Raw genomic sequence first — 112,513 nt, 5'->3', positions numbered from 1 at the left:
TCCGTGCTCCCCGCCGGGACGAGGAAGTACACCGCCCGCCGCCCGTTCGCCTCGGTGACGACGGGGCCGGGCTCACCTCCCGTGATCGCCTCCATCAACCCGGCCAGCCGACGCCCTTCGTCGCCGTCCACGCGTACGGCGTCGAATTGCACGCCGGCTCTGCGCAGTTGAAATCCGGAGTACGGAATCCACTGGAGGTTCATTTCACTTTTCGACGCATTCACAGGACCAGTCTGACCTTGGTTGGTTACCGTTTTACGTGACTGACGAGGGGCGTCGCACACCCGTTGACCTGCGCGAACTCCCCTGAAACTCAGTTGCGTTCGGCGGGGCTGGGTGGTGACCGGTTGAGACCGGTTGAGTCGAAAAGGGATCGCAATGGCGCGAGCGGAAAACAAGGAAACGGCGAGTCCGACGGCCAAGTTGGTGGCCGATGTGGCAAAAAATGCCCGCATGCGGCGGAAGCTGACTCAGGAACAGCTCGGAAAAGAGATCGGCTTCTCGGCGGCGGCGATCAGCGCCATGGAGACGTGTGCACAGCCCGCGAGCGACGAGATGTTGGCGGGGCTGGAGCGAGTGCTCGGGGACGGCATGGGCGTGTTCGAGCGGGCGCGGCTGTACATGCGGATGGAGGCGTATCCGCCGCAGTTCAAGAACTACGCGCTACTTGAACAAAGCGCGGTCAGGCTTGAGCTGTACTCCGCATTTGTGGTTCATGGGCTTTTCCAGGCGGAGGCGTATGCGCGGGCACTCATCGGAGGCGGCTACCCCGCACTGTCCGACTCGCGGGTGGAGGAGCTGGTCGAGGCGCGGACCGCTCGCGGGGCACTGTTCGACCGAGAGCCGACGGCGCAGATCGAGCTGATCCTGGAGGAGTCCGTGCTGACTCGGGCCATCGGCAGCGAGGAAATCATGCGTGGCCAGATGCAACACCTCGCGAAATGCGCACAACGCCGCAACGTCACGCTTCAGGTGCTGCCGCTGGACTGCGGACTCAGCGGGGAGCACGCTGGAGACCGAGGCGACATGAACCTGATCGAGACCCCGAATCACGAACGCCTGCTCTTCTTGGAGGTTCAGGACGAAAGCCTGCTGATCAGCGATCCCGCTGAGGTGAGCACGCGCGCCCAGCGGTATGCGAAGATCCGCTCACAGGCCCTGGGCCCTCGTGAATCGCTGGGCCTCATCAAGCGGTTGGCAGGAGACGAGGAATGAGCAACACCCTTAGGTGGTTCAAGTCCAGCTACAGCGACAGCGGCGGCGGCAACTGCATCGAAGTGGCCTTCGACTGGCACAAGTCCTCGTACAGCGCGGCCAACGGCGGTGACTGCATCGAAGTCGCCACCTGCCCCCACTCCGTCCACATCCGGGACTCCAAGGTGCCCGACGGGCCCACCTTCGCAGTCGCTCCCGGTGCCTGGGCGACGTTCCTCACCTGGGCGGACTGACGTTTCGCGGGGCCGGGAGAAGGCGTCCCACCCCGGCCCCACAAATGTGTGGGAGTTGTGGACGCCGTGGCATACCCTGCGTTCGTGGGCCGCACCCCTCTCATCTCGGGTGCCACGGCCCTCTCTTACCGTGGGGGTAAACAATTTTGCGCACGCGCAGAATCTCGACCGCGACCTCGCTCGCGGTTCTCTTCAGTTCCGTAGTCCTGATCGGCGGTGCGGCGAATCCGGCCGCTGCCGACTCCACCAAGGTCATTCCCGCCGCGTCGGTCGGCGACATCGTCGCGGACGGTGTGCATCAGCGGGTCTTCATCAGTGACCCGACCGGCGGCAAGGTGCTCGTCACCGACTACAACGGCGCGGTCGTCGGCACCATCTCCTCTCTGCCGGGCGTGACCGGCCTCGAACTCTCCGCCGACTCCGGCACGTTGTACGCGGCAGTGCCGGGCGCCGACGCGATCGTCACCATCGACACGGCCGGGCTCACGGAGTCCGCCCGGTACGCGACCGGCGAGGGCACCGACCCGAAGCACCCGGCACTGGCGGGCGGCAAGCTCTGGTTCGGCTACGGGGCGGCGGCCGAGGGCAACATCGGGTCGCTCGACCTGTCCGGCGCCGAGCCGGTCGTCGCCCTGGACCAGGACCCGGACCGCACCTGGTACGCGGCCCCGACCCTGGCGTCCACGCCCGGTGCGCCGGGCACGCTGGCCGCCGGGATCGAGGGCCAGAGCCCCTCGCAGCTGGCCGTGTACGACGTCGCCTCGGGGACGGCCACCCGGACCGCGCAGGTGCGCACCGACGGGGGCAACCTGCGCGACCTGGCGCTGAGCCCGGACGGACAGCAGGTCGTGGTGGCCAGCGGGTACCCGTACCACCACCAGGCGTACCGGACCTCGGACCTGACGCCCGGGACCACGTACCCGTCCGACGCGTACCCGAACGCCGTGGACATCGCCCCGGACGGGACGGTCGCCGCGGGCATCGACGGCTCCTACGAGCCGGACGTGTACGTATACAAGCAGGACACCACCAAGCCGATCCGGACGTACGACTTCCCCAACACCGGGACCAGCAGCGGTTCGGACCTCCTGACTCCGGCCGGACTGGCCTGGGCGCCGGACACCAGCCGGCTGTTCGCGGTCACCGTGAACAGCGCGGGCGTCCGTTCGCTGCGGGTGCTCACCGACGCCGTGAAGTCCGCGAGCACCGTCACGGTCGACGCCCCGGCGAAGTCCGCGCTCGGCAAGAAGCTCACCGTCACCGGCCGGGTGAAGTCCGACGGCGCGTTCCCGGCGGGCGCCAGGGTCACCGTGACGCGTACGGACATCGAGTCGCCCCAGGGCAAGGCGCTGCCCTCGGTGGCGCTGAAGTCCGACGGCAGCTTCTCCTTCACCGACACCCCGACCGCCGGTGGCCAGGTCACGTACAAGGTCTCGTACGCGGGCGACGCCACCCACTCCGCGGCCTCCGGCTCCGACAAGGTCGCCGTGCCCCGGACGGTCACCTCGCTGACCCTGAACCACAACAAGGCGCTGTACTCGTACGGCGCCGACGTGACGTTCACGGCGCACCTCGGCACGACGTACAAGAACCGCACCGTCGAGCTGTGGGTGGACCCGTTCGGGTCGGACAAGCCGAACAAGCTGGTGAAGACCGGCAAGGTCAACTCCAAGGGCAACCTGTCGACCACGGTCGACATGACCCGGGACACCACCGTCACCGCGGTCTTCAAGGGCGACGGCCGGTACACCTCGAAGAAGGTCGCGTCGACCGCGTACGCCAAGGTGAAGGTCTCCACCTCCATCTCGAAGCAGTACAAGACGGCGAAGATCGGCACGACGTCGTACCGGTACTTCCACAAGAAGACCGACCCCGTCTTCACGACGACGATGACGTACTACAAGAACCGCGCGCACAAGCTGTCCCTGCAGCTGTACTACCAGGGCAGGTGGTACGACGCGGGCTCGCAGTACTTCAAGCTCGGCACCAACGGGAAGACCGTCGTGACGCTGAACGGCACCCATGAAACGGGCTACCGGATGCGTGTCCGTGCCTCGTACGTCAACGGCACCTCGGGCGACACGGTGAACTCGACCACGCACGGCGCCTGGCAGTACTTCATCTTCACGAAGTAGCCGCCCGGCGCCCCGATCCCGCCCCGCTCTACACCAGCGGCTTCGCCGACATCAGAAGGTGCTGGTGAGCGGGGCGGCCACCGTCCGGCTGCGTGTCCCCGGCAGCCGGACGGCCGGTCACCATCGCCCGCTGCCCCGGGCCCATCAGCTCGAACCTGATCACGGGCGTTCCGAACGAGCCCAGCGCGTCCATCAGATACCCGGGATTGAAGGCGACCGTCAGGTCCTCGGCTCCCTCCAGCACGGCGGGCAGGCTCTGGGAGGCGACATCGTCCTCGTATCCCGCCTGGAGCAGCACCGAGCCCTCGGAGAAGACGAGGTGGAGCGGGCTGCCGCCCTCCGCGACCACGGCGACCCGCTTGACCGCCTCGACCAGGGGCACCCGGTCCGTCTCGGCCGTGACCGCGCCGGCCATCGCGAACAGCTTGTCGTGGCGCGGGAGCCGGCCGTCGAGCAGACGCACCGTCGTACGCATCCCGGCCAGCTCGAACCCGGCCGAACCGCCGTCCAGGGCCAGGCTGACCATGCCGCCCCGGCCGAAGGAGCGGGCGATCTCGGTGAGCCTGCGCGCGGAGACCACGACATCGGCCGAGACACCGTCCCGGCCGGGCTTCCAGGAGAGCGTGCGCACCGCGAACCGGTAGCGGTCCGTGGCGGCCAGGGTCATCGTGTCGCCGTCCAGCGCCAACCGGATGCCGGTCAGCGTCGGCAGCGTGTCGTCCCGGCCCGCTGCCACCGTCACATGGGCGACGGCCGCCGCGAACTCCTCGGCGTCCACCGCACCGAGCACCTCCGGCAGCGACGGCAGCGCCGGGTAGTCGTCGAAAGGCAGCACCGAAAGGCCGAACCGGGCACCGTCACTCACCAGCGAGAACCGAGAACCCTCGACCGAGCACTCCACCACCTTCTCGGGCAGCACCTTGCAGACATCGAGCAGCCGCCGGCCCATGACCAGCGCCTTCCCGGCCCGTACGGTCTCCGCCGCCACCTCGATGCGGGCGGACGCCTCGTAGTCCAGCCCCGAGACGCTCAGCCGGCCGTCGGCCGCCTCCAGCAGCAGGCCGCCCAGCACGGGAACGGGCGAGCGCGTGGGCAGCACCCGGGCTGCCCAGGCCACGGCATCGGTCAGTGCGCTGCGGTCGATGCGGAACTCCATGGCGGCGGCCTCTCCCGGTCGGCTTCGATCGCGGACGTGATCGTGAGCCGACCCTAGGGGCCGCCACTGACAATGGACGGAGCCGTCACTGACAACGGAAGAAGAAGAACGGTTGCGGCCGACGCGACAGCGGCCACCCCCGTGAGCCGCTGCTGTCGCCCCCGTACCCCTCCCCCAAGGGTGCCGCAACCGTGTTCGGACTCTAGGTCCTCGGGTACGTACCTGAAAGCTTCAATCAGCACTGTGTGGGCCGTGTCAGGTATCAGTCCGCACAATCAAACCGGTAGCCTTCATTCCGGTTTTGGGCAGGAATGGAGGACTTGTGCGCGCGCGGGAACGGGCCGATGACGTACTGCGGATGTACCGGCTGGCCCGGTCGGGCGGATCCCAAGAGCTCCTGCACTGGGTGTCCGGCCGGGCGGCGGGCTGGGCCGGACTCCTCGACGGGGACGGCACCGTACTGCATGGCGTGACCCGGAGCCCGGACGGGACGGGCGTGAAGGCGGCCGCGCTGGCACGCGAGTACGCGAGGAAGCTGCCCGGTCTCGACGCCCGCTCCTTCTCCTTCGACCGCGGGGCGCACACCGCGCTGCTGTTCCCGCTGGACGGCCCGCCGGACGCCGCCGCCCCCATTCTGGCCGTGGTCGCGCCGCGCCCGCTGCCGGACGGGCTCGCCATCCTGCTCGCCGACGTGGCGATGCCGCTCGCCATGTGCTGGGCGGCGGAGGCGGTGGAGCGCAAGCGGCGCCGCGTCGACCTCGCGGAGTCCCGCAGCCGGGAAGCGGTGCTGCATCTGCTCATGACGGGTCAGCTGTCCATCGCGCACCAGGTGGCGGGCGCGCTGAAGCCCAACCTGCCCGACCCCGTCCGGGTGTACGTCGTGGAGTGCCCGCCCGGCCGCCGGGACGAGGTGGCGCGGATCTGCACGGAGCTCTCCGGCGGGCGGTCCTGGATCGTCCGGTGTCCGGTCTACGTCCGCCATCTGATCCTCGTCGTGCCGGCCGACGCGGGCACGACCGAACAGCGCCTCGGCATCCGGGTCGCCGAGGCGGTCACCGAGTGCGTCGCGGGGGTGAGCGAGGACGTACCGCTGGCGGACACGGCGACCGGTTACCGCCAGGCGTTCCACGCGCTGGCGGTGGCCCGCGGGCTGTCCGCCCGGCACGCCTGCTTCGGTTCGGCGCCGGATCCGGCCGTGGCCGCCGGGGCGGCCGGGGCGCGGTGGGCCGACGAGCTGCTGCACCCGTTGCTCACGTACCTGCCCCGGCGCAGCCAGGACCCGGGCAGCCAGGAACTCGCGGCGACGCTCGCCTCCTGGCTGGCGTTCTCCTCGCACGCGACCCAGCATCTGAAGATCCACCGCAACACCCTGGCCGCCCGGCTCCGGCTGATCGGCGAACTGCTCGGCCTGGACCTGAACCGGGTCGGCGACCAGGCCGCCCTCGATCTGGCCCTGCGCATCCGCGCCACCCCCACCGCGCCCGGCAGGGCCCGCCGGGACGAGCGCGCGGCCCGCCCGCCGCTGGGCCTGGACGACATCCTGGGCGTGGTGGCCGTACGGGAATGGGCGGCCCAGCAGCTGCGCCCGCTCACCGGGCCAAGCACCTCGCGAAGCTCCGCCGACCCGTGGGAGACCCTCCGCGCCTGGCTGGAGTGCGAGGCCCAACTCACCGGCACTGCCGCGGTGCTGGGCATTTCGGTGCCGGGCGTCCGCAAGCGCCTCACCCGGCTCGAATCGGTGCTCGGCCGTTCACTGCTCCAGCCGCCCAGTGCCCGTTACGACCTGTGGCTCGCCTTCCGGGCCCTGGACCTCGCGGAGGCCGGCGCCGCCCGCTGAACCGGAACGGGGGCGTGTCCGGCCGGAGCCGGGCACGCCCCCGTCGGGTGGGGGAGAACAGGAGCCTCGGGTCAGCAGCTCAGGTTGGAGCCGGGGGTGGTGCCGAGGATCTGCACGAATGCCTTGTAGCGGTCGATACGGCTCTGGACCTGGGCGGGGTTGCCGCCGTTGCACTCCAGGGTGCCGTTGATGGACCGGATGGTCTCGCCGAACCCGGCGCCGTTCACCATGGCGTTGTGGGCGGTCATGGTGCCGGGGCCGTTCTGGGTGTTCCAGTACCAGAGGCCGGTCTGCCAGGCGACCGAGGCGTTCTGCTCGACCAGGTACGGGTTGGCCAGCAGGTCGATGCCGAGCGCGTCACCGGCGGCCTTGTAGTTGAAGTTCCAGCTGAGCTGGATCGGACCGCGGCCGTAGTACGCGGCCTGACCGGCCGGGCAGCCGTAGGGCTGGGTGCTGTCGCAGTAGTGGGGGTAGTTGGACGTGTTCTGCTCGACCACGTACACCAGGCCGCCCGTCTCGTGGCTGACGTTGGCGAGGAACGCCGCCGCCTCCTGGCGCCTGACGGTGTCGCTGCCGGTGTTCGCGAAGGCCGGGTAGGCGCTCAGGGCCGCGGTCAGCCCCTCGTACGTGTAGAACGAATTCCGGTTCGGGAACATCTGGTTGAACTGTGCCTCGCTGACGACGAAGCCGGACGGGGTGCCCGGGTCCGTGCCGCCGCCGCAACTGCCCTGGTCCGCCCAGACGTCGGAGCTGCCGGGGGTCTCGTTCTGGGTCCACCACTTGGCGGTCCAGTTGTGTCCGTTGTAGGAGGCCGTCCCGCCACCGGTGTACACGGACGAGGAGTTCCAGGGGGTCGCGCAGGCGGCCTCGGCCGCCGCACCGGACGCACCGGCCGCGTTGGCCACCGGAAGAAAGACGACCGTTGCGACGACCGCGGCCAGCGCGGCCAGCAGACCCGTGAAGCGCCTGATCATGCGATCACTCCTTCGGCGCGGCGCACCGGACTGGACGGTGCGCCGCCATGGGGGGTTGCCATGGGGTTGCCCGTCACTCAAGCCGCAATGGTCTGAACCTGTCAAGGTCTAGACCAGAACGGCACTCCCTTCGGGGGTGCATCGGGGGCGCACTGACGGCACATCGCATGACTCGATCTCAGCACGTCAGCGCGTCAGCACGTCAGCCCGGAACCGGGCGCCGTACCGAGGACGGACGTGATCCGCTCGTACTTGGCGACCCGGACCTCGACCGAGGAGGGGTTGCCGCCGTCGCACTCCAGGGCGCCGTTGAGCGAACGGATCGTCTCGCCGAAGCCCGCGCCGCCGACCATCGCCTCGTGCGAGGTCATCGTGCCGGGGCCGTTCTGGGTGTTCCAGTACCAGAGCGCGGTCTGCCAGGCGATGGACGGGTCCTGCTCGACGAGCCAGGGATTGCCCAGCAGATCGAGGCCGAGCGCGTCACCGGCGGCCTTGTAGTTGAAGTTCCAGCTGAACATGATCGGGCCCCGGCCGTAGTACGCCTTCTGCCCCGCCGGGCATCCGTACGGCCGGCTGTAGTCGCACTTGCGCCAGTAGTTGTCCTCGTTGATCTCCTTCACGTACTGGAGCCCGACCGACTCGAAGTCCGCGTGGGTGAGGAAGGCCGCGGCCTCCTGGGCGCGCGTGGTCGGCGTTCCGGTGTTCGCGAAGCGCGGGTAGGCGTGCAGGGCGTCGATCAGACCCTGGTACGTGTAGAAGGGGTTACGGTCCGGGAAGATCTCGTCGAACTGCGCCTCGCTGACGACGAAGTCCGAGACCCCGCCCGTGCAGGCCCCCTGGTCGGCCCAGGCTCCGGTGGCGCCCGGATTCTCGTTCTGCGTCCACCACTTGGCCGTCCAGTTCCGGCCGTGGTGCGAGACCGTGCCGCCCGCGGTGTAGGCGGTCGACGAACTCCACACGGGCGCGCACCGCGCGACCGGCTCGGCGGAGGCGGCGGAGGTGGAGGCGGCGGTCGCGGAGGCGGGGGCGGTGATGGAGGTGGACGCGGAGGTCGCGGAGGCGGCGGGAACGAGGGCGGCCGTCGCGAGGACCGAACTCAGCACGATCAGAAGGCTCTTGATCCGTTTCAGCGCTGCTCACTCCTTCGGCAGGGCGCGCCGAACACCTCAGCGGGCCGTCTGGATGTCCCGCTACTCAAGCCCCACTGGTCTGAACCTGTCAAGGTCTGGACCAATCGGCGAACAGCGGGCGAACAACGTCCGACAGGACCCTCCCGCTGCCCCCAACTCCCGTACCCCGTACGTACGGTGGCCACCGGAGCCCTGGGGAGGGTGCGAGGACCATGGAGTGGCTCAGCGCCGAGAACATCGTGGCCGTGGCAACCGCCGTACTGGGCGTCCTGGCCTCCGTCGGGGTGCTCTGGTACGAACGCCGGGTGCCCCGCCGCAAGCGGATCGGCTACCGCGTCCAGATGGACACCCCGATCGGCAGCGAGGTCAGCCAGGGGCGGGCCAATGTGCGGCTCGGCCTCTTCAACGAGACACCGGACATGGCCGATGCCACGCTCGTACTGCTCCGGATCGAGAACGACGGCTCGCAGTCCATCGCCGACAACGACTACACCGGACGTGAACTGCACGGACTGACCGCCGAGTTCACCGACCGGACGGTCCGCGGCGTCGCGGTCACGCATTCGCCCGGCGCCGACCATCTGATGGAGCACTTCACCCCGGCGGCCGGGCTGCGCCAGAGCGGCTCACTGATCCGGCTGCCGCGCGTACCGCTCAACCGGGGCGAGCACTTCAAGCTGCTGGTGCTGCTGACCGGGGCGGCCGTGGGCAGCCGCGTCCGCATCATCGGCGGCATCCGGGACGGCGAGGTCAGCCCGAACCAGGCGCTGAGGCCCGACGACAAGCCCCCGCTGTTCGGCCGGGCCGCCCGGCTGATCACCGTCGCGCTGACCGTCTGCGTCGTCACGCTGGCCTCGATCATCCTGGTGCGCGACGACACCCCGCCCCCGATGGGCTGCCGCCGCGGCACCCTGACCCTGACCGGGTCCACGGCGTTCCGGCCGGCCCTGCTCGACCTGAAGAAGAAGTACGAGAAGGAGTGCGAGGGCTCCCTCATCCGCGTGGACGTGCACGGCAGCAACGCCGGGATACGGGACCTCGCCGACCGGGGCGCCGAGGCCGGGAGGTCCGGCGCGCCCGCCGTGATCGCCTTCTCCGACGGCCCCAGGCCGGACGGCTTCCCGCAGCTGCGCGAGAACCGGGTCGCCGTCTCGCTCTTCCGCCTCGTCGTCAACGACCGGGTGCGGCTGAAGAACCTGAGCCTCGCCGACATCCGGCGGATCTACCGGGGCGAGGTCCACAACTGGAAGGAGCTCGGCGGCCCCGACCTGCCCGTCCTCCTGGTCAGCCGGGACGCCAACTCCGGCACCCGCGAGGTCTTCCAGCGCCGCGTGCTCGGTTCCAACGAACCGGCCCAGTCCTCCCGCGACTGCACCACCAAGGACGACACGGGGGCCCGGGTGGTCCGCTGCGAACTGGACTCCACCGAACAGGTCCTGGCCATGGTCGGCCGGCGCGACGGCGCGATCGGCTACAGCGAACTGCGCCAGGGCACACCGCTGCGAGGGGCCCACCAGATCGCCATCGACTCGGCCACCCCGTCCGTCGAGACGATCGGCTCCAGCGCGTACCCGTACCGGGAGGTCGAGTACGCCTACACCTACGGCCGCCCGCCCACCGGCTCACTGGCCGCGGGCTTCCTCGGCTACCTCACCCGGGGCAACGGCCAGGACGTGATCCGCGCCCACGGCCATCTGCCGTGCGCGACGCCGGAGGGGCTGCGGATCTGCGGCGAGGAGTGAACGGAGCGGCGGCATGCGGGAGAGCCGGGACGCGGAAAGGCCGGGGACGCGGGAGGGCCGGGACTCGTCGTCCCGGCCCTCCTGGTGTCCGCCGCTCGGCGTCCGCCGCTCAGCGTTCGCCGCTCCTAGAGGAAGGAGTTGATCTCGATGGTCTCGGTGCGGCCGGGGCCGACACCGATCGCGGAGATCGGGGCGCCGGACATCTCCTCCAGCGCCTTCACGTACGCCTGCGCGTTCTTCGGCAGGTCACCGAAGGTCTTGGCCTTGGTGATGTCCTCGGACCAGCCCGGCAGCATCTCGTAGATCGGCTTCGCGTGGTGGAAGTCGGTCTGGCTGTACGGGAGTTCCTCGACGCGCTTGCCGTCGATCTCGTACGCCACGCACACCGGGATCTGCTCCCAGCCGGTCAGCACGTCCAGCTTGGTGAGGAAGAAGTCGGTGAGACCGTTGACCCGGGTCGCGTACCGCGCGATGACCGCGTCGAACCAGCCGCAGCGACGGTCGCGGCCGGTGGTGACACCGCGCTCGCCACCGATCCGGCGCAGCGCCTCGCCGTCCTCGTCGAGCAGCTCCGTCGGGAACGGGCCGGCGCCGACGCGGGTGGTGTACGCCTTGAGGATGCCGATGACCCGGCTGATCTTCGTCGGACCCACGCCGGCACCGGTGCAGGCGCCGCCCGCGGTCGGGTTCGACGAGGTGACGAAGGGGTACGTGCCGTGGTCGACGTCGAGCAGCGTGCCCTGACCGCCCTCGAAGAGGACGACCTTGCCCGCGTCGATGGCGTCGTTCAGGACCAGCGTCGTGTCGGCGACGTAGGGCTTGATCTGCTCCGCGTACTGGAGCATCTCCTCGACGATCTTGCCGGACTCGATGGCACGGCGGTTGAAGACCTTGGCCAGGAGCTGGTTCTTCTGCTCCAGGGCCGCGTCGACCTTCTGCTCCAGGATCGACTCGTCGTACAGGTCCTGGACGCGGATGCCCACCCGGTTGATCTTGTCGGCGTACGTCGGGCCGATGCCGCGACCGGTCGTGCCGATCTTGCGCTTCCCGAGGAACCGTTCCGTCACCTTGTCGATCGTGACGTTGTACGGGGTGATCAAATGGGCATTGCCGCTGATCAGCAGCTTGGACGTGTCCACGCCGCGGTCGTTCAGCCCACTCAGCTCGGAGAGCAGGACGGCCGGGTCGACGACGACACCGTTTCCGATGACCGGGGTACAACCCGGCGAAAGGATTCCGGAGGGGAGGAGATGCAGTGCGTACTTCTGGTCACCTACGACCACCGTATGGCCGGCGTTGTTGCCGCCTTGGTAGCGCACCACATAGTCCACGGATCCACCGAGGAGGTCGGTGGCCTTTCCCTTGCCCTCGTCACCCCACTGAGCACCGAGCAGCACAAGTGCGGGCACAGGCGTACACCCCTTCCGGGCGGGGCATGTCCAAGGTCAGGGGGCGTACGTAAACGTCGTACATGCCGTACGACGATGTACGACAAGGCCTGAACCGTCGAACCGGGTGCCCCGGAATAGACGAAGCCCCTGGCGCAATAGCGCAAGGGGCTCTTGCACCAAGATGCTACCCGAGGAAGGACCGAGGTGTCGGCTGCCCAGCCCCCCGGCGACGATGCGCACCAGCTGCTGGTGGTCATCGACCCGGTCGCCCGCCGGACCGACGGCGAGTCCGTGCGTATCGCGAAGGATGTCCTGAGCGCCGGTTCGCACGCCAAGATCTGCCTGCCCGACGGGCCCGAGGAATTCGCCAGGGCCCTGTCCCGCCGGGGCGGGAGGCGGCCGGTGGTGGTCGGCGACGACCGCGCGCTGCGGCGGGCGGTGGCCCAGCTGCACCGGGAGCGGGAGCCGGACGGGAGCGTGCTCTCGCTGATCCCGGTCGGCAGCGCGGCCGCGCTGGAACTGGCCCATTCGCTCGGCGTGCCCCTGGGCGCGGTGGCGGCGGCGCGCACCGCGCTGGACGGCGCCGCGCGCAAGCTCGACCTGCTGGTGGACGACAGCGACGGCGTGGTCCTGGGCGCGCTGCACATCCCGGCGCAGAGCGCGCTGCCGGGCGCGTCGGTCGCGCACACGGGGGTCACGGCGGTCTGGGACACCTGCCGCAACCTGGTCCGCACCCTGGTACGCCCCACCCCGCAGACACCCGCCGCCCCGCCGCCCACGCACCGCCTGCGGGTCGAGGCCGACGGGGTCCTGCTGAACGACCTGGACCGCCCGGTCGAATCGGTGACGGTCACCTCGCAGGGCGGCGACGGGGGTCTCGCGGAGGTGGTGATCCGCCCGCCCGCGGCCGATCCGGTGACGACGGAGGCGAAGGCCGTCACGGTCTCGGGCGCGGACTTCCACTACCGGGCGGACATACAGGTCGGCGGCCCGGTGCGGACGCGGACGTGGACGGTACGGGCGGGGGCCTGGGGACTGATGCTGCCGGTGGCGGAGGGCTAAGGGCTGTCCCGTAGCTTCCGGCCGAGGAGCGGGGGGAGAGACGGATGTCGGACCCCGAAGCCGTCGAAGCCGTGGCGGGGCCGTTCCCGGGCCCGATGTGAGGGGCCCGAGAACGGCCCCGCACGCCCGCCCGGCCCCGCACGCCCGCCCGGCCCCGCACGCCCGCCCGGCCCCGCGCAACCGCCGGCCCGGCCCCGCGCAACCGCCCGGACGGTCGCGCATGCCCGTCCGGGCGGTTGCGCATGCCCGTCCGGCGGTCGCGTGCCCGTCAGGCGGTCGCGTGCCCGTCGCGCCTCGGGAGGTCGAGCGTCTTGCGGTGCTCGTGCCAGCGGTCCATCACCTTGACCAGCTCCGCCTGCAGGAACTCGAAGAACGCCACCGTCTCGGCGAGCCGGGCACCGGCCGGGGTGTCCTCGCCAAGGATGCGGGCACCTTCCTTGAGGGTGTTCTCCCAGCGGGTGAGCACCCGGTCGCGGCTTGCGAAGGTGGCGAACCAGACCTCGTCGAGCAGGCGGTAGCGGTCGCGGCGCGAGCCCGGGTCGCGTTCGCGGCTGACCATGCTGACCTGCGTGAGATAGCTGACCGCTCCGGACACGGCCGCGGGGCTGATCTGCAGCGCCAGGGCGAGCTCGGCGGAGGTCATGGAGCCGTCGTCGTCCGCGAGGAGCGCGGCGAAGACCCGGGACGCCATCCGCTGCATCCCCGCCTCGGTCATCTCCGACGCGAACCGCTCCACGAACCGCGACACGGCCTCCGCGTCACGCCCGGAACCCACGCTCTGCCCGGTCTCGCCACTCGCGCTCCCGGCCCCGGTGTCGCTCCCGGCCCCGGTCTGGGTCTGGGTCTCGCTGGTCATCACCCGATCGTCTCCCTGTTTTCCCGGCCCCGGTCTTTCGGCCCTGCCGTAACGTCAACTTTATACGCTTCCTTAACTTCACAAAATTGTGAAAGTAGCGTACGTTCAGAAGCATGACGAAGGCGATCACGGTGGCCGGACTGCACAAGTCGTTCGGCCGGACACACGCGCTGGACGGGCTCGACCTCACCGTCGAGGCCGGCGAGGTCCACGGCTTCCTCGGGCCCAACGGCTCCGGGAAGTCCACCACCATCCGGGTGCTCCTGGGTCTGCTGCGGGCCGACTCCGGCGCCGCCCAGCTGCTCGGCCGCGACCCGTGGCGGGACGCGGTGGAGCTCCACCGGAAGGTGGCGTACGTCCCGGGCGACGTCACGCTGTGGCGCAACCTCTCCGGCGGCGAGGTGATAGACCTGTACGGGAGCCTGCGCGGCGGCCTCGACCGGACCCGGCGCGCCGACCTCGTCGACCGGTTCGAGCTCGACCCCACCAAGAAGGGGCGTACGTACTCCAAGGGCAACCGCCAGAAGGTCGCCCTCGTCGCCGCTTTCGCCTCCGATGTGGATCTGCTGATCCTGGACGAACCCACCAGCGGACTCGACCCGCTGATGGAGGAGGTGTTCCAGGAGTGCGTGGCCCAGGAGAGTGCGCGCGGGCGGACGGTCCTGCTCTCCAGCCACATCCTCAGCGAGGTCGAGACGCTCTGCGACCGGGTCAGCATCATCCGCCAGGGGCGGACGGTGGAGACGGGCTCGCTGGCGGACATGCGCCACCTGACGCGTACGAACATCCGCGCCGAGCTGGCCGGCCCGCCCGACGGGCTCGCCCGGCTGCCCGGTGTCCACGACCTCGAAGTCCAGGGCCTGCGGGTCACGCTCCAGGTCGACACGGACAAGCTGGACGCCGTCCTCAAGTCGCTCACCACGTCGGGCGTACGGACGCTGACCAGCACTCCGCCCACGCTGGAGGAGCTGTTCCTGCGCCACTACGCGACCGACGCGGCGGACATGGCAGGTACAGCGGACGCTCCGGACGCGCCCGGAAGCGGCGAGGGCGCGGGGGTGGCGGCGCGATGACTGCCGTGACCATGACCACCCCGGCCGGCGCCAGGCGCCGGACCGGGGCCGCGGCCGGGCAGCTCGCCGGGACGTGGACGCTGCTGCGGCTCGCCCTGCGGCGCGACCGGATCATGCTGCCGATCTGGGTGCTCGCCCTCGGCGGCTCCTTCTCCTCCGTCGGCAGCTCCATCGCCTCGATCTACGACACCGCCGCCCAGCGCGCCGAACTCGCCGCGTCGATGAACGGCAACAGCTCCCTCCGGGCCATGTACGGCCCGGTCTTCGACGACTCGGTCGGCGGGCTCGTGAGCTGGCGGATGGCCGCCTTCGGGGCGGTGCTGGCGGCCGTGATGAGCCTGATAGTCGTCGTACGGCACACCCGCGAGGAAGAGGAGACCGGCCGTCAGGAGATGCTCTCCTCCGCGATGGTGGGGCGGCGCGCCCCGCTGACCGCCGCCCTGCTCGCCGCCGTGATCGCCAACGCGGCACTGGCGCTGGTGATGGTGGCGGGCCTGGCGGGATCGGGCGCGGGCGGCGCCGGGGCGGTGGCCCTGGCCCTGGCGGTCGCCGGGACCGGTGTGCTGTTCGCCTGCACGGCGGCGATCGCCGCCCAGTTCACCGAGAGCGCCCGGCTCGCCAAGGGGCTCACGGCGGCGGTGATCGGTGCCGCGTTCGTCCTGAAGGCGGCGGGCGACTCGGCGTCGGACGACGGCTCGTCCGTGCTGACCTGGCTCTCCCCCGTCGGCTGGGCGGAGAACGTCCGGGCGTACGGGGACGAGCGCTGGTGGGTGCTGCTGGTCCTCGCGGCGGCCGTGGTGGTCCAGGCCGTCCTCGCGTACGGGCTGGCCGGGCGGCGCGATGTCGGGATGAGCTTCCTGGCGACGAGACCGGGGCCCGCGCAAGGACGGATCTCCACGGCGTTCGGTCTCGCGCTGCGGCTCCAGCGCGGTGCGCTGACCGGGTGGACACTCTCCTTCGCGGTGGTCGGTGTCGCCTTCGGCGGGCTGACCGGCGGGGCGGCCGATCTCGTCGGCGACAACGCGAAGACCAGGGAGATCTTCGAGCGGATGGGCGGACAGGCCGGGCTGACCGACGCGTTCCTCGCCGCGATGGTCTCCGTGCTCGGGATGGTCGCCGCGCTGTACATCGTCGCATCGGTACTACGGCTGCACGGCGAGGAAACCGCCGGACGCGCCGAACCGGTGCTGGCGGGCGGAGTGGGCCGGACCGGGTGGGCGGCCGGTCATCTGGTCATCGCGTTCGGCGGCGCGGCCCTGCTCATGACGGCCGGCGGCCTCGGCCTGGCCGTCGGCTACGGCCACGAACTCCCGGCCGTGCTGGGTGCGTCGTTGGTGCAGCTCCCGGCGATCTGGCTGCTGGGCGGGGTGACGGTCCTGCTGTACGGGGCGTTCCCGAAGGCGGCGGTGGCGTCCTGGTGCGTCGCCGGGATCTGTCTGGCACTGGGATGGCTCGGGCCCGCCGTCGACATGCCGCAGGCGGTGATGGACATATCACCGTTCACGCACCTGCCGAAGCTGCCGGGCGGCACGGGAATGGAATGGGGCCCGGTGCTCGCCCTCACCGCCGTCGCGGTGGCGCTGGTCGGGGCCGGGGTGGGGGCCTTGCGCAGGCGCGATGTCCTGACGTGACGGGGCGGCGCGGGGCGGTGACTCGCGGGGGCAGGGGAGCCCCGGGGCGGGCCCGGGGGAGCCCGGCGGGTGCAACCCCGCCGGGGTGCCCCCGCGTCACTGCCTTCATGGAGAACCGAAGCGAAGCCGTCCGTGGGGCCGTCGGATGCCTGGTCGTCGCCGCGGGCGCCGCGGCCGGGGTGCTCGCCTGGGCTCCGTACGGCAGGCATGGCATCTTCGGCGGCTTCGAGGGCGAGTCGGAGTGGAACGTGCTCCGGCTCGGGCTGCCGGTCATGACGCTCGGCGGCATCGCGGCCGGGCTCGTCCTCGTCGCCCTCGCGGGGCGGAAGTGGCGGCGGGCGCTCGGGGCGGCGGTGGCGCTCGCCGCCCTCACCGGTTTCGGAGTGGCCTTCGACGTGCTGGAGGGCCCGCCCCTGGCCTGCGGACCGGGGTGCTGAGCGCGGCAACCCCGGGCCGACTCCCCCGGGCCGGCTCCCCCAAGCCCGCTCCCCGGCCCTGCCCGCGCTCTCTCCCCCGCCCGCGCCCTCGCCGCCCCCGCCGCCCCGCTGCCGTCACAGCTCCACGCGGAGTTCCTTCAGGCCCCTGATCACATAGCCCGGGTTCCACTCCGGCTCGGCGGCCAGCCGCATCCCCGGGGCACGGCGCAGCAGTTCACCGAAGGACGCGGCCAGTTCGACCCGGGCCAGCGGGGCGCCCAGGCAGAAGTGGATGCCCGCGCCGAAGGTGATGTGCGGGTTGTCCTGCCGTGCCAGGTCCAGGGTGTCCGGGTCGGTGAAGCGGGCCGGGTCGCGGTTGGCCGAGCCGAAGAGCAGGGCCACCTCCGAGCCGCGCGGAATGACCGTGCCGTCGATCTCGATGTCGTCCAGGACCCAGCGCTCGAACATCTGCAACGGGGTGTCGTAGCGCATCAGTTCCTCGATGGCCGTCGGCAGCAATCCGTGGTCGGCGCGCAGTGCGGCCAGCTGCTCGGGGTGGCTGAGCAGTGTCCACCAGCCGTTCACGGTGGTGTTGACGGTCGCCTCGTGGCCCGCGTTCAGCAGCAGCACACAGGTGGAGATCATCTCCTGTTCGCTCAGCCGCTCCCCCTCGTCGTGGGCGGCGATGAGCGCGGAGATCAGATCCGTACCGGGGTTCTTGCGCCGCTCCTCGATCAGCTCGCGCAAATAGGCCGAGAAGTCGAGCGAGGCGCGGACAGCGGCGTGCGCGGTCTCCTCGGACGGGTTCAGCTCGAACATTCCGCAGATCGCCGCGGACCAGGGCCGCAGCGGGCCCCGGTCGGACTCCGGGATGCCGAGCATCTCGGCGATGACGGCCACCGGCAGCGGCTCGGCGACCGCCGTGAGCAGATCGCCGCCGCCCGCCTCGACGAAGGAGTCGACCAGCTCGGAGGCCAGCCGCCGTACGGTCGGGACGAGTTGCTCGACCGTACGCGGGGTGAACGCCTTGGAGACCAGGCGTCGGATCCGGGTGTGGTCGGGGGCCTCCAGGTCGAGGAGCCCCTGTCCGTTGAGGGTGTGGAAGGGCTCGTGCTCGGCGGGCGGCGGCGTGCGGCCGAACTCCTCGTGGGTGAAGCGGTGCAGATACGTGCGGCCCAGACGGCGGTCGCGCAGCAGCGCGGACACATCCGCGTGGTGCGGGACGAGCCACTGGTCGGTCGGCTCGAAGCGGTGCACCCGGCCGGTGGCGCGCAGTGCGGCGTAGGCGGGGTACGGGTCGGCGACGAAGGCCGGGGACCAGGGGTCGAAGGGGGCATCGGCCGCGGAAGGGGGAGATTGGTGCATGGCCGGACGCTAACCGCACTTCCCGGCCGCCGACCACCCCCGGCCACCCCCGGACGCCCCCCGGATGCCCCGGACGCCCCAGCCACCCCCGGCCACCCCGGACGCTGACCGCGCTCAGGAAGGTGTGACCAGGCGGGCCTCGTACGCGAAGACGGCCGCCTGGGTGCGGTCGCGCAGCCCCAGCTTCACCAGGATCCGGCTCACATGGGTCTTGATGGTGGACTCGGCGACCACCAGATGCGAGGCGATCTCCGCGTTGGACCGGCCCTGCGCGATGAGGACGAGCACCTCCGTCTCGCGCTCGGTGAGGTCGCCGACCCGGGCCAGCGCGGGTGAGCGCGGGGCCTCCGCGAGCTTGGAGAACTCGTTGATCAGCCGCTTGGTGACGGTCGGCGCGAGCAGTGCCTCGCCCGCGGCCACCACCCGTACCCCGTCCGCGAGCTGGCGCGCGGAGGCGTCCTTGAGGAGGAAGCCGGACGCCCCGGCGCGCAGCGCCTGGTACACGTACTCGTCGAGGTCGAAGGTGGTCAGCACCAGGACCTTGGCGTCCGCGTCGGCGGCGACGATCTCGCGGGTGGCCTCGATGCCGTTCAGTTCCGGCATCCGGATGTCCATCAGGACCACGTCGGGGCGCAGGGCCGCGACCTGCGCGATGGCCTGCCGGCCGTCGACCGCCTCGCCGACGACCTCGATCCCAGGCATGGCGTTGAGGAGCACCGAGAAGCCCTCACGGACCATCATCTGGTCGTCCACGATCAGCACCCGGATGGACGGGGCCGGGACGGCGGGAGTGCTCGTGCCGCTCATGCCGCTCATGCCGCTCATGCCCGGTCCGCCTGTTCCAGGGGCTCGGAACCGGCCTGTACGGGGATGAACACCGCGATCTCGTACCCGCCGTCGGTGGTCGCGTCGGCCGTCATGTCGCCGTTCAGCATCGCGACCCGCTCCCGCATCCCGGTGATCCCGTGGCCCGCGCCCGGCGAGGGCTGCACCGGACCGGTGGGCGGCCCGTTGACGACCCGTACACCGAGCCCGCCCAGCACATAGCCGATCTCCACCTTGGCGGTGGCGCCCGGTGCGTGGCGCAGTGTGTTGCTGAGGGCCTCCTGGATGATCCGGTACGCCGACAGCTCGACCCCCTGCGGCAGTTCGCGCACCGCACCGGTGACGGTCTTCTCCGTCGTCAGGCCCGCCTCGCTCACATTGGCGAGGAGCCCGTCGAGCTGGGCAAGCGTGGGCTGCGGGGCGTCCGGCGCCTGGTAGTCCTCGGCGCGTACGACACCGAGGACCCGGCGCAGTTCGGTGAGGGCGGCGACGGCGTTCTCCCGGATCGTGACGAAGGCCTGCTCCAGCTCGGGCGGCGGATTCTCCACCCGGTACGGGGCGGCCTCGGCCTGGATCGCGACGACCGACATGTGGTGCGCGACCACGTCGTGCAGCTCACGGGCGATGGTGGTGCGCTCCTCCAGCAGGGTGCGCCGGTCCCGCTCGACGGCGGTCACCGTCCGCTGCACCGTCACCTCGCGCTCCGCGTCACGGCGGATCTGCACCGTGGAGACCACCAGCAGGGCGAACGCCGAGGTCAGGGCCATCCCGAAGGTGGTGGTCCCGGGCCGCCAGACGAGGTTCTCCATGACCACGCCGAGCAGTGCGGTCAGGCCCCACATCCAGGCCGCGGTGCGCCGCCCGGTCCTGGCCGCGACGACGATCAACACGACCAGGTGCGTGAAGAACGTGGTCGGCCCCCACGGCCATCCGCCGTTGCCGAACACCGCGGTCACCGGCGTCAGCAGCAACGACATCCAGAACGCCCCGACCGGCCTGACCAGCGTCATCGCCACAGCGATGGCCGGGAACACGGCGAGCACCTCGGCGAGCGGATACTCCGCCTCGGCCAGCCCCAGCAGAAAGGCGATGAGCGCGGCCAGCACCACGACCGCGTGCAGCGCCCAGGTGGCGCGCTCCCGCGTCCGCTTCGGCAGCCGGCGGATCACCGGCCCGTCGGTCCCCAGCCGCGGCATCGGGCGGTAGGCGAACGCATCGTCGAAGAGGGCCTGCCGGAGGCCGCCTATCGCCCCCGCCGCCAGCTGGAACTCCGGGCTTCTGCTCTTGGTCTCGGTCACGCTTCCACGTTAGGGGGGCGGGCCCGGCCCGGTCGTCAGCAGTGATACGGATTCCGGGCCGTCCATCGCAAGTACTACGGGCTCCGCCGAGCGACCGGACACGTCCCTCACCAGGCGAGCTGTGCGAGCTTCTCCGCCACCACCGCGCACGCGTCCGCCGCCGGGTCGATCAGCGGGAAGTGGCCGACGTCCGGCAGCAGGGTCAGCCCCACCGTCTCGCCCGCCTTCGCCGCCGCGTCCACGAACGCCTCCGCGACCGGCTGCGGCACATCGACGTCGGTGGTGCCCTGCACCACGGTGGTGGCGATGCCGGTGGGCAGCAGCACGGCCGGGTCGGCGTGCGTGGCCCGCTCCGCGAAGTCCTCCTCGCCGCCGAGGAGCTGGCCGACCGCCCCCGAGCACACGTCCAGCTCGACGGCGGTGGTGAAGTCCGCGATGGGTGCGAGGGCGACGACGCCCCGCAGTTGCGGTGGCGCGGGCAGCCGCCACGGCGACCCCTCGGGCAGTACGTGCCGGGCGGCGGCCCACAGCGCCAGCTGCCCGCCGGCCGAGTGCCCGGTGACGACGATCCGCCGGGCGTCGGCCGCCGGGAGCTCCCGGGCCAGCAGCGCCGGCAGCGCGTCCATCGCCGCGGCGACGTCGTCGAAGGTCTCCGGCCAGCGGCCCGCGACCGGGCCGGAACCCCGCTGCTGCGGGATCTCGCCGCCGCGCCGGTACTCGACGTTGGCGACGGCGAATCCGCGCCGGGCCAGGAAGTCCGCGAACGGCGACACGTGCTGCCGGTCGTACGGCGCCCGCCATGACCCGCCGTGCAGCACGACCACGACCGGCGCCCCGGTCCGCCCGTCGCGCGGGGCGTAGAAGTCGATCAGCTGGTCGGGGTGGCTGCCATAGGCGGCGGACGCGTCGGGGGCGACCGGTGGATGCGAGAAGGCCGACTCGGCCTCGGCTGCGTCCCGATCACGCGCGGCAGAATCCGACATGCTGCTCCAACCGTCCTGTAGCTGTGCCCAACTGGCCTGACCTGCGGGGACGGTACCAGTACGGAAGGTTCCCGTCCCCGCGGAGGATCAGGGCCCCGGGGCTGCCCGCGGACTTCCCCTACGGCTGGGCCGGCACCTCGCCCAGCACCTCGCCCAGCACCCGCGCCGCCCGCTCCACGTCCGCGAACCCGACGTACAGCGGCGTGAATCCGAACCGCAGCACGTCCGGCCGGCGCAGGTCGCCGACGACGCCCCGGGCGATGAGCGCGCCCATCACCTGTTCCGCGTCCTCGCAGCGCAGCGCGACCTGGCTGCCGCGCTCCGCGCGTGCGGGGGTGATGGAGGGGACCCGGCCCTCGGGCGCGTACCGGGCGACGCACTCCTGGAAGAAGTCCGTCAGCGCCAGGGACTTGGCCCGTACCTCGTCGATGGACACCCCGTCCCACACGTCCAGCGCCGCTTCGAGCGTCAGCATGGAGACGATGTCGGGGGTGCCGACCCGGCCTCGTACCGCGCCGTCGGCCGGGGCGTACTCAGGGGTCATGCCGAACGGGTCGGCGTGCGACGTCCATCCCGGCAGGGGCGAGTCGAAGGCCGCCTGGTGGCGCTCGGCGACGTAGATGTACGCGGGCGAACCGGGGCCGCCGTTCAGGTACTTGTACGTGCAGCCGACCGCCAGGTCCACGCCGTGCTCGTCGAGGCTGACGGGCAGGGCGCCCGCGCTGTGGCACAGGTCCCAGACGGCGACGGCGCCCGCCCCGTGCACGGCGGCGGTGAGTCCGGGCAGGTCGTGGAGCCTGCCGGTGCGGTAGTCGACGTGGTTGAGCAGCACGGCCGCGGTACGGGGGCCCAGTGCGTCCGGCACCTCGGCGGGGGCGACCGGGACGATCCGGTGGCCGGTCATCCGGGCGGCGGACCGGGCGATGTACCCGTCCGTGGGGAAGGTCGTCGCGTCGACGAGGATCTCGTCGCGGCCCTCCGGCGCCAGCCGGGTCGCGGCGACGACGGCCTTGAAGACGTTCACGCTGGTGGAGTCGCCCACCACGATCTGCCCGGCGGCGGCGCCGACGAGCGGGGCGATCCGGTCACCGATCCGTTCCGGCGCGGTCCACCAGCCGCTCTCGTCCCAGGACCGGATGCGCAGCTCGCCCCATTCGCGGGTGAGGACCTCCTGCACCCGGGCGGGCACGTGCGCCGGCAGCGCGCCGAGCGAGTTGCCGTCGAGATAGACGGTGTCGTCGAGGGCGAAGAGCTTGCGCCGGTCCGCGAGCGGGTCGGCGGCGTCGAGTGCCGCGGCCCGCGCGGCGAGGGACTCGGACGCGGCGGCGGAGCTCCCGGCAGCGGAGCTCTCGGACGTGACGGCGGATTTCTCGGGCATGGCGGCGAAGGTCTCAGACATGGCTGCGCGCCGTCCACAGCTCGGGGAAGACGTTCTTCGTGGCCCGCTTCTCCAGCCAGGCGACCCCGGCGGAGCCGCCGGTACCGGTCTTCGAACCCATGGCACGCCGGGTGGCGACGAGGTGGTCGTTGCGCCAGCGCCACACCAGCTCGCCGACGTCGGTGAGCGCCTCGCCGAGCCGGACCAGCTCGTCGTGGCGCTCGGGGTCCGCGTAGATCTCCGCCCAGACCGCCTCGACCTCGGGCGACGGTTCGTACTTCCGCGTCAGGTCCCGGCCGAGCACGGCCTTCGGTATGGCGAACCCGCGCCGGGCGAGCAGCGCCAGCGTCTCGTCGTACAGACCGGGCTCGCCGAGCGCCTTCTCCAGCTCGGCGTGGACCCGGGGCGCGCCCCGGTGCGGCACCAGCATGGACGCGGACTTGTCGCCGAGCAGGAACTCCATCCGCCGGTACATCGCCGACTGGAAACCGGAACCCTCGCCGAGGGCGGAGCGGTAGGAGTTGAACTGGGCGGGCGTGAGCTGGGCCAGCGGCGTCCAGGAGGCGTTGAGCGCCTCCAGCTCCCGCACCGACCGCTTCAGCGCGTCGCGGGCGACGTTCAGCCGGTCCTGGCGCAGGGCGTGCGCGGCGGTCTCCCACTCATGCACGATGACGGTGAACCACAGCTCCATGACCTGGGTGGTGACCAGGAAGACCATCTCGCCCGGATCGTCGGAGAGAGGGTGCTGGAGATGGGTCAGGACATCCGCCTGGACATAGTCCTCGTACGGAGTCGTACCCGCGAAGTCGAGGTGCGGGGTCTGCGCACCGGTGGCTTCGGGGTCGGGGTGGATCGTCGACATTGCTGTCTCCTCGACACAAGCTTCCGGGTAGCGGTCCGCCCCTTCCGTGAGGTGGTGGAGCTCCGGTCCCCTGTCGGCATCCTAAGCCGACGCCGGTAGAACGTGCAGGCCCCGCGGACGACCGTACGTCCGCGGGGCCCGGAACACCTTCTCGCCACCCTTGACCGGTCGGCCTCAGCCCAGCGTCTCGGCGGCGGTGGGCGAGGAGTCGCGCAGGAACGTCGAGCAGCGCTCGTACTCCTCCTGCTCACCGATCGCGCGGGCGGCCCGCGCCAGGGCGTGCAGGGCGCGCAGGAAGCCGCGGTTCGGCTCGTGCTCGAACGGCACCGGGCCGTGGCCCTTCCAGCCGGCCCTGCGCAGCGCGTCGAGGCCGCGGTGGTAGCCGGTGCGGGCGTAGGCGTACGACTCGACGACACGGCCGGCGTCGTACGCCTCGTCGGCGAGCTGCGCCCAGGCCAGGGACGAGGTCGGGTACTTCGCGGCGACGTCGGCGGGGGCCACGCCGTTCGCCAGCAGTTCGCGCGGCTCCGGGTCGTCGGGCAGGTGGGTCGGGGGCGGGCCCCCGAGCAGGTTCTCGTGGATCGACATGGGTTCCAGTGTGCCTGGCGTCCGCCCGCCGGGGGTACCCGGGCGTCGGCGTGCGCGGTCAGCGCGCGCCCGGGTTCTGCTCCTGCTCGCGCGCCGGGTTCTGGTCCTGCTCGTGCGCCGGTTCCAGGGGCGGTGCGGCGATCCCGCAGTGCACGGTGCACTCGGGCCGCGCCTGCTCCTTCTCGTCCGCCGTGACCAGGGGTCCGCGTACGGTCGCCCAGGCGATCGCCGCCCCCAGCACGAGCAGCCCGGCACACATCGGCATGGCCCGGCGGAAGGTCGCGGCGAACTCGTCGGCGTTCCGGTACGCCTCCGGTCCCATCCCGGCGAGCAGCGGCAGCGCGGCCACCGCGATCAGCCCGGCGGCGCGGGCGGCCGCGTTGTTGATCCCGCTGGCGAGGCCGGCCCGTGCGGTGTCCACGGAGGCCAGGACGGTCGCGGTGAGCGGTGCGACCAGGGTGACCAGTCCGACGCCGAGAACGGCGACCGCGGGCAGCACGTCGGTGAGGTAGCCGGACACGGTGTTCGACCCGGGCCCGACCCGCAGCATCAGCAGCATCCCCGCGGCGGCGACCAGCGGCCCCACCGTCAGCGGGATACGGGGCCCGATGCGCTGGCCCAGCTCGCCCGAGGCGGCCGAGAAGAGCAGCATCAGGACGGTCGACGGCAGCAGCGCCGTGCCCGCGCCGAGCGCCGAGTACCCGGCCACCACCTGGAGCTGGATCGCGGAGAGGAAGAAGTAACCGCCGAGCGCCGCGTACACGCAGAGAGTGATCACATTGACGGCGGTGAACTGCCGGGACGCGAAGACCGAGGGCGGCAGCATCGGTTCCGCCCGGGTCCGCTCCACCCGTACGAACAGCGCCCCGAGCAGCACCCCCGCGACGGCCGTCCCGATCACCGCCCCGGACGCCCCCTGCCCCGGCGCCTCGATCAGCGCGTACGTCACCAGGGCGAGGGCGAGCGCCGCGAGCACGGCGCCCAGCACGTCGAAGCGCCCGTGGGCGTGCGGGTCGCGTGATTCCGGTACGTGGCGCAGCGCCACCGGCACACAGACCGCGGCGAGCGGCACGTTGAGCAGGAACACCCACCGCCAGCCCGGCCCGTCGACCAGCCATCCGCCGACGAACGGCCCGACGGCGGCCCCGACCCCGCCCAGCCCCGACCACAGCCCGACCGCGCGGGCCCGGTCGTCGGGGTGGAAGCTCGCCTGGATCAGGGCCAGCGAGCCGGGCGTGAGCAGCGCCCCGCCGATGCCCTGGAGGGCACGGGCGGCGATCAGGACGGCGGCGTTCGGCGCCAGACCGCACAGCACCGACGCGGCGGCGAACCAGACGACGCCGACGACGAAGACCCGCCGCCGCCCGTACCGGTCGCCCAGGGCGCCGCCGAGGAGGATCAGCCCGGCGAGGGTCAGCATGTAGGCGTTGACGGTCCACTGGAGCGCGGCCAGGTCGGTGCCGAGGTCCTTGCCGATGCGGGGCAGCGCGACGTTGATGACGGTGGAGTCCAGCATGGCCATGCTGGAGCCGAGGACGGTGGTGAGGACGACCCAGCGTCCGGTGGCGGAGGCTACGCGGATGGCGCCCGGAGTTCCCGTCTCGGCTGCGTCAGGCATACGAGCAGCATCCCCGCTCCGGGCCGGAAGGGCCATCGGACGGCACGGGGCGGCACCAGGCAGCACTGAACAGCACCGGGCGGCACGATGCGGCACCGGACAGCACCGGGCGGCACCAGACCGCACCGGGCGGCACCGGACCGCACCGCACCGGACCGCACCGAACGGCACCAGGAAACCCGCGACGCCCTAAGACGCCCGCCCCGTCACCGCCCGCACGCCCCGGATCAGCGCGTCCACCCCGGCCGCCGCCTTGGCGCGCGGGCACCCCACGTTCAGCCGCACGAAGCCCTCCGCGCCGTACACCCCGCCCGGCATCACCGCGACCTTCTCCCGCTCGATCAGCACCCGCTGCAACGCCTCGTCGCCGTCGACACCGGCGGGCCGCAGATCGATCCACGCCAGGTACCCGGCCTGCGGCGGCCGCCACCCCAGCTCCGGGAACGCCTCGCCCAGCCGCTGCGCGACCAGCGCCAGATTCCCCGCGACGTACTCCCGCACCGAGTCCAGCCACTGCGCCGACTCCCGGTACGCGGCGATGTGCGCGGTCAGCGACAGCACCGCCGGGGAGGCCAGCCCCTCGGCCGTCTCCATCCGGCGCAGGAACTCCGTCCGGTCGGCCGGATCGCCGATCAGCCCGTACGAACCGGTCAGCGCCGGGAAGTTGAACGCCTTGGACGCGGAGGTGACCAGCGCCCAGCGCCCGTCGCCCGCGACTCGTGTCCACGGCACGTGGGTGTACCCCTCGTGCACGAAGTCCGCGTGTATCTCGTCGCTGATCACCGCGACCCCGTACCGCGCGGCGAGCGAGGCCGTCGCCTCCAGCTCGGCCGTCGTCCACACCCGGCCGGTCGGGTTGTGCGGGGAGCACAGGACCAGGACCTTGCTGTCGGGTCGGGCCAGCTCGCGTTCCAACGCGGCCGGGTCCCCCACCGGCACACCGCGCAGCTCCCGCCCGAGCCCGGTGATCGCCTTGCGAAAACCGTCGTACGTGGGGGTGTGGACGACCACGCCCTCGCCCGGCGCCGTCCACATCTGCAACAGCTGCGAGAGCTGGCTGAGCACGGAGGGCCCGTACACCAGCTGCCCGGTGTCCACCTCGGTGCCGTACCGGGTCGCGTACCAGTGGGCTATCGCCGAGCGGAAGTCGTCCTGCCGCCAGTCGGTGTAGCCGAACACCCCGTGGTCGAGACGGGAACGCAGCGCCCCCAGCACCTCCGGGGCCGTCTCGAAGTCCATGTCGGAGATGGTGAACGGCAGCAGCCCGTCCACCCCGAACCGGTCCGCGACCCCGTCCCACTGGACACACCAGGTGCCCCGGCGGTCGACGACGGTGTCGAAGTCATAGCGCGCACTGGAACCCACAACGACCCCTTACGTATACGTCTGTCCACGTATGCATCTGCCGGAAACGTGTTCCTCGGACATGCCGTGGGCCCGGCACCCCACGGGGTACCGGGCCCACGGCCACACTTCGTACCGGCTGCCGCTACTTCAGCTTGGTGCCGGTGGAGCGCAGGTTGGCGCAGGCCTCCGTGACGCGCTTGGCCATGCCCGCCTCGGCGGACTTGCCCCAGCTGCGCGGGTCGTAGACCTTCTTGTTGCCGACCTCGCCGTCGACCTTCAGCACACCGTCGTAGTTGCGGAACATGTGGTCCACGATCGGGCGGGTGAAGGCGTACTGGGTGTCGGTGTCGAGGTTCATCTTCACGACGCCGTTCTCCAGCGCGGTGGCGATCTCCTGCTCGGTGGAGCCGGAGCCGCCGTGGAAGACAAAATCGAAGGGGTGGCTACCAGCAGCCTTGCCGTACTTGGCGCCGACGCCCTCCTGGAGGTCCTTCAGCAGCTCGGGGCGGAGCACGACGTTGCCCGGCTTGTAGACGCCGTGGACGTTGCCGAAGGAGGCGGCCAGCAGGTAGCGGCCCTTCTCGCCCAGACCGAGCGCCTCGGCGGTGCGCAGCGCGTCGTCGACGGTGGTGTAGAGCTCGTCGTTGATCTCGTGCGTGACACCGTCCTCCTCGCCGCCGGTCGGGGTGATCTCGACCTCAAGAATGATCTTGGCGGCGGCGGCCTTGGCCAGCAGCTCCTGACCGATGGCCAGGTTGTCGGCCAGCGTCTCGGCCGAACCGTCCCACATGTGGCTTTGGAACAGCGGGTTCTCGCCCCGGGCGACGCGCTCGGCGGAGATGTCGAGCAGCGGACGCACGTAACCGTCCAGCTTGTCCTTGGGGCAGTGGTCGGTGTGCAGCGCGACCGTGACGTCGTACTTGGCGGCGACGATGTGCGCGAACTCGGCCAGGGCGACGGCGCCGGTGACCATGTCCTTGTTGTACTGGCCGCCCAGGAACTCCGCCCCACCGGTGGAGATCTGGACGATGCCGTCGCTCTCCGCCTCCGCGAAGCCGCGCAGTGCAGCGTGCAGGGTCTGGGTCGACGTCACATTGATGGCCGGGTAGGCGAACTTGCCTGCCTTCGCCCGGTCGAGCATCTCGGCGTAGACCTCGGGGGTTGCGATGGGCATCTGACCGCTCCTTGGGATATGCGGGTGTGCGTGCTGGTTCCCTGACCTGGGGGCGACGTCATCGTCGCCCCTATCTTCCCAGACTCTCGTTCCGGCTCCACCCGGCCCACCACCGGACCGGTCCGGCAGCCGCTCGTCAGGCATGCGGAAGGGGCGGGCCGTTTCACGTGAAACAGCCCGCCCCCGAAAAAAGCCGCAGGTCAAAGCCGGATGTCAGGCCAGGTCGAGATCGGCCACCGAGTAGACGTGGACATACGGCAGACCTGCCTCGGCGATGGCCGGAGCAGCGCCCCGCTCCACGATCACGGCCACGGCCACGACCTCGCCACCGGCCTCGCGCACCGCCTCGACGGCCGTCAGCGGCGAACCACCGGTGGTCGAGGTGTCCTCGACCACCAGGCAGCGGCGGCCCTTCACGTCCGTGCCCTCGATGCGGCGCTGCATCCCGTGCGCCTTCTGGGCCTTGCGGACGACGAACGCGTCCAGCTCCTGCCCGCGCGCGGCGGAGGCGTGCAGCATCGAGGTGGCGACCGGGTCGGCGCCCAGCGTCAGCCCGCCCACGCAGTCGTAGTCCAGCTCGGCGGTGGCGTCGAGCATGACCTGACCGACCATCGGAGCGGCCTTGCCGTCCAGCGTGATGCGGCGCAGGTCGATGTACCAGTCGGCCTCAAGACCCGAGGAGAGGGTCACTTTGCCGTGTACCACGGCCTTGTCCTTGATCTGCTGGAGCAGCTCAGCACGTACGTCACTCATGGCTACGAGCTTAGAGGCTGCCCGGCGGACCGCCGCCGGGGCCGATGCCTGGACCGCCGCCTGGGCCGGAGCCGATGCCTGGACCGGAGCCGATGCCGATGCCGGGGCCGATGTCGAGGCCGGTACCGGAGCCGGAGCCGGAGCCGAGGCCGGCATCCGCCCCGGCCGGGCCCGGCCCGTAACCGGTGCCCGGGTCAGAGCCAGCGCCAGCTCCACGTCGTCGCGATCTCCAGCGGATCGATCGGGGTGACGTAGCGGGGCGCGGTGTTCAGCCCGTTCGGCGGACCGGACTGCGGCTCCACGCAGACCGCCGCGTCCTGCTCGTCGTAGATCACGACCCACTCGGCCCGGCTCTTCACCGTCAGCTCCAGCTGCTCCGGCCAGGTGAGCGTCACCTCGACACCGTCCGGCATCCCGAAACAGTCGTCCCAGGGCCCCTCCAGGGGCGGGATGCGGCGGCCGGTCGGCAGATGGTCATCGCCCCGCTCCTCCTGCCAGGCCGCCTCGAAGGACACCTCGACGTCCTTGCCACCGCCGCCCAGGTTGCGCAGGAACCAGGGGTGCCAGCCGGCCTGCGCCGGGAACGAGTCCCCGTACGTCTCGATGCCGAAGGCGAGGGTGAGCGAGTCCTCGGACAGTTCGAAGGTCTGGGTCACCCGGCCCGGGTACGGCCAGGGGTCGGCGAGGTCGTAGTAGAACGACGCCTCCCGTTCGGCCAGCCGGGCGGTGCGCCAGGCGGTGTCCCGGCCGGTGCCGTGGATGGCGTGCGGCGGGGCGTTCAGCGGCAACCGGTGCGGGACGTCGCCGTTGTGGAACAGCCCGTTCCCGGTGCGCCCGCACCACGGCACCATCGGGAAGCAGCCGTACCGCTCCCCCTGCCGCAGCAGCTCGGTGCCACCGATCCGCAGGCTGTCGATGCGACAGCCGTTGGCGGGATTCACGGTCAACTCTGTGTCGCCGACGGACAGCCGGACGTCCTTCTCGCTGCTACTCACCCGCCCGACATTACTGGCGCGACCGCTACCGCCGCCGCCTCAGCGCCCTGGTCACCACCACGGCGGACGCCAGAGCGAGCGCGGCGGCCGGGGCGACCCAGCGGAGCGTGGCGCCCGCGGTGGTCGAATCGGGTGACGGGACGGGGGCGTACCGGCCGCGCGGCGGCGCGTGGTCGACCTCCTCGGCGCTGCGGCCGATCATGGTCCGCCTGGCGTGCGCGGCCTCCGCCGGGGGGTTCCCCGGGGCGGTGAACTCCGCCTCGGACACCGGGTCGAGCGACGGCGGGGGCACGGGCGCGTCGAAGACGGAGCCGGTGCCCGGGGGGTTCCGAGGAGTCCCCGGCTCCCCCGGCTGCCCTGCCGAGGGCGTCTCGTCCGCCGCGGCTTCATGGGTGGGCGGTACGTCATCGGTGTCGTCGATGTCATCGGTGCCGTCGGAGGCGTCGGTTTCCGGGGTGATGTCGCCGACGGTGACCGCACCCGTCGTGTCGGCCTCCTCGGCCGCCTCCTCGATGGCCTGCTCCACGGCCTCGCCGAGCGGCCCGTCGGGCTCACCGGCGGCCGCCAGCGTCTCCGTCACGAGCTGCTGGGCGAAGCGGTCCAGCAGCCGGCGGGCCGCCGCGAGCACCGCCGCCGCGTCCAGCTCCAGGAGCCGGCCGTCACCGCTCGCCGTCCCCGTGAACCCGATCGCCGTACCGCCGTCGCGCTCGGTCAGCCCGATCGTCAGGCTCAGCTGCACCGAGCCGCTGCCCCGGGCCTCGGTGCCCTCGCCCGTCACCAGGATCCCGGCATCGACGCCGGCCCCGGCCGCATCGGTGAGCCGCAGCGCGCCGCGGTAAGTGATCGTGTGGCCGTCGACCCGGACCTTGAGCCGGCCGGAGAGCGGGCCCGCGGACGAGTCGGCGTCCTGTTGCAGGCCCGGCACGCATCGCGCGACGCGGGCGGGATCACCCAGCGTCCGCCTCAGGGACGGGACCGGAACCGGAACGAACACCTCATGCTCCATGGGAACCGAGCCTACTCAGCCCCGACCGTCGCGTCAGCGGTTCCGCCTCCGGAAGCCGCCCACCACCCCGATCGCTCCACCCCCGTCCCCAGGACCAGGCCCCCGGACCAGGCCCCCGCTCACCGGTCCTCCCAGTACCGCGGATGCACCAGTGTCGACGGCGGCAGCCCCGGCAGCCGGGCGCCCTCCGTCCGCCGCCCCGCGTCGACCAGTCCGGGCTCCGTCAGCGACCGCAGCGCCGGGGCCTTCCGGGCGAGGCCGAGCTCCGGTCCGCGCCCCGCACCGGCGAGGACGAAGCCCCAGCCGTGCGCGCGCTGCTCCCGGTGCGTGGCCCGGTCGGGGCCGGCCGCGGAATCGGCGGCCGGGCCGCTGATCCGGTACGGGCGGGTCCCCAGGCCCGCCGCCCTCATCGACGCCTCGACCGTCCAGAACGTACGCGGCCGGGACGCCGGCTGGCCCCCGTGCACCACCACCCGGCCGCCGGGCGCGAGCACCTGGGCGACCAGGCCGTAGAACTCCGCCGAGTAGAGCTTCGTGCTGGTGGAGATCCCGGGATCGGGCAGATCGGAGATCACCACGTCATAGCTGCCGCGCGCCGCCCGCAGCCAGTTGAAGGCGTCGGCGGTGACGGCGGTGAGCCGGGGGTCGCGGAGCGCGTGGCCGTTGAGCTCCGAGAGCGCCGGGTCGGTCCGGGCCAACCGGGTGACGTCCCGGTCGAGCTCGACCACCGTGACGTCACGTACGTCCGGGTAGCGCAGCACCTCCCGGGCGGCGAGGCCGTCACCGCCGCCCAGGATCAGCACGTGGGCGTGCGGCCCGTTCATCGCCGGGTGCACCAGCGCCTCGTGGTAGCGGTACTCGTCGCGCGCGCTGACCCGCAGCCGGCCGTCCAGATACAGATCCAGGGAGTCGCGGCCCGACCCCGTCAGCACCACCTCCTGGACCTCGGTCTGCACCGCGACCCGCACCGCGTCCCCGTACACCGCGCGCCGCGCCGCCCCCTCGAAGTCGTCGACCATCGCGGTGGCGACGGCCAGCAGGGCGATCACCGCCACGTTGAACGCGATCAGCAGCCGGCGGGAGCGCGGGGTGAGGTCCCGCCGGAACACCCACAGCACCAGCGCCCCGCCCGCCACCGCGTTGACCGCGCCGGTGAGCAGCGCCCCGGTGAGCTGCCCGAGCATCGGCAGCAGCAGGAACGGGAACGCGAGCCCGCCGACCAGCGCACCCACGTAGTCGGCGGCGAAGAGATCCGCGACGGCACCACCCGCGTCCTGCCGGTCGACGCGCTGGATCAAGGTCATCAGCAACGGGATCTCCGCACCGATCAGGATCCCGATCGTGAGCGAGAACCCGACCAGGGCGTAGCGCGACTCCCCGATCCAGGCGAACGACGCGTACAGCACCAGCGCCGAGGAGCCGCCGACGAGCGCGAGCGCCGCCTCGATCAGCCCGAAGCCCACTGCGGCACGGCTGCGTAAACGTTTCGCGAGAAGCGAGCCGACGCCCATCGCGAAGACCATCACGGAGAGCACGACCGATGCCTGGGTGACGGAATCACCGATCAAGTAGGAGGCGAGCGCCACCAGTTCGAGCTCGTACACCAGACCGCAGGCTGCGCAGACGAAGACCGCGGCCAGCACGAGACACCGGCCGGTCCTCGGCCCTACGGGAAGACACGCCGCGCCCCCTCGCAGCGACACCTGCTGATCGATCATGATACGAACGCTACGTCACGATCACGTGGCAGCCTGTCACCCACAAGGGTGCAAGTGGCGTGCTCACAACGGAGTTGGGACTACTCAGAGCACTGCCGCCGACGTCCGCACTCCCACTCGGGTGCGCGTCACCACCAACTGCCCCTCCTGCGGATACGCGTGCCAGGTACGCCACCGCACCTGACCCTCGGTCCGCTGGGCGAGCATGGCGGTGAAGGCGTGCGGGCTGCCGGGGAACGTACCGGCGAGACCGTTCGGATGGTCGGCGACCAGCGCGAGGAGTTCCTGCGCGCGGCCCGCGAACGAGCCTTCCGAGAGCGTCTCGACGCGCGCCGCGAATTCGTACTCCCACACCCCGAGCCGCTTGGAGACCCCGAGCGGAAGCGGGGTGCTGCTCCCGGGGATACAGGCCACGGTCTCGGAACAGGTGCCGCGGTCCTCTTCGAGGAGCACCTGGTGGGAGGCGCCGAGCAGGCGCATCTGGAGTCCGGCACCCGCGAGATCGAGGTCGAGCACGGCCAGCGCGGGGAGCGGTTCGCGCCCCAGCGTCCAGGCCAGGTCGGCGGCGCGGGTATCGGAATAAGCCGTCTGGAGGGTCGTGAGCATGAGTCGGCTCCGCAAGCAAGCATGGACACATGGACAGGGGACGCCCCCGACGTGATGCACGTAGGAGGGGTAGCGCCCAATCAGGTCCAACTGGGGTCCGAGGGCTGAATGTTCTCTCAACCGAGGGAACCACGAATAAGTCGTATCCACAGCGTTTTTGCCCAACTTGCCGTGGTTTCCATCCCCTCGGGGGCCCCTCGGATCATCTGTTCACCGGCCACGCGCAAAATTCCCCAACAAAAAGGTGCCCGGCGGGAGTTCACCCGCCGGACACCTCCAGAACCAGCTGTCAGGATCAGCTTCCTCCGCCGCATCCGCCCCCGCCGCCACACGAGGATCCGCCACCGCACGAGGAGTGGCCGCCGCCGCACGAATGGCCTCCGGAGTGCCCGGAGCTCCCGGAACTCCCGCTTCCGCAGGACGAACCACCGCCACCGTCACCCCCCGCCCACCAGCCGCCCCCCGCATCGCTGCCGACGGTCCCCCGCCGCCCGCCCCGCCTGCCCGCCTTCGGCCGGCTTCCGGCCTTCACCAGGACCGAGACGAGCAGCACCATCAGACCGACCGCGATCACCACACCGACGAACACCTTCACCGACCTCACGCCCTTCCGTCCCCCGAAGCGAGGTCACCCGCTTCCACGCGCTTCCCGCGTGTGGGGGAAATGCCCCCGGCCCCGAACGGCCAAAGCAGACTTGAGCAACTCCAGAGCTTCCGCGCAGGATGACAGCCATGACACAGGGACGACCGCTGCTCAACCGCCGCCTCGACGGCTTCGGCACGACGATCTTCGCGGAGATGTCGGCACTCGCCGTACGGACCGGCGCCATCAACCTCGGCCAGGGCTTCCCCGACACCGACGGCCCCGAGGAGATCCGCGAGGCCGCGGTCCGGGCGCTGCGCGACGGGCACGGCAACCAGTACCCGCCGGGCCCCGGCATCCCCGAACTGCGCACCGCGATCGCCGACCACCAGCAGCGGCGCTACGGCATCCCCTACGACCCCGACACCGAGGTCCTGGTCGCCGCCGGAGCCACCGAGGCCATCGCCGCGGCCATGCTCGCGCTGCTGGAACCCGGCGACGAGGTCATCGCGTTCGAGCCCTTCTACGACTCGTACGCCGCCTGCATCGCCATGGCGGGCGGCGTCCGCGTACCGCTGACCCTGCGCGCCCCGGACTTCCGCCCCGACCTCGACGCCCTCCGGGACGCGATCACGCCCCGCACCCGGCTGCTGCTGCTGAACAGCCCGCACAACCCGACGGGCATGGTCCTCACCCGCGAGGAACTGACCACGATCGCCGAACTGGCGGTGGAGCACGACCTCCTCGTGGTCACCGACGAGGTCTACGAGCACCTGGTCTTCGAGGGCGAACACATCCCGCCGGCATCGCTGCCCGGCATGCGCGAGCGCACGGTCTCCATCTCGTCCGCCGGCAAGACCTTCTCGTACACCGGCTGGAAGGTCGGCTGGGTCACCGCGAGCGCCCCGCTGACCGCAGCCGTCCGGACGGCCAAGCAGTACCTGACCTACGTCAGCGCGGGCCCGTTCCAGTACGCGATCGCCGAGGCGCTGCGCCTGCCGGACTCCTACTTCGACGACTTCCGCGCCGGCCTGCGCCGCCGGCGCGACCTGCTCGGCGACGGACTGCGCGCGGCCGGGTTCGAGGTCTACCGGCCCGACGGCACGTACTTCATCACCACCGACATCGCCCCGTTCGGCGAGAAGGACGCCTACGCCTTCTGCCGCGCGCTCCCCGAACGCTGCGGCGTCGTCGCCGTCCCCAACTCCGTCTTCTACGACGACCCGGAAGCCGGCCGCGGCCAGGTCCGCTTCACCTTCTGCAAGCAGGACGACGTCCTGCACGACGCGGTCGCCCGGCTGCGGCGGCTGGCTTCCTGACTCGTCCCTTCTCTCGCCCCGGTGAAATTCGGTGCACATACCACCTGAACTGATCGCGTCTGCACCCCGCCGGAGGGGCTTGGGTCGCTCCGACGAGTCCGAGGGGAGTGCCGGGAGGAGATCACCCAGCGCTCCCCCACAGAGTCCAATCCCAGCATGGTGACGTCATAGAGCACCGAACATCGTGGCACGTTCCTCCCACGGAGGGCTCCAACAACGCGATCCCGCCATTCTTGCACCCGTCTTGCGGATGGCCACTTTTTCGCGTAGTAGCGACAGGTCGTCTTGACCTGCAGATATCCCGCGACCCTCGCTCCGCAAAGAAGGCCTTACACCTCCCCCGAGAGACAAGAAAATAGATGCAAATCGGGATCATTCCACGCAAACAGGCGAGGCATGGAGCAGATGGTCACCCCTGACGCGAGGTGGCCAATTCCCGCTCGTCGCCATCGCGAGAATCGCGGAGTCGGAGTCCACGATCACCAAACCCTGATAGACATGACTCGCCGATTAGCAAAGCGATAAATGCGTGAGATCGCGCGAGGCGCACCCCATGAAAGGGGGACGGGATACAACTCGGAATTACCTTGACACTGTCGCGCCACCGCACGACAGGTGGCACTCTGTGCAACACAAGGGATTCTTGCGTTCGCGCGAGAAGAGGCTGATAGGCGCCTTTTCATGCCTCTCCTGCAAAATGCATCTAATCCTGTTTCTGCAGGTAGTTAAGTCGGCATCCACATTCGGGGACATCACCCACGTTTAAAGATAGTGAGGGAAGGAGCCCCATGGGCGACGGCCGGCACGGCACGAGTAATCAGAGCGATGCGGTTGAGAGTCTCGCGCGGGACATCGGATGGTTCCGACGGAAGACCGGCGCTGTGGCGACTGCGGGAGCGGGATTCATGCTGGGGGTGGGGGTGATGCTGGTTACTCCTGGAGGGAGTGGCGGCGAGGCGATCACAGCCGAGCACGCCGGAGCCTCCTCCACCTGCCAGACCGCGGGAAACTAGCTCTGGCAGGTACGCCAACGTGGGCCCTACCGGGGGAGACGCGAGCTCTCGGTCGGGCCTTCGTGTCCGGCGCGCTGCGCCTCGGCGAGAGGGGCACCTGAGCAGGCGGCGCGCCGCCGTACGAAACATCATTCGAGAGCTGGCTCGTCGCGACTCGACAGCGGAAACAGATCGGAAAATAGTCGGAACGTGCACTCGCTACATGTGCTCACATCAGGCGAGCAGGACTGGGTTTTCAGTCCAGTTGACGCGCCGGGCATGCAGCTGGGTCGCACGCGTGCCGAATCGATGCGGTGGAGTGATCGAGGCGCAGCACCACTGCCATCTCGCAACCTTGCGTCATACCTGCAGACATGACTTGCGTACGGACGCTGGAGAGCTGGGCGGCACTCGTATTGCGCCGTACGGTCAGGACGCCTGAGCCGTCGTCCATCGTGAAGTTCCTGGACATGGGTGCCAGGCGGAGGCCCAGGTACCAGGTCAGCCACGAGTGCACGATAACCCCGCTACCGCGGAGGATTTCCCGGTCCACCCTCAGCCGTACACCGACGACCTGGCCAGTGTCGTCGGTCACCATATGGGAGAGCCTCTGCGGTTCCTTCTCCTCCATGGGCACCGCGCCCCTCTCGACGAGATCGATCCGGCCGTCCGAGGTCATGCCGATCCTGTCGCTGATAAGGCACTGCTGCAGCCGTGCGGCACTCACTGGATACGACCGTGCGGTCAGCGCGAACAGTTCCGACCGGTTCAGCGGGCCATGTTCGCCGAGCACTTCGAGCATCGCTTCCAAAGCATTGCTGTGACTGCCGGCCTGCGGAAGCGACCACTCGCTAAGCGCCCAGGTCCCCTCGGGCCGGAGAAGACGAAAGCGATCATCTCTCCTTAGCGCCTCCGCGACGACCCGTTCCCCCTTGCCGCCGATCGCCACACTGATCGTGTCGGCTCGGCGCGGCTCTCCTTCGTCGGCCAACCAGAGGTAGGCAGCATCGCGGCCCTTGGCTCGGCGGCGCACCCAGGCTCCTGCCGGCCCCCGGGTCAGAGGGCTGCGTGGATGCGTGAGAATGCTTTCCAAGGGCACGGAATCTGGGATGCCCTGTGCGGCTGCCAGCTCCTTGAGCTCCTCTTCTCGGAAGGGCGCCCGTGCGATCAGCTCTCTCACGTACGGCTCCAGCGCCGCCTCGTTCGAAGCCCACAGCCCGGCCACCGTACCGGCCCAGGTTCGGCACTCATGGAGCCCGATTCCCCGTAGGAGGATGGACCGCATGACCCCACTGGGGTCGTCCTTCAAGTCGTTGGCCAACGAACCCTCCGAGACGAACCCGCAGGAGGAACGTCGGGCAGCGATTTCCTCGCGCCACTCGCCCCCGATTAGATCAGCCTTGGACAACACCCGTTCCTCCGCGACCGCCATCACCTGACGGGCACGTTCTCGGGATACTCCGTGAGAGCGCCCGATCGGCTCCAGTGGCTCCCCGGCATGACGCCTCGTGAGCATGTCCCGTTCACGGCCATCCAAGCCGCTGTTCCAGATGCTCAGGAGCCATGATTCGCGGGTTGGCGTGACGGACACAGCCTTCACTCCCCTGTCGCGTGCGTGATCCGCAGGCCGCAGCGCTCCGCGAGGCGCAGGTTCGCTGTTTTCACCTCCTGCGGGATCGGGGCCACGAACGCGCTGACCACGCAGAGGGTCCAGGGGGTGGTATCTCCGTCAGCTTCCGCACGCAAGGCGGCCCACGCCAAGTGCTTCAGATCTCGCTGCGGCCCCCACGTGAAGTACATCTCCTCTGTCTCACCTTTGCGGAGTGTTACTCGGAGGGGCTTGATGCGGCGTGTCTCCAGATCCGGTGTCCATTCCGCTCCGAGCGCCTGCTTCACGAGCGTACTCACCCCAGCCGCTGGGTTCGGGACCAACTGGGCGTACTTCCCGATTCCGTAGACCGCCCGGGCGTACTCCTTCATGGGCCGGTCCTTGATCCAGTGGCGAACTCCCTCGGGGTCCTTGAGGTAGAGGGCTAGCCGTTCGCCGATCTCCGGCGACCTCGCCCACCGGTTGTATATCGGGGTCCGCTCACTGTCCGTGAGGAACGTCCAGTCTTTCTCGGCCGCCTCTGCGTAGAGCAAGCGGACGATCTCCATCTCGACGTCGCGCGGGATGGCCATATCAGTAGATCCCCCCTTGGGATGGGAACTGCAACTTCACTTCGTCCGCAGCTGTCTCGAGGTCCGCCGCGTCTTGGATCCAGTGGTCCAGCAGGCTGCCCGCAGTGGTGTCGTTGAACTCGATACTCGACGCCGACGCTGGCAGCCGCTCCATCACCTCGGTCTCCGCCGCTTCCAACGCTCGTCGCAGGTCCAGGGTCGCGGCGACGCGCCTGATGTCCGTCACGAAATCGAGCACTCTCAGGGCACGCTTCCCTGGACTCAGCCTGAGTCCGCGGCCGAGCTGCTGTACGAAGATGCGGCGACTGTGCGTGACACGCAAGAACCCGATCAGGTTCACGTCCGGGACGTCGACTCCTTCGTTGAACACGTCGACGCAGGTGATGATGGGTACGCGCCCAAGTCTGAACTCGTTCAGCAGCATCTGACGGCGCTGACGCGGCAGACCGCTGTGCAGGAAGGACGCGTTACCCCAAGCCTGGTCCGAGGCTGCTAGCAGGGATGCCATGCGCTCGGCGTGCTCAATTGTTTGGCAGAACAGAATCGCCCGCGGGTCGGCGGTCTCCCGCCATGCCTCCCGGAAATGCTCGACGATCTCCTCGTCGCGCTGCGGCAGGAAGAGGGCGCGGTTCAACTCCTTGATGGAATAACCGTGTTCGCTCGCCTCCCGAACGGCATCCCAGTTGATGTTGTCGACGAAGAGTCGGTAGTCGATGGCGGAGAGGTACCCCTCCGCCATTCCGCTCGCGATGCTCATGGTGAAGCTCGGGGGGCCGAATCGCGCGGTGATGTCGAACTTGTCACCGCGCCAGGGCGTCGCGGTGACACCGAACTTCGCCGCATCTCCGCACAGATCCAGCAACTCTGCAAATCGCCCGTTCTCCCCGACGTGGTGCGTCTCATCGATCATCACAAGATCCGGGCGCCACCCTGCACGCGTCAGACCGAGGACCGACTCGACGGTACCCACGAGGACTCCGTCGAGTGCGGTGGGCTTCGTGTCACCTGTGACGAGCCGCGTCGGTGTCGACTTGTCCAGGTGTCGCCATAGGGCCCGCTCCAGCTGTTCGACCAGGTCCTTCATGTGGGCAGCGACAAGGACGGGGGCGCCGGGATTCCTCGCTAGGTGCCGGTGGATGGTCTCCCCGCCCACCACCGTCTTACCAAGCCCTGTCGCGAGGATGAGCAGCGCCGTGCCATGGCGGGTCAGGTCCCTCTCGATCGCGTCCGCCGCCTCCCGCTGGTACGACCTCAGTTCGTACGTGGCCGGCACTCTTGGGGGCATGCGCTCCCAGATCTCCGCGAGAGTAGGGCCGTCCCACACGCCTACCTCGATACCCACGGAGGCCAATGCATCACGCCGGGAATCCGCAGTACGGTTCAGACCGGTGTTCGTGACGAGTACGGACCTATCCGCTCGGTAGCGCGTCCTGGCGCGTTCGATGTCGTCGATCCCCTCCCTGCCGACCGGCCCACGCGAGGACCACTTGCATTGGAATACCCATTGCTCTCGGTCCCTCACCGCGAGCAGGTCCGCCCCACCGTCGCCCGCCCCGTCGACCACCCTGACGTCGGAGAACCCGAGGTGCCACAGGGCCCTCTCGACAGCGTGGGTCAGCCCGTTCGGGCCTCCCGCGAGGAGTTCCTCGGCGGAGAGAAAGCCACCCTTGCTCATCCCTCGCCCGCCAGCTCGTCGGCCAAAAGCCTGACACTCAAGCGGGTGCGCTGGAGCTGGACCGGGTCCGTGACGCCGCTGCTGCTGAAGCCCGTCACTGTGGCCACGTCGGTCAGGTATCCAGCTGTCCGAGCGAGGCTCAACCTGCGGGCCGACGGTGACGAGACTGAGACGTACGGTCCGGAGAAGACATTCCCGTCCATAAACGCCTCCGGCCAGGATTCGAGCAGCTTGACGATGAACAGTGCCGGGGCGTGGATGATGAACTCGGCGTTCTCGCCGAGCAGCTGGGTGCTGGCCACGCGCCCGCTGGCGATCAACTCGTTCTCCGTCGCGGTGAGTTCGTCCGGGGAGAGCAGTTCGAAGGCGCGCGCGGGGTCTTGCTCGGCCTTCGCGGCCATCCGCTCCCGGATGTCGGACAGGAGTTCCCGCGCCTCCGCCCCGACCGTCTCGACACGGTTCACGCTGTCTGGGAGACACTCGGCGCGCAACCCGACGACGAGGCTGGAGAGGGTGAGGCGGCTGTCCGTCTTCACTTTGAGGACCGAGGCGATTTCCACGAGCAGCAGGTCCGACTCGTCGATTCCGTGACGCGCGAGACTCTCGTGCTCGGGGTCGATGAACGCGGTGGCCCGTCGCCCGTCCCGCTGAACCAGCAGGATCGGTGTCTCCTGACCGTGGTCGTCTTGGAGTCGTGTGCCGTGCAGACGACGCGCGTCGATACTCAAGAAGGCGCCAAGGCTTCGGAGCCCGAAGTCTTTCGAGAGGCGGGGTACCGACACCGAGTTGGCCGAGTAGCGGTCTATCCGCTCCTGACTGGTCTCCCTGGTCGGCCTCTTCGGCTCGGGGGTGGGTGGGGCGATGTCCGGCTGTCGATCCTCCGAGGACTTCGCGCCTAGGCCCAACGCCTCCAAGACCGCCTGCTCGTCTGGCTGGGCAGGTGTGTGCTGTTTCGCTCGGTCGACCTTGGCCTTCTTGCCCAGCCCATCGTGGCGGACGACCGCGTCCCACCAGATGGCATCCGTCTGGTATTCCTCATCCCCTCTGTGGAATCGGTCCGCCCACCGCCTGGTCTCCTCGTGGATGGGGCGCGACCCGTCTCCGGGCGTCAGGTAGCGGAGCCCCGCGTCGTTTCGACGGAATCCCTTCACGAGCTTCGCGAGGTGACTGTTGTTCTCCGGGTAGCCCGCGTCCCTCGCTTTGTTGGGCAGGAGGGGGCCCACCCCCCTCAGCAGCTGCACGGCTCCACGCCAGCTTCGGTCGCTGTACTCGAATGCGTCCTTCTGGTACGTGACTGGCACGTGGTCCAAGTGGATCTCCCCGATCAACCGTCCACCTTGGTTGGCCAGTTCGATCGGGTACTCGATGTCGAGAGCAGCGAGCGGGTTATCCGGATTCTTCCACTGGAAGAGGCTCTGATCCCACTGAAGGATCTTGCGGCCGTTCCTGAGGAAGTCGATTCCGAACTCCCTCTTGTGCAGGTGCCGCTGGACTCCCAACCATCCATGAATACGACGCTCTCTGGGCACCAGCCTGCTGCCGTCACACTGACCACAGACCTCGTCGCCAGGGTGCTGCCAGTTGCCGCAGTCCAGGCACGCTGCGGCGTCTTCGAGCCTCTCATCGATGGCGATATAGGCCGGGATCTTCTCCGCCTTGGCGCCTGTTCCGAACGTCACGTACCGATCGTCACCCCACCGGCAATGACGGCGCGGCTTGACCTTCTTGCCCTGCACCCACAGTTCGAACGGCCTGTTGTCGAGGATCCAGGAATAGACCCGTCCGAGGGTCTGTCGCAGGTTCGCTTCGTTCCGGCGCAACCAATCCGCGCGAGCCGGGTGCAGACGGCTGATCTCGATCCTCGTGCCGTGCTCGTTCGGGTCGACCTTCGGCTCGGTGATGTCATCCGCCTCGAAGTCGTCGCCGATCCTGTCCAGATCGATTTCGACGCCAATCCACTCAGGATCACCCGCACGCGTGGTGAGAACCCTGGTACGTCGCCCCAACCGGGCAGTCGAGACGTTGAACCCCATCCCGAACAGCCCGAGCTTGTCGAAGCGGTCGTTACTCGACCAACCCGCACGTACCGCGTGCTCGAGCGTCTCGTAGCTCATCCCCCGGCCGGTGTCCATGATCACGACCTGCGCCTCGCTGGACCTGATCGAGGAGCTGGGCAGGCTGACACTCACCCTGAAACCGCCGGCCCAGGGGATTCCCAGCCTCGTGATCTCCGTGAAGTCGTCGAAGGCATTGTCGAGCAGCTCCGCTACGCACTGCCACTCGTCGAACTCGATCTCGCCCAACATCCGAAGGATGCGTGCTGACGGGGTGATCTTCATTCCTGCTCCTCCCATGGTCACGCCCTCGGCGTGCCCCCCTCGGGCCATGTGCATTGAGGTCGACGGCTGCGGCGGCAACCCCGACGATCGTGACCGCTTCGATGGTAGAGGCGGTCACTGACAACCGTCTCGGGTTCGAGGACTCGTTCGCGCCACCCCCAGGACCGCGGGGGCGGTCCCGGTTCCACTCCCCGTGGCATCCGGGGAGGATGATTCGAGAGCCCGCTGAGGTGACCGTGGCGGGGGCGGGATCATCAAGATCCCGATGGATGTCTTGGTTGGGGCCGGCCTGCGCATCGGCGAGCGGTTGCTCGCTTTCAGCGACGGCGACGGCCGGATCACTCTGCGGCACGCTACAGACGTGGTCGAGGACCTGCTCCGCGACGGGACCCTGTAGCCCGCGTCACTGACCGCGTACCACCGCGATGACGCGCTGAGCGGCGTCGACGGGGTCCTCGTGCTCCCAGATACGGATAACCATCCACCCAGCTTCGGAGAGGCGACGGTTCGTCTCCTCGTCCCGCGAGCGATTGACCTCGATCTTGTCGCGCCAGAACTCAGGATTTCGAGTCGTCGCCGGCCTGTGATGCTCCGGGCACCCGTGCCAAAAACAGCCATCCACGAACACCGCCACGCGGGCCTTCGTGAACACAAGGTCCGCGGTACGACGCAGGTCGGGTAGCGGCCGCGCTGATACGCGGTACCGCAGCCCCTCACGATGGATGAGAGAGCGGAGTCTGAGCTCAGGACCGGTGTCTTTGCCCCTGTTGCCGCGCATCGACGCGCGAACCGCGTCCGATGAGGCCCACGAGCCCTGCGGCACGGGTCGGACACCCACAAGTCCCTTCTCCGCCGCCGCTTCCCACCCGGCGACGAGGTTCGCCGCTCGGGTGTCGTTGTCGACTTGCCCGAGGTACTTGGCGGGCGAACGGCCTTTGTCGGACCACCGCAAGTAGGCGCGAATACGTCGTGTGTGGGGCAGCACTTTGAGTTCGACGGAGGCGAGAGCGTAGCGATCGTCATCCAGACGGACGTAGCGCCCTTGGCGACCGCCGGCCGCGCGGTCCTGCTCGGCCGCCAGAGCTACTCGGCTTCGACCGGCTCGGCCTTTCCAGGCTCGCGTCGGCGGCGGTTGATCGTTCCAGCCACTCTGCCTGCCACGCTGCGAATCGGTCACGATCGCGATTCCACGTCATCCAGTGCTGCGTGAATAGCCTTCGCGAAGACCTCTCCCAGGCGTACCGGCACGGCGTTGCCCAGCTGACGCATCCGCTCCCCGCGCGGCCCCATGAGGTTCCACTTGTCGCCGAACGTCATGACGCGCGCGGTCTCCCGGACGGTCATGTATCGGTGGATGTAGTCCAGGCGCCCGGTCTCCTGGTTTCGCTCGCGCTTGTCCAGGAGCATCACGGACTCGCCGCCTGGGACACCATGCACGCCGGCCTTCACGGTCTTCGCTGGGTAATCCAGCATGTTCGGCGTGTGGCCCTGGTAGATCCTCGCGCCCGGCCACCCGATGTGGTCAGGGAAGCCCTGCGGCGTCTTCTTGTCCAACTGCTCCAAGTTGATCTCAGGCAGCCCGACCAAGGCGTCCCTCAGTGTCAGCCATGGGGCCAGGGACTCCCCTTCGTCGAGGTGGAGCTCTTCCTGTGGGTAGAGGCGCCCGACATCATCACGGACATGCTTCTCGACGGTTCGGTGCCGGTCCCAGTAGGTGTGATCGCGGAAGGACTGGACCAGAGACCGCTTGGAGTGTGTCTCCTTGACCGCCTCTCGGAACTTCTCCTGATCCACGCCGAGGTCGGCCCGGAAGGCTACAAGGATGACGCGGTTCCGGATCTGCGGCACCCCGTAATTGGCGGCGTTCACGGGGAATTCGAGAACGTCGTACCGCTGCGTCGGGTCCGTGTCCTCCGCCTTCAGCCGCTCCTGCAGCTGCCGATCGTGCTCCTGCCAAGTCGCGCCAGCGCGCTTCACGAAGGGCAGCTCCAGCTCGCGCTTGATGTAGTGGAAATACGGGGCGAAAGACTGACGCAGCAAGCCGCGGACGTTCTCACAGAGGACCGCCTTTGGCCTGATCTCCCTCACGGCCCGGAACATCTCGGGGAACATGTTCCGCTCGTCCTCGTCACCCTTGGCGACGCCGCCGAGACTGAACGGCTGGCACGGCGGGCCGCCGGCCAGGAGGTCGACCTCGCGCTCCCCCAGGTAGGTCATGTTCAGCTTGCGTACATCGCCCATGACCAGCGGCGTCTTGTGCTTGTCGGTCTTCTCCTCCCCGTCCTTCAGTTCCTCAGGGACGGGAGGACACGACCCTTCCGGGTAGGCCACGAAGTCGTTCTCCTTCAACGTCTCGCACGCCCACTTCGCGTACTCATTCACGAGGAGATGACGGAAGCCGACGTTCGTGCCAGCCTGCACCAGCCCACCACCTCCGGCGAACAGTTCGACCGACGTCCGTGCCATGTTTCACACTCCTAGCAGATCAGTACGGGTAAAACCATACCGCGGAGTGAGTGATCATGTCGCCATTCTGGCCAAAATCTTCACCATGTGGCGACTACAGTTCCTTCGATGACCCACGTCTCCCCGACCGTCGCGGACCGAGACAGAGGCAGACCGAGCCCAGCGAAGGAGCCGTCCCGTGACCGAGCCCAGCGAGCGCGGCCTTCGGGATCCATCCGCTGAGTCCGGGCGTGACCGCATCTACGACCCGCTCCGACGCGAGAACCTCGGGCGGAGCGTGCTCTGGGCCCTGGTGTCGTCGAAGCCTGTGTCCCTCGGTGACATCCCCAACTTCCGCGGCTCCGGCATTTACGCCATCTATTACGCGGGACCCAACAAGCTATATACGCGTATCTCCTCCGCGAAGTGCAACATACCCATCTACGTGGGCAAGGCCGATCCAGCGGGTAGCCGCAAGGGCCAGAACGTGGGCGCGGCGTGGGAAGGTACGAAACTGCGGGACCGACTCAGGCAGCACGCCCGCAAGATCGGCACTGCTCTAGACCTCGAACTCAGCGACTTCTTCGCGCGCTACCTTCCCGCCGACGATCTCTTCACGCCCATGGCTGAACGACTGATGATCAGCGACCTGCAACCCGTATGGAACGTGGTGCTGGAAGGGTTCGGAGTGAACCAGCAGGGGGCAGGGCGCGAGGACAAGCAGCTTCGGCCGAAGTGGCACGAGGTGCACCGCGGTATCGACTGGGCGGATGGCATGCCCGCACAGCCCGGGGGACCGGAGCCTTTGCGGACAGCGATCGTCGCTCACTTGGAGCGCCATGGCACAGCCCCTTCCTCATCCGACGGCGAACCAGGTCAACCCGGCCTGACAGATCTCAGCCCGATCTGACGGCACGATGCTCGCCCCGCCCGGCCATGGGCCTGATCCGCCTGTGCGCGGTCGCCTCCGAGCCCTTCACCCCGACCACGGCGGTTCTTCACGCTTGCGGATGCCCCGGCTGTGCAGGTTCTTCGCGATGGGTGCCGGGCCCTCGCCCTTCAGGTAGCGGTCGAACACCTCCTGGACGATCTCGGCCTCTCCTCGATGATCGTCATGCCGTCCTTGGCGTAGCGAACCGCCGCACGCCGCCCTGCGGCTTGCCCTCCCGCGCCCGGTCCTGCATCGCGGACTTCAGCCGCCGCGAGGTGTCGTCGGAGGAGCGGCAGGCGTGCGCGACCTCGATGCGGAGGATGAAGCGGTCCTCGGGGTCGGCGAGGTCACGACGGTTCGCCTCGCCGTGGAGGGTGATCGCGTGGTCGTCGGAGAGCTGGAGCAGCTCCTCCAGGTCCCGGGGCTGCCGCATGAGCCGGTCGGGATGGTAGGCGATGACGTGCCGGAAGCCACGGGTTCCGGGCCTCGTTCAGCAGGCGGTCCCAGCCGGGCCGCTTCCGCTTGCGGCTCCAGGCCGAGCGGCTGTTGTCGACGAAGACGTGGGCGGGGTTGATGACCAGGCCCCGGCGCTCGGCGATCTCGCGGCAGATGCGCTCCTGGCGGTCGAGGCCTGTCTGGTCGTCGTCGTCCGCCTGGGATATGCGGCAGTAGACCGCCGCCGGCTCACCGGCGACGCTGGCGCTGGGGTTGCCCCTGGTGGGCTTGCTGCGCGACACGCGAATGAGTGTACGAACGAGGTCTCGGCTGGGTCACCGCGAGCGCCCCGCCGACCGCAGCCGTCCGGACGCCAAGCAGTACCTGCCCTATGTCAGCGCGGGCCCGTTCCAGTACGCGATCGCCGAGGCACTGCGCCTGCCGGACTCCTACTTCGACGACTTCCGCGCCGGCCTGCGCCGCCGGCGCGACCTGCTCGGCGACGGACTGCGCGCGGCCGGGTTCGAGGTCTACCGGCCCGACGGCACGTACTTCATCACCACCGACATCGCCCCGTTCGGCGAGAAGGACGCCTACGCCTTCTGCCGCACTCTCCCCGAACGCTCCGGCGGCTGGCGCCCTGAAACGCCGCCACCCCGGGGCGGCGGTCACGAGGACCGCCGCCCCGGGGTGGGGTGTCACCGCCGTACGAGGGCTCAGGCGCTCGGGGGGACCGGGTCCCCGCCGTCCGCCTTCTCCTCGGCCGGGGTCAGGCCCAGGCGCTCCTGCAGCCACTTGTCGAACTCGATCGAGGCGCGCACCCAGCTGACCGTCGACGAGACGAAGTGCTCCAGGCTGACGCCCGTACCGATGAGCATCTGCGCCTCACCGATCAGACGGACCGAGACCTCGGTCTCCTCGGAGCCCTCCTCGGGCTCGTGGGTGTGCGTGTAGACCTTGGGCCACAGCGTGCGGCGGTTCCAGTCGTCGATCGCGTCGAGCAGGACGGGGCGCTGGTCCGCGGCGTGCGGGCGGTCGTAGAACGTACGGACCGAGAAGACCTGCTGCTCGTCCTCGCCCCGGAACATGAAGTACGTCCGGAAGTCCTCCCACGGCGCCGCGAGGTCGCCCTCGTCGTCGACGACGAACTTCAGCTCCATCTGTTCGAGGAGCTGCTTGACGAGGTCCTGGTCAGGGACAACGGGGCCCTCGGGTCCTGCCGCCTGCGGTTCGGGCTGGCCCCCGAAATTCGGAATCGAGGACGGATCGATAGACATCGCTGGGTACTCCTGTGGATCGCTCGTGGTTTCCTGCCGACGACCCTAGCCGCGTTTCGCCGCCAAGGGGGTCCAGGGACCGCCTATGCCTTCCGCGGAATCGTCTGCGTACCGGTCGCCCGCGCCCGTGACCAGGCGGCGGCGGCGAGGATCGCGCACAGCACCCCGAGGAGTCCGGACGCGCCGATGGTGTTCGCCGACGAGCCGGTCAGCTCCGTCGCCACACCCCCGAGGGCGACGCCGATCCCCTGCATGGCGGTCACCCCCGACCTGGCCAGCCCCAGCGCCTGGCCGCGCTGGTCGGCCGGTGTCAGGAGTACGAAGGTGGCCCCGGCGGTGATCTGGTAGGCGGAGCACACCCCGGCCACCAGCAGCAGGAACATGGCCGCGCCGACGCCGGGATCGAGCCAGTAGGCGACCAGCGGCAGATTCGCACCGATCGCCAGCGGCCCGAGCAGCCGGCGCCGCGTCTCGTCGCCGACCCCGGCCCGCCCCAGCAGGGCCGCTCCCAGCACCATCCCGGCCGGATGCGAGGCGAGCAGGAGTCCCACCGAGTACGCGCCACCGCCGGCCTCGTCCGCGAACGGGGCGGCCAGCCCTTCCGGCAGGACGACGAACCCCGCGAGCCACCCCAGGGCGAGCAGCGACCGGAGCCGGCGGTCCGACCAGATCAGCCCCGCCGCGCCCCCGACCTGTGCGCCGAGCCGCTTCTTGCGGGTGTCGGCACTCGCCGCGGGACGGGCCTTCACGCCGAACCGGACCAGGATCGCCGAGAGCAGGAAGGTCGACGCGTTCACGCCCAGCGAGAGGTTGCTGCCCAGCCACGCGGCCAGCAGACCTCCGCCGGCGAAGCCGACCAGCTGCCCGGTCTGGTGGGTGATCTGCATGACCCGCTGGCCGCGTTCGTACCGCTCGGCGCCGAGCACGGTGGGCAGCAGCGCGCCCTGGGCGGCGCCGAAGGGTGCCTCGGCCAGCTGCGCCAGCACCAGCAGCCCGGCGAGCAGCGGCAAGGGCATCCCGGGCAGGGCCATCAGCCCGACCAGCACCATCCGCACGAGGTCGCAGCTGATCATGACCGTACGCCGGGGGAACCGGTCCGCCAGGCCGGACAGGAGTACCCCGGACAGCAGCGCGGGCAAGGTGGTCAGCGCATATGTCGCCGCGGTCCACCCTGGCGAGTCGGTGCGTTCGAACACGAGCAACGACAGGGCCACGCGTGCCAGCTGGTCACCCAGGATCGACTGGGCGTAAGCAGCCCAGAGGGTACGGAATTCGCCAAGGTGAAAGAGATTGTCAGATCTGGGCTTTTTGGGCCCCGAATTGATCTCATCGCCTATCCGCTCGTTCATGCGGGCACGCTACCGACTGCCTAATTCGGCCCCTAACCGCACCTGCGAGTAGGTCACGACGGGCGCCGCGAGGTGTCCTGATTATTCGCGCGACGCCGGGCGGAAGCCGTCGGCGCCCGAACAGAAGTCCCTTGTCAGGGGCGGGTGATGCAGCCGGGGGCGGGGGCGGGCAGGAAGCTGCCGCGCATCGGTGCAGAGCGAGGCGTTTGGCTCAATATCGATGTTGAACGATGGATCATCGAAGGCGGTGGCTATTTTCGCTTTTCTCCCGAAAATGCTGTACTTCCTCGCCCCTTGCCCGGCGGCGCGAACGGCGGAGGGCCGGCAGCGTGAAACGACGGGGCCCCGGCCCGAGGACCGCGCGGCGGTTCCCGGGCCGGGGCCCGTCATCGGCGGGCCGTGCGCCGTCTACGCGGTCGCGGGCCCGACGAGCAGGTCGTCACCGACCCGGTCCACCCGGACGGTGTCGCCGTCCTGCACCTCGCCGGAGAGGATCTCCTTCGCCAGCCGGTCACCGATCGCCGTCTGGATGAGGCGGCGCAGCGGCCGAGCCCCGTACGCCGGGTCGTTGCCCTCCTCGGCCAGCCAGGCCAGGGCGGCCGGGGTGACGTCGAGCGTGAGCTGCCGGTCGGCCAGCCGCTTGGCGAGCCGGTCGATCTGGAGCTGAGCGATGTGCGCGAGCTCGTCACCGGACAGGGCGGAGAAGACCACCAGGTCGTCGAGCCGGTTGAGGAACTCCGGCTTGAACGAGGCCCGTACGACCTCCAGGACGCGTTCCTTCTTCTCCTCGGGCTTGGTCAGCGGGTCGACCAGGAACTGGCTGCCGAGGTTGGAGGTCAGGATCAGGATGGTGTTGCGGAAGTCCACCGTCCGGCCCTGTCCGTCGGTGAGCCGGCCGTCGTCGAGGACCTGGAGCAGGATGTCGAAGACCTCGGGGTGGGCCTTCTCGACCTCGTCCAGCAGCACGACGCTGTACGGGCGGCGGCGGACCGCCTCGGTGAGCTGGCCGCCCTCCTCGTAGCCGACGTATCCGGGCGGGGCTCCGACGAGCCGCGCCACGCTGTGCTTCTCGCTGTACTCGCTCATGTCGATGCGGACCATGGCCCGCTCGTCGTCGAACAGGAAATCGGCGAGCGCCTTCGCCAGCTCCGTCTTGCCGACACCGGTCGGGCCGAGGAAGAGGAACGAGCCGGTGGGCCGGTCGGGGTCGGCGATTCCGGCACGGGTGCGGCGTACCGCGTCCGACACCGCCCGCACGGCCTCGCTCTGCCCGATGAGCCGCCTGCCGAGCTCGTCCTCCATGCGCAGCAGCTTCTGGGTCTCGCCCTCCAGCAGGCGTCCGGCCGGGATGCCGGTCCAGGAGCCGACGACATCGGCGATGTCGTCCGGGCCGACCTCCTCCTTGACCATCGTGTCCTTCGCGGCCTCCTGCTCGGCCTCGCTCGCCTCCGCCAACTCCCGCTCCAGGCCGGGGATCTCCCCGTACAGCAGCTTGGAAGCGGTGTCGAAGTCGCCGTCGCGCTGGGCGCGTTCGGCCTGGCCGTGCAGCTCGTCGAGACGCTCCTTCAGCTCACCGACGCGGTTGAGGCCCTGCTTCTCCTTCTCCCAGCGGGCGTTGAGGCCGCGCAGCTCCTCCTCCTTGTCGGCGAGGTCGCGGCGGAGCTTCTCCAGGCGCTGCCGGGAGCCGGGGTCGGTCTCGTTCTTGAGGGCCAGCTCCTCCATGTGGAGGCGGTCGACGGCGCGCTGGAGCTCGTCGATCTCCACCGGCGAGGAGTCGATCTCCATGCGCAGCCGGGACGCCGCCTCGTCGACCAGGTCGATCGCTTTGTCGGGGAGGAAGCGGGAGGTGATGTAGCGGTCGGACAGGGTCGCGGCGGCCACCAGCGCGGAGTCCGCGATGGAGACCTTGTGGTGGGCCTCGTACCGGCCCTTGAGCCCGCGCAGGATCGCGATGGTGTCCTCGACGCTCGGCTCGGCCACCAGCACCTGCTGGAAGCGGCGCTCCAGGGCGGGGTCCTTCTCGATCCGTTCGCGGTACTCGTCGAGCGTCGTCGCGCCGACCATGCGGAGCTCGCCGCGGGCCAGCATGGGCTTGAGCATGTTGCCGGCGTCCATGGCGGAGTCGCCGCCGGCGCCCGCGCCCACGACGGTGTGCAGCTCGTCGATGAAGGTGATGATCTGCCCGTCGCTCTCCTTGATCTCGGAGAGGACGGTCTTCAGCCGCTCCTCGAACTCGCCCCGGTACTTGGCGCCCGCGACCATCGCGCCGAGGTCGAGCGAGACCAGCCGCTTGTTCTTCAGGGACTCGGGGACGTCGCCCTTGACGATGCGCTGGGCGAGGCCCTCGACGACGGCCGTCTTGCCGACGCCGGGCTCACCGATGAGCACGGGGTTGTTCTTGGTGCGGCGGGAGAGCACCTGGACGACGCGGCGGATCTCCTGGTCACGGCCGATGACCGGGTCGAGCTTGCCCTCGCGTGCGGCCGCGGTGAAGTCGGTACCGAACTTCTCCAGCGCCTTGTACTGGCCCTCCGGGTCGGGTGTGGTCACCCGGCGCCCTCCCCTGCTCTTCTCGAATGCGTCCAGCAGCCTCTTCGCACTGGCTCCCTGCCCACTGAGGATCTCACCGGCGCGGCCGCCCTCGGCCGCGATGCCGATCAGCAGGTGCTCGGTGGAGAGGTAGTCGTCGCCGAGCTCCTTCGCGCGCTGCGCGGCGTCGGCGATGACGGCGAGCAGCTCGCGGTTGGGCTGCGGCGGGGCGACCGTGGACCCGGTGACGCTGGGCTGGGCGCCCAGGAGCCGCTCGGTCTCGGTGCGTACGGCGATCTGGTCGGCCTCGACGGCGGCGAGCAGATCGGTGATGTTCTCGTTGTCCTCGCCCGCGAGCAGCGCGAGCAACAGGTGCCCGGGGGTCAGATCGGGGTGCCCGTCCTTCACGGCCCTGCTGGTGGCCGCATTGATGGCGTCCCGGCTCTTGTTGGTCAGCTCGGCGTCCACGTGCGCTTTCTCCTCCTTGCGGTGACTGGCCTCTCCACAGCACTGACTCTGACTATGTCGACGTGCGTAAAGTTGAGTCTACCCCACTCAAGGCAATATTGAGCGGCCTCCACTCAACTTGATACCGCGGGCCGCCGGGCCGTCCGCCGGCGCCGGGTTCCTTCGAGTGAACCGGCCGCACCGGCCCGCCGCCACCGGGGCGGAGGCTGCGGGCGGGGGCGGCACACCGGGGCCGCCCCCGCGCTGCCTACGCTGTGTCCATGGCAGTCGACGTGACGAATCCCGGCCCCGAGTACCTCGCCTTCTGGCGGGCACGGCATGTGTGCACCCTGACCACGCCCCGCCCCGACGGCACGCCACACGTGGTGCCGGTGGGCGTGACGTACGACCCCGAGACGAGGCTGGCGCGGGTCATCACCGGCAAGAACACCAGGAAGGCCGCCAACGTCCTGGCGGCCGGCCCGGACGGGGCACGGGTCGCCGTCTGTCAGATCGACGGGCGCCGCTGGGCGACGCTGGAGGGGCGCGCGACGGTGCGCACGGAGCCGGAGGTGGTGGCCGACGCGGTACGCCGCTACGCGGAGCGCTACGAGCGCACGCCGCGGCCCAACCCGGACCGGATCGTCATCGAGATCGCCGTGGACCGGGCGCTCGGCAAGGCCTGACCGGCCCGCGGTCCGGGGGCCGGACCCGGCCGGGAAGAGGACACCGGCCGGAAAAGGCACAACGGCGCCATCGTGTTCAGGTCACGATGGCGCCGTTGTGTGGGGGAGTGACTGAGCGACATGGAACGACGGGGGATCGCTCAGGCACTGCGGGGGGTGGCGGAGATAGTCTCTGGCTCGAACAGCTGGTGGTCCCGCCGGTCGAGGTTGACGAAGATCATGTCGTACCGGATCGCGCAGCGGACAGGCTGCGGGGCTCCACGCGGCTTGCGGAGGCAGCGGTACGCGCGTACTTCGTCGTCTTCTTCACGTGCGACAACGATGGGGTCGCCGAACAGAGTGACCATCAACGAGTCGCCACAGTGGGGGATGGCAGTGACGAGATCGATGAAATGCCAGCCTGATCGGTAGGCCGTGGCCATCTCTCGCCGGAAGGTCCGGTCGTCCGGCGGGATGGTCATGCGCTTGTGCGGGCCGTGGCGGAGCCGGTACCGGTGGGCGAGACCCAGCCGATGTCGGCGGGCGAGACCCAGCCGATGTCGGACGACTCGGCGGGCGAGGCCCAGCCGATGTCACCGTTGGCCGAGGCCTGGACGACCCACCCGATGTCGGACGACTTGGCGGGCGCGACCGGCCAGCCGATGTCACCGTCGGCTGCGGCCTCGACGGCCCACCCGATGTCGCCACCGGCAACGCTGTCCTCGCTCCAGCCAATGTCGCTGCCGCCCACCAGCCCGACCCCCAGGGCCGCGACGAACGAGACGGCAAGCGCCGAGCGATGCATTCGCTTATACATAGTCGGCTTCGTCCTCACTTGTGGATTCTTCTCCCCCGCACCTAAGACGATGTCTCACCTGGGCACGCAAGCACCACCGCGTAGATGCATCATGTTCTTGCATGTTCAGGAACCTGGGGGGTGACGATATGACCACAAGCAACACAAAGCCGACACATTCTCATGGGATCACCGAACTGTGCGACGCAGGAGCACGCCTTTACGCCAGTGCTTTGCGGCTGGGACGCATCGCCCGCACCGAAGTGGAACCGGCTCCCTGCCTGATGGAGTTCGCGCTGCTGCATCCCGATCCGGACGACCCGGCCTGGCTCCGGCCCGTTCCGCCGTCCACCGCACTCGCACAACATCTGCATCCCATCGAGCGCGAGATCCTGGACCGGCGCCGGCACTCGGTCGAACTGACGGAGTCGTTCGAGCCGTTCATGGACATCAGCACTCTGGGACCGCCCAGCACCCACGCCATCACGGTGCTGGAGGGTGTGAACCGGATCAACGCGGCCCTCGATCTCGCCACCGCAGAGTGCCGCACCGAAGTGCTCACCGTCCAGCCCGGCGGCGGCCGGAGCGAGGACCGTCTCAGCAAGTCGCTGGAGCGCGGCCTGTCCGTCGTCCACCGCGGCGTCGGTATCCGCACCCTCTACCAGCACACGGCGCGCCACAGCCCCAGCACGCTGGCGTACGCGGAACGCATGGCCGACGACAACATGGAGATACGCACCCTCGAAGAGCTCATCGGCCGCCTGATCGTGTTCGACCGGACCGTCGCCTTCATCCCGGCCAGCGACGACGACCAGGTCGCCCTGGAGCTCCGTCATCCCGGGCTGGTCGAGTACCTGGCCAACGTGTTCGAGCAGCTCTGGACCAGAGCGGCTCCGCTGCGGGAGGAGGTCAAGTACGAACCGACCTCCCTGGGCATCAGCGGGGTACAGCGCTCCATCGCCCAGCTCCTCGTGGAAGGCCATGTGGACGACTCCATCGCCCGCCGCCTCGGCATGAACGTCCGCACCTGCCGGGCCCATGTCGCCAAGCTCGCCGCCGCGCTCGGCAGCAACAGCCGGGCCCAGCTCGGCTATCTGATAGCGCGGTCGGGGATGCTGGAGGAGGAACAGCGCTGAGGGCCCTGCCCCACGAACGGCTTCACCGGTTCGCGGCGGCGTACGGCAAAGGGCCACGGCAAAGGGCCGGGGAACCGGCCCGTGAGCCGCCTCCCCGGCCCCAGGGCCGCGCTCAGTCCTTCGGCCGCTTGGGCCGCCAGACCACCAACGCGCTGGTCTGCTGGACGTCCTGATACGGCACCAGATCGCGCCGGTACGAGGCGTGCACCTGGGCCTCGCGCTGCTGCATCGCCTGTGCCGCGCCGTCCACCGCCGCCGAGAGCTCGGCGACGCGCTGCTGGAGGGCTGCGACCTGGTTCTCCAGCTCGATGATGCGCTTGATGCCGGCGAGGTTGATGCCCTCGTCCTGCGACAGCTGCTGCACGGTGCGCAACAGCTCGATGTCGCGGGCCGAGTAGCGCCTGCCGCGCCCGGCCGTGCGGTCGGGCGAGACGAGGCCGAGACGGTCGTACTGGCGCAGTGTCTGCGGGTGCAGGCCCGAGAGCTGGGCCGCGATCGAGATCACGTACACCGGGGATTCATCGGTCAGTTCGTACGGATTGCGTCGTCGGCCGTCCACCTCAAGCTCCCTTCGCTGCCTGGAACAGCTCCGCCCGCGGGTCCTGGCCCGCGGTCGCCTTCCGGTAGGCCTCCAGGGCGTCCCTGGCCTCGTTGCTGAGGTCGCCGGGCACCTTCACCTCGACGGTGACCAGCAGGTCGCCCCGGGTGCCGTCCTTGCGTACGGCGCCCTTGCCGCGGGCGCGCATCGTGCGCCCGTTGGGAGTGCCCGGGGGCAGCTTCAGCGTGACCGCCGGGCCGCCCAGCGTCGGCACCTTCACCTCGCCGCCGAGCGCCGCCTCCGTGAAGTCGACGGGCACGGTGACCGTGAGGTTGTCGCCCCTGCGGCCGAAGACCGGGTGGGCGTCGACGTGGACCACGACGTACAGATCGCCGGCCGGTCCACCGCGCTCGCCCGGACCGCCCTTGCCGCGCAGCCGGATCCGCTGGTTGTCCGAGACGCCCGCCGGAATCCTGACCTGCATGGTCTTGGAGGACTTCGCCCGTCCGCTGCCCTTGCAGACATCGCACGGGTCCTGGGCGATGAGGCCCCGGCCCTTGCAGTCCACGCAGGGGTCGGTGAGCGAGAAGCCGCCGCCGGTGCCGCGCGAGACCTGTCCGGTGCCGAGGCAGGTCTGGCAGACCCTGGGGGTGCCGTTCTTGTCGCCGGTGCCGGAGCACGCCTTGCAGGGCGCCTGGCTGGACATCCGCAGCGGGACCGTGGCCCCCTCGACGGCCTCGGTGAAGCTGAGCGTCACCTCGGACTCGATGTCCTGGCCGCGACGCGGCTGCACCCGTGTCCCCGCACCGCCCCGGTTGAACAGGCCGCCGAAGACGTCGCCCAGACCGCCGCCGCCGAAACCGCCGGCCGCGCCGCCCTGGCCCCCGCCCTGGCCGCCTCCGAAGAGGTCGCCGAGGTCGAAGTTGAAGTTGCCTCCCGCGCCGCCGGGTCCGGCCCGGAAGCCGCCGTTGCCGAAGAGGGCGCGTGCCTCGTCGTACTCCTTGCGCTTCTTGCTGTCTCCGAGGACGTCGTTCGCCTCGGAGATCTCCTTGAAGCGCTCCTCGGCCTTGTCGTCGCCCTTGTTGGCGTCCGGGTGGAACTCGCGGGCGAGCTTCCGGTACGCCTTCTTGATCTCGGCGTCGGTGGCGTCCTTGGGGACGCCGAGGACCTTGTAGTAGTCCTTCTCGACGAAGTCCTTCGTGCTCATCGACGTCCCTCCTTCCGGACGATCGGCCATGCGACCGGCCCGCTGGCCGGTCGCATGGCCGGGCGGTGCGCCGCGAGGTGGTCGGACGGAATGTCAGACCTCCTCGGTGCCACCGCTCTCCTCGTCGGTTGCCTTCTCTTCCTTCGATGCGGCCGGTGTCGCACCCGGCTGCGGTTCGGCCACCGCCACCCGCGCGGGGCGGATGGTGCGCTCGCCGATCCGATACCCCGGCTGCAGGATCGCCACGCAGGTCGTCTCGGTGACATCCGGCGCGTACGAGTGCATCAGGGCTTCGTGGATCGTCGGGTCGAAGGGCTCGCCCTCCTTGCCGAACTGCTGCAGGCCCAGCTTGGCGACGACCGTCTCCAGGGATTCGGCCACCGACTTGAACCCGCCCACGAGCTCGTTGTGGTCCCGGGCCCGGCCGACGTCGTCGAGCACGGGCAGGAGCTCGGACAGGAGACCCGCGACTGCGATCTCCTTGACCGTGGCCCGGTCCCGCTCGACGCGGCGGCGGTAGTTCTGGTACTCGGCCTGGAGCCGCTGGAGGTCGCCCGTGCGCTCGTTGAGCGCGGTGCGGACCTGGTCCAGCTGGGCCGTCAGGCCGACTGTCTGTACTGCGTCCCCGGCCGGGGCCGCCCCCTCCTCCGAAGAGGAAGAGGCGTCCTTCGGCTCAGCTCCGTCAGGGGTGGCGCCGGAGGGGACGTCGGGCTTCTCCTCGAAACCCGGAGTCTCCTCGGTCACACCGCACCGCCCTTGGCGTCCTTCTCGTCGTCCACGATCTCGGCGTCGACGACGTCGTCGTCGGCCTTGGCCTGGGCACCGGGCTGCGGGTCGCCCTGCGGGGCGCCGTCGGCCTGGGCGTTGGCGTACATCGCCTGGCCGAGCTTCTGCGAGACGGCCGCGACCTTCTCGGTGGCGGTACGGATCTCGGCGGTGTCCTCGCCCTTGAGCTTCTCCTTCAGCTCGGTGAGCGCGGTCTCCACCTCCGTCTTCACGTCAGCGGGGACCTTGTCCTCGTTGTCCTTGAGGAACTTCTCCGTCTGGTAGACGAGCTGCTCGCCCTGGTTGCGCGACTCGGCGGCCTCGCGGCGGCGGTGGTCCTCCTCCGCGTACTGCTCGGCCTCCTCACGCATCCGGTTGACCTCGTCCTTCGGCAGCGAGGAACCGCCGGTGACGGTCATCTTCTGCTCCTTGCCGGTGCCGAGGTCCTTGGCGGCGACGTGCATGATGCCGTTCGCGTCGATGTCGAACGCGACCTCGATCTGCGGGACGCCACGCGGGGCCGGCGGCAGGCCGGTCAGCTCGAACATGCCGAGCTTCTTGTTGTACGCCGCGATCTCGCGCTCGCCCTGGTAGACCTGGATCTGCACGGACGGCTGGTTGTCCTCGGCCGTCGTGAAGATCTCGGACCGCTTGGTCGGGATCGTGGTGTTGCGCTCGATGAGCTTGGTCATGATGCCGCCCTTGGTCTCGATACCGAGGGACAGCGGGGTGACGTCGAGGAGCAGGACGTCCTTGACCTCGCCCTTGAGGACACCGGCCTGGAGCGAGGCGCCGATGGCGACGACCTCGTCCGGGTTCACACCCTTGTTGGCCTCCTGGCCACCGGTCAGCTCCTTGACGAGCTCGGCGACGGCCGGCATACGGGTGGAGCCACCGACGAGAACGACGTGGTCGATCTCGGTGAGCTGGATGCCCGCGTCCTTGATGACGTTGTGGAACGGCGTCTTGCAGCGGTCCAGGAGGTCAGCGGTGAGCTGCTGGAACTGCGAGCGCGTGAGCTTCTCGTCCAGGTGCAGCGGGCCCTCGGCGGACGCCGTGATGTAAGGCAGGTTGATCGTGGTCTCGGTCGAGGACGAGAGCTCGATCTTCGCCTTCTCCGCGGCCTCGCGCAGACGCTGGAGCGCCATCTTGTCCTTGGACAGGTCCACGCCGTGCCCGTTGGCGAACTGCTTCACCAGGTAGTCGACGACGCGCTGGTCCCAGTCGTCACCACCGAGGTGGTTGTCACCGTTGGTGGCCTTCACCTCGACGACGCCGTCGCCGATCTCCAGGAGCGACACGTCGAAGGTGCCGCCACCGAGGTCGAAGACGAGGATCGTCTGGTCGTCCTTGTCGAGCCCGTACGCCAGCGCGGCGGCGGTCGGCTCGTTGACGATGCGCAGGACGTTCAGGCCCGCGATCTCGCCGGCCTCCTTGGTCGCCTGACGCTCGGAGTCGTTGAAGTACGCGGGGACGGTGATGACCGCGTCGGTCACCTTCTCGCCCAGGTACGACTCGGCGTCGCGCTTCAGCTTCTGCAGGACGAAGGCGCTCATCTGCTGCGGGTTGAAGCTCTTGCCGTCCAGGTCGATCTTCCAGTCGGTGCCCATGTGGCGCTTGACCGAGCGGATCGTCCTGTCGACGTTGGTCACTGCCTGGCGCTTGGCGACCTCGCCGACCAGCACCTCGCCGTTCTTCGCGAAGGCGACGACGGACGGCGTGGTCCTGGCGCCCTCTGCGTTGGTGATGACGGTGGGCTCGCCGCCTTCGAGAACGCTGACGACGGAGTTAGTCGTGCCCAGGTCGATGCCGACCGCACGTGCCATTTCAATTCCTCCAGCTTGACTACTTGAGTGGATCTGACTCAAGGATGCACGACCCCCGCCCCACTGTCAACAGACCTGAGTCGAGGCGACTCAACTATCGTGCACAGACCCCGCGCGGCACGAGATTTCCCCGCCCCCACGGCCGACCCGGTCACCCACGACACCCCCGACCCTCGGGCGGCGCAGCCCGCCCCCATCATCGCCCCATGGGATCGTTCTGTCACAAAATGCCGTGAGCCACGCAAAACCGGCATTCGATCCGCCGCGACCCCAGGCAGGTGCGAACGATGCAGACACGGAGACGGGGACGAGCACGGGCACAGGCACAGGCACAGGTACAGGTACGCGTACGACGGTGGCAGTACCCGCCGGCCAAACGCGTACTGGACGTGACCCTCGGCTCGGCCCTCCTGGCCCTGACCTCCCCCCTGCTCGCCGCGGGCGCCCTCGCCCTCGCGGCACGCAGACCCCCCGGCGGCGTACTGACCCGCTCCCCCCGGACCGGCCTGGGCGGCCACGTCTTCGTGCTGCGCTCGCTGCGCACCCGGCACCTGCGGCTGGACCTGCTCTCCCGACTGCCGTACGTGGTACGGGGAGACCTCTCCCTGGTCGGCCCGGAACCCCTGACCCCGGACGACGCCGGCCTCGCCGCGGCACACTGGCGACAGGAGCTGAAACCCGGCCTGACCGGCCTGGCGCAGGTGCACTCCCGCTCCGGAATGCCGTGGTACGAGCCGGACCTGCTCGACCAGCACTACGCCGAGCACCGTGGAATGGGGCTGGACCTGGCCATCCTGGCGAGGGCCGCGCGCCTTCCACTGCGCGAGGCGGCCCGCGGGCTCACACGGCACAAAAAGGCGCGCCCGAGCGACACAGATCACCGCCCGTCCGGCTACAGCACGGAGGAAGAAGTGGGTAGTGTCAGCACAGACTGATTAAGTTACTGCTTAGTAATCACTCTGATCACTGATAATCGCCAGTACTCGTCTCATTGACGCTGGATCCGACCCTCCCCACCCTCGCAGGCCCGAGGAGCCCCCAAATGCAACTCGCCGCGATCATCGTGTCGCTGGTTCTGATCGTGGTCGGCGTGGCCCTGTTCCTCCGCGCCCTCCTGCAGATCTACAACTTCATGCGGCTCGGCCAGAACGTGCCCGCCGGCACCCGCACGGACGAGCCCGCACAGCGCACCGTCACCGTGGTCAGGGAGTTCCTCGGCCATACCCGGATGAACCGCTGGGGCATCGTCGGTGTCGCGCACTGGTTCGTGGCGGTGGGCTTCTTCTCGCTGCTGCTGACGATCGTCAACGCCATCGGCCAGCTCTTCAAGGCCGACTGGCTCCTGCCGATCATCGGCGACTGGGCACCGTACAACGTCTTCGTCGAGTTCATCGGCACGATGACCGTGCTCGGCATCGTGACCCTGATCGTGATCCGGCAGCTGGCCCACCCGCGCAAGCCGGGCCGCAAGTCCCGCTTCGCCGGGTCCAACTTCGGCCAGGCGTACTTCGTCGAGGCCGTCATCCTCATCGTCGGCGTCTGCATCTTCATGCTGCACGCCCTCGAAGGCGCCCAGCACCACGTCGACGGCTACGAGGCCTCCTTCTTCATCTCGTACCCGGTCGTCAACTGGCTGGAGGGCCTGGACGTCTCCACCCTCCAGAACCTCACCTACTTCTTCGCCGGCCTGAAGATCGCGACCTCCTTCATCTGGATGATCACGGTCGCGCTGAAGCAGGACATGGGCGTCGCCTGGCACCGTTTCCTGGCCTTCCCGAACATCTGGTTCAAGCGCAACGCCAAGGGCGAGACCTCGCTCGGCGAGCTGCTGCCGATGACCTCCGGCGGCAAGGAGATCGACTTCGAGGACCCGGGCGAGGACGACGTCTACGGTGTCTCGCAGATCGAGCACTTCTCCTGGAAGGGCCTGCTGGACTTCTCCACCTGCACCGAGTGCGGCCGCTGCCAGTCGCAGTGCCCCGCCTGGAACACCGGGAAGCCGCTCTCCCCCAAGCTCCTGATCATGTCCCTGCGCGACCACGCGCACGCCAAGGCCCCGTATCTGCTGGCCGGCGGCGGCAAGGACATGGAGGGCAACGAGAAGGCGTCCGAGGAGCAGCTGAAGGACGTCCCGGCCGCCGCTCTCGCCGAGGCCGAGCGCCCGCTGATCGGCACGGTCGAGGAGAACGGCGTCATCGACCCGGACGTGCTGTGGTCCTGCACCACCTGCGGTGCGTGCGTGGAGCAGTGCCCGGTCGACATCGAGCACATCGACCACATCGTCGACATGCGCCGCTACCAGGTGATGATCGAGTCCGCGTTCCCGTCCGAGGCGGGCACGATGCTCAAGAACCTGGAGAAGAAGGGCAACCCCTGGGGCCTGGCGAAGAAGCAGCGCGTCGAGTGGACCAAGGAGGTCGACTTCGAGGTCCCGATCGTCGGCAAGGACGTCGAGGACCTCACGGAGGTCGACTACCTGTACTGGGTCGGCTGCGCGGGCGCCCTGGAGGACCGGGCCAAGAAGACCACCAAGGCCTTCGCGGAGCTGCTGCACATCGCGGGCGTCAAGTTCGCGATCATGGGCGGCGACGAGAAGTGCACCGGTGACTCCGCCCGCCGTCTGGGCAACGAGCCGCTGTTCCAGCAGCTCGGCCAGGAGAACGTCGCGATGCTGAATATGGCGTTCGGCGAGGACGACGAGGACGACTCGACCAAGAAGGCGAAGTCGCTCAAGAAGATCGTCGCGACCTGCCCGCACTGCTTCAACACCATCGCCAACGAGTACCCGCAGCTCGGCGGCGAGTACGAGGTCATCCACCACACCCAGCTGCTCCAGCACCTCATCGACGAGGGCAAGCTGATCCCGGTGACCCCGGTCGAGGGCCTGATCACGTACCACGACCCGTGCTACCTGGGCCGTCACAACAAGATCTACACCCCGCCGCGCGAGATCATCGCGAAGGTCCCGGGCCTCCGGAACGAGGAGATGCACCGCCACAAGGAGCGGGGCTTCTGCTGCGGTGCCGGTGGTGCCCGGATGTGGATGGAGGAGCGGATCGGCAAGCGCATCAACAACGAGCGCGTCGACGAGGCTCTGTCCCTCAACCCCGACATCGTCTCCACCGCCTGCCCGTTCTGCCTGGTCATGCTGACCGACTCGGTCAACGGCAAGAAGAACGACGGCAAGGCCAAGGAGTCGATCCAGGTGGTCGACGTGTCGCAGCTGCTGCTGGACTCCGTGAAGACCCCGGCCGACCCGGCCGGTGAGGCGGAGTCGGCCGACGCGCCGGAGCCGGAGCCGGTGAAGTAACCCGGCGAGCCGCACGACGGAAGCGGCCGGACCTGCCCAGAGGGCGGGACCGGCCGCTTCCGCTTTTCCGTACGCGACCGCGCGGCCGACCCGGCGTCCTGGGGCTGTCCCCCCGGGGTTCCCCTAGGGGATGTCACAGCTCGGCGGCAATGGCGGGCAGGTTCCCCAGGCCCCCTGACCGCACCGGCCCGGACCAGGTACGTTCGATGACGTGGCTGGATTCAGGATCGGACGCGGCCGGGACAACCGCACCCCGCAGCAAGCGCAACAGCAACCGCGGCAGCAGCCGTACGGCACACAGGCACCACCGCCGTACGGTCAACAGCCCTGGCCACCGGCAGGAGGCAACGCGGCCTCGCCGCCGTACAACAACGGCGGCTACAACGGCGGCGGTCAAGGCGGCGGCAATGGCGGCTACAACGGTGGCGGCCACGGCGGCGGCCACGGCGAGCCGGAGTACTTCGGCGACCCGTACCACCAGCCCCAGCACCCCCAGAGCCCCCACGGCTCCCCCCAGCACGGCGACCCGTACGCCAACTCCCCCGGCCATACCCAGGCGTTCAGCATCGGCGAGGACCCGTACGGCCCCGGCGACACCTACCGCGCCGGCCAGGCCCCCGCCCAGCCCGCAGGCCCCCGGCTGCCGTGGAAGGAGCTGCTCACCGGCATCGTGCTCCGCCCGGGACCGACGTTCTGGCAGATGCGCGACTACCCCGTCTGGGGTCCGGCGCTCGTCGTCACGTTCCTGTACGGCCTGCTCGCCCTCTTCGGCTTCGACCAGGCCCGGGACGACGCGATCCACGCGACGATCTCCACCGCGGTGCCCTACGTCGTCATCACGGGCATCGGCTTCGTCATCGGCGGCCTCGTCCTGGGCGCGGTCACGCACACCCTCGCCCGCCAGCTCGGCGGCGACGGCGCGTGGCAGCCGACGGTGGGCCTGTCCATGCTGATCATGTCGATCACGGACGCGCCCCGCCTGATATTCGCGCTCTTCCTCGGCGGCGAGAACTCCTTGGTCCAGATCCTCGGCTGGGTCACCTGGCTGGCCTCGGCCGCGCTCTTCACCTCAATGGTGAGCAAGTCGCACGACCTGCCGTGGCCGAAGGCGCTGGGCGCGTCCGCGATCCAGCTGATCGCGCTGCTGTCGATCATCAAGCTGGGCACGATCTGACCCGGCACCCGCCCGCTTCCGCACACCGAAACCCCCGGCACGTTCCGTCCGCCGGGGGTTTCTTCGTAAAGATTCGTAAAGAGGCGGACGCGGATGTCGAAAACCCGTGACCTGCTCCGTCCCAGCGGTGAACGCGACCAGAATGGGCCGCACCAGCACGAGGAGTACACGATGGCCAAGTACCTGATGCTCAAGCACTACCGCGGCGCTCCGGACGCGGTGAACTGCGTCCCCATGGACCAGTGGACGCCGGAGGAGATCACGGCGCACGTGCAGTACATGAACGACTTCGCGGCCCGGCTGGAGAAGACCGGCGAGTTCGTCGACGCCCAGGCGCTCGCCCCCGAGGGCACGTGGGTCCGGTACGACGGCGAGGGGCGCCCGCCGGTCACCGACGGCCCGTTCGCCGAGACCAAGGACCTCATCGCCGGCTGGATGGTGATCGACGTCGACAGTCACGAGCGCGCCGTGGAGCTGGCCGGGGAGCTGTCGGCCGCCCCCGGGGCGGGCGGGGAGCCGATCCACGAATGGCTGGAGCTGCGCCCGTTCCTGACCGAGCCGCCCACCATCTCCGAGTGACTGGACCGACTCGGCGATGAACGGCTCATCCATCGACGAGGCCCTCCTGCGGAGCCTCACGCCGAGTGTGCTCGGCATCCTCGTCCGCCGCGGAGCCGACTTCGCGGCGGCCGAGGACGCCGTGCAGGACGCGCTGGTCGAGGCGGTCCGCGTCTGGTCGGCCGGCCCTTCCCCAAGCTCTCGGCTGCGCTCGAACGGGGGAGACCCCATCCGCGACCCGAAGGCCTGGCTGATCACCGCGGCCTGGCGCAAGTTCCTCGACGCGACCCGGGCGGACACCGCCCGCCGCCGGCGCGAGGACCTGGCCGACGAGGAACCGGCGCCCGGACCCGCGCCCGCGGTGGACGACACGCTCCAGCTCTACTTCCTGTGCGCCCACCCGTCGTTGACCCCGTCGTCCGCGGTCGCCCTCACCCTGCGCGCCGTCGGCGGGCTCACCACCCGCCAGATCGCGCAGGCGTACCTCGTACCCGAGGCGACCATGGCGCAGCGCATCAGCCGCGCCAAGCGCACCGTCTCCGGCGTCCGGTTCGACCGGCCCGGGGACGTCGCCACCGTGCTGCGCGTCCTCTACCTGGTCTTCAACGAGGGCTACTCCGGCGACATCGACCTCGCCGCCGAGGCCATCCGGCTCACCCGGCAGCTGGCGGCCGTGATCGACCACCCCGAGGTGTCCGGGCTGCTCGCCCTCATGCTGCTCCACCACGCCCGGCGCGCCGGGCGGACCGCACCGGACGGCAGCCTCGTACCGCTCGCCGAGCAGGACCGCAGCCGGTGGGACACCGCGTTGATCGCCGAGGGCATCGGCATCCTCCAGGCGGCCCTCGCCCGCGACCGGCTGGGCGAGTTCCAGGCCCAGGCCGCCATCGCGGCCCTCCACGCCGACGCGCCCACCGCCGGGGAGACCGACTGGCCGCAGATCGTCGAGTGGTACGACGAGCTCGCCCGCCTGACCGACAACCCGGTCGTCCGCCTCAACCGCGCGGTGGCCATCGGCGAGGCCGACGGACCACGCGCCGGCCTGGCGGCACTCGCGGCGCTCGACGACTCGCTCCCCCGCCACACCGCGGTGGCGGCCTACCTCCACGAACGCGACGGCGACCTGTCGACAGCGGCACGCCTCTACGCCGAGGCCGCCCGGAAGGCACCCAGCCTCCCCGAACGCGACCACCTGACCCGTCAGGCGGCCCGCCTCAACACCCACCACCGCCACTGCCCCTGAGCAGCCCCGCTCCGGGCCCGGCAGGGGTCAGGCGTCGAGAACCTGCCCACTGCGCCGCACGACGGGCTTGTCCACACTCCACGGGAAGTTGATCCAGCGGTCGGTCTTCTTCCACACGTATTCGCACTTCACCAGCGAATGCGACTTCTCGTAGATGACCGCGCTGCGTACCTCGGCGACGTGATCGATACAGAAATCACGCACCAGCTTCAGCGTCTTCCCGGTATCGGCGACATCGTCGGCGATCAGGACCTTCTTGTCCGAGAAGTCGATGGCATTGGGAACGGGCGCCAGCATGACCGGCATTTCCAGGGTGGTGCCCACCCCGGTGTAGAACTCCACGTTCACCAGGTGAATGTTCTTGCAGTCCAGCGCATAGGCGAGCCCGCCGGCGACGAATACCCCGCCCCGCGCGATGCTGAGCACCACATCGGGCTCGAATCCGTCGTCCGCCACGGTCTGCGCCAGCTCACGCACGGCACGGCCGAACCCTTCGTAGGTCAGGTTCTCCCGCACGTCGTCCACGTTCACATCACCGCTCATGGGAATCACACCTGGGTCCGATGGAAATTCATGAAGGAACGCGACGCCGTCGGCCCGCGCTGGCCCTGGTACCGCGACCCGTACCGCTCGGAGCCGTACGGGAACTCCGAGGGCGAGCTCAGCCGGAACATGCACAGCTGCCCGATCTTCATTCCGGGCCACAGCTTTATCGGCAGCGTCGCGAGATTCGACAGCTCCAGCGTCACGTGCCCGGAGAATCCGGGGTCGATGAACCCGGCGGTCGAATGCGTGACGAGCCCGAGCCGCCCCAGCGAACTCTTGCCCTCCAGCCGCGACGCAAGATCGTCGGGCAACGAAATGACTTCGTACGTCGACGCGAGCACGAACTCACCGGGGTGAAGGATGAACGCCTCGTCCCCGTCGGGCTCGACCATGCGCGTCAGATCGGCCTGTTCGACGGCCGGGTCGATATGCGGATAGCGGTGGTTCTCGAACACCCGGAAGTAGCGGTCGAGCCGCACATCGATGCTCGATGGCTGCACCATCGACGCATCGAACGGATCAATGCGTACACGTCCGGCGTCGATCTCGGCCCGGATGTCCTTATCTGAGAGAAGCACGCCCCGAGGATACGCAGAACGCGCGGGCCCACCCCAATCCGGGACCACCCGCGCGCCTGCCACCGCCGCTACCGCCGCTCGAACACCACGGGCACGGCATGCCGCAACCGAGCACAACGCGGACAGCGAATGAGCCGCCCGGGACCGATCCGCCCGGCCCCGAGATGCTGCATCGGGAACGAAGCGGTAGCGAAAACGTGCCCTTCGGCACAGCGGACGACGGTGCGCTCCATGGAGTCCATCAAGTCCCTTCCCCAACAAGCCTTGGACGAGAACGCCACATTAGGGGATGAACAGGACGCCACTCCACACGGCACTCCGACCCCCCACGCTACGCCCCCAACTCCCGCCCACAGCACGCGCATCCACCCTCTCCGCACAGCGAAAAGGCCCCGCGGCTCAAACGCCGGGGACCTGGCATGGGGTACAGTGTGCAGCGGTAGCCGCCGGTCAGGCGGCATGCTTCGCGGGTGTAGTTTAATGGTAGAACATGAGCTTCCCAAGCTCAGAGCGCGAGTTCGATTCTCGTCACCCGCTCCATGAAAAGCCCCAGGCCAGCGGCCGGGGGCTTCTTTGTTGTCCGGACCAGTTCAGGCGTCCCGTGCCCGTTGCGTGCCCGATGGCTGATCGTCGGGCACCTGGCCGGCCTTCTCCGGCTCTGTCTGGACGCGGGCGTCGATCCCGTCGGTTACTTGCCTCTGCCGCTCCAGGCTCGAGTGCTGACAGACCAGCGCGGCCCGCTCCGAGGACTGCCCGGCACGCACCATCCGTGTCCTTAGGGGTGGCGCCCGACTGTGACGAGAGAGTGTGCCCGGTGTTACGAGGATCGTAGAACCGGAAGTTGTCCGGGAGTTCGACCTTGGCGCGAGCATGCCGCCACTTCCGTCCAGAGGACGACCGCCGGGACGGGGCACCCTTCTCCCCTGCGAACAGCAGTCTGTCCGGTGTCTTCTCCGCGTACCGGGCCAGGTGTCGCTTCAGGTCTTTCTCCATGAAGGCCGACAGGACCAGGAATCGCCTGCCCGCGTCCGTTTTGGTGTCGCCAGGTGCCCGGCGTCCGGCGGTGAGCTCCGGCTCAGCCGCACGCATCCAGATGCCGACGTTGTCCAGGTCGACATCGCAATGGGCTCAGGGGAGTTGAGCGAGCGTCGACTCGGGCCCCCTTGGAGCCGGTTCGCACCACCGGACAGCCTCCGGCAGCTGATCCATACGGAAGTTCACGTCATGGACAGAGCATGTTCGCGCCATGTTCGTCAGCTGTGACGTGCTCTCGGAGCCCGCCTGGAACACCTCGCGCGGGGGCAGGGGCGGGCGGCCTCGACCACGGCCTGCGAATCCGCGCCCATCGACAGCAGCCGCCCGCCCCCCGCCTGAGGTTCTCCGTGGGCAGAGGGCTTTTTCACACGGTCAGGGGGACTGGGTGGATCTCGTCGGCCCGGTGACCAGCGCGTTCGTGAATGCGCTGGACCGCTTCAGCCGAGGGGGCCTCGGAGAGGCAGTAGACAGTTCCAGACTCCGGATCCGCCCAGGCCTTCTCGAAGTGGACGCCTTCCTCCTTCTCGATGGCCAGGTCGGCCTTGTGGGTTTCCTTCAGCTGGTCGGCCGTGAGGCCCTTCATTCCGTGGTGGACGTCCATGAACTGGGTCATGGTGTCGTGCCTCCTTCCGACTGCCGCGTCCCGGCGGATGCTGAGTCGCTTGCCAGCTTCGTTACGTCCATCCTGTGCCTGTATGACCGTGATGGCGACCGTGCGGCACCCGCCAGCCGGATTCCAGCACATGCGACATCGGACGAGAGGCCGGGGCTACCGGCGCTACAGAAAGCCGTCCGTGCGTGCCCTCCACGTGCCCGATCCAGCAGTACCAAACGGGGAACTACAGCGACCGCCCCCGAAACGCGCAGGTCAGAGTCTCGGCAGTTCAGCCCCCATCCAGTTGCGCGATCTTCCGAGCTGGTGCTCTGGCGCGGTTGACGGAGGCCTGCCCATTGGGTCGGCTCCGACCATGACTGCGGACCCGAGCGAGTACGCGAAGGCCATGCCTGCGGTGTCGGCGTTCCTGAAGAAGATGGAACGAGGCGTCGACCGTACGCGAGCGACGCACACGGGGCAGCCTTACTCAACAGTCCGGCGGGCCCTTGTCCTCGCCCTGGAGGAAGAAGGGGCTCCCCCGATGGTGCCGCAAGTGGTCGACGAGCTGGCCCGGCAGATCTCCGAGGGGACCAACCGCTGACACAGGCTTCCCTGTTGGTGCACAGCCGCAGCAAGGGCGGAAGTGGTGCCACAAACCTACGATGGTTTGAGAAGGCGCCATCAAATCGAACCGGCGTTCCAGAGGGGGCCGCGATGGTGGAGCACTTTGTCTGGGTGACGACACGCCGCATCAAGCCGGGCGCGTTGGAGGAGTTCGAGAGGGCCTGGCGCCCGGACCCGTACCCGCAGGCGCTGCGCCGTGCCTACGCGTACTGGTCCGAGGACCGGCAAGAGATCACCGGGGTGTCGTTCTGGGAGACCAAGGAAGCGTGCGACTCCTGGCGGGCCTCCGCGGCGGAGACGCAACGGCGTGAGGCCATGGCCCCTTACGTCGTCGAGGAGCGAAAAGGCTTCTACCGCGGCCGCGAACTCGGGGTCGGGCACGCCTGAAGCCGTCGCGGTCCTTCTGCCCGCGTCCCGGAACGCCGAGGACAGGCAGCACCGGCCGCGGACACCGACTCCCGGCCCCCATCGATCCTCCGGGGACGATACTGGAGTCATGGCCCCATAAACGGTGAACCGAGTTTTGAGGTGGCCGATGAGCACTCTCGAAGAACAGATCGACGTTGCTGCTCCGATCGCTGTGGCCTGGGAGAACCTCCATGAGGTGGAGAACTATCCGCGATTCGTCGAAGGAGTACGCGAGGCTCGTTCCGAAGACGGGCACCGGGCGCACTTGGACGTCGACGCGGGCGGCCGGGCTCAGGAGTTCGAAGCCGAGATCACCGACCGCGGCAAGGGACACATGCTGGAGTGGCAGACCACGAGCGGTCCGGACCTGGCGGGAACCTTCTCACTGCTGCCCATCGACCGGGAGCACACCCGAGTCCAGGCCCGTATCGAATACGACCCGGGCACCGTCAAGGAGGCGTTCGGCGGGCCGAAGGGATTCGCCCAGGCGACCGCGATCGAACGGCTTGTACGGGACGACCTGGAGCACTTCAAGGAGTTGGTCGAACGGGAACGGTGAGGCGCCCCCACCGGTCGGGGTTGGCCTCACGCTTCGCGAGGTCGTATGACGGCAGGGTCCAGGGCCGCACAGAGCTGACTCACCGCCGCCGCAGGGCGGCACCGCACGGGGCCGGGACCGCGACGCACGGTCCGGGCCCTGCTGCCGTATCGGGGCTCTGCGGCCGTGGCGGGCGCGGCCGGTCCCGCTCAGCTCTCGGCCGACCACCCGGGGTGGGCGTGCCACTACGTGCCAGTCAGGACGGTAAACAGCGGTCGGCAGAGGCCCGCACGAAGCCACTGCGACACGCCCCCAGGGGAGCGTTTCCCCAGGTCAGAGGCAGGAAAGCCTACGCAGTACCAGGTGATTCCCAAGCTCAGAGCGCGAGTTCGATTCTCGTCACCCGCTCCACGTAAAGCCCCAGGCCAACGGCCCGGGGCTTCCTCTTTGACAGCTTCACCCCTGGCGGAACGGCACCGGTCGACCCCTCTGCCTGCCCGCGGGAGCGTACGTCCGCGGATCGCGGAGCCCGCCACTAGCTCTTCCTGGATAATCGAGCTATGGCAACACCGCCCGGTCTTTCCGATCTCCGCCGTGCCAAGTTTGCTCGGCGCCTGCCCGCAGCGCTGTCCGATCTTGTCGGCCCCGAGCACGGCACAGTGAGTCTGCCGCTCCGCCTGGCATGGTCGGGGCTCACTACGTTCGACCTCGATCAGCCTCGGCTGCGGATGAGCTACTACCGCATCGTCCTGGCCGAAGGGCAGCACGACGACCTGGTCCGGTATCTCGATCGCGACCTTCTCGTCGGCCTGTGGCCCACACTGCGCACACTGGTCAGCCGTGATGTCCGTGAGGTCTGGGAGAGCTCCTTCGACGAACTGGCTCACAGCGCCCGGGCCGCTGCGTGAACCTCACAGGACTGCACCGCCGCCTGCTCGCAGATGTGCTCGCCGTGGGCGGTGATTACCCTCTGGTGCTCACCGGTGGCTACGCGGTCCAAGCACACGGCCTGGTCGACCGGCTCAGCCAGGACCTCGATGTCGCGACCGAGAACCCAGATCCCATGGAAGACATCGCGACCGTCGTGCGCACCGGACTGGAGCGGCGCGGATGGCACGTAGAAGCCCTGGAGACAGACCCACTGTCCGCACGCCTGATTGTCACCGACCCTGCCAGCCGCGAAGAGTGCGAGGTCGACATCCTCAAGGAAGCGCTCTGGCGACCACCCGTACACACCGAACACGGCTTGGTGCTGTCCCTCGAAGATGTCGTCGGCACCAAGGTCCGCGCCCTGGCCGACCGCGGACTCGCCAGGGACCTGATCGACGTGCAGGCCGCCACGAGCCGCTGGAGCCCCGTCGAACTCGAAGAGCTCGGCCGACGCCATGCCCGCGACGCCTTCGACCTCAGCGAGCTTCAAGCGCGGCTGAGCGGAGCCGACTGGATCGACGACACGGAATTCGCCGCCTACGGACTCGACGCGCAGGCAATTGCCGGGCTGCGCCGGTGGGCACAGACCTGGGCCGACGACATCGGGGAACGGCTTCACGAGCTTGAGGCCCCGCACGAGGACTGATGGTCTGACGGATGCCGACCGTTCGACAGGAATGCGGTTCGCGACAGGGGCTGGCCGCCCCTCGGCCGCCGTGCCCCATCCGTGCCCTTCAGAGCGGACAACAGCGGTCACGTACGGCTCCCAGAGACCTCGCCGACCTCACCCGGTCCAGGCAAACATGCAGGCCAAGGCCCCTGCGGCAGTCCCAGCACCGTAGATTCCCAAGCTCAGAGCGCGAGTTCGATTCTCGTCACCCGCTCCATGATGAAGGCCCTGGTCGGAGACCAGGGCCTGTTTGTTGTCTGGACCTCTCGGGGCCCGCGCGCCATCCGCGTGCCATTGATGCCATAACGGGGGCGGCTACCTGGTCCCCCTTCATCGTCTTGGCCTCCCGGATGTCGACGCCCGACAGGCCAGGACCTCGTTCCGCTTCGTCCAGCGCACTCGGCGCCGGTGGCATGCGGCGTGGGAGCGGCCTCCGGCGGCACCCGTGTGGCGTGTCCTGCCTCCGAGGCGCATCCTGATGGCGAGATCGCCGGTAACGGGCCTGGCTCCCGTGCCCGACGGGCCGCGGCGCAGGCGCTGAACGGCCCCTCCGTCGCCCTGCGGAAGGGAACGGGATGACAGTCGGATCGCCCAGGGATCCGGATCACTCGGAGAGCTTCGGAGAGGGGCTGCTGGGCGGGCTCCTGGACCGGGCCCACGAGCTGCCGCCCCATCTGGTCGGGCCGATCCTGGCCAACACGGTGGCGCGGCTGGGGGGACGGGATCCGCAGATCCTGCTCCAGGACTACGGGCAGCAGAGGCTGGTCCCCCTGCCGGGCGAAGGGCTGGCGGGCGGCGAACCGCAGTCCGTCGACGGCTCCGAGGCCGGGCGGTGTTTCCTCACCTCGCGCCCGGTCGAACTCGCGCTGCCCGACGGCGTACGGGTCCTGCTGCCGTTGCCGGACGGGGGAGACCAGTCGGGTGTCCTGGCCGTCACGCTGGACGCCGTCGATGACGACGACCGCCGCCTCCTGCGCAGGATCGCCGGTCTGATCGCCGACATGATGCAGACCAAGAACGGCCACACCGATCTCTTCTCCCGCACCCGCCGCAGCGAACCGATGAGTGTCGCCGCCGAGATCCAGTGGTCGCTGCTGCCGCCTCTGTCGATGGTGACACCGCGCGTCACCGTCGCCGGCGTTCTGGAGCCCGCTTACGACGTGGCGGGCGACAGCTTCGACTACGCCCTGAACAGGGACACCTTCCACCTCGCCATGATCGACGCCATGGGTCACGGTCTGGACGCGGCCACGATGGCCACGGTGGCCATCGGTGCGTACCGGCACGCCCGCCGGATCAGCGTCGAACTGTCCGAGATCTACCTCTTCATGGACCGGGCCGTGGCCGAGCAGTTCGCGCCCGACCACTTCGTGACCGCGCAGATGATGCGGCTGGACACGAACACCGGCCGCCTCCAGTGGGTCAACGCCGGGCACCCCGCCCCCATACTGATCCGCCGGCACCGCGTCGTAGGCCGCCTGGACAGCCCCACGACCCTGCCCGTCGGCTTCGGAGGAGCACAGCCGCAGGTCAGCGAAGTGACGCTCGAACCGGGAGATCGCGTCCTCTGCTTCACCGACGGGCTGATCGAGGAACACGAGAGCGGACAGGAAGAGTTCGGCGAGGACCAGCTGATCGACTGGGTGAACCAACTGGAGAAGGCGGAACGGCAGGTCCGCGCGGTGGCACGGGATCTCTCCCACACCCTCAAGCGGGCACGCGGCAACGCCACTTCGGACGACGCCACGCTCGTCCTGGTCGAGTGGCGAGGATGACGGAGGGACGTGTCACGCCGGCTCCTGGCGGTGGGTCACCCGCTCGGGAAGCGTGGCGACGAGGATCTCGGCGGCCCGGGTGACGTTACCGGCGTCGACCGCACGGGCCATGGCGTCACGTGCCGCATCGGGTGTCGTGTCCGGGGGCACCACCAGGAGGGCGAAGTGGTCGTTGTCGCCACGGGTGATGAGGACGGTGTCGTCACCGACGGGGAAGGAGTCGAGGTGTACGACCCGGTCGTCGACAACGACACGAGTCGGGACCTCCTCCCAGGCGTCCTTGTCCAGGCCGACCCGCGTGACGGGGCCGAGGTGCGTGGTGAGCGCCTGGATCAGGGCGGGCAGCTCGGCCGTGACGTCCCGGGAGCGGGGCCACCACGCGCCGTCGAGGACGCCCTCGCGGGAGTGCGTCGTCCGCAGCCGGAGCAGGGCCGTGCCGGGATTCACCGCTCGGTGGATCTCGTCCGGAAGGAGCTTGGGAGGGGTCGGGCTGTCGGATTCGGCCATGATGGTCCGCCTGCCTGCGCGGGGGCCGCCGACACCTCACGGCCGGCGAGATACCGCCGTGGTCACACGGTACTCCGCGTGCCGGTGATCATGCCCGCGGCTGTCGGCCGGACGGCGTGCCCGGTGGGAAATCACCTGGTCAGAGCGGCTCGTCCGACCGCTGGGCGGAGTACGCTGACAGTACCGGGAGTACCTCGTACACCCGCTCCCACGCGGACGTCGTTTCCGGCGATCAAGACACTGGGCCGCCCTGCAAGGCGGCCCTGAGACGGGTCCGCGATCATGGCCACGACCCTGGTACCCACGCTTTCGGCACGCCTGTCGCTGACACCGAAGAGCACCCTCGCCGGCCTCTTGGACGGCGCCTGGTGGCCTCGTTCGCGTGACCTCGCCACCGAGCTTCCGCCCCTGGTCGATGCACTCGAGGAGCGCTACGGACGCACCACGCGCGTCATGGTGAACCCCGCCCGCTGGCCCGTCGTCCCGCACAAGGTCGCCGTCACCGGGCACACCGTGCACGTCGGCTGGTTCACCGAACAGGATGCCGACAAGATGATTCTGCTCTCCTACGCCGTCGGCCGATGCGACCTGCTGGTGATCCCGCCCGGGACCGATCCCGCCGCGGCCGCCCGGCTCATGACCGCCGCCGCTGTCCCCGGCAGTGTCCTGGCCGCTGGTGTCCTGATGTCCGACGAGGCCGCGACCGGCCGCCGTGCGCGGGACGCCCGGAGCGACGAGGACACCTGGGAGACCGACGGCGGGTCCACCCTGCCACCCCCGCAACGCCCGATCGTCGGCGCGCGGATGATCCCGCTGCCGGGAAACCCATGGAGGTGACGTCATGGAGACCCTGGTCGCGATGGAGACCCTGGTCGCGCTCGTGGCAGTCACCCTGCTGATCGTTCTCGGCACGCGCCTGATCCACCGGCTCAACGCCCAGCACGACGCACGCATCGCGGTCCACCACTTCAGCGATCCCTTCCCGGCCATCAGCCGGCCCCCCGGCCACAGCCACGGCCACCACAGCTCGACAGGGCAGGCCTCCAGCCGCAGGCTCACGGGCATCCGGCCCTGACCTCAGACCACTCCTCCGACCGAAGGCCGCGGGTGGGGCGCCCGGCACCCGGGACGACCCACGCGTCGGCCTCTCGCTTCGCCCCGAAGGGAACACACCGCCTTGTACCCCGTCGAGAACGAGCCTCTGCCGCAGGCAGGACACGCCGAGATCCGGATCGTCGCCGCAACTCCCGAAGCCGCCCGCGCGGTCGCCGAAGTAATCCGCCGCTGCTTCGCCGGAACGGAGCAGCGCAGCTACCCCGCTCCCGGAGGCGGCACCCGGCTCCACCTCACCGTGGACACCGAATCCGCCGCAGGACCTGCCCTCTCCTGGCTCACCACCAGCAGACCGTCCGCGCACACCGGCGCCCACGGCGACGAAGTCTGAGGAGCACCGGACCCTCACATGCACGAAAGGACTCGATCACGACGCCCCTCCGCGAGCGGCAGATCTACCGCGAGCGGGTCCTGACCGCCCTCTACGAAGCCATCGAAGCAACCGTGTCTCGGAGTCCCGGGGCGGAGCTGCGGAACGACCTGCGCATCCCGGAGGAAGACCTGGCCGCCGCCTGCACCGACCTCGCCGGCGAAGGCCTGATCTGTCGACTGGGAACCGGGCAACACACCCGCGCTGGTCTCCCTGACCCACCGGGGAATCCGCCGCATGGAGGCCGAAGAAGAAGAACGCGACTGAGCCGGACTGTCCAAGGGCCGAGCCGTCCACCGCTCAGCCCGGCACGTGCGGCCCCTTGCGCGCAAACGAACGAGGGGGACGGGGCCTGCCCGATGGCCCGCTCTCCCCTCCCGGTCCGTCCGGCCCGCAGTCGTACAATTAAACGTGGATCGAGCACTCTCACGTGTGACGATCCGGAAGGGCGGCCCTGGCGGAGTGAATGCGCTGGGGCCGTTGCGACGACAGCCGCCATAAGGCCCACGCGCCCGACTTCATGTGGCCGCCTCACAGGCCCCGGATCGGTACCCCTCCGGAGCCAAGGCGTCCAGGAGCCCCGGGGCCAGGAGATGGGCACGGCCCGGGACGCCCCTCTCCCGGAGGCCGGCCGACCTGGCCCACATCGATGCGGACCCCGCCGACCGCGTCCTGTGCGGCGGTCCCGTACGCGTAGACGTGCACATCGGCAGCGGCGCAGGGTGTTCCGTTCAGATGGTGTCGCCCTGCCGGACTGCAGCCCAGAACTGGTTCGTGCACTTCCGGCACGGACGGCCCTGACAATCGGAGCGGGCTTCTGCTACGAGGTCGCGCAGGGCTCAGTCTGTCCCTCGGCCCCCCAGCGCGTGCTGCCGGGTCAGCCGTGAAATGTCCTTCGCGGTGACGATCCCCACCAGATGGTGCCCGTCCACGACGAGAATGCGCATGCCAGTACCCGGGCGGAGCTTGTCGAGAGCCTCACTCAGAAGATCACTCGGGGCGGCAACCGCGCACTGTGACAACGGGATCGACACCTCTCGCACGCGCAACGCCTCCCGGCGCGCTCCCGGTATCCGGGCAAGCTTGCGTATCGATACGATCCCGCTGGGACGGCCTTCGAAATCGAGCAGCGGCACGGCGGAATGGCGGGAGCTCACGGCCACCTCGTCGATGAAATGCCGGATGGTCAGCCAGTCGGCGCCGGTGGTCACCGGGCTGGACATGGCATCGGCGACCTTGATGCCCCGCAGCGCTGTGTTGATCACGGCGCGCTGCCGTTCGGCGCCGGCGACGACCGTGATGAAGAGACCGACGAAGACGAGCCACAGCCCGCCCGGCGCCCCGCGCAGGAAGGAGATCCAGCCGAAGGCCATCAGCAGCCCGCCCACGACCTGACCGCTTCGGGAGGCCGCCCGATCCGCACGTTCCCGGTCTCCGGTACGCCACCACAACAGCGCCTGCACCACCCTTCCGCCGTCGAGCGGCGCAGCGGGAAGGAGATTGAATGCGCCCAGGAACAGGTTCGCCCAGCCGAGCCACACCAGAACGGCGGCGGGCACCGCCCAGCCGGACATCGCGTGCAGCCCGATTCCCGCTCCGAGCGCGACGCTTCCGATGGCCAGGCTGGTGAGCGGCCCGCTGATCGCCACTGCGAAAGCCACCGCGGCCGTCGGCGGTCGCCCCATCCGGGTCATCCCGCCCAGCGCCCACAGCGTCACATCCTGTACCGCGATCTTCTTCCTGCGGGCAATCGCAGCGTGTGCCGTCTCGTGGAGCAGGAGGCTGCCCATGAGCAGCACGACCCCCACTGCACTGGCGAAGGTGTAAACCGCATCCGAGCGCCCTGGAGTCCATGCGGGGAGGGTCTGGCGGCCAAGGCCGTACGCGAACAGAACGACCAGTAGCGGCACGCTCCAGTGCATCCGCAGTGGTACCCCGACAACTTGTCCGACACGGACCGAGCCGTTCATCGTCGTCTCCCGCCGGCTCGGCACCCGGTCCACCGGACAGGACCCTCGCGACCCGACTCCATGGACCGACCAGCACGGCACCCACCCACAATTGTCGCTCTCGGAATCTCCCGCAGTCGCCCAGGGCCCGGAACGAGCTTGCTGACCGGCGAACTGCCCGAAAAGCCCGCCCGCCCATTCCGGGTCCGGGTACGCCAGCCACCCCTCGTCCTCTCCGAACCCAGACGCACGGTTCCAGCCGATCCGACACACCCCGCGTGCCACTACGTGCCATTCGCAGGGGGAAAAGCGGTCACCACAGGGCACCGTCCGGCCGTCGGCCAGCAACACACCTGTGCAGCGTTTCCGCTGCTCAGGAACATGTCTGGCGATCACGCGCTGGTTGATTCCCGAGCTCAGAGCGCGAGTTCGATTCTCGTCACCCGCTCCACTGCAAAGCCCCAGGTCACATGCCTGAGGCTTGTTCGCTGTCCATACCCCTCGGGGCCCGCGTGCCCTCGTGTGCCACAAGTGCCCTCGTGGCGCGTCGGGTTGGTTCTAAATGCTACTCAAAATTCCGAGTCGCTGCCGTCAGTGGCCCTCTGCTGTGAGGCCGACAGGCGGGGCGTCATCCGTGTGCCTCGCTTCGCAGTCGCCATCATGCGGACCTTCGCTGTGCGTGGCAGCGTGATCCGAGAGGAATCCGTACCCCCACGCATCAAGAGGAGCGCCGTCATGGACGGTACGCAGGACAAGCATCAGGAGCCGGGCAAGGACCGGGGCCGCGAGGCGCAGGAACACCATCGCCCCGGAGACCCCGCGCAGCCCCGACCGGGCAGGCAGGCCCGTGAACAGGGACGGAAGCCCGGGCAGAAGGAGAGCTCGCGCCGCCGCGAGGACGACCTGCTGCGCGAAGAGGACCTGCACGACGAGGGGCTCTGACCAGGGCACCGCACGCCCGGAGCCCGGTGGGTACGCAACACTCCGGCCGGGCTCTGTCGCATCCCGCCCGACGCCGAAGGAGACCGGGCCGCCCACCACGGTGGCGCCGCACTCTCGGCTCGGCCGCCGTGAATTCGGGGATCAGCCTTCCGCATCGGCGGCGCTGTCCTGAGGCACCCTCGACCGGACCGCGCCCGGCGACCTCGCCGCAGAGTTCCCGGCCCGCTTGTCCCTCACCCCGAAGGCCACGCTCGCCGGCCAGTTGGACGGGGCCTGGTGGCCCTACTCCCGCGACCTCGAAGCCGAGCTCCCACCGCTCGCCGCCGCCCTGGAGGAACCCTGGGGTCGCGTCACCCGCGTCACCGTGAATCCCACCCGCTGGCCCGTCGTACCGCACACGGTTGCCGTGTACGGGCGCGCGTTGCACGTGGGCTGGTTCACCGGTGGCACTCGACCTGTCCCACACGCTCAGACGGGCCTGCGGCGATGCCGCCTCCGACGACGCCACGCTCATCCTGACCGAGTGGCGTGGATGATCCGCCGTCGTGCCACAACGTGCCAGTAGGGCCGGTACGCGGCGGTGAACAAGGGGGCGGAAGAGACAGCCAAGAACGGGCCACTAGACATCGTTCCCGCAGGTCAGAGCCCTTTGCCGACCCAAGTGCCAAGTGATTCCCAAGCTCAGAGCACGAGTTCGATTCTCGTCACCCGCTCCACGCCGAAGGCCTTGATCGGAGACCAGGGCCTTGTTCGTTGTCCGGACCTCTCCGGGGTCCCTGCGCTGACCCGGCCGTCGCGACTGCCTTCTCCTTCGGCGTGATCCACAGCACGAGACGCATGAGGTTCTCCTCGCAGGGTCGCGGTCGGGTCAGGCACCCGCGGCCCCGCATCCGAACCGACAGTCCAATACGTCAGGTTCCGGTGGAGAGTGCGACGTGGCGCCATTGGTCGAGTTCATGTCGCACCAGATCCAGCTTCGCCTCGACGCGCTCGATCGCGTCCGCGCCCAGTTGCAGGCGCAGCGGCGGCTCGACGACCTCCGTGATGTCGACGATGGCTTTCGCCGCCTTCGCCGGATCGCCCGGCTGGCGGCCGTCGTTTCCAGCCAGTGCCTCGCGCACCGGCCCCGCGCCCGCGACGTAGTCGGCGATGGAGGCCGGTTCGACCTGCATGCTCGATGCGCTGAGGAAGTCGGTGCGAAACCCGCCCGGCTCCACGATCGTGACGCGGACACCGAGTGGGGCCAGCTCGCCGAGCAGTGCCTCGGAGATGCCCTCGACGGCGAACTTCGACGCGCCGTACAGACCCACCGCCGGCGCGGTGGCGAAGCCGCCCACGGAGCCGATGTTCAGGACGTGTCCGGAGCGTTGGGCACGCAACGTCGGCAGGGTCGCCCGCAACGTGTTGAGCACGCCGAAGACGTTGACATCGAACAATGCCCGGACGGCCTTGTCCGAGGTCTCCTCGATCGCGCCCGTGAGGCCGTAACCGGCGTTGTTGACCACAACGTCGATCCGGCCGAACTTTGCCAGGCCGGCCTCCACCGCGGCCGCCAGCTGCTCCGGTTCGGTCACGTCCGCGTCCACCGCCAGCAGTCCGTCCGGCTCGTGCGGGTACGCCCGGAGCACCGCTGACGCATCCCTCGCCGTGGCGATCACGCTGTGTCCTCGCTCCAGCGCCTCCCGGGTGATCTCCGCACCGAGCCCACGCGATGCCCCGGTGACAAACCAAACTGTCATGTTCTCCCCTGTTCCGATGGCCCGATGGGCCGACACCTCGACGCTAGAACCTAGAGTCGGGTCTAGATCAACAGCTGGGTGGGGGAGGGGCGCTCATGGACCTGAGCATTGGTGAGGTGACACAACGCAGTGGGCTGAGCGTGCACGCGTTGCGGTTCTACGAGCGGGAGGGCCTGTTCGCCAACCCGGTGCGCCGCCTGTCCAACGGCCGCCGGGTCTATCACGAAGAAGACCTGGAGTGGCTGGCCGTCTGCACGAAGCTACGCTCCTCCGGCATGCCCCTGGCGATGATCCGGCAGTACATCGAGCTGGTCCGTCATGGCCCGGGCAACGAACACGAGCGCCTTGAGCTGCTGCGCCGCCACGAGAACCACGTGGAGGCGCAGATTCGCGAGCTGCAGGACGCACTGGATGTGATGCGGCACAAGGTGCGGATCTACGAGGACCATGTCGCCCGCGGTGAGGCCGACCGGCTCTGGAATCCGTCCCACCCGGTTGCCGCACGGGCCAGCACCCACCAGGAGTGCCGTCCGCCAGAGGGCACGTGCTCCGGAGCACGGACTGGACTGCCATCGTGACCGTCGTCCTCGGTGCCACGACCGCCCGGACGCTGCCGCTGCGGAATCCAACTCACGCCCACGCAGAACGCTCGGCTGGGAAATTCCAGCCGAGCGTCTGACCGAACTGCTGACAACAGCCGCTTGAACGCGGGTTGCTACTACGCCCTGTTGAGTCCGTCACCGGGAGCGGTCCTGCGCATCCGGCGTGGCCTCCAGGCTGCCATCAGGTCAGATTGTCGGTGTGTCGTCGACGATCTCCTTGTGCGGTTCGACAATGAACTTCCAGCCCTCGCTGGGCTCCAGGAACCGCACTCGGGTCGGGTAGATGTCCAGGGCGCGGCGGTCGCGGTTCTGGTTGTTCGCGTTCTTCCGCGCCCGGGCCGGCTCCTCGTACAGGTCGACCTTGACGTCCGGCACCGCGACGACTTCCTCGCTCCAGCGCTGAACGACCCCCGCACCGAACGCGTCCCGCGCGGCGGAGTAGAGCGACTCCAGGGATTCCTTGCTCCCGCCGGGCACGAAGAGGGCAAGGTTCAGGAGGACGCCGGCACTCTGGAGAACCTCGATCTCCTCCCCCTCCTTGTCAGCAATCCAGATCCCGGCCTCTTCAGCATTGTCCGGGAGGACGTGAATCTCCTCACCGAAAACCGTTCTCGCAGCGAAGGACCCTCCATCGAAGTTTTTGCCCGGCTCCGTGAGAAAAGCCGGGGCATAGCAGTCGAGAGGAAGGCCACTCATCCCTGCCGAGACGAAGATTCCGTCCTGGGTACCCAAGCCCGAAATTTCCTCGGCCGTAAGACGTCGAGCCGTAACCTTCTCGGTATTCACGCCATTCCCCTTTTAATCGCGGCGTCCTGTGAATTCATTGAAACTCTACCACGAAAAGGATCATCCACCCCTCATTACGCATGACTTCGCACTCGCGGTGGCGCCGGCCAATCTGCGAGAAATCTCTTCCGGGAGAGCGGTGGACAAATCCTCCTGCATCACCGAAAAAGCGCAGCGCTCATAGAGGAATATGGAGGCGTCCAGGAGGCACCGTATAAAGCTTCTGCGATTGCGGATGTCAACAGCAGCCTCCGCCGGTTCCGGGATCGCATTCTCGGCACTGGCATGCAGAGGTGCGGACGAGAAGCAGAGAAGCCCTCCGCGGAGCACAGGTCCCGGCGCCCCTCCCGCACGCGAGGGTCGCCGGGCTCCGTGTCGAGGAGGGTGGTTTCCCCTTGTCCCGCTCGTTCCGCACACCGAATCGTTCACCCATGGCCACAAGGCGGGCGGGCGGGCGGCGCCAGGGCGCGCGGAAGACCGCACCCGGTGGTCTGTGGCATTGATCACAGAGAAAGTGCAGGCGGTGAACACAACTACACCCTTTTGTCTTTTCTGTCGGTCGCAGTTCTGTGGTAATGGCCGAAGCGGGTGAAGAACTCGTGGTGGCGAACCGTTGGCCCGGCCATACGATCCCCTCAAGTCGCGTCCGCGTGCCCCCCTCCCGCCGCGACCCCTTCTTCTTTTTCGGACACCGAAGGGCTCTTGTGAAGATTCGCCCGATTCTTGCCACAGCTGTTGCCGCCGCAGTGACCATGCCTGTTCTCCTGCTGTCGGTCACCCCCGCGTTCGCCGACGAGAAGCCGGCAGCGCAGACGCAGGACAAAACGCAGGACAAGCCGTCCATCGCGGAACTGGAAAAGGCCGCCGCCGCCGCGAAGGCGACGTACGACGAGGCCGTAAAGGCCGAGAGCGCCGCCAGGGCGGCTCTGGAAGCCACCCTGTCCGACACCAATCCTCTGGCCGTGGCCGCCAAGGCCGCCCAGGCCGCGGCGGCGGACGCCGCCGCCGCGAAGGTGGACGCCGACCAGGCGGTCATCGATGCCCAGGCCGTGGTCGACGCGCTCCCGGAGACGGCCACTGAGGAGGAGAAGGCCGCCGCCGCGACCAAGCTCACCGAAGCGAAGGCCGACGCCGAGACCGCCAAGGAGACCAAGGCCGCCGCCGATGCCGCGGTCGTGGAAGCCCTGGACGCGCGGGACGACGAGCGGGTCGCCGCGGCCCGGAAGCTGGACCAGGCGCAGAAGGCCACCAAGGCGGCCCTCGCTGACAAGACCGCCGCCGACGAGGCACTGGCCAAGGCGAAGGAGGAGGGTGGCGAGGACGGTGAGGACTGCGTCCCGGAGCCCAAGCTCACCACGGTCGTCACGGGTCTGCCGTCCACCGTCGTCGCCGGTACGAAGGTCGACTTCAACCTCCGGGTGACCAACGGCACCGACAAGACGATGGACGAGGTGCTTCCGTTCGCCTACGTCCACGCGACCGACCGGAGCGGGCTCAAGAGCATCGATGACCTGGTGCACCTGCAGTGGTCCTCCGCCTCGTCCTCGAAGTGGCAGACCGTCGACAACAAGCACTACATGGACGCCATCAGCCCGCTGAAGGCCGGTGCCCACGCCGACATCAAGATGCGCCTCAAGATCGACGCCTCGGCCCCCGCAGGCAACGGCGTCACCTTCGTCGCCGGTGACTACTTCAACGACAACGGCACCTGTGGCGGAAACCCGGACCTCGAAGGCTACGAGTTCCTGATCGCCGCCGCGGGCAGCAAGCCCGGCAAGGTCGACGACGCCAAGCCCAGCACCACCAAGCCGCACACCTCGGACGTCAAGACGCAGAGCAGCGCGTCCCGTCCGGTGAGCGGCAGCCTCGCCGCCACGGGCTCTTCCTCCGCGATGCCGCAGCTCGCCCTCGCGAGCGGCGCGGCCGTGGCGATGGGCGCAGGCGCGGTGTTCCTCGTACGCCGTCGCAAGGCCGGCACCCACGCCTGACGCATGAGGTGGGGTGCCGGCCAGGCACCCCGCCCCACGCGCCGGACGTCCAGCAGGCCCGACACCAAGCAGTTCCAAGGCCCAGGTCAGCGACCTGGGCCTTGTTCGTTGTCCAGACCTGTCCAAGCGTCCTGCACCACCTGCCCCGAGGTCCCTACCTGCCCACCGGGGCCGGGGCGGCCTTCAGCGTCTCCTGCATGATGCGCGAGCCTTGCTCGGCCATCTCGTCGATGGGGACGGCGAGTTCATCCGGTGTCACGTCGATCGTCCAGACGAAGCGGCTGCGCCCTTCGGTGTCGGCGAGGACCTGCATCGAGGCGTGATGGTGCTTCGGCGCCATCGAGCCGCCGACCACCGCGTAGGCCACCCGGCGGGCCGCCTCGTCGATGTCGACGATCAGCTCGTGCACGACCACGCCGTTCGCGAAGGTCACGATCCTGGTGTCCGCCTCCATGCGGGTGTCCGTGACGAAGCCCGGCACCAGGCGCTGGTGCACGGCTCCGACCTCGCGCAGGGCCTCCCAGACGTTTTCCGGGGAGTTGTCGATCAGGAATTCCTTGTTGATGTGAGCCATGTGCCCTTCTCCTGTCGGGGGACGTGTCGGGGGACGTGTCGGAGGATGCGTCAGGCGCCGGTGGTGAGGCAGAACGGATGCCCCTCGGGATCGATGAGGACGACCCACTGGTCCTTGCCGGGCTGGAACTCGGGCCTCGACGCTCCGAGGGCGAGGATCCGGCCGGCCGTGTCCTCCAGGTCGGCGACCGTGAAGTCGAGGTGGGCGTGGCCGGCTTCATCGGGCCAGCCCGGGGCCTGGTAGCCCTCGATGCGTACGAACGCCAGGCCGGGCTGCTCCACGCCGGCCAGGGAGGCGTAGTCCTCGCCGCTGCAGGTGATCTCCCAGCCGGTGACCCTGCTGTAGAACTCGGCGAGCCGAACCGGGTCATCACAATCGATGACCACGGTGCTGATCTGTGCGAGTACGGACATGACGGTGACTCCTCGAACGTGGTACGGGATGATGTGCGACGCCGCTCAGCCTGCTCTCCACGTCCCGTCCCGGTCTTGAACATCCTTGCGGCGGGGCCGATGTCGGACCCCCGGCGTAGCGTCGAGGAGTGCTCACCGCCACCGTCCTCGCCGCCCGGCCCGACTTCCGCATCACCGCGGTGAGTTGCCGGGACGATCACACCCGCTGGTCGCAGACGGAGGTGCGCGAGGACTACCGGGTGGTGCTCGTGCAGCGCGGCCGGTTCCGCAGGCAGGTGGCCGGCGCCCCGGCCGAGGTCGACCCGACGACGGCCTATCTCGGTGTACCGGGCGAGGAGGAGCGTTTCGCGCACCCGGCCGCCGGGGGCGACGAGTGCACCTCGATCAGCCTGACGCCCACGCTGTGGCGGGCCGTGGCGGGTGAGGACGCCCGCCCGGCCCGGCAGAGCGTGTACGTGGACGCCCGCCTCGACCTGGCCCACCGCCGCGTCCTCGCGTCCGCCCGTACCGGCGACGTGGACCACGCGGTGACCGAGGAACTCCTCGGGCTGCTCTCGGCCACCGTCGGACAGGCCGTCGACGGAGCCGTACCGGTCGGCGTGCGCCCCGGCCGCGACGAGGGGACACTCGTCGCTGCGGCCCGGCAGGCGATCGGCGAGGCCCACCCCGCCTCCGAGGGCCTGCTGCCGCTCGCGGAGTTCCTCGGGGTCTCGCCCTACCGTCTGAGCCGCGCCTTCACCCGCGTGCTGGGAGTCTCCTTGACCCGCTACCGCAACCGGGTCCGTGTCGGCCGCGCCCTCGACCGTCTGGACGCGGGCGAGGAAAGCCTCGCCGCCCTCGCCACAGACCTGGGCTTCTCCGACCAGGCCCACCTCACCCGGACCATGCGCCACTACCTCGGTCACACACCGACGACGCTGCGGCGCCTCCTGACTCCGGGGCACCCTGAGGGGGACATGGCCGGGTAGAGGGCCCCAGACCAGGGCCCGGCACGTGCCACCACGTTCCACCACGTGCCGCTGGGGGCGGTGAACAGCGGTCAGGAAGGCTCCGTTCCGCGTTGTGATGATCTCGGTGGTGACGATGAGGCCGAGGAGAACGGCGGTCGGCTAGCGGTCGGCCGGGGCGTCGGCCAGGCGGGCCGTCACCACGCTCAGCCACAGCAGGCCGAGGCCCGCGCCGGCGGTGAACGCCAGGACCGAGGCGGCCGAGGTCATGAAACCGGCGAGGACGGCCACGGGGACGACGCGGGACGCGAGGGCCCAGCGGCGGAGACCCCGGGCGGCAAGCGGACGGGCCAGGACGACGAACGCGGCGCACAGGGCGAGATAACCGATCATTCCGCCGAACATGTGGACGGCGCCGTGCCCGCTCATCACGGTCTCCTCGGGCGCCCCGACAGGAAAGCCCGCCCCGGCGTCGGCCGGGAAGGCCGCCGCGACCCAGAAGGAGACGCCGAAGACACCGATCAGAGCCGGGCCCCACGTCCCGCCGGGGCCACCGCGCAGCGCCCGCCGCAGGCCGGTCGCTCCGGCGAGCAACAGCGCACCGGTGAGCAGAAAGCTCACCGTCTGGATCCAGCCCGCCTCGCCGAGGGAGAGCTGGCTGATCGCGTTCCGCGTGAAGTCGAAGCCATCACGGATGAGCCCCTGGGCGAGTCCGGCCACCAGGAACAGCGGACCGGCCACCACGCCGCCGGCCACGGTCCACCGCGCAGCGGATCGCGGCACGGACGCGGCGGGAAGAACGTGGCGGGGCGCGGTGAGCATGTCGGTCATGGCGGGGCCTTCCTTGCTTCGATGTTGTCGCTCATATGACCGACGGCAAGAAGCGGAGTCATCGCTCCCGCCGATGTGTACTGGATCACACGTCGGACCGGGCGGCCCCAGCTCGTGCACACCGCTCGAAGGGGCGTGCCTCTGCGTCCGGCCTCGACCGCGCGCACATCGCCTGCAGCAGTACGCGGCCCACGGGCGCCACCCGGGAGGGCCGGGCGGCCTCGATGGCGAGGCGGGCGCGGGTGCCCAGGGCGAGCCGGCGGCGGATCTTCTGCTCGTTGCCGGTCACCACCTGCTGGGTGGCCCACTGCGCGGTCTCTCGGTCGGGGCAGGTGGCCGAGCGGGTCCGTACGGTCATGTCTTTCCGCTTCAGCTCGCGTCGAACGACCAGATGAGACCGACTTCCTCGTGGGACACCGCGAGGAGGCCGAAGTCCCAGGCGTACCGGGTCATCGGCCAGCAGCCGGTGACCCGTTCGTAGAAGTCGGGGTGGTCACCACCCTGGCGGGTGTTCGTGAAGAACCGCGAGCCCTCCGAGAAGCGCGACAGGATCACCCGCGCGTGTTCCTCCATGCCCGGCCTGCGGTCGGCGAAGCCGTACTGCCGTGACACGTCCATGGCATCCGTCGCCAGCATCACGAGCAGCCGTACGACGGCGGAACGCGGAATCTCGAACAGCCGGCTGCGCCACTGCGCGGCCCCGGGCTCGTCCGTCGGCGGAACCCGGAACGGAAAGGCGGGGTCCTCCTCCAGCTCCTCGTCACCCTGCTCGGGATCCCTGCCGCGCCAGTCGCGGGGATCGGCGACCTCGCGGCGCATCACCGCGGCCACGTCGGACAGCCAGTCCTCGTGAGCGCGTGGGCCGACCGCGATGAAGGAATACCGGTTGCGGTACATCTCCACCGCCATCGCCCATGTACCGGCATCGGGACCCGGCTGCGGACCGCTCTGCCGGGCGGGCTCGATCTCGCTGTTCATCCGGGTCCTTCTCACTCGGGCATCGAGCTGAAGACGACGAAGGGCGGGTCGAGGTCCGGCTCGTAGATGAGACGCACAGCAATTCCCCCGCCCCGACTGCTATCTGCCGCTGCGGGCCTGGGAGCCGCTGCTCGCGGTGGTGACGGTGGCCTACCACCGCCGCCGGGTTCGGGCAGGGCTCGGGGGCCGGGGGCGGGGGTCCGAGGTCGGGGCCGGGTGCGGGGCTTTCGCTGCGTACTGGTGTCCCGGCCCCGCTCGGGCAGTGCTCATACGGTTCCAGCCGGCTCCAGCCGGCTCAAGCCGGTTCCAGCCGGCTCAAGTCGACTCAAGTCGGCTCAGGCCGGTTCGGGTTGCGATTCCGGTTGCCGCGTCGGTGCGGTCCTCGGTTCCCACCGTGCGACGGTTCTTGCGTACACGTAGATCACCGAGACCATCGCCAGTACGAGAAGCGGTCCGGCCAGCCACGGGTACTTCGCCATCTCCAGCGGCAGATAGCGGTAGGACACCAGGAGCGCGGCGAATACGGCCGCACCGTAGACGACCACCCGGATCCCCGATCGGTCCCAGCCGCGGTCGTAGGTGCGCAGGGCCGCCTCGATGGTGAGCGTGAACACCACGCCGGCGAGGAGGTCCGCGCCGTAGTGGTAGCCGAATCCCAGCGTTGCGGTCAGCGTGGCTATGAGCCAGAAGGTTCCCGCGTACCGCAGGAACCGTGGGCCCTTCCGGGAATGGATGAAGATCGCGGTGGCCCATGCCGTGTGCAGGCTGGGCATGCAGTTCCGTGGGGTGATGCCGTCGAACGGCATGTGGTGCGGGGTGCTGACCGGCGGCAGCGTCTCCGGCCACAGGTTGGCCACCGCCCATTGCCCGGTGGGCGGCGATTGCGACCACCACAGGCTGACGGATGTCCAGTGCTCGGTGCCGGTGCCGTAGGCGTAGAGCGGTCCGACGACCGGGAAGATCATGTAGAAGGCGGGCCCGAGGAGGCCGATCACCAGGAAGGTGCGCACCAGGTGGTGGCCCGGGAAGCGGCGCTCGTTCGCCACGTTGCGGAGTTGGTACAGGGCGACCAGGACCGCGGCCACCGCGAGCTGGCCGTAGACGATGTCGAGGAAGTTGAAGCCGATCGGGCCGGTGGCCGTGACGAGCCGGCCCACCAGCCACGACGGGTTGCCCAGCGCGTGATCGGCGGTCGCCACGTACTGGTCGAGCACTTCCGGGCGGGTCTTGGAGGTGATGAGCAGCCAGGTGTCACCGGTCTTGCGGCCGGCCACCAGCAGCAGGCCCAGCCCGACGCCCTTCAGCAGCAGGAAACGTTCCGAGCCGGTACGGCGGGTGACGGCGATGACCGCACAGCCCAGGATCACCCACAGCGCACCGTTTCCGAAGGGGTGGCCTTCGGTCACCTCGGCATCCGCCAGCCACCGGACCACCCAGAAGGCGACATCGATACCGACCGCGGCTCCGAGCGCGATGAACCGTTCCCGCCAGGTGAGCACCAGCATCATCAACGCCATGCCGGCGTACAGCAGCGGGCCTGACTTGGGGGCGACCACCACCTCCTTCGCCTGGCTGGCGAGCGGCCCCGGCAGGCCGTAGTGATGAGCGGCGATCTCCAGCGCGATGAGGAAACCCAGGGTCACGACGCCTGCCACGGCCCAGAGTCGTGCCCGTGGTCGACGCCAGACGGAGAGCGCGGTTCTGTAATTTATTCGCGGATAAGACCGCGATGTTATGTTTCTCAATTTTCGGCCGATTTTCTATATTTTGGTCAGGCGTAAGGGCGGGTTCGTTCGCCACCTTCCGATCGGGTCGAAAAGATTACCGTCCGGGTTCGAACACGAAGCCGACAGGCCGGGTCAGGGTGGTGGCAGGAAGTTCGGGATACCGCCGCGCACTTCATCGGATTCCCGTTGCGCCCGGCCGCGGCTTCACGCGCGTTCCCCGCAGATCGCCGGAGCTGTCGCAGAAAAAAGGGCCGGCGCCCGCTCCCCTCTGCGAGCGCCGACCATGTAGTCGTACATCCGGTTCCGGGCGCGGACCCCGTACTTCTACGTGGTTCCACGCGGATTCCCGCGGCTTTCCCGCGGTCGCTCCGCAGGGTGCGGGGCAAGAGGTGCGTCATGATGACCGCCATGACCGATGGAACAGCCTGGCTCGCCGCCCCCCGATCGATCACCTTCGGGGGCTACAGCGTGCTGCTGGCCCGGGGGCTGGGTTCCGAGGAGCTCGTGGCCCGATTCGCGACGACCGTCCTCGGGCCGGCGCGCACCGTGTACCCGGTGGGGGAGCTCACGGGCACGGAACTGGTCGAGCTGCTGGAGGAAGAGTACGGAGACCTCTGCGAGGAGATCGCGCTGCGCCACGAGGAGCACGGCGGATGGGCGTACGCGGTCATGTACGGCGGCTGGCAGGGCGAGATCGACGATCTGCGGCCGGTCTCCCGGGGCGGCGCACACGTCTTCCACCTGGAGTTCGAGGAGGAGAACGGCAAGCCGGTGCCGCCGCATTTCAGCTACCTCCACGACGAGCGCGTCATGTGCGCCTTCAACCTCCACCTCGACCGCTCATGGGGCTACGACGGCGTGGCCGGGGACCCCGAAACGGCGGCGCCCCTGGAGCGGCTGCTGAACGCGGCCGGCCTGCCCGACGAGGACCTGCCGAGGCGCGACGCGCACCGCATCGCCCTCGGTGTCCTCGAAGCGCACTTCGCCCTCACGCTGCCCCGCACGCGGATCCTGGAAGCCCCGCTCCCCGCCGTCGTCCTGGAGACCGCGTGATCGCGCACTGTCACCCGCTGACGGTGGCGCAGTAGGCGAGGAACCCGCCTCCCGCTCCCAGGACGACCAGCTGCACGATGCCGGTGATCCGCCGGCGCAGGAGAAGGAGACCGCCGCCCGTGACGACCGCGCCGCCGAACAGGATCCACATTCCCCGCAGCGCCTCCCCGGGCGCGTCGGGCGGGTTGCCGCTGTCGTAGGCGTCGGCCCAGCCGGTCATTCCGTAGCTGAACACCAGCCAGGCGATGACTGCCAGGTCCATGAGGAACAGTGCCGCGCCGGCCGCGATCTGCCGACCGGCCGATGGCCTGCCGTGCTCCGTGCCCATCAGTGCTCCGTCCGTGGGAGACGGCCTGTCGGCCGCTTGCCGACCAACATGCCGGTCGGGCCGGGCGCCGCACATGAGTACGAATGCTCAAACTGTCAGATGTCCGCGGTACCGGCGTGGCTCGTGGGTGGCGTGGCGGCGTCCGTGTCCTTCATGAAGTCCAGCATCCGGGCGTTGATCAGGTCGGGGTGGTCGATCTGCGGGCCGTGGCCGGTCGCGGCGATGATCTCGGCCCGGGCTCCGGGGATCAGGCGCGGTACGCGTTCCAGTTGCCGTTGCGGGTGCACCAGGAGGCTGCGCTTGCCCATGATCAGGTGGAACGGGGTGCGGATCGTGGCCAGTTGGTCGTCGGACAGGGGTAGGGGCGCGGGGCGGCGGATGCGGAAGGCCCTTACGCCCGAGCGGATCATCGTGCGCAACTCCGGGACGATCAGGACCGGTTGTTCCAGCCAGGCCGCCAGACGGGGGCGCAGCGCCTTGGGGGCGGAGGTGGCGAAGAGGCTGGCGAAGATCCAGACGAAGAAGCGCAGGCCGACCTTCTCCAGGCCGCCCGGGTCGAGGGCGGTGACCGAGGCGAGCCGTCCGGGGCGCAGATGCGCCTGGTTGATGACGAGCCACCCTCCGTAGGAGGAGCCGACGAGGTGGACCCGGTCCAGGCCCAGCGCGTCCAGGGCCTCGTCCATCCACTGGGCGGCGCGCTCGGGCTGCCACATGGGTTCCCGGTGCACGCTGCGGCCGGGGTCGCCGGGGGTGTCCAGGGCGTAGACGGGGCGCTCGGCGGCGAGCGCACGGGTGTTGGGGTACCACTGCGCGGAACAGCCGCCGGAGCCGTGGATCAGGACGACCGGGGTGCGGGACTCGGCGGCCGGGTCGGTGGGGCCGTAGCGGTAGACGTGGGTCGTGCCGAAGGCGGTCTCGACGTCCGTCTCGGAACGGGCCGGGGCGCCGAGCGCGTAGACGGCGTCGCAGGCGGCGAAGTACCGGTCGCGCAGGGTGTCGTTGACGTATCGGCCGATGTCACGGCGTACGCGGGTCGTGTTCTCGGGCACGGCGGCACCTCCGGTGCGGATCTCGTCCTTCGTGCTTGGTAATACGACCGTACCACTACGTTGGTACGGCGGTACCATGAAGGCGTCCGGGCAGCCGGACCGGGCAGGCGCGACCGACGGGCGGAGACACGAGAGCATGCCGAAACGCGTGGACCACGAGGAACGGCGGGGCCAGATCGCCGAGGCGCTCGTCCGGGTCGCCGGGCGGCGCGGGCTGCACGCGGTCGGCATGCGGGACGTGGCGGCCGAGGCCGGTGTGTCGCTGCGGCTCGTGCAGTACTACTTCGGGACCAAGGAGAAGCTGCTGCTCTACGGGCTCCAGCATCTGACCGACCGGTTCACCGCGCGGGTGGGTGCCCGCCTGCGGGCCGGCGGTACGGCCCCGGGCCCGCGCGCGACCGCCGAGGCGCTGCTGCTGACCTCCCTCCCGACCGACGAGGAGAGCCGGACCTTCCACCTCCTCTACAGCTCGTACGCGATCCTGTCCGTGACCGACGAGGCGTTGGCTGCCCAGCCGTTCATCGAGAACCCGGACGCCGCCGAGGACGCCCTGGCCGGCCTGTTGCGGCAGGCGCAGGAGGCCGGTCTCGCCGATCCCGGGGTGGACGCCCGCACGGAGGCCATCAGCCTGCTCGCCATGGCGGCCGGCATGGGCACCAGCGTCCTGGTGGGCCAGCGGCCACCGGAATCGGCCGCCGAGGTGCTGCGCCACCACCTGGACCGCATCTTCACCCTGCCGGCGCCGCCCCCGGCAAAGGGCGGTCAGGGCCACTGACCCGGGCAAAGGCCGGTCAGGGCCGCCGACCCCGGCAAAGGCCGGTCAGGGCCGCTGACCCGGGCCCGTCGGGTGGGTGCCGGTGACGCTCATGACCACCGAATAGAGGCTGGTCTCAGCAGTGATGAAGAGACGGTTGCGCTTGGCGCCGCCCCAGGAGATGTTGGCCACCGCCTCGGGGATGTTCAGCCGCCCGATCAGGGTGCCGTCCGGGTCGTAGCAGTGCACTCCGTCGTTCAGCGCGGCGGCCCAGAGCCGTCCGTCGTCGTCGAAGCGGAGGTTGTCGAAGCGGGCCGCCGGACGGGCCTTGGCCGCGGCGAAGATCTCCCCGTCCGACAGCGTGCCGTCCTCACGCACCTCGAAGACCCGGATGACGCCCGCCCTGGTGTCGGAGACGAACAGCCGCTGCTCGTCGGCCGAGAAGACCAGGCCGTTCGGTGCGCCGAAACAGTCGGCGACCAGGCGCACTTCGCCGCTGGACGGGTCGATGCGGTAGACGTTGTTGGAGCCGATCTCGCTCTCGGCACGATGGCCCTCGTAGTCGCTGGTGATACCGAAGTCCGGGTCGGAGAACCAGATCGAGCCGTCGGACTTCACCGTCGCGTCGTTCGGGCTGTTGAGGCGTTTGCCCTGCCAGCGGGAGGCCAGCACGGTGATCGTGCCGTCGTGCTCGGTACGGGTCACCCGGCGGTTGCCCTGCTCGCAGGTGACGAGCCGGCCCTCGCGGTCCAGGGTGTTGCCGTTCGTGTGCCCCGCCGAACGGCGGAAGACAGCGACGGCTCCGGTCTCCTCGTCCCAGCGCAGCATCCGGTCGTTGGGGATGTCGCTCCAGACCAGCTGCCGCCAGGCGGGTACGTAGAGCGGCCCCTCGGCCCAGCGGCAGCCGGTGTACAGGACCTCAAGCCCCGCATCGCCGTTCATGCACCCCCCGGTGAAGAACCGGTCGTCGAAGGCCTCGTACAGCAAAGGGCGTTCGCTGGTCATGATGTCCATCCCTCCCAGAAGGTGCCGAATAATCTACGGCATCCAGCAGTGACTGCAAGATGTCATATGGTTCGAGCGCATGTCTGCCGAACAAGGAATGGAGAGTCGTGGATCACATCGATCGCGTCCTGCTGGCGCAGCTCCAGCAGGACGCCACCCGGTCCTACGCCGCGCTGAGCAAGTCCGTCGGGCTCTCGGCCGGGGCCACTCATGAACGCGTCCGGAAACTGCGGGAGCGCGGCGTGATCCGGCGCACCTCGGTCGAGGTCGATCCGGCGGCGGTGGGGCACGGCGTACTGGCGTACGTGACGGTCGCCTCCACGTCCTGGATGGGCGATTCGGCGGAGCACTTCGCCGCGCTCCCCGAGATCGTCGAGGCCCATGTCATCGCCGGCAGCGCATCGGTGCTGGTGAAGGTCAGGACCGCGACCACCGAGCAGTTGCAGGACGTCCTGCGCCGGATACACGCGATCGAAGGGGTCAACGGGACGCGGGCCACGGTGGTCCTGGAGACCCTCTTCGAGCGGCCGGTCTCCCCGTACGCCGATGGCGGCGCCAACAGTGGTGCCGACGGTGGTGCCGACGGTCAGGAGTGAGTCCTCGGGCCGTTGAGTGCGGGGATCACGAAACAGGCCGCGACGGCCAGCGCTCCGGCCAGCAGGAAGCCCCGCGCGTACCCGGCCGAGGCGATGAGCCCGCCCAGCAGCGGCGGCGTGAGCGACGCGGCAAGGTTCTGGCCGGTGTTCTGGACGCCCATGGCCCGTCCCGACCAGGCACTTCCGGCGAGTTCGGCGGTGGCGGTGAAGGCCAGGCCGTTGGTGCTCGCGGTGATGCCGCAGGCGAGGACCATGGCGAGATCCGTCAGCGGCGAGGGCCACAGCGCCCCCAGCGCGGTGGCGCCCATGACGACGGCGATGCACACCGACAGCTGCCGCATCGGCCGCACCCGGCTGCCGACCCGGTCGGACCAGCGTCCCGCCACCACTCGCGAGAGGGCCCCCAACACCTGGGACAGCACCAGCAGTTGGCCCGCGTGCACGGCGCTCCAGCCCCGTACGTCGATCAGGAACACCATCGCGAAGGCGTTCGTCGCGAACTGCGGTACGCACAGCAGCGCGCTGGAGGCGTGAATGCGCCACAGACCGGAGTGGCGGTAGGGGTTGGCGGCCGGTTCCCCTCCCGCCGGCCGCGCGGCGCGGGGCGGGTCCGTGGTCAGCGAGCCGACGAGCACGGCGACGACACCGCACAGCGCCGCGCAGAACAGCACGGTCCCCTCGATTCCGTCGCGCGCGGCGAGCGTGGGGACCACCAGGGCGGCGATGCCCATGCCCAGCGGGGTCGACGTCTGCCGTATCCCCATGGCGAGACCGCGCTCCCGGGCGGAGAACCAGCCGACGACGAGCCGGCCGCTGGCCGCGGAGACGGAGGCGCTCGCCGCCCCGGCCAGTGCCAGGAACACCCCCAGGGGGACCAGGCCGTTCACCGTGGCCCCCAGGGACAGGAGTGCGGCGGTCATGGCCAGACCGGAAGTGATGACGACCCGCTCGCCGAACCGGTCGGCCAGGGCTCCCCAGGCTATGAGTGTCAGCAGGAGGCCGAAGGTGGGGCAGGCGACCAGCAGTCCCACTTCACCGAGGGTCAGCCCGTTGTCCCGCCTCAGGGTCTGCGAGGTGTACGGAAGTCCGTAGAGGAAGGTGCAGGCGACGGTCTGCGCCGCGGTCCCGAGAGCGAGCATCATCCAACGGCGCACGGCAGCCTCCCCGGCAGATGTGTATGCAGGGTGCAACCATGACACCGCATCCACCATTCAAGACAGCTCGTCTCTCATTGTGGCCGGATTGGGATGGGGGTCCGGCCCGACACCTGCGTCGACGGAGCTCGCGGAGATCACGGGGATCGCGGGGATCGCGGGGATCGCGGGGATCGCGGGGATCGCGGGGATCGCGGGGATCGCGGGGATCTTCGCGAGAGCAACACACCGGCCACGCACAACCTCCCGTGTGTGCCGTTACGTTGTTGCCTGATCGGTCAGGAGTGCGCACTCGAACAGGTCGCCGGAGTGCCTGATGGCGCGGTCGGCACAGAAGGATCGCGGATGGACTACTGCTCCTCGTGCCGCCGGACCCTCAACGGGGCCCTGGTGTGCCCCGGCTGCGGCGCGTACGCACCGGACATCGCCCTTCCCGCCCCTTCCACCTCTTCTGGCCATCACCACCGCAGCGCGGCCCCGGCGACCGTCGCGTCGGCGGGGGTGGTCCGGCCCGCGCAGGAGTTCCCGGAGCAGGGGGCCTATCCGGACTCGGCGCACTGCTTCGACTTCGACGACGCCCCTTTCCGCCTGGGCGCCGAGCCGACCACTCCGGACGCCGCCGACACCCCGGACGCCCCGGCCACTTCCCCGCTGCCCACCACTCAGGGCCGTGCCGCCCGGCGCCGCCAACTGGCGCGCTGGAAGAAGCACCGGCGCCGGGCCGTGCTCGCGTCGACCGTCGCGCTCGTCGGGGGCGGTCTCACCCTCGCCGTACTGCCGTCCTCCCGGCCGTCCACCGGCCACGACGCGCAGGCGGCCGCCTTGACACCCGAGCCGGGCGCCACCGCCCCGGACCGGGCCGACGCCCCCAATACCGGCACCGACGACGCCACCGAGACCGACTCGTCGCCCACCCGGCCGAGCACCCGCGCTAAGCAGCCCTCCCGCACCGGCACCCACCCGGCCGCCGCGAGCGGCTCATCGCAGAGGATCACCGTCGCGGTGTCCACCGCCGGGCCGAAGCGCACCCGGCTGCCCGTCGTCGCGGCCCGCCCCGCCTCGGCATCGGCCCCGGAGCCACGCACCACGCCCGCGACGGCCGAAGCGCCCGCCACCAGTGCCCCGGCCCCGCGCACGACCACCCCTCCGGCCGCCCCCGCGGCGGACGCCCCGCCCCAGAGCCCCGCACCCACGGCGACCCCGCCGGACCAGCTCTGCCTGCTCGTCATCTGCATCGGCTGACCGCATCCGCACCGGCGCTGTCAGTGGGCACTGTTAGCTTCCTGCCTGCGTCACCGAGGAGATCGAAGCCGCCCCCCTCCGCCCGGCTTGACCGGCACTGTCATTCGGTGACGCGTGTGCATCCCCGTTCCGGCTCACCGGAACGGGCAACGCTCCCGCAGGAGGAAGAACCTTGATGAAGAGCAGCACGACCGGACGCGGGGCGGCCCGCGCGGTGGCCGTCCTCACGGCGGCGATGGCCATGGCAGTGGCGGCGGCTCCGCTGTCCGGCACCGCACAGGCCAACGAAGCGGTCTCGGGTTCGCTCGCGTTCAGCGGCGAGACGGGGGAGTTCGTCTCCGACGGTCAGTCCCAGGAGTTCACGGCCGGGTCGGTCGAGATGTTCGACCTCACGGGGCCCACCACCGAGGACGCCGTAGGCGTCACGATCGTCACCCCCGAGGGCAAGCGCTGGTCCCTCCACCTCCAGGCCCCCGAGGGCGAGAAGCTGACCGATGGCGCCACCTACACCGGGGCCTCCCGCTGGCCCGACGCCCAACCGGAGGATCCGAAGCTGGAGTTCGGGGCCGACGACCGCTGGTGCACCACCAGCACCGGTTCGTTCACCGTCTCCCACATCTCCTACGGCCCCTACGGCTACGTCCGTGAGCTCGACGCCACCTTCGAGCAGTACTGCAACGGCTCCACGCTCCCCCTGCGCGGCGAGGTGCACGCCCGCACCGCCGAACCGCCGGCCGAACTGGCCATCGGGCTCGGCCTGAACCCCGAGGGCAAGGTCGACACCAAGACCGGAGCGGTCACCGTCGGCGGCACCGCCACCTGCAACAAGCCGGCCCGCATTGCGATCTCGGGCCTGGTCGCCCAGACCCAGAAGACCGGCGAGGCGGTCGGCAGGTACGAGGGCGGAGTGGTCGACTGCACCCCCGGCGCCCCGGTTCCGTGGAACGTCACCATTCCCACCACCGCGATGGAGCCCGGGTTCACCTTCCGCCCCGGCACCGCACTGTTCCGCGGCTTCGGCTCGGCGGACGACCGGGACTACCCGGCGACCGTGAACGCCGGCGACAACACCACCCAGATCACCCTGGTCAAGTCCTGACCCGTTGACACCTGACGCGTCGCATCGCGGGTGGGCCCGCCCGCGATGCGACGCGTCCCGCCTCTCCCGTCCCAGCACTACGATTGGTCCTCATCCGACGGGGGGAAAGGCTGAACAGTGAACGAAGAAACGGGCGTTGAGGAATCCGGGGACATCACCCTCGTCCCGGTGGACGTGGACGGCCAGACCGTACACTTCTCGATCGCTCCCGGCGAGGGAAAGAAGCAGCCCGATCTCGGCGAGGAGCAGGAGATCAGCTGGCGCCGCCCAACTCTCACGCCGGTGCTCGACGGACTCACCAACGTGGCAAGGGCCATGGGCACGCGGCTCCAGCAGACCGGGGCCTCGAAGGCGACGGTCGAGTTCGGGTGCGACGTCTCCTTCGACACCGGTCAGCTGTTCGCCGTATTCGGCAAGGCCACGTCCAAGTCGACGTGGAAGGTGACGCTCGAATGGACCGCCCCCGGGGAACCGCCGGCTCCGCCCACAGCCCCCACCCCGGTTCCGGGTACGCCGCCCGCTCCCGCGCCGGGGACTCCCGGAGCGTAGGCGTGGACGGCTGGAAGAAGCTGCTGGAGGCGGCCACCGTCGCCCTCGATCTTCCGGACGACCGGGGCTGCGGCACCGGGTTCGTACTCACTCCGGGCACGGTCGTCACCTGCGCCCACGTCGTGTCGGGGGCAACACGGGTACGGGGACGGATCGCCGCCACGGGGCACGATCTGACCCTGACCGTCTCCGCCGACGACTGCTACCGCGCGGAGAACGGCCTCGATCTCGCCTTTCTCCACTACGAGTCGGACGAGGAAGCCCCCTCCGCCCACGTACTTGCCTCGCCCCACACCGAGTTGGGCGATCGCATGTCGGTCTACGGGCATCCGCGCGGGGACTTCCGGGCCGGGCAGTGGGCCGCCCTGGAGTACCTGGGCGATTCGCGGCTCTCCTTCGACGACCCCATGGCGATGCCCCGCGGGTACGGGACACCGGTGGGCGAGGGCTTCAGCGGCAGCCCGGTGGTCAACCGGCGTACGGGCGCGGTGTGCGGAATGCTCGTACGGTCCAACAAGGCCGGCAGCACCCACATGATCCCGCTCGCCGAGATCCTGGCCCGCCATCCGCTCCCCGAAGCGCCCGATGCCTGGCTGGACCTGCTCACCGACGAGCAGTTGCGGGCCGGGGAGTTCAGCCACCCGGGCCCGCAGCTGCGCGACTACCTGGCAGCTGCGCGGGACGCCGCCGACGAACACCCTTACGCGGCGCTGCTGACCGATGTACGGGACATTCCGCTCTCCTCGGTGTACGTACGGCAGGACGCCTCGCAGACCGGCGACCACACCGGCGACCACACCGACGGCGACATCGGCGACGGGGACCGCTATCCGAACGCGAAGCGCCCGAGGGCCGAGAGCGTGCTCGACTCCGACCGCCATGTGCTGTTCACCGGCGGCGCGGGGTCGGGGAAGTCGAGCCTGCTGCGGCGCCTCACGTTCACCGCCGCCTCCGACTGGCTCTCGGACCCGGCGCGGGCACCCCGGTACATACCGGTACGGATCACCGCCGAACAGCTGCTGAACCTTCCCTTCCTGGAGGCGCTGGCGTACGCGGTCGGCCGGGACCTGCCCGGACTGCGGCGCTCGCCGCTGCCCGAGTTCTTCGAGACGGCGCCCATGCCGTCCGTGGACTGGCTGGTCTGCGTGGACGGCCTCGACGAGGTGCTCGATCCGGACGGCCGCGGCAAGGTGATCCGGATGATCCAGCGCTGGTCCCAGGAGCCGCACCTGCGGTTCGCGGTGGCCACCCGGTCGTTGATCACCACCGACATGGACCGGCTGCGGGTGCTGAAGCGGTACTCGCTCCTCAACTTCGGCGACCCGCAGATCTCGGAGGTGGCCAAGGCCTGGTTCGAGGCGCTGAAGGTCCCGGACGCCGAGCGGCGGGCCCAGGAGCTGGTGGCGGAGCTCCGGCACGGGCGGCTGGGCGAGGTGGCCCGTATTCCGCTCTACATCACCATGATCTGCGTGGTCGCGGCTTTCACCGAGCTGCCCCGCAACCCGGCGGAACTGTACGCACGGTTCGTCCGGATCCTGCGTGAGAAGGGGTCGCAACGGCTCGCCCGCACCGAGGCGGGCGTCCACGGCGTCACCGAGGAACTGCTGAACAGCGTGCACGACGTGCTGCGCCCGGTGGCCGAACAGCGGCAGGGCGGGGAGACGCGCCCGCTGCTCGACCTGGTCGCCGAGCAGCTCGGCGGGCACGCGTCCGACGCCGCTCCCCCGAAGGAACTGGTCTCCCGCGCGCTCCTGTTCACCGGCCTGGTCACACAGATCGGCAAGGACCTCCGGTTCCCGCACCAGACCATCCAGGAGTACCTCGCCGGATGCGCGATGGCCGACCGGCTGACCCCGAAGGACCCGGAGGCCCTCAGGACCGTACGCCGGGCGATCGCCGCCGAGCAGCCCAACATCGTGCTGTTCATCTCCGCACGCTGGCACGAACGGGGCATGCCCCTCGAAGAGTTCCTGGGCACGGTCGTGGACGGCGGCGGCTGGCAGGACCTGCTGCTCTGCGCCACGGTCCTGAGCGACGGGCTGGTGATCAACAAGGACATGGCGGCCCGGTTCACCCGGGCGGTGCTCAAGCTGTCCGACCGGTACGTCTCGGTCGGTGATCTCAACCCCGAGGACGTTCTCTCCCGGCTGTACGCGGTGCTCGATCCGGCGGGTGTCGCAGCGGTCGTCCGTGACCCGGCCGTTCCCCACCAGGCACGGTTCGAGGCCCTCCAGCACTGCGTACGGCGGGACGGCGAAGCCGCGGCGGAGCTCGCCGCCGGACTCGCCGACGAGCCGGATCTCCCCGCCGCCCTGCGCGCGTCGGCGGCGAAACTGCTCGCCGACGCGGGTGATCCCACGGGAGCCCGGCTCCGCCTCACCGGACTGGCCCGGGACCCCGGCCAGCTGCCGGAGGCCAGGTTCGACGCGGCGGTCGCGCTCCTGTCCGTCGATCTCCCCACCGGCACACCGGTGCTCGGCGAGGTTCTCGCGACCGCCGACTTCCCGCAGCAGCGCATCGAATCACGACTGAGGAAGATCCACTCCGCGACGACCCCTGCCGCACGCGCCGCGCTGGCGGACGCGCTGGCCACCAACCCGGGGCTGGCCGACGGCGACCCGCACGTCCTGCGCTACCTCAGGTGCCTCCTGCTCTCCCCCGACCGGCCGGAACTCACGAAGGACCTGTCCACGGACTCGTCGGTCCCCTTGCACCTGCGGTACATGGCGAGAGAGGCCCAGTCGGACGGTGAGGAACGACTCGCCGAATCCGAGGAGGACGTCTTCTTCTCCGGCATCCTCCGTGACCCGGATTCCTCCGACGCCGCCGTCCGTACGGCCCTTCCGGGGTGTTCCGACGCGGAACTGATCGAGCTTGCCGCACAGAACGCCCGGCTGAGCCAGTACACCCGCACCAGGGCGGCGATGAGGCTCGTCCGGCTCGGCAGGCCCGCAGCGGCGGCGCAGTGCGCGGAGGACATCCTGGCCGGCTGCACGGACCCCTGGATCGTCCCCCGGGTGACCGAGGTTCTGTGCGAGCTGGGACAACGGGCCAGGAGCCGGGAGATCCTCGCCGGCGTCCTGTCCGACAGCCGGTTGCCCGTCTTCCAGCGCGTCCGCTGCGTTCCCCCGCTGGTCGACCTGGGTGCCCAGGACGTGGCCGTCGACGTGCTGACCCGTCTGGCGGTGGATTCCGGCGCGGCGGCCGAGGACCGGTTGGACGCCATCAAGCGACTCCGCGAGATGGAGTCGACGGAGGCGGGCGCGTCGCTCACCGCCGTCGCGGCCGATGCCACGCTCCCCGGCAGCGTTCGCCGCGACGCGGCCGCGCAGCTCCTGAGCAGCGGGGACCGGGACACCGCCGCGGGGCTGCTGCGTCGCACGGCCGAGGACCGGCACACCGGCACGGGCCACCGGATCGACGCTCTCACCACACTGGCCAACATCGACCACCGCGCGGCCTCGGGCGCACTGCACCGGATGCTCGACGAATCCGGGCTGCTGGACGAGCACCTGTGGCGGCTTCTCGACCTCGCCGACGCCCTCACCCCGGACGCGGCGCTTCAGGAGCGCCTGCACCTCCTGCTGGCGGACCCGGCCGTTCCCACGGCGTCCTTCCTGGAGATCGAGAAGCGCTGCGAGCAGTACCGGGCGGACATCGTTCCGCTGCTCAGGGAGGGCGTACTCCGGGCGGCGGACACCGCCACCGATCCGCAGACCCGGGCCAACGCCGTGGCCCGTTCCTTCGGGTGGATTCCCTACCCGAGGTGGAAGGCCCTGGTCGCCGGGCTCGACCCGGATCCGATGGTCGCCCTCAGCCTGTACGCCGTTCCCGCGAGCCTGTCCTCGCAGGGAATCCACGGCGGGATCTGGGAGCGCCAGGACCTCTACCGGGACGCCGAGCGAACCTCGGCCCCGACCGGAGCCCTCCAGGGGCTCGACGCGCACACGGCCCTCGCACGGTGGTTCCGGCTTCTGGAGCAGCGGCGTCCGGAGACCGTCACGAGCATGCGTCGTCTCTACGGGCTGTCCGGCGAGCCCCGTGACCAGGAGCGCGCGGACGAACTGCTGCGGGCTTGGGCCGCGGACCCCGAAGCCCGTACGGCGGACCGGATCGCAGCGGCCGAGACCGCTTACCTGAGTTCGGACGGCCCCTGGCACGCCCTCGCGCTGGACGCGGGAACGCCGCCCGAGCTCCGCGTCACCATCTGCAAGTGCCTCCCCACGAGCGGGGCGCACAACCGCATCCCGATCATCCGCGCCCTCGCCACCGACCCCGCCGTCCCCGTGATCGTGCGGGCCACCGCGTCCGCGCTGCTCGCCGATGACCTCGGCGAGGAGGGCCGACGCCTGCTGCGGGAACTGTCGGGCCCGCACACCACCGACCCCGAGGCGCACCTCGCCGTGGCAGCCGCCTGGGAGGAGCTCGACGTCGGGCGGGAGGCGGTGGCCGCCTGCCTGCGGGTGCTCGACGACGAGCGGGCCGGCGAGCCGTCCTACGCGCACCACCGCCTCGCCGCGGCGGCGAAGCTCACGCGGTGGCGGTCCTCGCGCGGCCGGGCCGTCCGGGCCCTGAAGGATGTGCTGGCGGACGGGGCCGCGCCCGTCGCCGTACGCATCGACGCGGCCCGGCGGCTGATCTCCGTGCCGGAGACGGCCGAGGCCCATCTGGGGCTGCTGCGGCTGGCGGTGGGGGCGGAGCCCGATGCCGAGGAGCGCGCCCGCATCCTGGAGCTGCTTCCGGCGGATCTGCGCCGGCTCGCCGGTCCCGGCGCGGAGCCGGGGGCCGGTCACCCGGCCCCGTAGCAAGGGCGCCACGGCGCCTGCTTGTGAACATTCCGCGTCGGTAGTGCAACTGGCGTGTCGGTCTTGACAATTGCCCGCCTGACCGATGTTAAGATCATCTTACTTCCAGTGGGCTGATGGCGTATGGGGGCATTCCGGGAGGGATGGACTCCTCGGCCCCACATCCGGAGGGGCCTCCCCTGGGTGGCGCAAGCCTTGGCTCGACCGGCCCGGCGCCTGCGGCACATGAGGGAGCGTCAAGCCGTATCCATAGCCATGGCACTTGAAGTGAGTCTCATGACATTTGCACAGGGCCCTCTTCTGTGGGCGCTGGTTGTCGTCGCGCTGATCGCCGTAGGTGCCGTTCTGCGGGCTCGCAAGACCAACATCGGGCTGCGCAGACAGAACTCCGAACTACACCAGCAACGCGACATGTTGCAGCGTCAGCGTGACGAACTCCATGTCGCGCACACAGGTCTGACGCATCAGCACTCCACCGAGCTGGCCGAGGTCCGCAGGGACGCCGAGGAGGAGACCAAGGCGGTCCTGAAGGCCGCCGTGCGTACCCTCCAGGGGCTCGCGGACGAGCAGCAGGTGGTCATCGAAAACGCTCAGCAGAAGTACGGCGACGACCCCGGCATGCTCGCCGACCTGATGGCCATCGACCACGCCAACAGCCAGTTCGGCCGCCGGGCGCAGGGCATCGCGGTGCTGTGCGGCGGCTGGCTCGGGCGCCGGGAGACCGTCGCCTCCGTCTTCGACGTGGCCCGCAGCGCCCAGGGCCGTATCCGGCAGTTCGACCGCGTCCGGATCAACGGGCAGGTGAACTTCTCGGTCGTCAGCAAGGCCGTGGAGCCCGTCGCGGTCGTCCTGGCCGAGCTGCTGGCCAACGCCACCAACTACTCCGCCCCCGGCACTCCGGTGGAGATCAACATCCAGGCCGTTCCGACGGGCGTCTGTCTCATCGTCGACGACGCCGGTCTCGGCATGGGCCAGGAGGAGAAGGATCGCGCGGCGGCCCTCCTCGCGCCGCAGGCCGCGATCAGCGTCTCCAGCCTGGGCATCCCTCCGCAGTTCGGGTTCGCCGTCTCCGGCGTGCTCGCCGCCCGCTACGGGTTCCGGGTATCGGTGGACTCCGTATCGCCCTATGGAGGTGTACGCGCGGTGGTCCTGCTGCCCGACGAGCTGCTCACCGGCGATGTCCCCGCACCGCCCCCGGTCGTCGCCCACCACGAAGCGGAAGTGGCGGCGCTCCCCCGGCGTCAGGCCCCCGCACCGTCCCCGACTCCGCCGTCCCCGACACCGCTGTTCCCGCCGGTCGCGCAGCCGATCGCCGCTCCACTGCCCACCGGGCCCGTCGCCACCACCGCCGGTGGTCTGCCCAAGCGTCGTCGCAAGAGCCCGGTGTCGGTGGTGCCGTCGGCCGAGCCCCAGCCGGTGCGCAGCAACGAGGAGACCGCTTCCCGACTGGGCGCGTTCCAGCGCGGAACACGGTCCGGGCGTGACATGACGACGATGGAAGGACCCGAGTTCCAGTGAACCCCGATCTGTCCTGGGTGCTCAACGATGTGCTCCAGGTACCCGGCGCGCGGCACGCGATCCTCGTCTCCGCCGACGGTCTCCTGCTGGCCAGCTCCAGTGAGATCGGCCGGGACGACGCCGAGACCGTGGCGGCCGCGATGAGTTCCATGCAGTCGCTGAGCCGGGCCGTCGCCCCCTTCATCGGGGCCCAGGCCCCGGGCCGCTGGCGGCAGACGCTGCTGGAGTACGACCACGGCTGGATCTTCCTGATCGCGGCGGGCACCGGCGCCTACCTGGCGGCGGCCGCCGCGGCCGATGTCGACATGGAGGCCATGTCCTTCCGCATGCAGCAACAGGTCGCCGCGCTGGGGAAGGCGATGACCACACCTCCCCGCCAGGACGCGGGAATGAACGCATGACGACGCCGGGCGAGGAGCAGGCGGTCAACAGCGGGTTCGTCCGGTCCTACGTCATCACCGGCGGGCGCGGCCTGCCCGATGCGGAGGGCCTCTCCCTCGTCACCCTGGTCACCATCGCGCCCGACCGGCAGCCGCCCCCGAACCCGAGCCCGGAGGTCCGGGCCATCTGGGAGCTGTGCTCGGGCGGCTATCTGTCGGTGGCCGAGGTGGCGGGCCACCTCGGCCAGCCGGTCGGGGTGGCGAGGCTGCTGCTGAACGACTTAGCGGAACAGGGTCATCTGATGCGCCGCAAGGCGCCACCGCCGGCTCAGCTCGTTGACAGGAAGATCCTCGAAGAGGTGTTGCATGGACTCCACGTCCGGTTCGGCTGACAGCATCTATGTGCCGGACGCGGTGCGGCGTGCGGCGAAGATACTCGTCGTCGGACACTTCGCCGTGGGCAAGACCACGCTCATCGGCACCCTCTCCGAGATCACTCCGCTGCGCACCGAGGAGCGGATGACGCAGGCCGGCGCGCACATCGACGATCTGCGGGGCGCGCCCGACAAGGTGACCACCACGGTGGCGCTGGACTTCGGCCGTCTGACGCTCAGCGACGAACTGGTGCTGTACCTGTTCGGAACGCCGGGCCAGCAGCGCTTCGTCGAGCTGTGGGAGGACATGGCCCGCGGCTCGCTCGGCGCGCTGCTCCTGGTCGACCCGGCCCGTCTCGCCGACACCTTCCCGGTGATCGACCTGGTCGAGACGTACGGGCTGGAGTACGCGGTCGCGGTCAACAGCTTCGATCCGTACTCCCGGCATGCCGAGGAGGAGTTGCGCGAGGCGCTCGATCTGCTGCCGGACACCCCGGTGGTGTACTGCGACGCCCGGGACGAGAAGTCGTCCGCGCAGGCCCTGATCACCCTGGTCCAGCACCTTCTGGCACGCGTGGCCTGAGAGGCTGTCACCGACCGCCGTGCGTACGACCGTCGTACGCACGGGCCGGGTCGGGCCAGCGCTTCCGGGGCCCCGTTCACCTTCCGCCGTCCGGGCCCTTCGGGTCCGCGTTCACACCGAGGAATCACACATGGACTCGTCGCCGGGATCCACCCCGTACAGCGCACCCACCGGGTGCCCGATGCGCGGTGAACGCCAGACGTCGCTCTACGGGCCGGAGTTCGCCGCCGACCCGCAGCGCGTGTACGACGAATTCCGGGCGCACGGACTCGCCGCTCCGATCGAGCTGGCCCCCGGCGTGGAGGCCACCCTGATCGTGCAGCACGAGGCCGCGCTCCGGGTGCTGCAGAACCCGTCCTACTTCGCCCGGGACTCGCGGCGGTGGGCGGCCCTGCGGGAGGGCCGGGTGCCGCTGGACAGCCCGGTGCTGCCGATGATGGCGTACCGGCCCAACTGCCTTTTCACGGACGGCACCGAGCACCTCCGGCTCCGCAAGGCGGTCACCGAGAGCCTCGGCCGGCTCAACACCACCCGGCTCAGCCGGGACGTGGAGCGGATCGCCGACTACCTCATCGACCAGTTCATCGAGCGCGGCAGCGCGGACCTGCTGGGCGACTACGCCAAGCTGCTGCCGCTGCTGCTGTTCAACCAGCTCTTCGGCTGCCCCGGCGACATCGGCGACCGGCTGACCCGCAGCATGTCCGCGATCTTCGACGGCGAGGACGTGCTCCGGGCCAACGCCGAGCTGACCGAGTGCCTGATGGAGCTCGTCGCGCTCAAGCGGCGCCAGCCCGGCGAGGACATCACTTCCTGGCTCATCCAGCACCCGGCGGGGCTGCGGGACGAGGAGCTCAAGGACCAGCTCGTCATGCTGATGGGCGCGGGCGTCGAGCCGGAGCGCAACCTCATCGCCAACGCGCTGCTCCTCATGCTGTCCAGCGACACCGGGGTCTCGCACCGACGGGGTACCGGGATGCTGGTCGAGGACGCCCTCGACGACGTGCTGTGGAACAACCCGCCGATAGCCAACTACGCGACGCACTACCCGGTCCAGGACATCGACCTGGGCGGGGTGACGCTGAAGGCGGACACCCCGGTACTGATCAGTTTCGCCGCCGCGAACAGCGACCCCGCGCTCACCGACGCCCGCCAGACCCTGAGCAAGGGCGCCCACCTGGCCTGGGGCGCGGGCCCGCACGTCTGCCCGGCGAAGTCCCCCGCGCAGCTCATCGCCCTCACCGCGATCGAGAAGATCCTCAACTCCGTGCCCGACCTCGCCCTCGCCGTGCAGCCCTCCGCGGTCGAATGGCGTCCGGGGCCCTTCCACCGTGCCCTGGTGTCGCTGCCCGTGCACTTCACCGCCGCCCCGGCCCGCCGGACCACCACGGCATCGGTGACGCAGTCGCCCGTTCCGTCCCGGAATGTCACCCCGGACGAGACGCCGTCCGCGCACCACGACCACGCCCACGCGGAGCCGCAGAAGAAGGCCAAGGGCTGGTGGAGCTCCTTCCTGGACGTCTTCAGGGTGTGACGCACCGGACATGATCATGGTGCGCCGGACGACTTGTACGCATAACCCGGCCTATCGCACACGCAACTGGAGTGACGCAGGAGGAAGTTGGGGCACGAGGGGTCGATGGCAAGGGGCCGGATCAGGGTTTCTCTGTGATACGGGCAACAAAGATCCACGCATGGCCTGCATATGCGGAGGGGTAGGTTCTGCCGGTAACCATGAGCCCAGGTCAAGGAACTCTGCGTGAGCGCTATATGTGGCACAGACAGGCCCCCCGTAGACCGCCGTGCCCTCATCTCCCTCCTGAGACGTCTCAAATCGCCCGAAGGGCAGGCTGATCCCTACCCTTTGCTGGCCGATCTGAGGAACATGGGCGACGTCGTACGCGCCCCCTGGGACGCGTACTTCGTCACCGGTTTCGACACATGCAGCGAGGTGCTGCGCGGGCGCAACTGGCTGGCGCCCGACTTCGCCTGGCAGGAACGCCAGGCGGACACCGAGCGCTGGGAAGCCGTCGCCACGCAGGAGATGACCAAGACGCTCTCCCGGCTCAACGCACCCGAGCACACCTGCCAGCGCCGCAGCCTCGGCAACCTCTTCGACCGGTCGACCATCGAGCGGCTGACCCCGCAGGTCGAGGAGCACGTCACCCGGCTCCTGGACGAACTGGCCGACAAAATGCGCTGGGGGGAGGCCGACCTCGTCAGTACGGTCAGCGAGCAGCTCCCGATCAGCACCATCGGCTCCTGGCTGGGGATACCGCCCGAGGACTACGCCCACATCCTGGAGATCACCCACAACCAGGTGCACGCCCAGGAGCTGCTGCCCACCAAGAGCCAGCTCGCCGTCTCGGCCGAGGCGACCCTCCAACTGCGCAGCTACTTCACCGAGCTCGTGAAGCAGCGCCGGGCCAACCCCGGCAACGACGTCCTCACCGGCTGGATCCACACCTGGGACGCGCGGGAGCCCGACCGCGCCACGGCGGACGAGATCCTCTACCGGCTCACCATGTTCGTCACCATCGCCTCCCTGGAGACCACCGCCACGCTGCTGTCGGCCATGGTGGACCTGATCCTGCGGGAACCCGGCCGGTGGGAGTGGCTCGCGGAGAACCCCGGGTACATCGACGCCGCCGTCGACGAGGTCCTGCGGTACGACCCGCCGATCCACATCAATACCCGGATCGCGGCCGAGGACACCGTGCTGGCGGGCGTCCCGATCGCCAAGGACAGCATGGTCCACGTCCTGTACGGCGCCGCCAACCACGACCCGCGACGCAACGAGGACCCCGACGCCTTCGACGTCCGGCGCACCGGCGGAACGCATCTGACCTTCGGCGGCGGGGTGCACTACTGCCTCGGCGCGGCCCTCGCCCGCCTGGAGGCACGCACCCTCCTGACGCAGCTGCTGAAACGCTTCCCCACCCTGCGCTCCGTCTCGCCGGCCGGTTACGCCTCCCGGCTGGTCTTCCGGCGGATCACCTCACTGGGCGTGGCGATATGAAGCTCTCGCTCCCGCAGTACCTGACCCCGTTCCGGCGGCCGAGCACGGTACGCGCCGAACGCGAGGGCGCCGTCCTGCGCGTGGAGCTGGACGCCCCGGAGACCGGCAACGCGGTCACCGAGGCGATGCTGGACGATCTGTTGACGGTCCTGGCCGTGCCGGACCCCGACGTCCGGGTGCTGGTGCTCAGCGGGGCCGGTGACGACTTCTGCCTGGGCGGCGACCGGAACGAGTTCGCCGACTGGCTCGACGACGACCCCACCGGCCGGGGCATCCGGATCGCCGGTGACAAGGCCCGCCGGGTCTGCGAGGCGATCTCCGGCAACCCGGCCGTCACCATCGCCCGGATCCAGGGCAAGGCGATCGGCGCGGGCCTCGCGCTGGCCCTCGCCTGCGATCTGCGCGTGGGCGCCGACACCGCCGCTTTCCGGCTGCCGGAGCTGGCGCTCGGGCTGCCCACCGCCTGGGGCGGCGTACTGCCCCGGCTCATCCACGAGGTCGGCGCCGCCCGCGCCCGCGAGCTCATCCTCACCGGGCGCGCCTTCGACTCCATCGAGGCGCACGAGCTGTCGGTCCTGCAGCGCATCGTGCCCGAGCGCGAACTCGACGCGGCCGTCACCGCCTGGGTCAAGCCCATCGTGCGCCGCCCCGAGGCCGCCCTGCGCGTCACGAAGGCGCTGCTCAACTCGTACGCCGCCCCGACCCGGCTGGCCGACCCGTCCGTACTGGACGCGGAACTCATGGCCACCGTCGCGGCGGCGACCCGGCGGCGGTAGGTCCACGGACGGTGGTGGCGGGGCGCCCCGCCACCACCGGCGGCGTCGGACCGTGCGGCTCCGTGTCGGCCCCATGCGGATCCACGTCGGACCCATGCGGCTCCGCGGCCCGGGGTAGTACTCCCCCTGGTTGCCCCGCTTCGGGGGGATTCCGACCATGACGACCGCAAGGCGCCTTCGAAACCGGGCACAGGAACTGCGCGGAGCCGACCGCGCAGAGCCGGCTCCGCGAACATCGAGCGAGGTCACATACATGAGGACGCACGGCAGGAAGACGCCCCACCGGACGATGACCGTCGCGATCGTCGCAGCGGCGGCCGTGACCATCCCCACCGCCACCGCCATGGCCGGCAGCCACGCCCCGCCCGCGAAGCCCGCCGCCTACACGAGCGCCCCGACGGCCTCCGGCGCCGCCGCCCGCGTGCTGAAGCTCGTCAACAGAGAGCGCCGCAAGGCGGGTTGCCCGCCACTGAGGATGAACTCCGAGCTGAAGAAGATCGCCCAGGCCCACAGCACGGACATGGCATCGAGCAGGAAGATGTCCCACACGGGCTCCGACGGCTCGGCCCCGGACGACCGGATCTCGCGCTCCGGTTACGACTGGCACGCGTACGGGGAGAACGTCGCCCGCGGTTACGCCACCCCCAAGAGCGTCGTGGCGGGCTGGATGAAGAGCCCCGGGCACCGGCGCAACATCCTCAACTGCGCGTTCAAGGAGATCGGCGTGGGCCACGCCCGGTCCGGCAACTACTGGACGCAGGACTTCGGGACGGCGTCGCGCTGATGCTCCGGCCGCGGATCACCACTGACCGGTGGACGGGCCGGCGAGCGTGAGTGCGGTCCACCGCTCCAGCTCCTCGGCGTGGCTGCCGTCCGCGGTCGCCCGGACGACCGCGGCGGTCTCCTCCGGCGTGGGCTCGCCACCGCGGAACAGCAGAGCGAGCGGCCAGGCCGGGGCGCCGGCCCGTGCTCCGTCGAAAGGGTGCCAGTCCCAGGCAGCGTCGAACCGCCAGGCGCGCCCGTCCCGGTCGGCGACCTCATCACCCGGTTCGAGGAAGGCGTAGGGGCGGAAGAGCAGTCGGGCGCGGATCGGTTCACCGCCCGCCGGATCGAACGCGCGGGCCTGGTCCTCGTATTCCGGATCATAGGTCTCGCCCTGCGGCAGGACGTCCAGGTAGCACGCGGGCCGCGGCAGCAGCCCGGTCACCCGGGGCGGATCGAAGTGATGGACCTCCGCGACGTGCACCACGGTCGGGGGGATCCCCACCCGGCAGGTGTCGCCGGGCTTCAGCGCGGTCTCCACCGGTTCGGACCGGAAGAGCTCGTATTCACGCGCCTCGGGCTTCGGAAGCGCCCGCTGCCCGTTCCACCTGAAGCCTTCCGCCCGCGGGTCCGGCTCCAGCCACGGCCACCGTACGGTGACGTGGAAGCGGGAGACGTCGGTGACCGTGGTCTCGGTGAACGGACACTCCAGCTCCAGCACATCATCCGCCCGGAACCGGGAACTCGGCGTCGGCGTCGGCTTCGGCGTCATCGGGGCGCCACCACGCCTTCGTCCATGGGGGTCGCGCCGTCGGCCACAGCCAGGCCCCGGGCCTCCCGTCGTTCCCGTACGGAGCGCTCAGCACGGTGGGGATCTGCCGATGTCACGTCTGGCCTCCATGGACCGCCGCCAACTGAAATATCGAACACTCTAGCGATACATGGTCAGTCGGCAGCCCTTTTCACCGGACCGGACCGGACCCGCCTGTTCGCCTGGCGGTGATCGGCGCGGTGTGCCCGAACACGAGAGTGCTCCACCGGACACCGTCCCGGCCATGGAGATCGGCACGCTCGCTGCTCAGGACCGTCCGCAGGCGGTGCGCGGCAGCCAGCCCGACCGTCTCGGCGGCCGACACGTCGAACATGCGGCGGCCTTCGGGCACGGGTCCGTGGCGGAGGTTGACGAAGAACCGGCCGCCGGGCATCAGCAGGGCGGCGATCCTGGCCATCGCCTGTCCGCGCTCCTCCGCGTCCAGATGCATCCACACCGCGGTGGCGAAGATCGCCTCGAACCGGCCCGAACGGCGGCACTGACGCAGCGCCAGCTCAGGAAGAGCGTCGTCGACCCAGTCGATCGCGCTGCCCGCGTGGATCCGCTGTCCGTGCGCCCGCAGCTCCGCCGTCGGCTCGACAGCCACGACCTCGTGTCCCAGGGCCGCCAGCGCGGCGGCGTCGCGCCCCGTACCCGCGCCGATGTCGAGGATCCGAACAGGCTCTGCGGGTACGAGGCCGAGCACGTCACGGTGGACCTCGTCGAAGGTGACTTCCTCGTACTGGACCGCCAGCGCGTCCGCCGCCCCGGCATACCCCGTCGTTCCCCTGACCCGGCCGATGCCGTCGTCGCCGGCGTCCCATGGATCGCTCATGGCGGAAGGCTACTGGCCCGCGTGTCCGTGGGCCCGCCCTGTTCCGTGGGCCCGCCCTATTCGGGAATGACCGCCACCGCGTCGATCTCCACGAGCACGCCCGGCCGGGCGTGTCCCGCGGTGGTGACGACCGTGATGGCCGTGCGGTGAGCGCCCCACACCGACAGCGACGCCGCGTACGCCGCCTGCGCGTCGACTCCATGGACGAGGTAGATGTTGAGTTTGGCGACATGTTCGGGACCGGTGCCCGCGGCGGCGAGCACGGTCAGCACGTTCCGCATGGCCTGAGTGGACTGCGCCTCGATGCCGTCCAGCAGCCTTCCGGTGCTGTCGGTGCCGAGCTGGCCACCGACATGGACCGTGCGGGCGGCGGCGGGTGTGATCACGCCCTGTGTGAAGGCGGGGTTGTTGTGGAGTTCTTCGGGGTCGAGGTGTGTCGTCCTTGCGGTCATGTGTCGCTCCCCGGAGGTGCCGGGCTTCGTGTGCAGGTAGAGGTCGCGCAGCAGGCAGACCTCGGACAGGTGGTGGATCAGTTCGCGGTTGATGTGCAGCACCAGGTCGGCCATGGTCAGCCCGGGGAAGGGCTCGTTCTCGCCGACCGGGGCCCGGAGCCCGGCTTCGTCGAGGCCGCGCACCCCTTCCAGCCAGACGTCGAGCTGGGTCCGGAGCTGCTCCAGCGCGGTGGCCGCGTCACCGGCGTACTCCCAGGTCTCGTACGACGCCGCCGGTGCGCCGAAGTGCGCCGCGTTGCGTGCGGCGAGCGGGCCGACGATGACGTGGCCGAGGCGCCAGGCGATCGTGGTGAAGGGCGCGGGGACCGGCTGGGGCAAGGCGTAGTCGATGGTGAAGTCCCCGGTGCCGGCCTGCACGGGCGCCGTCGAGCTGCCGCGCGGCCGCACGCTCCAGGCGTCGTCCGCCACCGGCTCCGGCGACCAGAAGTACTCGTCGTCGGTCAAGCCCTCCAGCCTGGCTCGGAGTTGGTGGTTCCAGTGGAACTCCAACTGCTCGCACAGCGCCCGGTTCAAGTCGAGTTCGTTCGCGTCCATGGAGACACCTTGACAGCCATGGCGGACAGGATCGGTCCGCTATTTCTGGCAGGGTGTGTCGGCATGAACGCGGCTAACGGTGACGAGCGGGGTACGACGGAGCGGGTGCTCACGCTGCTCGGGCTGCTCCAGCAGCGCCAGGTCTGGACGGGCCCCGAGCTCGCCGAACGGCTCCGGGTCACGCCACGCACGGTGCGGCGCGATGTCGAGCGGTTGCGCGCCCTCGGCTATCCGGTGCATGCCGCCCAGGGCGTCGGCGGCGGCTACCGGCTCGGCGCGGGGCAGGAGCTGCCGCCGCTGCTTCTCGACGACCAGGAGGCCATCGCCACCGCGGTCTCGCTGCTCGTCGGCGCGGGCGGCGCGGTCGCCGGGGCCGGTGACGCCACGCTGCGGGCGCTCACCAAGCTCGACCAGGTGCTGCCCGCCCGGCTGCGGCACGAGGTGCGTGCGCTCTCCGGCTCGGTGGAGTCCTTCGTCTCAGGCCGCACGCCGGTCGCCCCCGAGGTGCTCATGACGCTGGCCAGGG

The 112,513-nt window shown here is 69.8% G+C and carries 107 protein-coding genes, 1 tRNA gene and 3 pseudogenes (2 of these 111 only partly in view); 51 read left to right on the top strand and 60 right to left on the bottom strand.

The window, feature by feature from the left end:
• Positions 1 to 203: the 5' portion of a hypothetical protein gene (locus ACFYY1_RS13700; RefSeq protein ID WP_388584323.1), read on the bottom strand. It extends 184 nt beyond the left edge of the window; only the first 203 of its 387 coding nucleotides appear in the window; its start codon is at positions 201 to 203; its stop codon lies beyond the left edge, outside the window.
• Between the two features lie 175 nt (positions 204 to 378).
• Here ACFYY1_RS13700 and ACFYY1_RS13695 point away from each other — a divergent pair, with 175 nt between their 5' ends.
• From ACFYY1_RS13695 to ACFYY1_RS13685, 3 genes are all read left to right on the top strand, one after another.
• Positions 379 to 1,215: a Scr1 family TA system antitoxin-like transcriptional regulator gene (locus tag ACFYY1_RS13695; protein ID WP_388584320.1), complete on the top strand. Its 837-nt coding sequence runs from the start codon at positions 379 to 381 to the stop codon at positions 1,213 to 1,215.
• Positions 1,212 to 1,448: a DUF397 domain-containing protein gene (locus ACFYY1_RS13690; protein ID WP_388584318.1), complete on the top strand. Its 237-nt coding sequence runs from the start codon at positions 1,212 to 1,214 to the stop codon at positions 1,446 to 1,448. The genes ACFYY1_RS13695 and ACFYY1_RS13690 overlap by 4 nt, the downstream gene beginning before the upstream one ends.
• A 146-nt stretch (positions 1,449 to 1,594) precedes the next feature.
• Positions 1,595 to 3,583 carry an Ig-like domain repeat protein gene (locus tag ACFYY1_RS13685; RefSeq protein WP_388584315.1) on the top strand — a complete coding sequence of 663 codons (1,989 nt, stop codon included), beginning with the start codon at positions 1,595 to 1,597 and terminating at the stop codon, positions 3,581 to 3,583.
• A gap of 28 nt (positions 3,584 to 3,611) precedes the next feature.
• On the opposite strand, the gene dnaN is transcribed toward ACFYY1_RS13685, so the two are convergent.
• Positions 3,612 to 4,739: a DNA polymerase III subunit beta gene (gene dnaN, locus ACFYY1_RS13680; protein WP_388584313.1), complete on the bottom strand. Its 1,128-nt coding sequence runs from the start codon at positions 4,737 to 4,739 to the stop codon at positions 3,612 to 3,614.
• Positions 4,740 to 5,097: 358 nt separating this feature from the next.
• On the opposite strand from dnaN, the gene ACFYY1_RS13675 reads away from it, so the two are divergent.
• Positions 5,098 to 6,576, top strand: coding sequence for a helix-turn-helix domain-containing protein (locus tag ACFYY1_RS13675; protein WP_388584712.1), 1,479 nt, complete (start codon positions 5,098 to 5,100; stop codon positions 6,574 to 6,576).
• 71 nt (positions 6,577 to 6,647) lie between these two features.
• Here the strand turns inward: ACFYY1_RS13675 and ACFYY1_RS13670 are convergent, their stop codons facing one another.
• Both ACFYY1_RS13670 and ACFYY1_RS13665 read right to left on the bottom strand, forming a co-directional pair.
• Positions 6,648 to 7,550, bottom strand: coding sequence for a glycoside hydrolase family 19 protein (locus ACFYY1_RS13670; RefSeq protein WP_388584310.1), 903 nt, complete (start codon positions 7,548 to 7,550; stop codon positions 6,648 to 6,650).
• Positions 7,551 to 7,744: 194 nt separating this feature from the next.
• Positions 7,745 to 8,653 (bottom strand): glycoside hydrolase family 19 protein, encoded by a 909-nt coding sequence (locus ACFYY1_RS13665; protein WP_388584307.1) that lies wholly within the window; start codon positions 8,651 to 8,653, stop codon positions 7,745 to 7,747.
• A gap of 239 nt (positions 8,654 to 8,892) precedes the next feature.
• On the opposite strand from ACFYY1_RS13665, the gene ACFYY1_RS13660 reads away from it, so the two are divergent.
• Positions 8,893 to 10,422 (top strand): substrate-binding domain-containing protein, encoded by a 1,530-nt coding sequence (locus ACFYY1_RS13660; protein ID WP_388584304.1) that lies wholly within the window; start codon positions 8,893 to 8,895, stop codon positions 10,420 to 10,422.
• A gap of 125 nt (positions 10,423 to 10,547) precedes the next feature.
• Here ACFYY1_RS13660 and ACFYY1_RS13655 read toward each other — a convergent pair whose 3' ends face one another.
• On the bottom strand, positions 10,548 to 11,831 hold the full coding sequence (locus ACFYY1_RS13655) for an adenylosuccinate synthase (protein WP_388584302.1): 1,284 nt from the start codon (positions 11,829 to 11,831) through the stop codon (positions 10,548 to 10,550).
• A 186-nt stretch (positions 11,832 to 12,017) separates the two neighbouring features.
• Between ACFYY1_RS13655 and ACFYY1_RS13650 the strand changes: the two genes are divergently transcribed.
• The gene (locus ACFYY1_RS13650; RefSeq protein ID WP_388584299.1) at positions 12,018 to 12,875 is read left to right on the top strand and encodes a diacylglycerol kinase; all 858 of its coding nucleotides are present in this window, start codon (positions 12,018 to 12,020) and stop codon (positions 12,873 to 12,875) included.
• Between the two features lie 268 nt (positions 12,876 to 13,143).
• On the opposite strand, the gene ACFYY1_RS13645 is transcribed toward ACFYY1_RS13650, so the two are convergent.
• A complete protein-coding gene (locus ACFYY1_RS13645) occupies positions 13,144 to 13,731 on the bottom strand; it encodes a GbsR/MarR family transcriptional regulator (RefSeq protein ID WP_388584296.1) in 588 nt (195 codons plus the stop codon).
• A gap of 113 nt (positions 13,732 to 13,844) precedes the next feature.
• On the opposite strand from ACFYY1_RS13645, the gene ACFYY1_RS13640 reads away from it, so the two are divergent.
• The 3 genes from ACFYY1_RS13640 (at position 13,845) to ACFYY1_RS13630 (ending at position 16,872) form a co-directional block, all read left to right on the top strand.
• Entirely contained in the window at positions 13,845 to 14,804 is a 960-nt protein-coding gene (locus ACFYY1_RS13640) for an ATP-binding cassette domain-containing protein (protein ID WP_388584293.1), read from the top strand.
• The gene (locus ACFYY1_RS13635) at positions 14,801 to 16,435 is read left to right on the top strand and encodes an ABC transporter permease (RefSeq protein ID WP_388584291.1); all 1,635 of its coding nucleotides are present in this window, start codon (positions 14,801 to 14,803) and stop codon (positions 16,433 to 16,435) included. The genes ACFYY1_RS13640 and ACFYY1_RS13635 overlap by 4 nt, the downstream gene beginning before the upstream one ends.
• 107 nt (positions 16,436 to 16,542) lie before the next feature.
• On the top strand, positions 16,543 to 16,872 hold the full coding sequence (locus ACFYY1_RS13630) for a hypothetical protein (RefSeq protein WP_388584288.1): 330 nt from the start codon (positions 16,543 to 16,545) through the stop codon (positions 16,870 to 16,872).
• A gap of 114 nt (positions 16,873 to 16,986) precedes the next feature.
• Here the strand turns inward: ACFYY1_RS13630 and ACFYY1_RS13625 are convergent, their stop codons facing one another.
• The 15 genes from ACFYY1_RS13625 to ACFYY1_RS13555 all read right to left on the bottom strand — a co-directional run bounded on the left by ACFYY1_RS13625 (position 16,987) and on the right by ACFYY1_RS13555 (position 33,367).
• A complete protein-coding gene (locus ACFYY1_RS13625; protein WP_388584286.1) occupies positions 16,987 to 18,216 on the bottom strand; it encodes a cytochrome P450 in 1,230 nt (409 codons plus the stop codon).
• Positions 18,217 to 18,330: 114 nt separating this feature from the next.
• Entirely contained in the window at positions 18,331 to 19,032 is a 702-nt protein-coding gene (locus ACFYY1_RS13620; protein ID WP_388584709.1) for a response regulator, read from the bottom strand.
• 5 nt (positions 19,033 to 19,037) lie between these two features.
• A complete protein-coding gene (locus ACFYY1_RS13615; RefSeq protein ID WP_388584283.1) occupies positions 19,038 to 20,339 on the bottom strand; it encodes a sensor histidine kinase in 1,302 nt (433 codons plus the stop codon).
• 107 nt (positions 20,340 to 20,446) lie between these two features.
• Positions 20,447 to 21,322, bottom strand: coding sequence for an alpha/beta hydrolase (locus ACFYY1_RS13610; protein WP_388584281.1), 876 nt, complete (start codon positions 21,320 to 21,322; stop codon positions 20,447 to 20,449).
• A 118-nt stretch (positions 21,323 to 21,440) separates the two neighbouring features.
• A complete protein-coding gene (gene kynU / locus ACFYY1_RS13605) occupies positions 21,441 to 22,721 on the bottom strand; it encodes a kynureninase (protein WP_388584279.1) in 1,281 nt (426 codons plus the stop codon).
• Positions 22,714 to 23,562: a tryptophan 2,3-dioxygenase family protein gene (locus tag ACFYY1_RS13600; RefSeq protein WP_388584277.1), complete on the bottom strand. Its 849-nt coding sequence runs from the start codon at positions 23,560 to 23,562 to the stop codon at positions 22,714 to 22,716. Before ACFYY1_RS13600 ends, kynU begins: the two co-directional genes overlap by 8 nt.
• A gap of 174 nt (positions 23,563 to 23,736) precedes the next feature.
• Positions 23,737 to 24,150, bottom strand: coding sequence for a DUF3151 domain-containing protein (locus ACFYY1_RS13595; protein WP_328512431.1), 414 nt, complete (start codon positions 24,148 to 24,150; stop codon positions 23,737 to 23,739).
• A gap of 58 nt (positions 24,151 to 24,208) precedes the next feature.
• A complete protein-coding gene (locus ACFYY1_RS13590; protein ID WP_388584275.1) occupies positions 24,209 to 25,768 on the bottom strand; it encodes an MFS transporter in 1,560 nt (519 codons plus the stop codon).
• A 189-nt stretch (positions 25,769 to 25,957) separates the two neighbouring features.
• Positions 25,958 to 27,133: a MalY/PatB family protein gene (locus tag ACFYY1_RS13585; protein ID WP_388584273.1), complete on the bottom strand. Its 1,176-nt coding sequence runs from the start codon at positions 27,131 to 27,133 to the stop codon at positions 25,958 to 25,960.
• A 124-nt stretch (positions 27,134 to 27,257) separates the two neighbouring features.
• A complete protein-coding gene (gene fbaA / locus ACFYY1_RS13580) occupies positions 27,258 to 28,289 on the bottom strand; it encodes a class II fructose-bisphosphate aldolase (RefSeq protein ID WP_388584272.1) in 1,032 nt (343 codons plus the stop codon).
• 213 nt (positions 28,290 to 28,502) lie between these two features.
• Complete coding sequence (gene pyrE / locus ACFYY1_RS13575; RefSeq protein ID WP_266731675.1) at positions 28,503 to 29,042, bottom strand: orotate phosphoribosyltransferase; 540 nt, start codon at positions 29,040 to 29,042, stop codon at positions 28,503 to 28,505.
• A gap of 194 nt (positions 29,043 to 29,236) precedes the next feature.
• Entirely contained in the window at positions 29,237 to 30,037 is an 801-nt protein-coding gene (locus ACFYY1_RS13570) for an aldose 1-epimerase (RefSeq protein ID WP_388584269.1), read from the bottom strand.
• A gap of 25 nt (positions 30,038 to 30,062) precedes the next feature.
• Complete coding sequence (locus ACFYY1_RS13565; RefSeq protein WP_388584266.1) at positions 30,063 to 31,043, bottom strand: SRPBCC domain-containing protein; 981 nt, start codon at positions 31,041 to 31,043, stop codon at positions 30,063 to 30,065.
• Positions 31,044 to 31,162: 119 nt separating this feature from the next.
• Positions 31,163 to 32,761, bottom strand: a complete 1,599-nt coding sequence (locus ACFYY1_RS13560; RefSeq protein WP_388584264.1) for a polyamine aminopropyltransferase — start codon at positions 32,759 to 32,761, stop codon at positions 31,163 to 31,165.
• An 84-nt stretch (positions 32,762 to 32,845) separates the two neighbouring features.
• Entirely contained in the window at positions 32,846 to 33,367 is a 522-nt protein-coding gene (locus tag ACFYY1_RS13555; RefSeq protein ID WP_388584262.1) for a DUF2617 family protein, read from the bottom strand.
• A 732-nt stretch (positions 33,368 to 34,099) separates the two neighbouring features.
• Between ACFYY1_RS13555 and ACFYY1_RS13550 the strand changes: the two genes are divergently transcribed.
• Positions 34,100 to 35,269, top strand: a complete 1,170-nt coding sequence (locus ACFYY1_RS13550; protein WP_388584260.1) for a pyridoxal phosphate-dependent aminotransferase — start codon at positions 34,100 to 34,102, stop codon at positions 35,267 to 35,269.
• Positions 35,270 to 36,517: 1,248 nt separating this feature from the next.
• Here the strand turns inward: ACFYY1_RS13550 and ACFYY1_RS13545 are convergent.
• From ACFYY1_RS13545 to ACFYY1_RS13530, 4 genes are all read right to left on the bottom strand, one after another.
• Positions 36,518 to 37,441 (bottom strand): hypothetical protein, encoded by a 924-nt coding sequence (locus ACFYY1_RS13545; protein ID WP_388584258.1) that lies wholly within the window; start codon positions 37,439 to 37,441, stop codon positions 36,518 to 36,520.
• A 416-nt stretch (positions 37,442 to 37,857) separates the two neighbouring features.
• Positions 37,858 to 38,442, bottom strand: a complete 585-nt coding sequence (locus ACFYY1_RS13540) for a hypothetical protein (RefSeq protein WP_388584256.1) — start codon at positions 38,440 to 38,442, stop codon at positions 37,858 to 37,860.
• Position 38,443: 1 nt separating this feature from the next.
• A complete protein-coding gene (locus ACFYY1_RS13535; RefSeq protein WP_388584255.1) occupies positions 38,444 to 40,117 on the bottom strand; it encodes a DEAD/DEAH box helicase family protein in 1,674 nt (557 codons plus the stop codon).
• Positions 40,114 to 42,456 (bottom strand): ATP-binding protein, encoded by a 2,343-nt coding sequence (locus ACFYY1_RS13530; protein ID WP_388584253.1) that lies wholly within the window; start codon positions 42,454 to 42,456, stop codon positions 40,114 to 40,116. The genes ACFYY1_RS13535 and ACFYY1_RS13530 overlap by 4 nt, the downstream gene beginning before the upstream one ends.
• A gap of 265 nt (positions 42,457 to 42,721) precedes the next feature.
• Here ACFYY1_RS13530 and ACFYY1_RS13525 point away from each other — a divergent pair, with 265 nt between their 5' ends.
• The gene (locus tag ACFYY1_RS13525; RefSeq protein ID WP_388584250.1) at positions 42,722 to 42,853 is read left to right on the top strand and encodes a hypothetical protein; all 132 of its coding nucleotides are present in this window, start codon (positions 42,722 to 42,724) and stop codon (positions 42,851 to 42,853) included.
• 6 nt (positions 42,854 to 42,859) lie between these two features.
• Here ACFYY1_RS13525 and ACFYY1_RS13520 read toward each other — a convergent pair whose 3' ends face one another.
• Together ACFYY1_RS13520 and ACFYY1_RS13515 are read right to left on the bottom strand one after the other, a co-directional pair.
• On the bottom strand, positions 42,860 to 43,633 hold the full coding sequence (locus ACFYY1_RS13520) for a very short patch repair endonuclease (protein ID WP_388584248.1): 774 nt from the start codon (positions 43,631 to 43,633) through the stop codon (positions 42,860 to 42,862).
• Entirely contained in the window at positions 43,630 to 44,922 is a 1,293-nt protein-coding gene (locus ACFYY1_RS13515; RefSeq protein WP_388584247.1) for a DNA cytosine methyltransferase, read from the bottom strand. Before ACFYY1_RS13515 ends, ACFYY1_RS13520 begins: the two co-directional genes overlap by 4 nt.
• Positions 44,923 to 45,100: 178 nt before the next feature.
• Here ACFYY1_RS13515 and ACFYY1_RS13510 point away from each other — a divergent pair, with 178 nt between their 5' ends.
• Entirely contained in the window at positions 45,101 to 45,811 is a 711-nt protein-coding gene (locus ACFYY1_RS13510) for an Eco29kI family restriction endonuclease (RefSeq protein ID WP_388584244.1), read from the top strand.
• 66 nt (positions 45,812 to 45,877) lie between these two features.
• On the opposite strand, the gene ACFYY1_RS13505 is transcribed toward ACFYY1_RS13510, so the two are convergent.
• The 3 genes from ACFYY1_RS13505 to ACFYY1_RS13495 are packed head-to-tail and all read right to left on the bottom strand — an operon-like array spanning position 45,878 to position 46,569.
• Positions 45,878 to 45,979: a hypothetical protein gene (locus ACFYY1_RS13505; protein ID WP_388584242.1), complete on the bottom strand. Its 102-nt coding sequence runs from the start codon at positions 45,977 to 45,979 to the stop codon at positions 45,878 to 45,880.
• A gap of 34 nt (positions 45,980 to 46,013) precedes the next feature.
• A complete protein-coding gene (locus ACFYY1_RS13500; RefSeq protein WP_388584239.1) occupies positions 46,014 to 46,265 on the bottom strand; it encodes a hypothetical protein in 252 nt (83 codons plus the stop codon).
• On the bottom strand, positions 46,180 to 46,569 hold the full coding sequence (locus ACFYY1_RS13495) for a recombinase family protein (protein WP_388584237.1): 390 nt from the start codon (positions 46,567 to 46,569) through the stop codon (positions 46,180 to 46,182). The genes ACFYY1_RS13500 and ACFYY1_RS13495 overlap by 86 nt, the downstream gene beginning before the upstream one ends.
• A gap of 23 nt (positions 46,570 to 46,592) precedes the next feature.
• On the opposite strand from ACFYY1_RS13495, the pseudogene ACFYY1_RS13490 reads away from it, so the two are divergent.
• Positions 46,593 to 46,897 (top strand): annotated as a pseudogene (locus ACFYY1_RS13490) (aminotransferase class I/II-fold pyridoxal phosphate-dependent enzyme); the annotation flags it as partial.
• 86 nt (positions 46,898 to 46,983) lie between these two features.
• Here the strand turns inward: ACFYY1_RS13490 and ACFYY1_RS13485 are convergent.
• From ACFYY1_RS13485 to clpB, 3 genes are all read right to left on the bottom strand, one after another.
• Positions 46,984 to 47,544, bottom strand: a complete 561-nt coding sequence (locus ACFYY1_RS13485) for a YbjN domain-containing protein (protein ID WP_351254320.1) — start codon at positions 47,542 to 47,544, stop codon at positions 46,984 to 46,986.
• Between the two features lie 83 nt (positions 47,545 to 47,627).
• Positions 47,628 to 48,893, bottom strand: coding sequence for an MFS transporter (locus tag ACFYY1_RS13480; RefSeq protein ID WP_388584235.1), 1,266 nt, complete (start codon positions 48,891 to 48,893; stop codon positions 47,628 to 47,630).
• Positions 48,894 to 49,301: 408 nt separating this feature from the next.
• Positions 49,302 to 51,890, bottom strand: coding sequence for an ATP-dependent chaperone ClpB (clpB, locus tag ACFYY1_RS13475; RefSeq protein WP_388584233.1), 2,589 nt, complete (start codon positions 51,888 to 51,890; stop codon positions 49,302 to 49,304).
• A 260-nt stretch (positions 51,891 to 52,150) separates the two neighbouring features.
• Between clpB and ACFYY1_RS13470 the strand changes: the two genes are divergently transcribed.
• Positions 52,151 to 52,555 carry a pyridoxamine 5'-phosphate oxidase family protein gene (locus ACFYY1_RS13470; RefSeq protein WP_388584231.1) on the top strand — a complete coding sequence of 135 codons (405 nt, stop codon included), beginning with the start codon at positions 52,151 to 52,153 and terminating at the stop codon, positions 52,553 to 52,555.
• A 140-nt stretch (positions 52,556 to 52,695) separates the two neighbouring features.
• Here ACFYY1_RS13470 and ACFYY1_RS13465 read toward each other — a convergent pair whose 3' ends face one another.
• Both ACFYY1_RS13465 and ACFYY1_RS13460 read right to left on the bottom strand, forming a co-directional pair.
• The gene (locus tag ACFYY1_RS13465; RefSeq protein ID WP_072487853.1) at positions 52,696 to 53,016 is read right to left on the bottom strand and encodes a (2Fe-2S)-binding protein; all 321 of its coding nucleotides are present in this window, start codon (positions 53,014 to 53,016) and stop codon (positions 52,696 to 52,698) included.
• The gene (locus ACFYY1_RS13460) at positions 53,013 to 53,351 is read right to left on the bottom strand and encodes a 5'-nucleotidase (RefSeq protein WP_388584228.1); all 339 of its coding nucleotides are present in this window, start codon (positions 53,349 to 53,351) and stop codon (positions 53,013 to 53,015) included. The genes ACFYY1_RS13465 and ACFYY1_RS13460 overlap by 4 nt, the downstream gene beginning before the upstream one ends.
• Positions 53,352 to 53,479: 128 nt before the next feature.
• Here ACFYY1_RS13460 and ACFYY1_RS13455 point away from each other — a divergent pair, with 128 nt between their 5' ends.
• Positions 53,480 to 54,466: a helix-turn-helix transcriptional regulator gene (locus tag ACFYY1_RS13455; RefSeq protein ID WP_388584225.1), complete on the top strand. Its 987-nt coding sequence runs from the start codon at positions 53,480 to 53,482 to the stop codon at positions 54,464 to 54,466.
• A gap of 112 nt (positions 54,467 to 54,578) precedes the next feature.
• On the opposite strand, the gene ACFYY1_RS13450 is transcribed toward ACFYY1_RS13455, so the two are convergent.
• From ACFYY1_RS13450 to dnaK, 4 genes are all read right to left on the bottom strand, one after another.
• Complete coding sequence (locus tag ACFYY1_RS13450; protein ID WP_072487850.1) at positions 54,579 to 55,025, bottom strand: heat shock protein transcriptional repressor HspR; 447 nt, start codon at positions 55,023 to 55,025, stop codon at positions 54,579 to 54,581.
• Position 55,026: 1 nt separating this feature from the next.
• Entirely contained in the window at positions 55,027 to 56,211 is a 1,185-nt protein-coding gene (dnaJ, locus tag ACFYY1_RS13445) for a molecular chaperone DnaJ (protein WP_388584221.1), read from the bottom strand.
• Positions 56,212 to 56,304: 93 nt separating this feature from the next.
• Positions 56,305 to 56,955, bottom strand: coding sequence for a nucleotide exchange factor GrpE (gene grpE, locus ACFYY1_RS13440; RefSeq protein ID WP_388584218.1), 651 nt, complete (start codon positions 56,953 to 56,955; stop codon positions 56,305 to 56,307).
• Positions 56,952 to 58,802, bottom strand: a complete 1,851-nt coding sequence (gene dnaK / locus ACFYY1_RS13435; protein ID WP_376636234.1) for a molecular chaperone DnaK — start codon at positions 58,800 to 58,802, stop codon at positions 56,952 to 56,954. Before dnaK ends, grpE begins: the two co-directional genes overlap by 4 nt.
• 287 nt (positions 58,803 to 59,089) lie before the next feature.
• Between dnaK and ACFYY1_RS13430 the strand changes: the two genes are divergently transcribed.
• The 5 genes from ACFYY1_RS13430 (at position 59,090) to ACFYY1_RS13410 (ending at position 65,087) form a co-directional block, all read left to right on the top strand.
• Positions 59,090 to 59,737, top strand: coding sequence for a sugar transferase (locus tag ACFYY1_RS13430; protein ID WP_388584214.1), 648 nt, complete (start codon positions 59,090 to 59,092; stop codon positions 59,735 to 59,737).
• A gap of 107 nt (positions 59,738 to 59,844) precedes the next feature.
• Complete coding sequence (locus tag ACFYY1_RS13425; protein ID WP_388584211.1) at positions 59,845 to 62,112, top strand: (Fe-S)-binding protein; 2,268 nt, start codon at positions 59,845 to 59,847, stop codon at positions 62,110 to 62,112.
• A 211-nt stretch (positions 62,113 to 62,323) separates the two neighbouring features.
• Complete coding sequence (locus ACFYY1_RS13420) at positions 62,324 to 63,286, top strand: Yip1 family protein (RefSeq protein ID WP_388584208.1); 963 nt, start codon at positions 62,324 to 62,326, stop codon at positions 63,284 to 63,286.
• A 171-nt stretch (positions 63,287 to 63,457) separates the two neighbouring features.
• Positions 63,458 to 63,865: a YciI family protein gene (locus ACFYY1_RS13415; RefSeq protein ID WP_388584706.1), complete on the top strand. Its 408-nt coding sequence runs from the start codon at positions 63,458 to 63,460 to the stop codon at positions 63,863 to 63,865.
• Positions 63,866 to 63,896: 31 nt separating this feature from the next.
• Entirely contained in the window at positions 63,897 to 65,087 is a 1,191-nt protein-coding gene (locus tag ACFYY1_RS13410; RefSeq protein ID WP_388584704.1) for an RNA polymerase sigma factor, read from the top strand.
• A gap of 27 nt (positions 65,088 to 65,114) precedes the next feature.
• On the opposite strand, the gene ACFYY1_RS13405 is transcribed toward ACFYY1_RS13410, so the two are convergent.
• Together ACFYY1_RS13405 and dcd are read right to left on the bottom strand one after the other, a co-directional pair.
• Complete coding sequence (locus ACFYY1_RS13405) at positions 65,115 to 65,612, bottom strand: phosphoribosyltransferase (protein WP_266733722.1); 498 nt, start codon at positions 65,610 to 65,612, stop codon at positions 65,115 to 65,117.
• 23 nt (positions 65,613 to 65,635) lie between these two features.
• Positions 65,636 to 66,211: a dCTP deaminase gene (gene dcd, locus ACFYY1_RS13400; RefSeq protein ID WP_072487843.1), complete on the bottom strand. Its 576-nt coding sequence runs from the start codon at positions 66,209 to 66,211 to the stop codon at positions 65,636 to 65,638.
• Between the two features lie 466 nt (positions 66,212 to 66,677).
• Between dcd and ACFYY1_RS13395 the strand changes: the two genes are divergently transcribed.
• Positions 66,678 to 66,751 (top strand) — tRNA-Gly (locus tag ACFYY1_RS13395).
• Positions 66,752 to 66,801: 50 nt separating this feature from the next.
• On the opposite strand, the pseudogene ACFYY1_RS13390 reads toward ACFYY1_RS13395, so the two are convergent.
• Positions 66,802 to 67,330, bottom strand: a pseudogene (locus ACFYY1_RS13390) (site-specific integrase); the annotation flags it as partial.
• Positions 67,331 to 67,610: 280 nt separating this feature from the next.
• Positions 67,611 to 67,859 (bottom strand): SCO4226 family nickel-binding protein, encoded by a 249-nt coding sequence (locus ACFYY1_RS13385; RefSeq protein WP_376626323.1) that lies wholly within the window; start codon positions 67,857 to 67,859, stop codon positions 67,611 to 67,613.
• A gap of 355 nt (positions 67,860 to 68,214) precedes the next feature.
• On the opposite strand from ACFYY1_RS13385, the gene ACFYY1_RS13380 reads away from it, so the two are divergent.
• From ACFYY1_RS13380 to ACFYY1_RS13355, 6 genes are all read left to right on the top strand, one after another.
• Positions 68,215 to 68,442, top strand: coding sequence for a hypothetical protein (locus ACFYY1_RS13380; RefSeq protein WP_376626324.1), 228 nt, complete (start codon positions 68,215 to 68,217; stop codon positions 68,440 to 68,442).
• A gap of 113 nt (positions 68,443 to 68,555) precedes the next feature.
• On the top strand, positions 68,556 to 68,852 hold the full coding sequence (locus ACFYY1_RS13375) for a hypothetical protein (RefSeq protein ID WP_388584204.1): 297 nt from the start codon (positions 68,556 to 68,558) through the stop codon (positions 68,850 to 68,852).
• 148 nt (positions 68,853 to 69,000) lie between these two features.
• Positions 69,001 to 69,432, top strand: a complete 432-nt coding sequence (locus ACFYY1_RS13370; RefSeq protein ID WP_388584201.1) for an SRPBCC family protein — start codon at positions 69,001 to 69,003, stop codon at positions 69,430 to 69,432.
• Positions 69,433 to 69,971: 539 nt separating this feature from the next.
• Positions 69,972 to 70,319 carry a transcriptional regulator gene (locus tag ACFYY1_RS13365; protein WP_376626327.1) on the top strand — a complete coding sequence of 116 codons (348 nt, stop codon included), beginning with the start codon at positions 69,972 to 69,974 and terminating at the stop codon, positions 70,317 to 70,319.
• Complete coding sequence (locus tag ACFYY1_RS13360; RefSeq protein ID WP_388584198.1) at positions 70,316 to 70,987, top strand: nucleotidyl transferase AbiEii/AbiGii toxin family protein; 672 nt, start codon at positions 70,316 to 70,318, stop codon at positions 70,985 to 70,987. The genes ACFYY1_RS13365 and ACFYY1_RS13360 overlap by 4 nt, the downstream gene beginning before the upstream one ends.
• Before the next feature lie 599 nt (positions 70,988 to 71,586).
• Positions 71,587 to 72,786 carry a PP2C family protein-serine/threonine phosphatase gene (locus ACFYY1_RS13355; RefSeq protein ID WP_388584195.1) on the top strand — a complete coding sequence of 400 codons (1,200 nt, stop codon included), beginning with the start codon at positions 71,587 to 71,589 and terminating at the stop codon, positions 72,784 to 72,786.
• A gap of 12 nt (positions 72,787 to 72,798) precedes the next feature.
• Here ACFYY1_RS13355 and ACFYY1_RS13350 read toward each other — a convergent pair whose 3' ends face one another.
• A complete protein-coding gene (locus ACFYY1_RS13350) occupies positions 72,799 to 73,293 on the bottom strand; it encodes a DUF5994 family protein (RefSeq protein ID WP_388584192.1) in 495 nt (164 codons plus the stop codon).
• Positions 73,294 to 73,575: 282 nt separating this feature from the next.
• Here ACFYY1_RS13350 and ACFYY1_RS13345 point away from each other — a divergent pair, with 282 nt between their 5' ends.
• The 3 genes from ACFYY1_RS13345 to ACFYY1_RS13335 all read left to right on the top strand — a co-directional run bounded on the left by ACFYY1_RS13345 (position 73,576) and on the right by ACFYY1_RS13335 (position 74,737).
• A complete protein-coding gene (locus tag ACFYY1_RS13345) occupies positions 73,576 to 74,130 on the top strand; it encodes a DUF5994 family protein (protein ID WP_376626313.1) in 555 nt (184 codons plus the stop codon).
• Between the two features lie 4 nt (positions 74,131 to 74,134).
• Positions 74,135 to 74,368, top strand: a complete 234-nt coding sequence (locus ACFYY1_RS13340; RefSeq protein WP_388584189.1) for a hypothetical protein — start codon at positions 74,135 to 74,137, stop codon at positions 74,366 to 74,368.
• A gap of 102 nt (positions 74,369 to 74,470) precedes the next feature.
• Positions 74,471 to 74,737 carry a hypothetical protein gene (locus ACFYY1_RS13335; RefSeq protein ID WP_376415950.1) on the top strand — a complete coding sequence of 89 codons (267 nt, stop codon included), beginning with the start codon at positions 74,471 to 74,473 and terminating at the stop codon, positions 74,735 to 74,737.
• 878 nt (positions 74,738 to 75,615) lie between these two features.
• On the opposite strand, the gene ACFYY1_RS13330 is transcribed toward ACFYY1_RS13335, so the two are convergent.
• Positions 75,616 to 76,746: a site-2 protease family protein gene (locus ACFYY1_RS13330; RefSeq protein WP_388584186.1), complete on the bottom strand. Its 1,131-nt coding sequence runs from the start codon at positions 76,744 to 76,746 to the stop codon at positions 75,616 to 75,618.
• Between the two features lie 714 nt (positions 76,747 to 77,460).
• Between ACFYY1_RS13330 and ACFYY1_RS13325 the strand changes: the two genes are divergently transcribed.
• Together ACFYY1_RS13325 and ACFYY1_RS13320 are read left to right on the top strand one after the other, a co-directional pair.
• A complete protein-coding gene (locus tag ACFYY1_RS13325) occupies positions 77,461 to 77,667 on the top strand; it encodes a hypothetical protein (protein ID WP_388584183.1) in 207 nt (68 codons plus the stop codon).
• A gap of 226 nt (positions 77,668 to 77,893) precedes the next feature.
• Positions 77,894 to 78,109, top strand: a pseudogene (locus ACFYY1_RS13320) (DUF5994 family protein); the annotation flags it as partial.
• A gap of 469 nt (positions 78,110 to 78,578) precedes the next feature.
• Here ACFYY1_RS13320 and ACFYY1_RS13315 read toward each other — a convergent pair.
• Positions 78,579 to 79,406: an oxidoreductase gene (locus tag ACFYY1_RS13315; protein WP_388584181.1), complete on the bottom strand. Its 828-nt coding sequence runs from the start codon at positions 79,404 to 79,406 to the stop codon at positions 78,579 to 78,581.
• A 95-nt stretch (positions 79,407 to 79,501) separates the two neighbouring features.
• Between ACFYY1_RS13315 and ACFYY1_RS13310 the strand changes: the two genes are divergently transcribed.
• Entirely contained in the window at positions 79,502 to 79,984 is a 483-nt protein-coding gene (locus ACFYY1_RS13310) for a MerR family transcriptional regulator (protein WP_388584178.1), read from the top strand.
• Positions 79,985 to 80,194: 210 nt separating this feature from the next.
• Here the strand turns inward: ACFYY1_RS13310 and ACFYY1_RS13305 are convergent, their stop codons facing one another.
• Positions 80,195 to 80,794: a hypothetical protein gene (locus ACFYY1_RS13305; RefSeq protein WP_388584175.1), complete on the bottom strand. Its 600-nt coding sequence runs from the start codon at positions 80,792 to 80,794 to the stop codon at positions 80,195 to 80,197.
• A 704-nt stretch (positions 80,795 to 81,498) separates the two neighbouring features.
• Between ACFYY1_RS13305 and ACFYY1_RS13300 the strand changes: the two genes are divergently transcribed.
• Positions 81,499 to 82,782, top strand: coding sequence for an LAETG motif-containing sortase-dependent surface protein (locus ACFYY1_RS13300; protein WP_388584173.1), 1,284 nt, complete (start codon positions 81,499 to 81,501; stop codon positions 82,780 to 82,782).
• Between the two features lie 154 nt (positions 82,783 to 82,936).
• On the opposite strand, the gene ACFYY1_RS13295 is transcribed toward ACFYY1_RS13300, so the two are convergent.
• Together ACFYY1_RS13295 and ACFYY1_RS13290 are read right to left on the bottom strand one after the other, a co-directional pair.
• Positions 82,937 to 83,356, bottom strand: a complete 420-nt coding sequence (locus tag ACFYY1_RS13295) for an SRPBCC family protein (protein ID WP_388584171.1) — start codon at positions 83,354 to 83,356, stop codon at positions 82,937 to 82,939.
• A 50-nt stretch (positions 83,357 to 83,406) separates the two neighbouring features.
• A complete protein-coding gene (locus ACFYY1_RS13290; protein WP_388584169.1) occupies positions 83,407 to 83,769 on the bottom strand; it encodes a VOC family protein in 363 nt (120 codons plus the stop codon).
• A 128-nt stretch (positions 83,770 to 83,897) separates the two neighbouring features.
• Between ACFYY1_RS13290 and ACFYY1_RS13285 the strand changes: the two genes are divergently transcribed.
• Positions 83,898 to 84,737, top strand: coding sequence for a helix-turn-helix domain-containing protein (locus ACFYY1_RS13285; protein ID WP_388584167.1), 840 nt, complete (start codon positions 83,898 to 83,900; stop codon positions 84,735 to 84,737).
• Positions 84,738 to 84,878: 141 nt separating this feature from the next.
• On the opposite strand, the gene ACFYY1_RS13280 is transcribed toward ACFYY1_RS13285, so the two are convergent.
• From ACFYY1_RS13280 to ACFYY1_RS13265, 4 genes are all read right to left on the bottom strand, one after another.
• Positions 84,879 to 85,547 (bottom strand): DUF998 domain-containing protein, encoded by a 669-nt coding sequence (locus tag ACFYY1_RS13280; RefSeq protein ID WP_388584165.1) that lies wholly within the window; start codon positions 85,545 to 85,547, stop codon positions 84,879 to 84,881.
• Between the two features lie 85 nt (positions 85,548 to 85,632).
• Positions 85,633 to 85,905 (bottom strand): hypothetical protein, encoded by a 273-nt coding sequence (locus tag ACFYY1_RS13275; RefSeq protein ID WP_388584163.1) that lies wholly within the window; start codon positions 85,903 to 85,905, stop codon positions 85,633 to 85,635.
• A gap of 11 nt (positions 85,906 to 85,916) precedes the next feature.
• The gene (locus ACFYY1_RS13270) at positions 85,917 to 86,525 is read right to left on the bottom strand and encodes a hypothetical protein (RefSeq protein WP_388584162.1); all 609 of its coding nucleotides are present in this window, start codon (positions 86,523 to 86,525) and stop codon (positions 85,917 to 85,919) included.
• 335 nt (positions 86,526 to 86,860) lie between these two features.
• Complete coding sequence (locus ACFYY1_RS13265; RefSeq protein ID WP_388584160.1) at positions 86,861 to 88,180, bottom strand: phosphatase PAP2 family protein; 1,320 nt, start codon at positions 88,178 to 88,180, stop codon at positions 86,861 to 86,863.
• 480 nt (positions 88,181 to 88,660) lie between these two features.
• Between ACFYY1_RS13265 and ACFYY1_RS13260 the strand changes: the two genes are divergently transcribed.
• The gene (locus ACFYY1_RS13260) at positions 88,661 to 89,305 is read left to right on the top strand and encodes a hypothetical protein (RefSeq protein WP_388584157.1); all 645 of its coding nucleotides are present in this window, start codon (positions 88,661 to 88,663) and stop codon (positions 89,303 to 89,305) included.
• Between the two features lie 10 nt (positions 89,306 to 89,315).
• On the opposite strand, the gene ACFYY1_RS13255 is transcribed toward ACFYY1_RS13260, so the two are convergent.
• Positions 89,316 to 89,633, bottom strand: a complete 318-nt coding sequence (locus tag ACFYY1_RS13255; RefSeq protein WP_388584156.1) for a DUF6234 family protein — start codon at positions 89,631 to 89,633, stop codon at positions 89,316 to 89,318.
• A gap of 95 nt (positions 89,634 to 89,728) precedes the next feature.
• Complete coding sequence (locus ACFYY1_RS13250; RefSeq protein WP_388584155.1) at positions 89,729 to 90,682, bottom strand: alpha/beta fold hydrolase; 954 nt, start codon at positions 90,680 to 90,682, stop codon at positions 89,729 to 89,731.
• 136 nt (positions 90,683 to 90,818) lie between these two features.
• On the opposite strand from ACFYY1_RS13250, the gene ACFYY1_RS13245 reads away from it, so the two are divergent.
• On the top strand, positions 90,819 to 91,457 hold the full coding sequence (locus tag ACFYY1_RS13245; protein WP_388584152.1) for a TetR/AcrR family transcriptional regulator: 639 nt from the start codon (positions 90,819 to 90,821) through the stop codon (positions 91,455 to 91,457).
• Positions 91,458 to 91,502: 45 nt separating this feature from the next.
• On the opposite strand, the gene ACFYY1_RS13240 is transcribed toward ACFYY1_RS13245, so the two are convergent.
• Positions 91,503 to 92,441 carry an SMP-30/gluconolactonase/LRE family protein gene (locus ACFYY1_RS13240; RefSeq protein WP_388584149.1) on the bottom strand — a complete coding sequence of 313 codons (939 nt, stop codon included), beginning with the start codon at positions 92,439 to 92,441 and terminating at the stop codon, positions 91,503 to 91,505.
• Positions 92,442 to 92,548: 107 nt separating this feature from the next.
• Here ACFYY1_RS13240 and ACFYY1_RS13235 point away from each other — a divergent pair, with 107 nt between their 5' ends.
• On the top strand, positions 92,549 to 93,037 hold the full coding sequence (locus ACFYY1_RS13235; protein WP_388584147.1) for an Lrp/AsnC family transcriptional regulator: 489 nt from the start codon (positions 92,549 to 92,551) through the stop codon (positions 93,035 to 93,037).
• On the opposite strand, the gene ACFYY1_RS13230 is transcribed toward ACFYY1_RS13235, so the two are convergent.
• Positions 93,028 to 94,191, bottom strand: a complete 1,164-nt coding sequence (locus tag ACFYY1_RS13230) for an MFS transporter (RefSeq protein WP_388584146.1) — start codon at positions 94,189 to 94,191, stop codon at positions 93,028 to 93,030. The two genes, ACFYY1_RS13235 and ACFYY1_RS13230, sit on opposite strands and share 10 nt — an antisense overlap.
• Before the next feature lie 345 nt (positions 94,192 to 94,536).
• Between ACFYY1_RS13230 and ACFYY1_RS13225 the strand changes: the two genes are divergently transcribed.
• The 12 genes from ACFYY1_RS13225 (at position 94,537) to ACFYY1_RS13170 (ending at position 109,317) form a co-directional block, all read left to right on the top strand.
• Entirely contained in the window at positions 94,537 to 95,433 is an 897-nt protein-coding gene (locus tag ACFYY1_RS13225; RefSeq protein ID WP_388584144.1) for a hypothetical protein, read from the top strand.
• 175 nt (positions 95,434 to 95,608) lie between these two features.
• A complete protein-coding gene (locus ACFYY1_RS13220; RefSeq protein WP_388584141.1) occupies positions 95,609 to 96,532 on the top strand; it encodes a hypothetical protein in 924 nt (307 codons plus the stop codon).
• 117 nt (positions 96,533 to 96,649) lie between these two features.
• Complete coding sequence (locus ACFYY1_RS13215; protein ID WP_388584139.1) at positions 96,650 to 97,081, top strand: CU044_2847 family protein; 432 nt, start codon at positions 96,650 to 96,652, stop codon at positions 97,079 to 97,081.
• Positions 97,082 to 97,083: 2 nt separating this feature from the next.
• Positions 97,084 to 101,886: a trypsin-like peptidase domain-containing protein gene (locus ACFYY1_RS13210; RefSeq protein ID WP_388584136.1), complete on the top strand. Its 4,803-nt coding sequence runs from the start codon at positions 97,084 to 97,086 to the stop codon at positions 101,884 to 101,886.
• Between the two features lie 276 nt (positions 101,887 to 102,162).
• Complete coding sequence (locus ACFYY1_RS13205) at positions 102,163 to 103,404, top strand: ATP-binding protein (RefSeq protein ID WP_388584133.1); 1,242 nt, start codon at positions 102,163 to 102,165, stop codon at positions 103,402 to 103,404.
• Positions 103,401 to 103,805, top strand: a complete 405-nt coding sequence (locus tag ACFYY1_RS13200; RefSeq protein WP_388584130.1) for a roadblock/LC7 domain-containing protein — start codon at positions 103,401 to 103,403, stop codon at positions 103,803 to 103,805. The genes ACFYY1_RS13205 and ACFYY1_RS13200 overlap by 4 nt, the downstream gene beginning before the upstream one ends.
• A complete protein-coding gene (locus ACFYY1_RS13195) occupies positions 103,802 to 104,176 on the top strand; it encodes a DUF742 domain-containing protein (protein ID WP_072487820.1) in 375 nt (124 codons plus the stop codon). Before ACFYY1_RS13200 ends, ACFYY1_RS13195 begins: the two co-directional genes overlap by 4 nt.
• On the top strand, positions 104,151 to 104,741 hold the full coding sequence (locus ACFYY1_RS13190; protein WP_385823313.1) for an ATP/GTP-binding protein: 591 nt from the start codon (positions 104,151 to 104,153) through the stop codon (positions 104,739 to 104,741). The genes ACFYY1_RS13195 and ACFYY1_RS13190 overlap by 26 nt, the downstream gene beginning before the upstream one ends.
• A gap of 130 nt (positions 104,742 to 104,871) precedes the next feature.
• Positions 104,872 to 106,272, top strand: a complete 1,401-nt coding sequence (locus ACFYY1_RS13185; RefSeq protein WP_388584127.1) for a cytochrome P450 — start codon at positions 104,872 to 104,874, stop codon at positions 106,270 to 106,272.
• A 351-nt stretch (positions 106,273 to 106,623) separates the two neighbouring features.
• Positions 106,624 to 107,757, top strand: coding sequence for a cytochrome P450 (locus tag ACFYY1_RS13180; protein ID WP_388584125.1), 1,134 nt, complete (start codon positions 106,624 to 106,626; stop codon positions 107,755 to 107,757).
• Complete coding sequence (locus ACFYY1_RS13175) at positions 107,754 to 108,533, top strand: enoyl-CoA hydratase/isomerase family protein (protein WP_388584122.1); 780 nt, start codon at positions 107,754 to 107,756, stop codon at positions 108,531 to 108,533. Before ACFYY1_RS13180 ends, ACFYY1_RS13175 begins: the two co-directional genes overlap by 4 nt.
• 253 nt (positions 108,534 to 108,786) lie before the next feature.
• A complete protein-coding gene (locus ACFYY1_RS13170) occupies positions 108,787 to 109,317 on the top strand; it encodes a CAP domain-containing protein (RefSeq protein WP_388584120.1) in 531 nt (176 codons plus the stop codon).
• A gap of 15 nt (positions 109,318 to 109,332) precedes the next feature.
• Here the strand turns inward: ACFYY1_RS13170 and ACFYY1_RS13165 are convergent, their stop codons facing one another.
• The 3 genes from ACFYY1_RS13165 to ACFYY1_RS13155 form a co-directional block, all read right to left on the bottom strand.
• Positions 109,333 to 110,067: a hypothetical protein gene (locus tag ACFYY1_RS13165; RefSeq protein ID WP_388584119.1), complete on the bottom strand. Its 735-nt coding sequence runs from the start codon at positions 110,065 to 110,067 to the stop codon at positions 109,333 to 109,335.
• Positions 110,068 to 110,257: 190 nt separating this feature from the next.
• Entirely contained in the window at positions 110,258 to 110,941 is a 684-nt protein-coding gene (locus ACFYY1_RS13160; RefSeq protein ID WP_388584117.1) for a class I SAM-dependent methyltransferase, read from the bottom strand.
• Between the two features lie 56 nt (positions 110,942 to 110,997).
• A complete protein-coding gene (locus ACFYY1_RS13155) occupies positions 110,998 to 111,987 on the bottom strand; it encodes a DinB family protein (protein ID WP_388584115.1) in 990 nt (329 codons plus the stop codon).
• Positions 111,988 to 112,050: 63 nt separating this feature from the next.
• Between ACFYY1_RS13155 and ACFYY1_RS13150 the strand changes: the two genes are divergently transcribed.
• Positions 112,051 to 112,513: the 5' end (the start) of a helix-turn-helix transcriptional regulator gene (locus ACFYY1_RS13150; protein WP_388584113.1), read on the top strand. 536 nt of this gene lie beyond the right edge of the window; 463 of the gene's 999 nt are visible here — the first part of the coding sequence; the start codon lies at positions 112,051 to 112,053; its stop codon lies beyond the right edge, outside the window.

Origin of the sequence: Streptomyces sp. NPDC001890 (assembly GCF_042891445.1) — a bacterium.
In the GTDB taxonomy this organism is placed as follows: Bacteria; Actinomycetota; Actinomycetes; order Streptomycetales; family Streptomycetaceae; genus Streptomyces.
This window is presented reverse-complemented; position numbering and strand designations above follow the sequence as displayed.

Bases quoted from the DNA above. Each gene is read 5' to 3' on its own strand.
- ACFYY1_RS13695 (WP_388584320.1), top strand. From the start codon at position 379: ATGGCGCGAGCGGAAAACAAGGAAACGGCGAGTCCGACGGCCAAGTTG.
- ACFYY1_RS13690 (WP_388584318.1), top strand. From the start codon at position 1,212: ATGAGCAACACCCTTAGGTGGTTCAAGTCCAGCTACAGCGACAGCGGC.
- dnaN (WP_388584313.1), bottom strand. From the start codon at position 4,739: ATGGAGTTCCGCATCGACCGCAGCGCACTGACCGATGCCGTGGCCTGG.
- ACFYY1_RS13675 (WP_388584712.1), top strand. From the start codon at position 5,098: ATGTACCGGCTGGCCCGGTCGGGCGGATCCCAAGAGCTCCTGCACTGG.
- ACFYY1_RS13670 (WP_388584310.1), bottom strand. From the start codon at position 7,550: ATGATCAGGCGCTTCACGGGTCTGCTGGCCGCGCTGGCCGCGGTCGTC.
- ACFYY1_RS13660 (WP_388584304.1), top strand. From the start codon at position 8,893: ATGGAGTGGCTCAGCGCCGAGAACATCGTGGCCGTGGCAACCGCCGTA.
- ACFYY1_RS13645 (WP_388584296.1), bottom strand. From the start codon at position 13,731: ATGACCAGCGAGACCCAGACCCAGACCGGGGCCGGGAGCGACACCGGG.
- ACFYY1_RS13640 (WP_388584293.1), top strand. From the start codon at position 13,845: ATGACGAAGGCGATCACGGTGGCCGGACTGCACAAGTCGTTCGGCCGG.
- ACFYY1_RS13635 (WP_388584291.1), top strand. From the start codon at position 14,801: ATGACTGCCGTGACCATGACCACCCCGGCCGGCGCCAGGCGCCGGACC.
- ACFYY1_RS13630 (WP_388584288.1), top strand. From the start codon at position 16,543: ATGGAGAACCGAAGCGAAGCCGTCCGTGGGGCCGTCGGATGCCTGGTC.
- ACFYY1_RS13625 (WP_388584286.1), bottom strand. From the start codon at position 18,216: ATGCACCAATCTCCCCCTTCCGCGGCCGATGCCCCCTTCGACCCCTGG.
- ACFYY1_RS13620 (WP_388584709.1), bottom strand. From the start codon at position 19,032: ATGAGCGGCATGAGCGGCACGAGCACTCCCGCCGTCCCGGCCCCGTCC.
- ACFYY1_RS13610 (WP_388584281.1), bottom strand. From the start codon at position 21,322: ATGTCGGATTCTGCCGCGCGTGATCGGGACGCAGCCGAGGCCGAGTCG.
- kynU (WP_388584279.1), bottom strand. From the start codon at position 22,721: ATGTCTGAGACCTTCGCCGCCATGCCCGAGAAATCCGCCGTCACGTCC.
- ACFYY1_RS13600 (WP_388584277.1), bottom strand. From the start codon at position 23,562: ATGTCGACGATCCACCCCGACCCCGAAGCCACCGGTGCGCAGACCCCG.
- ACFYY1_RS13595 (WP_328512431.1), bottom strand. From the start codon at position 24,150: ATGTCGATCCACGAGAACCTGCTCGGGGGCCCGCCCCCGACCCACCTG.
- ACFYY1_RS13590 (WP_388584275.1), bottom strand. From the start codon at position 25,768: ATGCCTGACGCAGCCGAGACGGGAACTCCGGGCGCCATCCGCGTAGCC.
- fbaA (WP_388584272.1), bottom strand. From the start codon at position 28,289: ATGCCCATCGCAACCCCCGAGGTCTACGCCGAGATGCTCGACCGGGCG.
- pyrE (WP_266731675.1), bottom strand. From the start codon at position 29,042: ATGAGTGACGTACGTGCTGAGCTGCTCCAGCAGATCAAGGACAAGGCC.
- ACFYY1_RS13565 (WP_388584266.1), bottom strand. From the start codon at position 31,043: ATGGAGCATGAGGTGTTCGTTCCGGTTCCGGTCCCGTCCCTGAGGCGG.
- ACFYY1_RS13560 (WP_388584264.1), bottom strand. From the start codon at position 32,761: ATGATCGATCAGCAGGTGTCGCTGCGAGGGGGCGCGGCGTGTCTTCCC.
- ACFYY1_RS13555 (WP_388584262.1), bottom strand. From the start codon at position 33,367: ATGCTCACGACCCTCCAGACGGCTTATTCCGATACCCGCGCCGCCGAC.
- ACFYY1_RS13550 (WP_388584260.1), top strand. From the start codon at position 34,100: ATGACACAGGGACGACCGCTGCTCAACCGCCGCCTCGACGGCTTCGGC.
- ACFYY1_RS13540 (WP_388584256.1), bottom strand. From the start codon at position 38,442: ATGGCCATCCCGCGCGACGTCGAGATGGAGATCGTCCGCTTGCTCTAC.
- ACFYY1_RS13535 (WP_388584255.1), bottom strand. From the start codon at position 40,117: ATGAGCAAGGGTGGCTTTCTCTCCGCCGAGGAACTCCTCGCGGGAGGC.
- ACFYY1_RS13530 (WP_388584253.1), bottom strand. From the start codon at position 42,456: ATGAAGATCACCCCGTCAGCACGCATCCTTCGGATGTTGGGCGAGATC.
- ACFYY1_RS13525 (WP_388584250.1), top strand. From the start codon at position 42,722: ATGGATGTCTTGGTTGGGGCCGGCCTGCGCATCGGCGAGCGGTTGCTC.
- ACFYY1_RS13515 (WP_388584247.1), bottom strand. From the start codon at position 44,922: ATGGCACGGACGTCGGTCGAACTGTTCGCCGGAGGTGGTGGGCTGGTG.
- ACFYY1_RS13500 (WP_388584239.1), bottom strand. From the start codon at position 46,265: ATGCGGCAGCCCCGGGACCTGGAGGAGCTGCTCCAGCTCTCCGACGAC.
- ACFYY1_RS13485 (WP_351254320.1), bottom strand. From the start codon at position 47,544: ATGTCTATCGATCCGTCCTCGATTCCGAATTTCGGGGGCCAGCCCGAA.
- ACFYY1_RS13480 (WP_388584235.1), bottom strand. From the start codon at position 48,893: ATGAACGAGCGGATAGGCGATGAGATCAATTCGGGGCCCAAAAAGCCC.
- ACFYY1_RS13470 (WP_388584231.1), top strand. From the start codon at position 52,151: ATGGCAGTCGACGTGACGAATCCCGGCCCCGAGTACCTCGCCTTCTGG.
- ACFYY1_RS13465 (WP_072487853.1), bottom strand. From the start codon at position 53,016: ATGACCATCCCGCCGGACGACCGGACCTTCCGGCGAGAGATGGCCACG.
- ACFYY1_RS13460 (WP_388584228.1), bottom strand. From the start codon at position 53,351: ATGTATAAGCGAATGCATCGCTCGGCGCTTGCCGTCTCGTTCGTCGCG.
- ACFYY1_RS13455 (WP_388584225.1), top strand. From the start codon at position 53,480: ATGACCACAAGCAACACAAAGCCGACACATTCTCATGGGATCACCGAA.
- dnaJ (WP_388584221.1), bottom strand. From the start codon at position 56,211: ATGAGCACGAAGGACTTCGTCGAGAAGGACTACTACAAGGTCCTCGGC.
- dnaK (WP_376636234.1), bottom strand. From the start codon at position 58,802: ATGGCACGTGCGGTCGGCATCGACCTGGGCACGACTAACTCCGTCGTC.
- ACFYY1_RS13430 (WP_388584214.1), top strand. From the start codon at position 59,090: ATGCAGACACGGAGACGGGGACGAGCACGGGCACAGGCACAGGCACAG.
- ACFYY1_RS13425 (WP_388584211.1), top strand. From the start codon at position 59,845: ATGCAACTCGCCGCGATCATCGTGTCGCTGGTTCTGATCGTGGTCGGC.
- ACFYY1_RS13415 (WP_388584706.1), top strand. From the start codon at position 63,458: ATGGCCAAGTACCTGATGCTCAAGCACTACCGCGGCGCTCCGGACGCG.
- ACFYY1_RS13385 (WP_376626323.1), bottom strand. From the start codon at position 67,859: ATGACCCAGTTCATGGACGTCCACCACGGAATGAAGGGCCTCACGGCC.
- ACFYY1_RS13380 (WP_376626324.1), top strand. From the start codon at position 68,215: ATGACTGCGGACCCGAGCGAGTACGCGAAGGCCATGCCTGCGGTGTCG.
- ACFYY1_RS13375 (WP_388584204.1), top strand. From the start codon at position 68,556: ATGGTGGAGCACTTTGTCTGGGTGACGACACGCCGCATCAAGCCGGGC.
- ACFYY1_RS13370 (WP_388584201.1), top strand. From the start codon at position 69,001: ATGAGCACTCTCGAAGAACAGATCGACGTTGCTGCTCCGATCGCTGTG.
- ACFYY1_RS13365 (WP_376626327.1), top strand. From the start codon at position 69,972: ATGGCAACACCGCCCGGTCTTTCCGATCTCCGCCGTGCCAAGTTTGCT.
- ACFYY1_RS13355 (WP_388584195.1), top strand. From the start codon at position 71,587: ATGACAGTCGGATCGCCCAGGGATCCGGATCACTCGGAGAGCTTCGGA.
- ACFYY1_RS13350 (WP_388584192.1), bottom strand. From the start codon at position 73,293: ATGGCCGAATCCGACAGCCCGACCCCTCCCAAGCTCCTTCCGGACGAG.
- ACFYY1_RS13345 (WP_376626313.1), top strand. From the start codon at position 73,576: ATGGCCACGACCCTGGTACCCACGCTTTCGGCACGCCTGTCGCTGACA.
- ACFYY1_RS13340 (WP_388584189.1), top strand. From the start codon at position 74,135: ATGGAGACCCTGGTCGCGATGGAGACCCTGGTCGCGCTCGTGGCAGTC.
- ACFYY1_RS13330 (WP_388584186.1), bottom strand. From the start codon at position 76,746: ATGAACGGCTCGGTCCGTGTCGGACAAGTTGTCGGGGTACCACTGCGG.
- ACFYY1_RS13325 (WP_388584183.1), top strand. From the start codon at position 77,461: ATGGACGGTACGCAGGACAAGCATCAGGAGCCGGGCAAGGACCGGGGC.
- ACFYY1_RS13315 (WP_388584181.1), bottom strand. From the start codon at position 79,406: ATGACAGTTTGGTTTGTCACCGGGGCATCGCGTGGGCTCGGTGCGGAG.
- ACFYY1_RS13310 (WP_388584178.1), top strand. From the start codon at position 79,502: ATGGACCTGAGCATTGGTGAGGTGACACAACGCAGTGGGCTGAGCGTG.
- ACFYY1_RS13295 (WP_388584171.1), bottom strand. From the start codon at position 83,356: ATGGCTCACATCAACAAGGAATTCCTGATCGACAACTCCCCGGAAAAC.
- ACFYY1_RS13290 (WP_388584169.1), bottom strand. From the start codon at position 83,769: ATGTCCGTACTCGCACAGATCAGCACCGTGGTCATCGATTGTGATGAC.
- ACFYY1_RS13280 (WP_388584165.1), bottom strand. From the start codon at position 85,547: ATGACCGACATGCTCACCGCGCCCCGCCACGTTCTTCCCGCCGCGTCC.
- ACFYY1_RS13275 (WP_388584163.1), bottom strand. From the start codon at position 85,905: ATGACCGTACGGACCCGCTCGGCCACCTGCCCCGACCGAGAGACCGCG.
- ACFYY1_RS13270 (WP_388584162.1), bottom strand. From the start codon at position 86,525: ATGAACAGCGAGATCGAGCCCGCCCGGCAGAGCGGTCCGCAGCCGGGT.
- ACFYY1_RS13260 (WP_388584157.1), top strand. From the start codon at position 88,661: ATGACCGATGGAACAGCCTGGCTCGCCGCCCCCCGATCGATCACCTTC.
- ACFYY1_RS13255 (WP_388584156.1), bottom strand. From the start codon at position 89,633: ATGGGCACGGAGCACGGCAGGCCATCGGCCGGTCGGCAGATCGCGGCC.
- ACFYY1_RS13245 (WP_388584152.1), top strand. From the start codon at position 90,819: ATGCCGAAACGCGTGGACCACGAGGAACGGCGGGGCCAGATCGCCGAG.
- ACFYY1_RS13240 (WP_388584149.1), bottom strand. From the start codon at position 92,441: ATGACCAGCGAACGCCCTTTGCTGTACGAGGCCTTCGACGACCGGTTC.
- ACFYY1_RS13225 (WP_388584144.1), top strand. From the start codon at position 94,537: ATGGACTACTGCTCCTCGTGCCGCCGGACCCTCAACGGGGCCCTGGTG.
- ACFYY1_RS13220 (WP_388584141.1), top strand. From the start codon at position 95,609: ATGAAGAGCAGCACGACCGGACGCGGGGCGGCCCGCGCGGTGGCCGTC.
- ACFYY1_RS13205 (WP_388584133.1), top strand. From the start codon at position 102,163: ATGACATTTGCACAGGGCCCTCTTCTGTGGGCGCTGGTTGTCGTCGCG.
- ACFYY1_RS13195 (WP_072487820.1), top strand. From the start codon at position 103,802: ATGACGACGCCGGGCGAGGAGCAGGCGGTCAACAGCGGGTTCGTCCGG.
- ACFYY1_RS13190 (WP_385823313.1), top strand. From the start codon at position 104,151: ATGGACTCCACGTCCGGTTCGGCTGACAGCATCTATGTGCCGGACGCG.
- ACFYY1_RS13185 (WP_388584127.1), top strand. From the start codon at position 104,872: ATGGACTCGTCGCCGGGATCCACCCCGTACAGCGCACCCACCGGGTGC.
- ACFYY1_RS13180 (WP_388584125.1), top strand. From the start codon at position 106,624: ATGGGCGACGTCGTACGCGCCCCCTGGGACGCGTACTTCGTCACCGGT.
- ACFYY1_RS13175 (WP_388584122.1), top strand. From the start codon at position 107,754: ATGAAGCTCTCGCTCCCGCAGTACCTGACCCCGTTCCGGCGGCCGAGC.
- ACFYY1_RS13170 (WP_388584120.1), top strand. From the start codon at position 108,787: ATGAGGACGCACGGCAGGAAGACGCCCCACCGGACGATGACCGTCGCG.
- ACFYY1_RS13165 (WP_388584119.1), bottom strand. From the start codon at position 110,067: ATGACGCCGAAGCCGACGCCGACGCCGAGTTCCCGGTTCCGGGCGGAT.
- ACFYY1_RS13160 (WP_388584117.1), bottom strand. From the start codon at position 110,941: ATGAGCGATCCATGGGACGCCGGCGACGACGGCATCGGCCGGGTCAGG.
- ACFYY1_RS13155 (WP_388584115.1), bottom strand. From the start codon at position 111,987: ATGGACGCGAACGAACTCGACTTGAACCGGGCGCTGTGCGAGCAGTTG.